This window comes from Pseudomonas capeferrum, from assembly GCF_013523055.1.
GTDB classification, from domain to species: Bacteria; Pseudomonadota; Gammaproteobacteria; order Pseudomonadales; family Pseudomonadaceae; genus Aquipseudomonas; species Aquipseudomonas capeferrum_A.
Map to the genome: position 1 here is coordinate 1 of NZ_JAAMQM010000013.1, position 113,092 is coordinate 113,092.

Here is a 113,092-nt window from a genome sequence, read left to right on the forward strand (position 1 = left end):
TCGAGCATTACAACGAGCAGCATCCGCATAGCGCCTTGAAATATCGGTCGCCGCGAGAGTTTAGGCGCTTGGCAGCAGCATCAATTTAACGGGGAGTTGGTGTCCGGTTCGGTAGGGGCAAGTCCAGGCCCCATGTCTAGATCTGCCAGTCTCCTGGGATGCCGGATCGGCCTGCATAGGATTACAAGACGGCACAAGGTCCTAATGTCAGTCATTGAAGGAAGCAGTGGGTTAAGGTGCTGGTCCCGCGAAGAGGCCAAAAGCGTCACTGAAGATTCGGAAGCCGCACTCAACTGCTGCATCGAAATGTGATGGTTCCCTTAACTGTCCGGCCCAAGCCCCCGTCTACAGCTTCGGATCCAGCCCCCCCCGCTTGTCATGCCAGTCGAGCCGCTCCACCTCGTGCCGACGCTTGCGGAAGCTGTATGGCGTTTCGCCATATTGCTTGCGAAACCAGAGAATGAAGTGCGAGGCATCGGAGAAACCGCAGGCCAAGGCGATGGTAGTGATGTTCTGACTGGTGTTGACCAGCAATCGACGCGCATGGTCCAGGCGCAGTCTGCGCCAGCAGTTCGCCGGCGGCTCCTGGGTATTGGCGACGAATTCGCGATGCAATTGCCGGGGATGGGTACCGACGGCCTCGGCCACCGCCTTGAGTGACAGGGAGACATCGAGGTGGCACGCATGAAGGCGATCGCGCGCTGCATACGATCGTTCTCATAGACGTCTTGCGCACCCGGTGCATTCCTGCTCTTCGCGACGCTCATCCACCAACAGATAGTCCAATCCCTTCTGCGCCCGCACGGCCCCACAATGACGGCGGATCAGGCTGGCCGCCAGATCGATGGCCGCGCCGCCCGGACACGTGATGATGCCGCGGTCATCGACAAAGCTCTTGTCGATGACCGCGACAGCTCTGGGAAAGGTCTCCTTAAATTTGTCCCGCAGGGTAAAATGCACCGCCCAACGCCGTCATCGAGCAGGCCGGCCCGACCTAGCACGAAGGAGCCCGAACACAGGGCAATGATCGGGATGCCAGCCGCGTGGACGTCCCGCAACGCTCCAACAGCCAGCCGGGCGGGTTGCGCGTCTCTGCCATAAGCCCGCCCGCGAGCACGATGTAATCGTAGCGCGCCCAGAAATCGAGAGGTTTGGTGGGAGAGATCGGCATGCCGCAACTGGCGGTGATCGGCAGGTCATCGATGGTCATCCAGCCCTACTGACAATGCACCTGATGGCTGCGGAACGACTTGTCCGCCGCGAAACGCAGGGAGTCCACCCGCCCCGCCACGGGCACCAGCGTGAATTGGTTCAACAAGACGAAACCGACTCGCAGCTCGGGCTTGATCTCGGGCGGCGCCACCGGTTGCCTTGGGGCTGCGAGAAGCATGAACGCCTGTCTCCGGAAGAGTCGAAGGTAGCCTGCTCGTGCGATTCTACGGCTGTGCCCAGGTCCGACCTATCATACTTCGCACGATTTACAGAATATCCAGGACACTGGATGACAGGTGCCCGACGCAGAGCGACGGCGAACCGTCATGCCCCGACGGTGCCAGAGCGGAACCGTCTCGTGCAAGCAGGGCTGGCCGCCCCGCTCGCTAACCGCAGCCGACCAGCGTGCGCCTTACCTTGTCCAGCAGTTCGCCGATCTGAAATGGCTTGATCAACATGTCCATGCCCTCACCAAGGAAGGCCTGCCGGTCCAGGGCCGTTTCGGCATAACCGGTCATGAACAACACCGGCAGCCTCGCTCGATAGGTACGGGCATGATCGGCGAGCTCACGGCCGTTCATGTCGGGCAGACCGACATCGGTAAGCAGCAATTCGATGCTCGGATCATGCTCGAGCTGCTGCAGCGCCTGCTCGATGGTTTCCGCCTGGCTGCACCGGTAGCCGGCGTCGACCAGGACCTCGACCACCGACGTTCTCACCGACGCCATGTCCTCGACGATCAGTACATGTTCACCGGCACCGCGCTGGCCCGGCGGCAACGGCGTAGCCTTGGCCGCGGCCACGGCATCGCTGGCCGGCAGCATCAAGGTGACTTCCGTACCCTGCCGCGGCACGCTGCGGATGTTGGCGTGGCCACCGGACTGGCGGGTAAAGCCGTAGATGGTCGACAGCCCCAGGCCAGTGCCCTGGCCCAAGGGCTTGGTGGTGAAGAACGGATCGAACACCTTGTCGATCAGCGAAGGTTCGATGCCACTGCCGTCGTCACGCACCGAAACCGCGACATAAGGCCCGTCGGCCAGCTTGGGGTCGCCATGGGACCACGAGGCATAGGTCTTAACCCAGATATGCCCCCCCTGAGGCAAGGCATCGCGAGCGTTGATCACCAGATTCAGCACCGCGCTTTCGAGCTGGACCGGGTCTACCAGGGCGATGGCGGGCCGGTTGGCGAGCTCCAGGCGCAGAGTAATGCGCTCGCCGATGGTACGCGCCAGCAGCTCCTCCAGCGAGCGTACATGCTCGTTGACGTCCACCGGGCGGGTGTCGAGCGGCTGCTGGCGGGCGAATGCCAGCAACCGATGGGTCAGAGAGGCGGCGCTCATCGCTGAGCTCAAGGCGGCCTCGGCATAGCCCTGGACGCGTTCGGTACGGTTCTCGGCGACGCGTTTCTTGATCAGTTCGAGGCTAGTGATGATCCCGGTGAGGAGGTTGTTGAAATCGTGGGCGATCCCGCCGGTGAGACTGCCGAGGGCGTCCATCTTCTGCGCCTGCAGCAGTTGTGCCTCGGTACGCGCTCTTTCCGCGACCTCCTTGGCCAGCTGCGAATTGGCATTATCGAGCTTGGCCAGATGAGACCGCTCGCGGTGACGGTGTTCGGTGATGTCCTCGACGAAGACCAGGCTCAGCCCAGGGGTACGATACGGGGACAGCTGCCACTCGGTTTCGCGCAACTGGCCCTGTACCCGCAGGTTCAGGGTCGCCTTCCAGCGTTCGCCCTCGGCCAGGCGCAGGCGCAGTTCGCTGGTCACCTCGTCCTGGTCATCGGCCAGGCATTGCAGGATGCCCCCCGCTTCCAGATTGCCCTGGACCAGTCGAGAGAACGCATGATTGCACTCATGCACTCGCAGGTCGGCATCGAGTACGGCGATCGGGGCCGAGACATGGGTAAAGATTTCACGAAAACGCGCCTCGCTTTCGCGCAAGGCGTTTTCGCTGTCGCGCACGCGCATCAAGGTGCGCAGGGTGGCCAGCAAGACATCCGGATCGACCGGGTGGACCAGGTAGGCATCGGCGCCGGCATTGAGGCCGGTGATGATGTCGCCGGTCTGGATCGAAGCGGCCGATACATGGATGACCGGCAGCAAGGCGGTGCGAGGCGTGGCGCGCAGGGAGCGGACGATGTCGAACCCGCTCATATCGGGCAGGTTGACGTCCAGGATCAATGCATCGAAGGTCTCGGCGTGTATGAGCTCGAGCCCCTCCCCGCCGGTCCCGGCTTCCAGCACATCGTAGCCATGCCGCTCGAGGCGCCGACGCAGTGCATAGCGGGTAGCGACGTTGTCATCGACGATCAGCAGGCGCAGCTCACGATTCATCGGCAGGTTCCTGTGCAATGGCCAGAGGAATGAGCACATAGAAGGTCGAGCCGACACCTGGCTCGCTCTGGAAGCCGACTTCGCCGCCCAGCAGTACGGCAAAGCGTTTGCAGAGCGACAGGCCAAGTCCGGTGCCGCGCAGGCGTTTCTGCAATGGCGAGTCGACCTGGGAGAAGTCCTCGAACAGTGCACCGTGCAGCTCCGGCGCGATGCCGATGCCGGTATCGCTGACCGCGAAGCGCACCCGATCCGGGGTTTCCAGCACCACCGATACCCGCACCTCACCCCGGCTGGTGAACTTGAGGGCATTGGAAATGAAATTGCGCAGGATCTGCGCGAGTTTCTTGTCATCGGTGTAGAGACGCGGCAGCCCTTCGGGTTCTTCGAAGATCAGATCCACCGCGGTGACGTCGACGATCGGCCTGAACATGCCGCGCAAGGCTGCGAACAAGTCGAGCATGTCGAACCAGGCCGGCGAGATGGTGATCCGCCCCGCCTCGATCTTCGCCAGGTCCAGCAGGTCATCGACCATGTCGCCCAGTTCGCGCGTGGCCGTGCTGATGAACTGCACCTGCTTGTGTTGCTCCGGGCTCAACGGGCCATCCAGTTCATCGGCCAGCAGCCGGGTGATACTGAGTATCGAGCCCAACGGCGTGCGGAATTCATGACTCATGTAGGAAAGAAAACGACTCTTGAGGTCCGACGCCTGGCGCAACTCGTCGGCCTGGTTGTCGAGCTCGGCATAGAGGGCCAGGACGCCCTGGTTGGTCTCTTCGAGCTCTTCGCGCAAGGCACCGTTCTCGGTACGCAGCCGTTCGATCAAGGTTGCCTGCTCGCTGCTGGCCGGGAGGGATGACTCAGTCATGGAACGGCTCCAGATGGATGACCAGCACCGTGACGTCATCTCGTCCTCGACAGAAATCCCGGTGCAGGACGGTAGCGATCACGGCTGGATGACGTGACGCCAGGCCAGGGTAATCTTGAATTTTCCAACGCGATTGCAGACCGTCGCTGTACATGACCAACACACTGCCACTCACCTGAGCATAGTCGAACACTTGTGCCTTCCGGTACTGACCGCCCACGATGCCGGGATGCGATGCCAGCCCGCGCGAGCGCTCATGGTCGACCAGGCAGGCGCCGATATTGCCGACACCGGCGAAGCCGAGGGTGTCTTGGCGCCGATCGTATTGGGCGATGGCTACCGCCGCGCCGCGGGTGGCGCCCATAGCGTGATGCATGTCGGCGAGCAGGCTGACGGGATCGTCGAACGCAGAGGCTGCGAATACCGCGGCGCCCGCCTTGGCGGCCCGTTCTGCCTCGATACCGTGGCCGAGCCCATCGACCACCAGCGCGCTGAGCTCGCCATCGCGGATCGCCAAGTGCCAGGTATCGCCGCAGGCCGGGTCGTCATGCAAAGAGTGCTGGCTGATGCCGACCCGCAAGTCCGGCGCCTTGTCTTCGCGCGTATGGAACCGCGCCAGCACGACCGCCCCTTTCTCATCGGCATGCACGTCGAACACCTGCGCCTGGCGCGCAATGGCGCCCAGGCCGATGCCTTGAGTCCCACGGGATGAATAACCATCGGTCAGACAGGCCTGCAGGTCGAACCCCTGGGCCCTGTCCACCGCCAGCAACTCGATAGCGAAGCCTGTGGGACGGGGCAGCACGCGCAGGTGCAACTCGCCCCGTCCGGCATGCTTGAGCACATTGCTGGCCAGCTCGGTGGCGACCAGCGCCACTCGGCCGGCATCGCCCTCGTCGAAGCCATGCTCCTCGGCCAACTTCTGCGCCGTACGCCGCGCATGGCCGACCTGGCTGGAGTCATCGAGCCTGAGGACGTGGCTCAGGCGGGCACCGAAGTTCATGTCCATCGGGTGACCGTGATCCGCGTACCCTCGCCTGGAGCGGTATCCAACTCGAACTCGTCGACCAGCCGGCGCGCGCCGGTCAGGCCCAGGCCCAGGCCGCCGCCCGAGGTCCAGCCATCGGTCAGCGCCAACTTGATATCGGGAATGCCCGGTCCTTCGTCACGGAACACCAGACGCAGGCCGATCCGGCCAAAGTCATCGATGATTTCCCAATCCATGTCGCCCCCACCGCCGTAGACCACGGTGTTACGGGCCAGCTCGCTGACCGCCGTGACCATCTTGGTCAGGTCGACCAGGCGCATGCCACATTCCGTGGCGAGCTTGCGCGCGGTCTGGCGCGCCAGGACCACATCCTGCTCCACGCGAATGGGCTGAGTGCCGCTGCTGCGTACGTTCATCAGAGGCGTACCCGCTGTTCGAGCAGCTTCATGCCGCGCTCGACATCGAGTGCGGTACTGACGCCTGGCAGGTACAACCCCAGCTCCACCAGGGTGATCGCCACGGCAGGCTGCATACCGACCAGCACGGTCTCGGCGTCCATGATCTTCGACAGGCTGGAGATGGTGTCGATCATCCGGCCGATGAACGAGTCCACCATGTCCAGCGCGGTGATGTCGATCAGTACGCCGCGCGCGGAGGTCCGGCTGATGCGCTCGGTCAGATCGTCCTGCAACGTCAGGGCGAGTTGGTCGTACATGTCGACCTGGATGGTCACCAGCAGGAAGTCGCCCATCTTCAAGATGGGGATACGTTCCAAGGGTTACACCTTGGCCAGGCTGATGCCCAGCCGCGTCAATGCCAGCTTGAGGGCATCGGACAGATTGGCCTTGGTGACCAGGCCACCCAGATCCAGCCCCAGGTGCACGATGGTCTGGGCGATCTGCGGACGCACGCCGCTGATGATGCAGTCGGCGCCCATCAGGCGGATCGCGGTGACGGTCTTGAGCAGGTGCTGAGCCACCAGCGTGTCGACGGTCGGCACGCCGGTGATGTCGATGATGGCGATCTCGGAGCCGGTATCGACGATGCGCTGCAGCAGCGATTCCATGACCACCTGGCTGCGTTGCGAATCCAGGGTGCCGATCATCGGCAAGGCGAGGACGCCGTCCCACAACTTGACCACCGGGGTGGACAATTCCAGCAGCTCTTCCTGCTGGCGCTTGATCACCGCTTCGCGGGTCTTCTGGTAGGTACGGATAGTATGCATGGCGAAGCTGTCGAGCAGCTCGGAAACGCTAAGCAACTGCTCGGCAAGGCTCGCCGGTTGATCGCGGTAGTAGTCCTGAAGGACGGTGAACAGCGGGCCCTTGAGGGCAAAGATGAAATAAGCGGTCTGATGCGAATCGTAACCGAGCAGGGCACGACTGTTGGACAGGCCTTCGAGGAACCGGCGGGTGTCCGCCCAGCCCGGCGCGGCGATGTTGTTACCGCTGTCGTTGCGAATACCGTCGAGAATCAACCGCAGGAATTCCGCTGTCTGCTGCTGCACATCTTGCTCTTTCAGGTTGCGAGTAGCGCCATTGGCTTCCAGTGCACCGATCCAGTCACCCAGCAATTTCGACTGCTGGTTCTTGATCGCATCCAAGGTGCCGTCTTGCAGTGCTGCCATGTTCCTATCGCTCCTAGATCGAGAATGCGGGCGGTCCCCATGAGAATGGCCAACCCGCAAAGAATGACATTTGCCGCGTGAAATAGTTGTGCGCCCGGCGGCAGATAATTGCCTTGTGCCATCTACCCGAGCACGAGAAGTAGCGAAGTATGCCCGTTTTGAGTCGCCGGGTCCCGATCTTGAAAAACATCCCGATCACGGGGGGGTGCAGCCTGGCCTGGGCAACATTCCTGTCTTGCGCGCCTGGTCACAATGCTTGATCCCTGACGGTAGAACGTGGCATAGAACCTGGCAACGTTCATCCGCGCGGATGCCGTGGCGCCACGCCGCGGCGCACTGCGCCACTCAGGAGGTTTGTTTCATGACCAGCGCACCTTACACGCCCCCCCGGGTCTGGCAGAACGAGGCGCCATCGGGCGGCCATTTCTCGAGCATCAATCGTCCGATCGCCGGCCCTACCCACGACAAGAAGCTGCCCCAGGGCGAGCAGCCCTTGCAGCTCTACTCCCTGGCCACGCCCAACGGCGTCAAGGTCACCATCATGCTCGAGGAGCTGATCGCGCTAGGGCATGCCGGCGCGGAGTACGACGCCTGGCAGATCCGTATCGGTGAAGGCGACCAGTTCTCCAGTGGGTTCGTCGAGGTCAATCCGAACTCGAAGATCCCTGCCCTGCTCGATTGCAGCGAGCAGCCCGCGGTCCGGGTCTTCGAGTCCGGCTCGATCCTGGTGTACCTTGCGGAAAAGTTCGGCGAATTGTTGCCGACCGAGCGTGCGTCGCGCACCGAAACACTGAACTGGCTGTTCTGGCAGATGGGCTCGGCCCCCTACCTGGGCGGCGGCTTCGGTCACTTCTATGTCTACGCGCCGGAAAAGCTCGAGTACCCGATCAACCGCTTCACCATGGAAGCCAAGCGTCAGCTGGACGTGCTGGAGCGCCGTCTTGCCGTAAGCCCGTATCTGGCCGGCGATCATTACAGTATCGCCGACATCGCCGTGTGGCCCTGGTACGGACAACTGGTCCGCGGCAGCCTGTACGATGCTGCCGAGTTTCTCTCTGTCGAGGAGTATCCGAACCTTCGGCGCTGGGCCGACGAGATCGCCGAGCGCCCGGCGGTGCAACGTGGGACCCGCGTCAACCGGACCTGGGGCGAGGAAGCCAGCCAGGTACCGGAGCGGCACTCTTCGGCCGACCTCGACACCTGATGGCCGAGGTGCTCGACGCCCGAGCACCTGACCCTTGATCGGCGTGGGAGGTGAACTTCACCTCCCCTTCGCGCGTGTTGGCCGTTCCCCTGTCCGATGAGCTCGGTGCGCTATGCATTCATGCATCCATGCATTCAGCGAGTTCAGCCATGCCACCTCAGGTTTTTCCACGCTTCTTGATACACTCCGCGCCTTTCATTACCCACTTGCAATCACATGGTGGCCGCATGTTCGAAGTAACCGAGGTTTCCATCGCATCGCTGCGCGATGCGCTCGAATCCGGCCGCACCACAGCGGTCGAGCTGGTTCAGGCTTATCTGGCACGGATCGATGCCTATGACAGGATCGATACGCCCACCGCCCTCAATGCGGTAGTGGTACGCAACCCCGATGCGCTCAAGGAGGCCGCGGCCGCCGACGAGCGTCGCGCGCGAGGCGAACTGCTCGGTCCGCTGGATGGTATCCCCTATACCGCCAAGGACAGCTATCTGGTCAAGGGCCTGACCGCGGCATCCGGCAGCCCCGCGTTCGCCAAGCTGGTGGCCCAGCGTGACGCATTCACGATCGAGCGGCTGCGCGCGGGCGGGGCCATCTGCCTGGGCAAGACCAACATGCCGCCCATGGCCAACGGCGGTATGCAGCGAGGCGTCTATGGCCGCGCCGAAAGCCCGTACAACGCGCGCTACCTGACCGCGCCCTTCGCTTCGGGCTCGTCCAATGGCGCGGGCACCGCCACCGCCGCGAGCTTCTGCGCCTTCGGCCTGGCCGAAGAGACCTGGTCGAGCGGGCGCGGCCCGGCCTCGAACAACGGCCTGTGCGCCTATACCCCCTCGCGCGGGGTCATCTCCGTGCGTGGCAACTGGCCGCTCACGCCGACCATGGATGTGGTGGTGCCTTATGCGCGGACCATGGCGGACCTGCTCGAGATACTCGACGTCGTGGTCGCCGAGGACTCGAGCACGCGCGGCGACCTGTGGCGCCTGCAGCCCTGGGTACCTATCCCGAGCGTCGCCTCGGTCCGTCCCGAGTCCTACCTCGACCTCGCGGCGCGGGCCGACGCGCTGGCGGGCAGGCGTTTCGGCGTGCCACGCATGTACATCAATGCCGATCCCGATGCCGGCACCGCCGAAGCCCCTGGCATCGGAGGCCCGACCGGCCAGCGGATCGATACCCGCGCCAGCGTGATCGACCTCTGGCAGGCAGCCCGTCAAGCCCTGGAAGCCGCGGGCGCGGAAGTCGTCGAGGTGGACTTCCCGCTGGTCTCCAATTGCGAGGGCGACCGTCCCGGCGCCCCGACGGTGTATAACCGCGGGCTCGTGTCCGAGGAATTCCTGCACCATGAGCTGTGGGATCTCTCGGCCTGGGCGTTCGACGATTTCCTGCGGGCCAACGGTGACCCGGCGCTCAATCGTCTGGTAGATGTCGAAGGGCTGAAAATCTTCCCTCACGACCCTGGCACGCTACCCAACCGCGAGGGTGACCTGGCGGCGGGCATGGATGAATACGTACGCATGGCAGAGCGCGGCATCACTCCCTGGAGCGAAATCCCGACCCTGCCCGATGGCCTGCGCGGGCTGGAAAAGACGCGCAAGCTCGACCTCGAGGACTGGATGGACGGCCTTGGCCTCGACGCGGTGATCTTCCCGACGGTGGCCGATGTCGGTCCGGCGGACGCCGACGTCAACCCTGCCTCCGCAGATATCGCCTGGAGCAATGGCGTGTGGGTAGCCAACGGCAACCTTGCCATTCGCCACCTGGGCGTGCCGACCGTCACCGTGCCGATGGGCATCATGGCCGACATCGGCATGCCGGTGGGGCTGACCTTCGCCGGTCGCGCCTATGACGATTCCGCGCTGCTGCGATTCGCCGCGGCGTTCGAGTCCACCGGCCCGCGTCGCGCCATCCCTCCGCGCACGCCACCACTTGAAGGCAGTCGTACGGCAGAGTAACGGACTGTCGCCCTGCGAGCGTTGAACGACAACGCTCGCAGCCTTACTCCAGCAACCGCACCAGACGTGGAATCAGCGCGTCCTGCGCGCACTCCAACAACGCCACGGTCACCGGCAGCTTGAAACGTCGCGGCCCCGCGCTGCCCGGATTGAGAAACAGCCGCTCGCCTTGCCAGTCGATGCGGGGCTTGTGGGAGTGCCCGGTAATCACGATGGCGATGTCGTCGAGATCGGCGGGCACATCGGCGATGTCATGAACCAGCAGGACTCGCCGGCCGGCCATCTCGAAGCGCGATAAATCAGGGATATCCCGCGCCCAGGAAGCCGCAAGGTCATTGTTGCCACGCACCACCTGAACCGGCGCCAGTGCCGTCAGCTGCTCGAGTATCTCGGGTTTGCCGATGTCACCCGCATGGATGATCAATTCACTGCCTTCCAGGGCTGCGAGGGCTTCAGGACGCAGCAGGCCATGGGTATCGGAGATCACGCCGACCTTCATTAAGGGTGCGGTCCTAGTGGAAGTTCGATGAAAGTAACCGGTAGCCGTGAAAACGGGCGCTGTGATCGATGCTTGCCAGTCAAGGTCAAGGATTCGATTCAGATGCTGAAACCAACAGGCCAATTTTCGATTTTCTGTGAAGCGGCTGGCCTCGTCGCGGGACAAGCCCGCTCACCACCCGAATATGCCTCCAATGCACCGCGTACCCGGTGGCGAGCGGGCTTGCCCCGCGACGAGGCCAGCCACTTCACAAAAGATTTCCAAGCCGGCGGTAGGCTTGAGCATCAGAAAACAGGATGTCTTTTCTTGACTGCCTCGCATTGAAGGCTTGGGCTACATGCAAGTACCTGACGGCCCATGCTCAATGCATCCTTGCAATATGAAAGGCCCGACACGCGGCACGGGCCTTTCAGGGCATGGTACAAGCCGAATCAGTGATCCATCTCGTCCTTGGTGATCTTGCCGGTAAGAGGATCGACATGGAACTCGTACTTCATGCCATCGGCCTTCGTGCCCTCGCCTTCCCAATGACCGTCGTCGGCTTCGATCTTGGTGATCTGGGTATAACCGGCTGCCTTGAGCGTGGCTTCGGCCTGGTCCTTGGTAACCTTCCAATCCGCGCCAGGCTGATCGGCCCAGGCGGTGGATGCGCCCATGGCACCTACGATGGCGAGACCGGCGAACAGTCGGGTGATTGCTTTCATGCTGGATATCCTTATTGACGTAAAGGTAGAACGTAAGACTTTTCCCGTCACGGGATGGTTCAGTCCTTGTGCAGCGCCTCCTCGCGATGCATCGCCCTATGCCCGGTCTTGTCGCTCTCGACCTCGTACTGCGGCTCCTCCTTGGAGCAGTGCCGCTGACGGCCCATGAACTCGACATCCTGGGTATGAACCTGGGTCACCTTGCCGTGGATCACCCCGGCTTCGGCGTTCCAGCGCACGTGATCGCCCTTCTTGAACTTGTTGCTCATCGCAGTCTCCTCGCCCCCGCGGGGCCGTGATCGAGAACGTCATATTTCTCTGTTCAACTGAGACTTGCGACAGCCCGAAGATTCCAACCGATCGACCTGGCCAGTCACGTGCCGCGAGTCCATGATCCGATTCAGCGAAGCTGTCCGATCATGACTTGGACGAAATGCCGCCTGTGCCCTTTCGTCCCGCAGCAAGTGAAGGCACAATGCGTGTCTTTTTTTTGGCCAGCCGGGCCGGAGGCCTACGAATGATCAAGACGCCGTGCTACCTCATCGACAAGCAAAAGCTGCTGGGCAACATGGAAAAGATTGCCTACATGCGCGAAAAGTCCGGAGCCAAGGCCCTGCTGGCGCTCAAGTGCTTCGCCACCTGGTCGGTATTCGACCTGATGCAGCAATACATGGATGGCACCACCTCTTCGTCGCTCTACGAGCTCAAGCTCGGCCGCCAGAAGTTCGCCGGCGAGACCCACGCCTACAGCGTCGCCTGGGCCGATGACGAGGTCGAGGAGATGCTCGACAACTGCGACAAGATCATCTTCAACTCCATCGGTCAGTTGCAGCGCTTCGCCGAAGCTTCCGCGGGCAAGGTCCGTGGCCTGCGCGTCAATCCTCAGGTGAGCAGCTCGGACTATCTGCTGGCGGATCCCGCGCGCCCGTTCAGCCGCCTGGGCGAGTGGGATCCGGAAAAGATCGAGCAGGTCATCGACCGGATTTCCGGGTTCATGTTCCACAACAACTGCGAGAACGGCGACTTCAACCTGTTCGATCAGATGCTGGGTCACATCGAGGAACGCTTCGGCCACCTGCTGCACAAGGTCGAGTGGGTCAGCCTGGGCGGTGGTATCCACTTCACCGGCGAAGGCTACGCGCTGGACGAATTCTGCGCGCGCCTGAAGGCCTTCTCCGAGAAATACAGCGTGCAGGTCTACCTGGAGCCCGGCGAAGCCGCCATCACCCAGAGCGCCTCGCTGGAAGTCACCGTGCTCGACACCCTGTTCAACGGCAAGCACCTGGCCGTGGTGGACAGCTCCATCGAAGCGCATATGCTCGATCTGCTGATCTATCGCCTCGACGCCAAGATGGCGCCCAACGACGGCGCGCACACCTACATGGTCTGTGGCAAGTCGTGCCTGGCGGGCGACATCTTTGGCGAATACACATTCGATCAACCGCTGGCCATCGGCGATCGGCTCTCGTTCGTCGACGCCGCGGGCTACACCATGGTCAAGAAAAACTGGTTCAACGGCTTGAAGATGCCGTCCATCGCGATCAAGCAGCTCGACGGCAGCGTCGAGGTGGTTCGCGAGTTCGGTTTCCAAGACTACCTGTCCAGCCTGTCCTGAGCTGGCCAATCAAGGAGAAAGTAAGAAATTGAAGAAGAACGTTCTTATCATTGGTGCAGGAGGTGTCGCCAAGGTGGTGGCCCACAAGTGCGCGCAGCATAACGACGAGCTCGGTCGTATTGCCATTGCGTCGCGGAACATCTCCAAATGCCAGGCCATCATCGACAGCGTCAAGGCCAAGGGCAGCCTCAAGCAGCCCGCCGACATCCAGGCCTTTGCGCTCAATGCCCTCGATGTCGAGGCGACCAAGACGCTGATCCGCGAAACCGAGTCGCAGATCGTGATCAACGTGGGTTCCGCCTTCCTCAACATGTCGGTGCTGCGTGCCTGCATCGATACCGGCGCTGCCTATCTGGACACCGCCATCCACGAAGAACCGGGCAAGATCTGCGAAACGCCCCCTTGGTACGGCAACTACGAGTGGAAACACCTCGAGGAATGCCAGCAGAAGAATGTCACCGCCATCCTCGGCGTGGGCTTCGATCCAGGTGTGGTCAATGCCTATGCGGCCTTGGCGCAACAGCAGCATTTCGACCGTATTGATTCGATCGACATCCTCGATGTCAATGCGGGCTCCCATGGCAAGTATTTCGCCACCAATTTCGATCCGGAAATCAATTTCCGCGAATTCACCGGGCAGGTCTGGAGCTGGCAGGAAAGCCAGTGGACCAGCAATACCATGTTCGAGGTCAAGCGTACCGATGACCTGCCGGTGGTGGGCTCGCAGAACCTGTACCTCACCGGTCACGATGAAGTGCACTCGCTGTCGAAGAACCTGGACGTGCCGAACGTGCGTTTCTGGATGAGTTTCGGCGAGCACTACATCAACGTCTTCACCGTATTGAAGAACCTGGGCCTGCTCTCCGAGCAGCCGGTCAAGACCGCCGAAGGCCTGGAAGTGGTGCCGCTTAAGGTGGTCAAGGCCGTGCTGCCCGACCCTTCGTCCCTGGCCCCCGGCTATACCGGCAAGACCTGCATCGGTGACCTGGTCAAGGGCACCAAGGACGGCCAGCCGCGTGAAGTCTTCATCTATAACGTGGCCGACCATGAAGAGGCCTACGCCGAGACCGATAGCCAAGGTATCTCCTACACCGCCGGCGTGCCGCCGGTAGCCGCGGCGCTGCTGGTCGCGCGTGGCGAGTGGGATGTACAACGCATGGTCAACGTCGAGGAGCTGCCTGCGGAGCCGTTCCTCAAGGCGCTGGACGTGATGGGCCTGCCGACACGCATCAAGGACGAGCACGGCGACCGTCCCTGGGACGCTCAAGCGTAAGCGTCCCTGACACGAGGTGCGCCAGGCCGCGCACCTCGCTGTTCACACCACTACTTGCGCGCGTCCAGAATCAGGTTGAACGGCGTCTGCGCCGCGCGCCGGAACCGCGTGAACCCCACCTCCTCGAACACTTTCCGAAGCCGTGCCTCCCCGGCTTGTGCCCCCAGTCCCAGCCCGACTTCCTGGGACAGCGAATTGGGTGTGCCGATGAACGTCGATGCCGCGTAGAACAGGGTCCCGCCGGGATTGATGTTCTCGTCCAGCGAATCCAGCGCGAACGGCTCCACCCTCAGGACCGTGCCATCGGCCTTGAGCGTCGAGTAGGCATACCGTGCGGCCCCGACCGGATCGCCCATATCATGCAGGCAGTCCAAGTAGCGGATCAGGTCGAAATACTCATCGGGATAGTCCTTGGCCGTGGCCTGCCGGAAGCTCGCCTGCGCCGACACCCCGGCGTCACTGGCAAGCGTCGCCCCGGCGCCCATGCCGGACACCAGCTTGCCCATGAATTCGTGAAGTCTGCTTTCGTCCATGACGTGCCCTCCCGCGAGAAGGCCACTGTCGGTACCGCGACATTCTGCCCGAAAGCTACAGGCGGTGGTCGATTGGATGATGCGCGAGGCCGGCGACAGGAGCATCGCGGCCAGACTTTTCGCCGGGTTGAGCCTAGTGCGCTGCTGTCGGTTCGCACGGGCTGGCCGACGAACGCTCGATCGGCGATTCGAGCCGGGAAAGCTTAGAAGAAACGCCCGAGGGCGGGTGCCAGGGCCTTGCGCGCCTGGCACCCATGAGTAGGCTAGCGACTGCTGCTACCCCCGCTGTTGCGCCCACCGCCTCGACTTTGTTGTCCCCCGGCGCGACCGGCCTCCGATGCGCGCTGACGGTCATTGGCGAAATTGCCACCCGAATTCTGCCCACCTTTGCGGCCCGCTTCGGAGGCGCGCTCGCGGTCATTGGCGAAATTGCCGGAATTGGTCTGCGGATTGCCGCCTTGCTTGCCGGTCTTGCGTTGGTCGTCGCTCATGATCTTTCACCTCATGTCGTGGAAGGGCACAGGAAAGTCTATGCCTGTACTCCGAGTGACAGGGCGGCGATAAATGCGAACGGCAATCAGATAGACCGACGAAACGCTCTAATTCAAGCGGTGCAAGTCACTGGGGCACCAGTTTTCATTGCATGGGATATATCAGGATTTCAACCCCGCCGCCTGCTCGACCAGCAATTGCCAGTTTCGCGCTTCCTGCCAGTCCGAGGCAAAGGGCAATTGAACCCAGTAAGGGGTCTGTCCAGCGTTCTGCAATTGAACGTGCAAGCTGCACGTGCGCGCCGTGCTGCTGCTCGTGGTGGTCGTGGAACGCGAGCTGCCCTTGCCGATCATGCCAAGATTGGCGGTCAGCGCGTACACGTTGCGACGGCCATGCTTGGTGGTGGTTTGCGTAGTGGAGTTGGTGATGGTCCGCTCGTCCACTCGTACCTGTTTGACTACCCGTTGGGCATCCATCAAGGCATGACGATCACCGATTTCGGGGCCCAGCACATAGAGCATCCGACTCTCGGAGAACACCGCCAGCATGCGACCGCCGCGACAGATCCAGCGATAGGGCCCCAGCGCCTGGTCGGCCAGGAATGCCTTGCCCGCTTCCATGCGTGCGGCATCGACATGACGACGCGCCTGATCCGCCGCTCGCTGGCGGGGATACCACAGCAATGACACCGGCAGATAGACCAGCCACAGAAGGCACCAGATCAATACGGCATAGATAGGCCCACCGATGTAATGCCCCTGCCAGATCCATTTGAGCAACAAGTACCCGCAGAACAGCGCCTGAACCGCCATGAACAGCTGGGTAACCCGCCGTTTGGACTGTTGCAGGCGAACTTGCGCCTGTCGCGCATGTTCAAGCGCTTGCGCAAGAGAAGCTGGGGTGGCCGTGAAGGTGGTATCGGGGATGGCGGAGGGTTGTTGAAGCGACATAGGGCATCCTGCACAAGTAGACAATGCACCGCTGCGGGCACGACGGCCCGCGAGTATACCCCGCGGCACACCTGGCTTCGATCCACTCCCTTCCGAATGCGGGCCCGAGCGCTGGACCGGTTACCGGCCGAGGCCGACACGCGGGGCTACACTCCATCCACCGCGCCTGATCCTGGAGAACCGACATGACGCCCAAGAACACGATATGTCTCTGGTACGACGGCACCGCGCTGGAAGCCGCGACCTTCTACGCCGCCACCTTACCGGACAGCACCGTCGATGCGGTCCATCACGCTCCTGGCGACTTTCCGGCCGGCAAGCGGGGCGATGTACTGACCGTGCAGTTTACGGTGATGGGTATCCCCTGCCTTGGCCTGAACGGCGGCCCGATGTTTACCCACAATGAAGCCTTCTCGTTCCAGGTAGCCACCGACGACCAGGCCGAGACCGATCGCCTGTGGGACGCCATAGTGGGCAACGACGGCGAGGAAAGCGCTTGCGGTTGGTGCAAGGACAAATGGGGGTTGTCGTGGCAGATTACCCCGCGCGTATTGACGGAGGCGATAACCCATCCCGATGCGGCGGCCGCCGAGCGCGCGTTCGAGGCGATGATGCGGATGCGCAAGATCGATATTGCGGCGATCGAGGCAGCGTTGAAGGGCTGAAGGGAGTGCTGGCCAGAGGTTGGGTTGAGGGCATGTATAACCACGGCTAATGGGCTGGCTGATCGATTGCATTGTCAGGCGAGTCCTTCGGCCTCGATTCGCGGGCAAGCCCGCTCCCACAAGTTGAGCGATAAACTTAGGGGGCTGCGCACTGGCGCTGAATTGGAAAAGCACGTTCTCCCTGTGGGAGCGGGCTTGCCCGCGAATCGAGGCCGAAGGACTCGCCTGGCAATGCACCCTCACCCCCTACGATCGCCGTGGAAACGCTGGACCAGCCGCGCGCGCCCCCACGGTTTCCTGCAGTCTGCGCACGTGTCCTATATCCTGACTTCCGGCCTCCCCTTCAAACCAGCCTCAGGAGTTGGAAATGTCCACCAACATCTTCCGCGACGCCATCCCCTCAGACGCCCCGCGCTGCTATCAGATCGAAACCACCGCCTACGATGGCGATGAAGCCGCGACCCTGGAAGAGATCGCGACACGCATCGCCCTGTACCCGCAAGGCTTTCTGGTCATGGAAAATGCCGAGGGAATCATCGGCTTCATCAACAGCGGTTGCGCCCATGAAGTGGCCATGTCGGATGAGGCCTTCAAGGAGCTGATCGGGCATTCGGCCGATGCGCCCAACGTGGTGATCATGTCGGTGGTGGTCGACCCCGTCGAGCAGGGCAAGGGCCATGCGAAGTCATTGATGCAGACCTTTGTCCAACGCATGAGGGCCATGGACAAGAAGACGATCCACCTGATGTGCAAGGAGCGGCATGTGCCGCTTTACGAACGAATGGGCTATCGCTACGTTCGACCGTCGAACTCCGATCACGGCGGGATGGCCTGGCACGAGATGGTCATGGACCTGTAGGGGCTTTCCCCTCGCCGCCCTCCATCATTGCGCACCTTGAGCCAACTGGAGGGTGACGCCTCCAGCAGGTGACGGCAGATCGATCATGAAATTATTGTACATCAATGAATTTTTGTCGCTTTCGCAGATCTTTACCCTACCTTTCCAGGCCGCTGGCCGAGCAGTGGCGCGTGGATTCATTGCCGGTCAGCGTCCGCTTCGAGCATCGGCGCTGGCCCGAGACAAGCGGGTAGCCCCCGCGCGAGGGCTGGTTCGGACAGTCCCTTTACAAGGGGGCTGCCCACGCTGGCTCGACGCCGATCAGCCACCCTCCGCTGTGTACCGTCCTCCCACCAGCCAAGGAACTCGACGGCGGCAGCGCCTGACTAAGCTGATGTCATTCGCCCATAGGCCGACCCACGCCTTCCGGCCACGCAGCCCCGTCCGCAGTGCATGAATCAGGGTACAGGCCCGCGCAACCCCTGGCGGGTAGCCGATGCAAGCCGACGGGGCCCGCCGCCGCAGACAAGGAAAGCAGCATGCCGTCAAAGCCCGAAACCGCCTCTACCTCTCCACTGCCGGAGGGCACCGGCTTCGTCAGGGTACGTGGCGCTCGCGAACACAACCTCAAGAACGTCGATGTCGATATTCCACGCGATGCCCTGGTGGTATTCACCGGCGTATCCGGGTCCGGTAAATCCTCGCTGGCGTTCTCGACCCTGTACGCCGAGGCGCAGCGCCGTTATTTCGAGTCGGTGGCGCCCTACGCGCGGCGCCTGATCGATCAGGTAGGCGTGCCGGACGTGGACGCCATCGAAGGCCTGCCTCCGGCGGTGGCCCTGCAGCAGCAGCGCGGCAGCCCCAGCGCGCGCTCCTCGGTCGGCAGCGTCACTACCCTGTCGAGCCTGATTCGCATGCTGTACTCGCGTGCCGGCAGCTATCCGGCCGAGCAGCCCATGCTCTACGCCGAAGATTTCTCGCCCAATACGCCCCAGGGCGCGTGCCCCGAATGCCATGGCCTGGGCCGAGTGTACGAGGTGACCGAGGCGTCCATGGTGCCCGATCCTTCCCTGACCCTACGCGAACGCGCGGTGGCGGCGTGGCCCATGGCCTGGCAGGGGCAGAACCTGCGTGACATCCTGGTGACCCTGGGCTACGACGTCGATATCCCCTGGCGCGACCTTCCGAAGAAACAGCGCGACTGGATCCTGTTCACCGAAGAGACACCCACCGTGCCGGTCTACGCCGGGTTGACGCCCGAGCAGACCCGCGCGGCCCTCAAGCGCAAGCTGGAGCCGAGCTACCAAGGCACTTTCAGCGGCGCCCGGCGCTACGTGTTGCACACGTTCATGCAGTCGCAGAGCGCGCAGATGCGCAAGCGCGTCTCGCAGTACATGCGCGCCAGCCCCTGCCCTCTGTGCGAGGGCAAGCGCCTCAAGCGCCAAGCCTTGACGGTGACCTTCGCCGGCCTGGACATCGCCGAGCTGTCGCACATGCCGCTGCTGGAACTGGCCGAGGTGCTCAAAGGAGTCGTCGCGGCGGACTATCTCGACCAGGCCGAGGAGCCCGGCGAGGTACTGACCCACCAGCAAACCCGGGAAGCTCGCCGGCAACGTGCCGCCAAGGGCGACAATCCCCATAGCGGCGGTCCCGATGCGCGTCACACGCATAATCTGTCCGTGGAAAAGCGCCTCGCCGCGCAACGGATCGGCAATGAACTGCTGGAACGCATCATCACCCTCATCGACCTTGGCCTTGGCTACCTTGCCCTGGAGCGCAGCACCCCGACCCTGTCCTCCGGCGAGCTGCAGCGGCTGCGCCTGGCCACCCAGCTCAACTCCCAGCTGTTCGGCGTGATCTACGTGCTGGACGAGCCTTCGGCGGGCCTGCACCCGGCCGACAGCGAAGCCCTGTTCGTTGCCCTGCAGCGGCTCAAGGCCGCGGGCAACTCGCTGTTCGTGGTCGAGCACGACCTGGACACCATGCGCCGGGCGGACTGGTTGATCGATGTCGGCCCGGCGGCCGGCGAGCGCGGTGGCCGAGTGCTCTACAGCGGTCCGCCGGCGGGCCTTGCACTGGTCACCGAATCGCAGACCCGCGCCTACCTCTTCGCCGAGCAGGCCCCTGTCTCGCGAACCCCACGGCAACCCCGTGACTGGCTGCGTCTGGAAGGCATCACGCGCAACAACCTGGACAACCTCGCCGCGGCATTTCCCTTGGGCTGCTTCACCGCCGTGACCGGGATCTCCGGCTCGGGCAAGTCCAGCCTCGTCAGCCAGGCCTTGCTCGACCTGGTGGGCGGCCACCTGGGTCGACCAGGCAACGACGCCGATACCGACGAGCAGAGCCTGGAGGACGAACCGGCGCAAACCAGCGGCGGCCATGTAAGCGCCGGCCTGGAGGCCATCAAGCGGCTGGTGCAAGTCGATCAGAAGCCCATCGGCCGCACGCCGCGGTCCAACCTGGCGACCTACACCGGCCTGTTCGATCACGTGCGCAAACTGTTTGCCGCGACCGAGCAGGCACGGGCGCTGGGCTTCGACGCGGGGCGGTTTTCCTTCAACGTGGCCAAGGGCCGCTGCGAGACCTGCGAAGGCGAAGGTTTCGTGAGCGTCGAGCTGTTGTTCATGCCCAGCGTATACGCGCCCTGCCCCACCTGCCATGGCGCCCGCTACAACCCGCAGACCTTGTCGGTGACCTGGCAAGGGCTGACCATCGCCCAGGTGCTTCAACTCACCGTCGAACAGGCGCTCGAGGCGTTTGCCGAACAACCCGCGCCGAGGCGTTCCTTGCAAGTGCTGCAGGATATCGGTCTGGGTTACCTGCGCCTGGGACAACCGGCGACGGAGCTGTCAGGTGGCGAAGCGCAACGCATCAAGCTGGCCACCGAGCTGCAACGCATCGCTCGCGGGACGACCTTGTACGTGCTGGACGAGCCGACCAACGGGCTGCACCCGCAGGATATCGACAGGCTGTTGGCGCAGCTGAACCGGCTGGTCGACGCTGGCCACACGGTGGTGGTGGTCGAACACGACATGCGGGTGGTGGCACAAAGCGACTGGGTGATCGATATCGGGCCGGGCGCGGGCAACGCGGGCGGGAAAGTGGTCGCCTGCGGGACGCCCGACGCTGTCGCCAGGAGCACGGAAAGTCGCACGGCCCGTTACCTCGCCCAGGCACTCTGAAACCTGAAAGGGCTGATCGCGTTGTCAGCCCCGTTCAGACAACGCCGGTCGGCCCTTCGATAACCTGGCGCACCTTCCTGACCAGGTCGCTGGGAACATAAGGCTTGGCGATGACATCGAACTCGCTGCCACCGGCATCGGTGCGCTCGAGCGAGCTTTCCGCATAGCCGGTAGTGAGCAACACCTTGAGGTCCGGCTTTCGGCGCCGCGCTTCGCGGGCCAGCATCACACCATTCATGCCACCCGGCATGATCACGTCCGTGAACAGCAGGCTGTAGTCCTTGCACTCCAGCATCTTCAGGGCTTCACGCGCATCCCTGGCGATTTCGGCGACATAGCCGTAGTCCTCGAGGACCAGCTTCGCCAGTTCCGCTACATCCAGCCGGTCCTCGACGACCAGGATGCGCTCGGTGCCGCTACGCTCGCTGGCTCTTTCCTTGGAGGGGTGATGGAGTATCTGGCTATCGTCGGCGGGGAAATACAGGCGCAGCGTCGTACCGACGCCCTCCTCGGAAGCGATGCGCGCGGTGCCGCCGGATTGCTTGACGAACCCGTACACCATGGACAAACCGAGCCCGGAGCCTTTCCCTTCGTCCTTGGTGGTGAAGAACGGGTCCATCACGCGCGTGCGGATACTGTCAGGCATGCCGATACCGTTGTCGGTGAACGCGATACTGACGTAGCGGCCAGGGACCAGGCCGTCATAGGACAGGCCGTGGTCCTCGACCACCACATTGCGCGTATCGATATGCACGGCGGCATGCGCCCTGCCTTCCAGCGCATCCCGCGCATTGATGAGGATGTTGAGGAATGCCACTTCGGCCTGCGTCGGGTCGATGCGGCAATTCCACAGTGACTCCTCGAGCCTCAGTTGCAGGCTGGTCTGTCCCAGGGTGCGCTCGCCCAGCTCCTGGAACGCTCGGACCAGGCCGTTGAGATTGAGGACACGGCCTTCGAGTTTCTGCTTGCGGGAAAACGCCAGCAGTTGCTGGGTGAGCGTAGCAGCGCGATCGGCGGCATTACGGGCATTGCGTACGCTGCGGCGGATACGTTCCGGGTCCGAGTCTGGCTTGGAAGTGGCCCGATCGAGAACGTCCAGGTAACCGATCATGACCTGGAGCAGATTGTTGAAATCATGCGCGATCCCACCCGTCAGCTGACCCAGGGCTTCCATCTTCTGCGCCTGGTGCAGCGCCTCCTCGGCGTCGCGGCGGCGGCTGACATCGAGCTGGGAAGCGAAGAAATAGATCAGCTCTCCGGCATCGTTGTAGACCGGAGAGACGAACAGCGCATTCCAGAACGTGGAGCCGTCCTTGCGATAGTTGATGATCTCGACCGCCAGCTCCTGCTCGCTGGCGATCGCTTCGCGCACTTGTGAAATGACTGCCTGATCCGTTTCGGGGCCTTGCAGGAAGCGGCAATTGTGCCCCAGGATTTCCTCGACGGCATAGCCTGTCATCTCGAGGAACGCCTGGTTGGCGAAAATGATGGGGTTATCGTCGCGCTTGGGATCGGTGACGATCATGGGCATGCGAGTCGTTTCAACGGCGGCAAAAAAGATGTTCTTGCCAGAGCCGGAGATGTCGCCGGAAGAGGCATTATCAACACGAAAATTCTGCTTACCGCTGTTTGGCATCGCTTGACCTAACTGAGGAGTAACGGTCGGCCATACGGCAAACCCGTGCACGGTTCGAGCGGTCGAACCTTGTAAAGTTCTACGTCTCGATAATTTTGTACAGGATTTTATTTCACTTTGCCATTACTGCCAGCGGTTTCCCTCGGATTTCAAAAAATCCACGCTCCCCTGGTGTGGCTTATCGCCACGTCAGGGGAGCGGTTTTCAAGCAGGTAAGTGGGGCACTGCGTCCATCAACTTTTCCAAGCTGATCGGTAGATCGCGCACCCGCTTGCCAGTGGCGTGATAGACCGCGTTGGCCACTGCGGCGGCGAGCCCGGTCACGCCGATCTCACCGATTCCGCGGGCGCCGAATTCGTTGAGTTTGTAGTCCGGATAATCGAGCAGGATCACGTCGATGTCCGGCTGGTCGGCATGCACGGGGACTACATACTCCGCGTAGTTGTTGTTTACCGGCATGGCGTCACGCTCGTCATAGTCGGTGCTTTCGAACAACGCCATGCCGATAGCCATGACAATGGCCCCTTCGACCTGGTTGCGCGCCGTCCTGGCATTGATGATCTTGCCCACGTCGATCGCACTGACCACGCGCGATACCCGCAGTCTTGAAATGCCGGGGTCCCAGCGTACCTCCACGAAGTGGGCCCCGAAGGAGCTGAACGCGTGCTTGCCTGCCTCGGCCATGCCCGTACGGGCCTCGCCGTCGGCGCTGGCGACCTTGAGACGGTTCAGCACCTCGGCGAAGGCCAGGCGGGTATCGCCCTGCTCCAGTTGGCCGTCGACCACCTTGATCTCTGTCGGCTTGGCACCTTTGAGGCCACCCTCCGCGGTGGCGGCAAAGCCCTTGAGCTGCTCCAGGGCCATGCGCGTCGCCTCGGCCACGGCCGGCAGGACGCTCGCGGTCAGCCACGAACCGCCGGAAACCGGCGCTGGCGGAAAGCTCGAATTGCCCAGGTGCACCGTGATCTTCTCCAGAGGCAGCCCGGTGAGTTCGCTGACACACTGGCCGATCACCGTGTAGGTGCCGGTGCCGATATCCTGGGCACCGCAGAACACCTCGGCGCGACCGTCGGATTTGAGCGACACGCGTGCCTGCGCGGGTGTGCGCAAGGCATCCCAGTTGCACTGCGCCATGCCGTAGCCGATCACCTCGTGACCCTCGTGCATGCTGCCGATGCCCGGGCTGCGCTTGTCCCAGCCAAATCGCCTGGCACCCTGCTCCAGTGCTTCGCGCAGATGGTTGCTGGACCAGGGCAGCTTCTCCTGCTCGTTCTGCTCGGCGTAGTTGAGCCGGCGGAAGGCGAGCGGGTCCAGACCGCATTTCTCGGCCAGTTCGTCGATCGCCGACTCCAGCGCGAACAGGCCCGGCGCCGCGCCCGGCGCGCGCATCGATGTCGGCGCGCCGCGATTGACCTGCACGGTGCCGTGGGTGATCTCGACATTGGCGCAGGAATACAGGCTGGCGCTCATGCCGCCGCAATTCTCGACGTACTGGTCGCCGAAGCCGGTGGTGTTCAGCGACTCGTGGCGCAGAGAAACCAGCTTGCCTTCTGCGTCGGCCGCCAGGCGCATGCGTTGTTGCGTCTGCGGACGATGCCCGGTGGTGGTGAACATCTGCGCTCGCGGCACCACCAGTTGCACCGGCCGGCCGACCACCTTGGCGGCGGCGCAGGCAGCCACCGAATGCGGCCACATCCACAACTTGCTACCGAAGCCCGAGCCGATATAGGGCGCGCGAACCTCCACCCGCTCGGTGGGCAGGCCGAAGGCCTGGGCCAGGGTATTGCGGTGCACGACCACCGACTGGGTGGACTCGTACACCACGAGCCTGCCGCCCTCCCACATCGCCACGGTGGCATGCATTTCCATCGGGTTGTGCGTCTCGACGGGCGTGGTGTAGGTGGCATCCAGGGTCTGCGCGCCTCCCTTGAAACCTGCCTCCGGGTCGCCGCGCTTGTGGCCCTGACCTCCATCGCCGGGCGCTCGTTGCTTCAGCCCTTGCTGAAGCGTGGCGATTGCCGGTGTGCTGGTATAGCCGACCTTGACCTTGTAGGCCGCCTCGCGGGCGTGTTCGAAGGTGTCGGCCACCACCAGGGCGACGAACTGCCCGGCGTAACGGATCACGTTGTCCTCGAAAGGCAGGCGCTTTTCGTCCGTGCGCGAGCCAGTCAGCACGCCCGCCAGGGAAAACGGCACGGGCGAGGTATGGAACGCCTGTGGGAAATTACCGTGATGAAGAATGTCGATGACACCAGTCGAACGGCGCGCGGCGTCGATATCCAGTTTGCTTATCGTGCCGCTGGCCACCGTGCTGTAGACGCCATAAGCGAAGACCATGCCGGACGGATGCTGATCGGCGGCATAGTGCGCCCCACCCGTGACCTTCAATCGACCGTCGATACGCCGCGGGGATGCCCCCATCATTGAATCGCTCATGCCACACCTCCCATGGTCAGGGTAGTGAGAGTACGCACTATCGCCTGCTGGCCGAGCGGGATCTTGTAGGCGTTATGTGAGTAAGGCACCGCTCCTTGCAGGGCCAGCGCCGCCGCCTGGGCGAAGCGTTCCGGCGAGGCGGTGGCGCCCCGCAGCGCGCCTTCGGCATCGAGCGCGCGCCACGGCTTGGTCGCCACGCCCCCGAGCGCGATGCGGGCCTCGCGGATGACCTGGCCCTCCAGAACCAGGATGACCGCGCTGGACGCCAGGGCGAACTGGTAGGACGCTCGGTCGCGCAGCTTCAGATAGGCGCTGGTACTGCCTGGAAGCGGCGCGTTCAGCGTGACGTGGGTGATCAGCTCGCCGGCCTCCAGGGCATGTTCCTTCCAGGGCGTGGTGCCCGGCAGCAGGTGGAAGTCCTGAAAGTCGATCTCGCGTCGGCCCGACGGGCCCTGCACCTGCACGGTGGCGCCGATCGCCGCCATGGCGACGCACATATCCGAAGGGTGGCTGGCGATGCATTGATCGCTGGTGCCAAGCACGGCATGCACGCTGCGGTTGTGCCCGCCGATGGCCGCGCACCCCGACCCTGGCGCACGCTTGTTGCAGGCCGACACGCCATCACGGAAGTAATTGCAACGCACCCGCTGCATGAGGTTGCCGGCCGTGGTCGCCTTGTTGCGCAACTGAGTAGTCGCGCCCGACAACAACGCCTGGGAAAGCACCGGGTAATCGCGCTTGATCAGCGGATGATGGGCCAGCTGGGTATTGGTGACCATGGCGCCGATGCGCGTGCGCCCGTCGTTCAGGGTTTCGATCTGGTCAAGGCCCAGGGCATGCACGTCCACGACCCGATCGGGCTGCATCACGTCGAGCTTGACCAGGTCCAGCAAGGTGGTGCCGCCGGCGAGGAAAGCGCTGGCCTTGTCCTGGGCGTGCGTGGCGACGGCCTGCTCGGGGCTGGTGGCACGGGTATATTCCAGGGCTCTCATCAGCGGGCTCCTTCAACTTTGCCGCGGGCATCCTGCACCGCGGCGAGGATGTTCTTGTAAGCGCCGCAGCGGCAGATGTTGCCGCTCATGGCCTCGCGCACACTGGCATCGTCCGCGCCGATGTTCGGATCCTTGATGATGGCGGCGGCGGTCATCATCTGGCCCGAGGTGCAATAGCCGCACTGAAACGCGTCATGGGCCCAGAAGGCTTCCTGGATCGCGTGCAGCTGACCATTCTGCTCCAACCCTTCGATGGTAGTGATCTCGTCGCCTTCGTGCATGGCGGCAAGGGAAAGACAGCTATTCACCGGCTGTCCGTTGACGTGCAGGGTGCAGGCACCGCACTGACCGTGGTCGCAACCTTTCTTGGTGCCGGTCAGGTGCAGGCGATCCCGCAGTACATCGAGCAGGACGGCATTGCCGGGGACGTTGAGCGTATGGGGCTGACCGTTGACCTTGAGGGTAATGCGCTGCTCGCCCTTGGCCAATGGGATCTCGGTGTCATCGATAGGCTTTTCGAGCTGCGCCGCTTGCGTCCACATTGGCGCGGTAGCCGCCGCGACGCCGGAAATCCCGATGGTACGCAGGAAGTTTCGCCTTGAAGGCGCCATCAGCTCCTGGAACATCTGATCGGAGCGATCAGGGTCGCCCGTGTGCTTGTCTGTCGGATCGGTCACTGTTGCATCCTCATTGGCTGGCCGGTTCAGGGGCGCCTGGCGCGACCTCTTTTCGGGCGCTTGAGGCAAGAACGCTTGGCCTGGACGGGTACGCAGCTGAGCTTTCGGCTACGACCTGCCGGGGCGAATTAATGATTTTAGTTGCAGTTCTCTTTAGCGCTAGACCAACAGGTGTACTTGTTCGGATTGTCAAACTTGGATCCAGTACTGACGCTGCTTAGTGGATGCAATGGAATGCCCAACTCCTTCGTTTCCGATCCCGTCTACAGCCAGGCCTTCGTGGTTACCTCCGGGGCCCCCTGCCCATGATGCTGATGGCGTCGGCGATCCTGTGGAACGAGGATTACGCCGTCACCGCCAAGCCACACCCCATTCTTGAAGGGTGTTGCGCATGAAGGGTTGGGTGACGTGGTCTTCATCAGGCACAAGGCGATGCAAGCTCCTCTATGGCGCCAGTACGTCCCAGGCGAGACGGTCACCGCGGTGGGGTTCAACAGCATGATGATGCCGGTGAAAGGTACGGGGCGCACCCCAGCTTCCCTGGTCCGACTGAAGGATACGCCCGGAAGCGTCTTCTACTCGGTTCATGACGGTCCGATAGTCAAGGGCATTTCGGGTGGCCCGGTCTTTGCCGACGACGGCAAGGTCGTCGGAATCAACATTGCCTATATCTCGAAGAGCGAAATCAACGCCCTCAACCGGCCCGACCTGGCAGGCAGCGAACGCGTCAGCGTGTTCATGTCGTTCAATGAAATCGACAAGGAATGGCGCCGCTATCAATATCCGCTGGCTCGCAAGTCGGCGCCTGCTCCGCGACCGGAAGCGATCAAGGGATATGTAGCGGCGACTTCGGGTCATTGATCGGCGCGCATCGGCCCTCGAAAGTTTCGCTACACGTGTATGTGGCCGAACACGCATACCGCGTGTTCGGGTTACGGCCGACGTTAGTGGATCGAGAACATGCTGGCACGTGCCTGATGCCAGTCAGTCAAGGAAAAGCATTCGTTTCATATGCTGAAACTTGTCTTGCAGCTTTCGAACCTTTCGTGAGGTTCGCCGATGCGACTTGTCCCGCGACGAACCTTCTGTGAGGCTGCTGCCCTATCGCGGGTCAAGCCCGCTCGCCACCGGGTGCGTGGTCTTCGCCATACCGCATACGGGTGGTGAGCGGCGGTTCACCGATGGGATTTACCCGCGAACACCGGAGAAGCCGGTGCCATAGTGGGAACGGGTTTACCCGCGAAGGCGATGTCGGGGTTCACCGCCGTATTCGCGGGTAAACCCGCTCCCACAGGGTTAGGAGAACAGCCGCCGAATGTGTCCGAGGCAGGCCAGCGGGTTGCTCGTGAGCAGGCGACAGGCATGGACCTGCATTCGCCAGGCCACCCCGACTCCAGTGGGAGCGGGTTTACCCGCGAATGCGATGTTGGGTTCACCGCCGTCTTCGCGGGTGAACCCGCTCCCACAGGGTTAGAGAACAGCCGCCGAATGTGTCCGAGGCAGGCCAGCGGGTTGCTCGTGAGCAGGCGACAGGCATGGACCTGCATTCGCCAGGCTACCCCGACTCCAGTGGGAGCGGGTTTACCCGCGAATGCGATGTTGGGGTTCACCGCCGTCTTCGCGGGTGAACCCGCTCCCACAGGGTTAGAGAACAGCCGCCGAATGTGTCCGAGGCAGACCAGCGGGTTGCTCGTGAGCAGCTGACAGGCATGGACCTGCATCGCCAGGCTACCCCGACTCCAGTGGGAGCGGGTTTACCCGCGAAGGCGATGTTGGTTCACCGCCGTCTTCGCGGGTAAACCCGCTCCCACTGGATTAGAGAACAGCCGCCGAATGTGTCCGAGGCAGGCCAGCGGGTTGCTCGTGAGCAGGCGACAGGCATGGACCGCATTCGCCAGGCCACCCTAACTCCGGTGGGAGCGGGTTTACCCGCGAATACGGCGGTGAACCCAACATCGCATTCGCGGGTAAACCCGCTCCCACTATGGCACCGGCTTCGCCGGTGTTCGCGGGTAAATCCCACCGGCAAACCGCCGCTCCCACAGGGTCCTGCCAATCAGTGAGGTAGCGTTTGTTCTATGAGAGCTGGCTTGCCCTGCGATATGCCCCGAAGCGGCCAGAGAATAGCAAGCACACCACACTCCCCCACTGACACGCCTCGCCAGCCGCACCCAGACAAAATGAACGCACCTCCCGAGCAGACGATCCACTGAAGCATCCCCGCAGGACAAGGATGCCATCATGATTCATCTAGGCTGCGCCGGCTGGAGCCTTTCACGCACTCAAGCCGAACACTTCTCGACCCAAGGCAGCCATCTGGAGCGTTACGCCAGTACGCTCGATGCCGTCGAAATCAACAGCTCCTTCTACCGTCCTCACCGACCGGCCACTTACGCGCGCTGGGCAGCGTCCGTGCCCGAAACCTTCCGCTTCTCGGTCAAGGTGCCGAAGCACATCACCCACGAACAGCGTCTGGTCGATTGCGAACCCGCATTGATCACTTTTCTGGATCAATGTGGCGAGCTGGGCGAGCGCCTGGGTTGCCTGCTGGTTCAACTGCCGCCCTCGCTCGTCTATGAACCGGAGCTGGTGAAGCGATTTCTTGGCCAACTACGAAACCATTTCACCGGCCATGTGGCAATCGAGCCGCGCCATCGCACCTGGATCGCCGCGGAGCCTTTGCTGATAGACATGCAAATCGCGCAGGTGGCGGCGGATCCGTCGCGATACGGTGCCGACGCCGCGCCTCGCGGCTGGCCTGGTCTGGTGTACTGGCGCCTGCATGGATCGCCCAAGGTGTACTACAGCGACTACCCCAGCGACTGGCTGCAGAAGCTTGCGCCAGAACTGATGGCCAGCGCGAGCGCCGGTAGACCGACCTGGTGCATTTTCGACAATACGGCCGCGGATGCCGCTGTGGGTGATGCCTTGGAAATGCAGGCGTTGGTGCGCTGAAGGCAGGCGACGAGTTCGACCCTGGCCACTCAAGGAAAGCATCCGGTTTTCGATTCCGATACCCGCCTGGTAGACCTCTAACTTTTTTGATGCTGATGGCTATCGCGGGACAAGACGCATCGGCGAACCGCCACTCATCACCGGTGCACGGCATGGCAAGCACAGGTTCCAGGTGGCGAGCGGCGGTTCGCCGATGCGTCTTGTCCCGCGATAGGCCATCAGCCTCACAGAGAATTCCAGAAACTGACGCTAAGCTTCAGCATCTGAATTGAAAGCTTGTTGGTTCGACTGACCGGCATCAGCCAGCGGGACCAACTCATTCGCACCTTCGCCATCCGACAGCAGGCCTGGCAACGCCTGCGAAAGGTCGCCGCAAACGCTTACAATCGCGCCTTACATCGCAACCCAGAAAGGCCAGCCAAGCCATGGCGCTAGACCCTCCCACAATGCTGACAATCACCATCGCTCTCGCAGCGGCTGCCGCGCTGTACCTGGCGATCGAATGGGGCAGCGTGCGTGAACCCTCCCTGCTGTTCTGGAGCGCGGGCTTCGCCACCATCACCGTCGGCTCGACCCTGGCGCTACTGCGCGGTAGCGGTTTCCTGCTGATCGGTATCTGGTTCGCCAACGGGCTGTTGGTCACCGCGCACTGGCTGTTCCTGCTAGGTGTCGCACGCTTTACCGAAACACGCCTGTCGCGCGCCTGGTACCTGGTCTTCGCCGCCTGGCTCGCAATGTTGCTCCTGCCCAGCGCCGAGCCGTGGTCGAAGATCATGCTGCTGGTCAATTCGCTGCTGGTCGCCTTGCTGACCCTGCGGGCAAGCTTCCTGCTGCGGCCTCATGGCAGGTCGCTGAGCGTCGGCGCGGTTCAGTTGCGTTACGTGCTGCTGGCGCACGGGCTGTTCTATCTCGCCAAGACGGTATTGGCCACCCTCCCAGGTACCTTCATCAACCTGGCGGCCTTCCGTGGTGAAATCATCCAGATCTCGCTGGTCGAAGGCGCCATGGCCATCATGCTCATCGCCCTGTCGATGACGGGCACGGAGCGTTATCGCCGGGAAAAGCGCATCGCTCGCCTGGCGGCCCGCGACCCGCTGACGGCCCTGTACAATCGCCGGGCCCTCGAGGTGCGGGCACCGCGCCTGCTGGAAGAGGTCTCGAAAACCAGGCAAGGCGCCTTGCTGCTGATCGATATCGACAACTTCAAGCTGGTCAACGACCTTTACGGGCATGCTGCGGGGGACCGATTGCTGGTCACGCTCAGCGAGATGATCCGTTCGGTGCTGCCGGAGCGTGCGTTGGCGGCCCGCTTGGGCGGTGACGAGTTCGTGATGCTGCTGAGCGACACCTCCAACGAACAGATTCATGGGCTGGGCGGCGCACTGCGTGGACAGTTTCACCAAGCCGCCTCCGAGGCGTTCCCCACCCCGGAAGCGGTAACGCTGAGCATCGGCGCCACGTTGTTCGACCAGCCACCCGCGAGCCTGGCTGCACTGATCGAGCTTGGCGACACGGCGCTTTATGAATCCAAGCGCGGCGGGCGCGACAGTATCCGTCTCGTCGATCGCACCCGCAGCAGCCCCGAGCGGCTGCAGGGCTAACGATTCGGGACAGAACCTACAAAAAGGTCCTGCTCCAGCGCCCTGGCCAGCGCGGCATCTGCCGCGCACGCTCAAACCATCGCCACGACCGGAGACCGTTCCCGCAATGTATGAAACGGCGCCACCAAGCGAATCGGGGTGCCGTTGATATGCGTGAGCTTGCCGCTCCGGGCATCGGCATAGAGCGCTATCAGGTCGTTGCGGTCTTCATCCGTCAACTGGCTGTCAGGGCCATAGTTCATGATCGAGACGCGTTTTCGCGAGCCGTAGGGGATCGAGGGAAACGCCGCTTCGTGCTGCGGGGCGAACCAATGGCGCAAGCCGAATACATGGCCAAGCTCATGGGCAATGGTTTCCACCTGCTCGGCCAGATCCTGCTTGAACAAGGTCGGGTAGATCACCAGGTCGTGGCGTCCGGGATCGGGGAAGAAGGCACTGGCCAGCACACAGGCACCCTGCGCGTCGCAGCGTTCGATCTCCTGGATGACGATCTGGAAATCCCAGGCATCGTCGTCCCTGGCGAACGCGACCGGCACGGCGTCGCCCCATGCGCGCAGCGCCTGACAAAGCAACGCCTCGATCTTTGCCTTCACTTCCTCGGGCGCCTCGAACCTGGCGAGCGATTGCTCCTTGAACCGCCACCTGAGGATGGCGCCTTCGGCCCAGAGCGGAATGAAGCCCTGGGTCGCGTCCAGTTGCAGTTCGGCGATATTGCGGACACAGCCGCGCGATTCGGTGTCGCAGATGATGTGTTCGCCCGCCCCGTAGCGATGGACCTGCGAGTCCTCGTCGGCGGGTACGATCGCGTCGGCCTTCAAGCGGAACGGATCGGCGGGCGCGTTCTTGCTGCTGGATCGGATCTTTGGCGCCATGGGGTTCACTCCTGTTGGATGAGATGAGTGCAGAAAAGAGTCGCTATGGAGTGTCGAAGAAATTACCGGGTTTGCAATCCGGCAAGGCTGACAGCAATCAGCGAGACATCAAGCGTGAGGAGCGTGTAATGGAGTTGCAGTTTCTCGGTACCTCGGCCGGCGTACCCACTCGGGCCCGGAATGTCAGCGCCACCGCCGTGATCGAATCCTCGGGCCGCGGCTGGTATCTGGTCGACTGCGGCGAGGCCACCCAGCATCAGGTGCTGCGCACCGCGCTGTCATTGCACGAATTGCGGGGAATCTTCATCACCCATGTCCATGGTGACCACTGCTTCGGCCTGCCCGGACTGCTGTCCAGCGCCGGCGCCTCCGGACGTACCCAGCCGCTGGACCTGATATTACCGGCAGCCCTGCGGGAGTGGGTTCGACTGGGCCTGGAGGTAAGCGACTCGCACCTGCCCTTCGAGCTGCGCATGCATGCGGTCGAAACCCTTGCTGGCTGGCGTAGTGGCAATGTGGAGGTCAACACGGTCCGGCTCTCCCATCGGGTACCGTCCCATGGTTACGTCTTCGACGAAAGCGATCCCAATCCGCGACTGGATGTGCAACGCCTGCAGGCCGAAGACATTCCACGAGGGCCGCTGTGGGGCGAGCTTGCCAGAGGGCATTCGATAGAGCATGGCGGACGCCTGCTGTATGCCCGGGACTACCTGCATCCGACGCGGCCGGCAAGGCGGGTGATCGTCTGCGGCGACAACGACACCCCGGAGCTGTTGGCCGACGTGGCGCCGGGAGCCGATGTGCTGGTCCATGAGGCGACCTTCACCCAACCGGTCATCGAACGCAACCGCACCAGCTATGGACACAGTTCCGCCTCGGCGATCGCGCGCTTCGCCGAGACCGCGGGCGTGCCGAACCTGGTGCTGGCCCACTTCAGTGCCCGTTACCAGGCCAACCCGCAACGCAGCCCTTCCATCGAAGATATCCGCGAAGAGGCAGCCAGGCAGTACAACGGTCGGTTGATCCTGGCGAGCGATCTGCAGCGTTACCATCTGGGGCGAGATGGGCGGCTCGAGTTGAAGGAAATCGAGCGACGTTGAAACGCGGGTAAGCGGTGGGTCGGAGGATATGAGCCGATCAATGGCCGGACCTTTTGACACGGACGCAGAGGAGCGCTCGCTGCTTTTAATCCGTGTTTCCGCCTCTGGGGCGCTGGCCTCGCAGCCTCTATTGCCAGGCGAGTCCTTCGGACTCGATCGCGGGCGGACCGGCGTCCCGGCAAGCCCACCTCGCCACTGAGACTCGCTTAGGCCAGGACATCAGCATCGACCAGGAGCCCTAGAGGCGCTTCAAATTCTTATGACTTGCACTGGACCGGTGGCGAGCGGGGCTTGCCGGGACGCCGGACCGCCCGCGATCGAGTCCGAAGGACTCGCTTGACAATGCCATCGCCCCGCCAACCTAGCAGCCGTGGCTACGCCAGGCAGCAGTACGTTACCCTCGGGTTCCAGCCAGTGGGAACTGCACGCCTGCATGTCGGAGCGCATCAGCATGCCGCGAATGATCGCCGTGCTGCCCGTCTCCACTACCGGCTCGGGCGGCGCAAGCCCGACACTGTGAAGGAGCGCATCGAGCAGCGACCTCGCCGGTGTGTCGGCCAGGGGCAGCATCAAACGGACGTCCCGTAAATCGCTCAGCTGGAGTGACCTTCAGCAAGAGATGGCGCGGCGCGCCGGGATAAAGCATTTCGCAGCTCGCCTGGGTAGGCTGCAGGCCTCGAGCGGTCCGTTCGAACAGCACTTTGCCAGCGCCATCTTCGAGAACCTTCAGGGCCGCGCTGAATACTTGGCTGGACATGACGGCTTTCAGCCAAGCGCCCGGCGACCAGGACTGATCCATCGATGGCTTGCCGCCCTCTCCTCAGGTCGAGGTCGACCTGCTCCGCAACGCCATCACCTTGCTGGCCGAAAGATTGCGCAGGTCATCGTTACGAAAAGCCAGGTCCGAACGATACGACTTGGTCTCCACGTCCCAACGCTCCAGATCGTCGAGGCGAAACCGATACTTGCCCTGGTAGGCCGCTGCAAGATCAGCGGCCAGCTTGCGGGCTGCCTCACCGGGCGTCGCGATCGCCCACTCGATGATATCGGTCACTTGCTCCTCGGGTGATCGCTCGCGGTGGCCATTGGCTTCAGCCAGGGCGAATTCGTTGTATTGCCGCGCGCCGCTTTCGGGATCGTCCGCGGGATTGCCGGGGCACAGCCTTTCTTCCCAGGGAATGATGTAGGCCGACCTTCCCAGGATGTCGGTCGGCACGTAATCCGAGGGTTTGACCAAACGTCGCATGGCTGCCTCCTGCAAAAGGAGTCATGTTAACGCGCCGAGCACCCGTCCTGCAGCTCCCAGCCACTACCAGCGAAAGCGGCATCGTCGCCCGTTTCCCCTCGAGCCGCCGACACGGCATCCAGTCGTCCGTCCTGTCGGGTTATCCTATGTTTCGCCTTTGGAGTACGAGACCATGACCTACCGAACAGTCATCGACCAGCATCCCGCCCATCGCGACGACATCAGTGACCTCGTCACGCGCCGGCCTTTGCCAGGGCCAACACTGCCGCACCTCGATCCCTTTCTGTTCCTGAACCACCATGGCCCGCAATTCTATCCGCCCCACAATGCAGGACTGCCCTTCGGACCGCATCCGCATCGGGGGTTCGAGACCGTCACTTTCATCCTGGACGGCGAGCTTGCGCACCATGACAGTGGCAATCATGAAAGTGTCATCCACGCCGGTGGCGTGCAGTGGATGACCGCGGGCTCGGGCCTGGTGCACTCGGAATTGTCGCCACAGTCGTTCAAGAACAGTGGCGGGCGGCTCGAGATCCTGCAGCTATGGATCAACCTGCCCGCCCGGCTCAAGATGACCACGCCAGCCTACACAGGGCTGCAACGCGAAGACATTGCGCATGTGCGAAGCGAGGGTGTGTGCGTCGGCGTAGTGTCCGGGATGTATGAAAGCGTGCAAGGCGCCCTGCGTTCGCTGACCGATGTCTGCATGCTGACCGTGGACCTGGCTTCTGGGGCGACGATCGACCTGCCGGCACCCGTGGGTCACACAGTGTTCTGCTACATGGTCAAGGGCCAGGCCCAGGCCGCGGGGACAACCTTGCTGGAACACCACCTCGTGCAACTGAGCGATGATGGCGATCAGCTACGAATTACGGCCGAAACCGCCACCACGCTGCTCTACGGCCATGCTGCCCCCTTTAAAGAAGCCATTGTCAGCTATGGGCCATTCGTGATGAATACGCGCGAAGAGATCCAGCAGGCTATCGAGGATTATCAGAACGGTAGATTCTAGTTCACGGAGCGCCGAAAAATAGCAGGGTTCGGATACTGGGATGCCAAGGCCGCGCTAACAAGCGCGCACCTTCGCCAGTCTTTGATCGATCCTGATGCGACCTACTCCTGCACCAGCGCAAACAACTGATTACGAAAATGAATATCCAGCCGCTCGAATGCCCGGTTGCGGTAGGTCTTCACCGTAGTTTCCTTTATACCCAGCATGGCGGCGATACCCGCGTAGGTCAGGCCTTGCAGCAACCACAGGCAGATCTCCTCTTCTCGCTCGGACAAGCCTGGCGCCTTGCGCTGTAACACCATGCGCCACTGCTGGGCCCCAGTCGCAGCCTGGTTGCGTCGTATCGCCATATGCCCGCGCAGCAATTGCAGCAGCACAGGTGCCAGCTGTTCGAAAGAGGCGATGGCCCGATCGCTGAAATGCCCATCTTCTCGATGCCGGTACAGGTTGAACAGCACCGGCACGCCATCGTGTTCCCACTGCAAACTGGACAAGCGCTCGCTCATGCCATTGTTCTGGTAAAGGTCCTGTCGATAAGGGCTGAACTCGATGTCCTCGGCCAACAGATGCCCCACCAGCAGGCCGCCATTGTCGCGCTGTTGCTCAGGCATGCGTTTGAACAGCGGATCGTGGCGATGCAGGTAGTGCGAATAGGCGTGCCAGCAGCGCCATACCAGCTGCCTGTCGGCGTGCCGGGTACCGGCAAAGAGCAAGCTCGGTTGACCTTTGTCCATACGGATAAGGGTGAAGTGACGAGCGTCGAGCGATTGTCCCAGGCAGTCGAACAAGGACCGCTCGAAACCTTCCTGGCCCATGTTGCAGACAACGTCAGCGAAGCTGGCGGGTTCATGGCATGCACTATGGGCGGCATTCCAAACATCGATCATGGCGAGGTCCATTGTTGTTTTAGTAGAGGACAGGCCCAGCTCAGTGTAGATGGCCATCTGCTGCCAGCTACATCGTTAACAAGTTATCAATCTAGCCCTCCCTTGGCAATACTGTCCTCTTCTCGGAGGACAGCGGCAACGCCGTAACTGGTTAGTCTGCACCCATCGGATGTGCTGGCCTCCTGCTACGGGCCAGGCAAAGCAAAGGGAAAACAACAATGACAAGCCTCCCCCTCGATCGCTTGGAACTGCAAGTCAAACGTGTGTGGGCCGAAGCCAAGGACGTTGCCGTTCTTGAGCTGGTGGCCCCTGACGGCCGCGACTTGCCTGCTTTCACCCCAGGCGCCCACCTGGAGCTGTTCTTGCGCAACGGCCTGATCCGCCATTATTCGCTGCTCAATGATTGCATCGAGCGCCACCGTTACCTGATCGCCGTGGGCCTGAGCGCGAACAGTCGAGGCGGCTCGCGGTTCATCCACGCTTCGCTGCGCCACGACGATCGCCTGCAGACCAGCGTGCCACGCAACAACTTCATGCTCGACCCACAGGCTCAGCGTTACTGCTTCGTTGCCGGAGGCATAGGCATCACTCCCATCCTGGCGATGATCCGCTGGTGCCAGCGTGAAGAGCGACCCTGGCGGCTGATCTATTCAGTACGCAGCCTGCAACGTGCCGCCTTCTACGAACAACTCCTCGAGATTGACCCGGCTCGCGTGCAGTGGCATGTGACCGACCAACAGGACGGCCGCTACCTGGACGCAGCCAGGGTGATCGATTCGCTGGACACCGACGAACAACTCTATTGCTGTGGCCCGGAGCCATTGATGACAGCTATCCGGGACGTTGGCGAGGCCGTGGCCGCGCAGCTGCATTTCGAATGGTTTTCCGCGCCTTCCCAGCCCACCGCCCAGGCTCATGCCGACGCACCGGGCGGCTTTGACATCCACTTGCGCAAAAGCGGCCTTCACCTGCGGGTCGGCCCCGAGCAAAGCATCCTCGAAGCCTTGGAGGAAAACGGCCTGGAGCCGCCATACGCGTGTCGTTCCGGGATCTGCCGCACCTGCGAGACACGGGTTTGCGAAGGTGAACCGGACCATCGTGACCTGATCCTGAGCGATCAGGAGCGTGCCGCGGGCGACTGCCTTTTGATCTGCGTCTCGCGTGCCCACAGCCCGAGTCTGGTACTCGACCTCTGAATACTTGGGAAACCTTTCAGGACATCGATCATGACTTTACCTAGCGAACACCTCATCGCCAGTTCTCGCAAAGCGAGCAGCCTCCTGGCCAATCGCGACACCCCCTTCATCTTCAACGAATGGTACGTCGCTGCTTTCAGCAATGAAGTGGGTCGGGAGCTGATGCCTCGCATGCTGCTGGGCAAACGCGTGGTTCTCTATCGCACGCTGGCGGGAGAAGCCATCGCGCTTGAAGACCGCTGTGCGCACCGTTCCTTTGCGCTTTCGCGCAGCCGCCTGGAGGGCGACGACATTATCTGCGGCTATCACGGTTTCCGCTACGACAGCGCCGGTGATCTGGTGGAGGTGCCTTCGCAAAAAGCCTGCCCGCGCGGCGTCGGAGTACGGCGTTACACCCTGGTCGAAAAAGGCCCGCTACTGTGGATCTGGCTGGGCGATCAGGCCCTGGCCGATGAGGCCCGCCTACCTTGTCAGCCGTGGATCGAGGCGCCGAACTGGGAATCCACATCTGGCTATTTCCACCACCCCGGCAACTACGTGAGCATGCATGAGAATCTTCTCGACCTGACCCACCTGACGTTTCTGCATGCTGCCACCATCGGCACTCCGGACTACGCCAGCGCGCCCTTCCGGCTTGATCTGAAGGAAGGCCACTACAAGCTCATCCGCGACGTGGTGCCCACCACCCTGTCACCGGTCTGGGGCAAGACCACCGGCCTTGACGGCTGCAACACAGCGGCCAGGATCGTGACGTCCGAATTTCTCTCGCCTGGGCTGCACCAAGTCAGCGTGACCTTCTACGACTCGGCACTGAGCCCGCAGTCGCGTAGCGAATACCACATCCATACCGCACACATTCTCACGCCGGAAACCCAGAACTCCATGCACTACTTCATCGTCCATGGCCGCGACTTCGCGCAGGACGACGAGAAGCTCGGGGACTTCATGCACGAGCAACTGTTTGCCGCGTTCAACGAGGACGTGGAAGGAATGGGGGCCTTGGAAGAACGCTTGGGCGACGTGGACGAAGGTCATTACGAAATTTCCGTGGCCAGCGACGCGCCGGCGGTGGCCGCCAGGATCTACCTGAAAAAACGCGCCACCCAAGAGCACCAGGCTCGGCAAGCCCTGAGCGCAGGTGGCGCCGACTGTCGAGCGACTGCAGAACATTCTGAATTGCCGATCGGCACGCCTTGACTCCATCGATAACAACAACCGAAGAGGCTTCACATGAACCAGGAAAGATTCGACAAGGGCATCGCCCTACGCCGCGAAATGTTCGGCCCACAGGGAGCCGAAATGCAGATCGAGGCCGCGACCGACTTTACCCGTCCACTGCAGGAACTGGTGACCGAGCACTGCTTCGGCAACATCTGGCAGCGTCCAGGTTTCAGCAAGAAAGAACGCAGCCTGCTGACCCTGGCGATGCTGGCGGCACTGGGCCGGTCTCACGAGATCGGCATCCATACCCGCGGCGCGCTCGCCAACGGCGCCACCGAAGAAGAGTTGCGCGAGCTGTTCCTGCATGTGTCGCTGTATTGCGGCATCCCCGCTTCGGTGGACTGCTTCATCGTCGCCCAGCCTATCCTGGCGCAACACGCCGAGCGCAACGCAGGTGAACATCATGGCCAATGAACGTATCGGGTTCATCGGCCTGGGCAATATGGGCTGGCACATGGCAAGCAATCTGGTACGCGCCGGCCATGACGTCCATGTCCATGATTCGCAGCCCGAGACCAGCCAACGCTTCAACCAGCAGGTCGGCGGCCATGTCGCGACGACCTTGGCACACTTGGCAGAAGCCAGCGACATAGTGATCACCATGCTGCCCAATGGGCAGGTAGTGCGCGAGGTGACCCTGGGTAGCGGCAACGGGGACGACCGTCTGCTGGACCATCTCGAGCCCGGCACGGTGCTGATCGATATGAGCTCCTCGGATCCCAGCGACAGCCGGCAATTACAAGCAGCCTTGAGCGAAGCCGGGATCGTGCTGCTCGATGCTCCAGTCTCCGGCGCAGTACCGCGTGCCGAGGCTGGCACCTTGACCATCATGCTTGGAGCCCCGCCCGCCTATTCGCTGGACAAGGTCAAGGCAGTCCTTGGCGCCATGGGCAACAAGGTGGTCGAGACCGGCCCGGTCGGCTCCGGCCACGCCATGAAGGCATTGAACAACTATGTGGCGGCCATCGGTCTGTCGGCGGCGTCAGAAGCCATCAAGATCGGCGCCCTGTTCGGCCTCGAGGCGAAAACCATGGTCGACATCATGAGTACCTCCACCGGCAAGAATTTTGCCATCGAACACATCTTCCCCGCGCACATCCTGGAGGCGCAATTCAATACCGGTTTCAAGCTTTCGTTACTCGAAAAAGACGTAGGTATCGCCCGACACATGGCTGAGTCCAGCCAAGCCGCAGCCCCTTTCATCGAGCTCACCTCGCGCGAATGGCGCCGTGCTCGCCAGCAGTTGGGAGAGGTGGCTGACAACTCCGAATATTTCAAATACGCCCTGGGCATCTGATACCCATCGCAGCCTGAACCGTCAGCCAGCGTGATACGGATGGCCGCTGGCCGACCGAAAATAACAAGAAGAGGTAACGTCATGAAGATCGCAAAGTCCTTGACCATGCTCATGGTCTGTACCAGCGCCTCGCTGGCTCAGGCCGACGACACCTACATCCTCAAGGTGGCGCACTTCCTGCCCGCCAGCTCCAACGCTCAGCAAAACGCTATACAGCCATGGTGTGACGAGCTGGCCAAGGAGTCCGACAACCGACTCAAATGCCAGATCTACCCCTCCATGCAGTTGGGCGGCACTCCCGCGCAGCTGCCCGATCAGGTACGCAACGGCATCGCCGACATTGTATGGACGGTGCCGGGCTATTCCTCTGGGCGGTTCCCGCGCAGTGAGGCGGTGGAGCTGCCGTTCATGTTGCCGGCCAATGGTGCGCTGGGCTCGCAGATCATCTGGGATTTCTATGAGCAATCCCTGCAGGCCGACTACAAGGACTACAAGGTCCTGGCCATGCACAGCGACGCTGGCACCCAGTTGCACTTGGCCAATGCCCCCGTGCTGTCTCTGGAAGACTTCAAAGGCCTGAAAGTACGTGCCTCATCACGCATGGCCGCCAAGTTGATCAGTGCCATGGGTGCTTCCCCGGTCAGTATGCCGGCGTCTCAATTGACCGAATCTCTGTCCAAGGGGGTGATCGATGGTGCGCTAGTGGGCTGGGAGCTGATACCTGCCCTGAAAATCGATGAAGTTGCCCCCGTGCACACCGAGCCCAAGGCCGATCAACCGATTTTCTACACCTCCCTGCTCAGCCTGCTGATGAACAAGAAACGCTACGAAGCCCTGCCCGCGGATCTGCGCGCCTTGATCGATCGCAAGTCCGGCCGTGAGCTGTCGGTCCGGTTCGGACGAACCTGGGACAAGGAGGCCGAACGGGCCAGGGCCATGGTGCTCCAGCGCGGTGCAGACGCCATCCGAGTGATCGACGATGCCCAGTATCAGCGCATGCGCGAAAGCGGCGATCCCGTGATCCGGACCTGGGCCGAAGACAAGAAGAACATCAACGGCAGTCAACTGGTCGAGTCGCTGCGCAGTATCGCCGCGGCTGCGACAGCGGCTGCAACCGCCAGCCGGCAATAAGGGGGCAGCATGAGCCATAGCATTGCGCTGGATAAACCTGTCACAGACTTTCACCGTCTGCCTTGGCCAACCCGTCAGTTGGACAGACTGGCCAGGCTGTTCGCCTATGCAGGAGGCATCTTGTTCCTGCTTTTGCTGGGCATGTCGCTGATTTCCATTCTGGGTCGCAAGCTGTGGGCGATGCCGGTCAACGGCGATATGGAATTGATGGAAATGGGCGCGGCCGTGGCGATTGCCGCTTTCCTGCCGTATTGCGCGATTCGCGGGGACCACATCAAGGTCGAGGCCTTTACCAACTGGGCCAGTGCTGCGGCACGGCGTTGGCTGGATGCCATAGCGTATGGGCTGTTCACCGGTGTTGCCGCCTTGTTGACCTGGCGCACCGGATTACAGGTGGTCGAGGCCCACGAGAACCTGGATAGCAGCGCGTTGCTGGCGATACCGCTGTGGATGGCGTTAGCGGGGATCGTCCCAAGCCTGGTACTGCTGACCCTGTGCACCGCCTGTCGCTGCTACGCGTCCCTCGCCAGCCAGGAGCTGCCGACATGAGCGCGCTGGCCATCGGCCTATGGATCTTCAGCGGCCTGCTGTTATTGCTGGTTCTGCGCATACACGTCGGCATTGCCATGTTGTTGGCCGGTGCCGCCTGTTTCCTGATCATGAACCAGGGAGATGTACAGGCGCTGTTCTATACCCTCAACAACCTCACCTTCGCGCGGCTGTCCAACTACGATCTGGCGGTCATTCCGCTGTTCGTGCTGATGGGTCAGTTCTCCACCCATGGTGGCCTGTCCAAGGCGTTGTTCCGCTGCGCGTCGGCCTTTATCGGACATTGGCGCGGGGGCCTGGCATTGTCGGCGATCGGCGCGTGCGCGGGGTTCGGCGCGATCTGCGGATCGTCGCTGGCCACCGCCGCCACCATGGGCCAGGTAGCCTTGCCGGAGCTACGTCGACATCGCTATTCCGACCGACTGGCCACCGGAGCGGTCGCCGCGGGCGGCACGCTGGGCATTCTGATTCCGCCGTCGGTACCGCTGATCATCTATGCGGTGCTGACCCAGGAGTCGATCGCCAAGTTGTTCATCGCTGCGGTGATTCCGGGTGTCATCGCCATAGTCGGCTACCTGCTGATCATCAGTGTCATCGTCAATCTGGACAAGCAGGCCTGCCAGCCCGCCCAGAAAGCCAGCTGGCACGAACGACTGGTGTCGTTTGCCCAGATCACACCGATCCTGATGACGTTCCTCGTGGTCATCGTCGGTATCTATGGCGGCTGGGCCAACCCTACCGAAGCGGCTTCCATCGGTGCCGCCGCCTGTGGGCTGCTGGCAGCATTCAAAGGCGATCTCGGTATCGAAGGGCTGCGCAAGAGTCTGCTGGGCACCGCGCAATCGACCGGCATGATCTTCCTGGTCCTGCTTGGCGCCGACCTGCTCAACTCCGGCCTGGCGTTGACGCAGATGCCGGTTGACCTGGCCATGTGGGTCTTGGACAGCAACCTGGCGCCGTTGCTGGTGCTCTCGGTCATCCTGATGATCTATCTGGTGCTTGGCTGCGTGATGGATGCACTGGCGATGATCCTGCTGACCATTCCGATCTTCTATCCCATGATCATGGGGCTGGAGTTCTTCGGCATGAGCCACGACGAGAAATCGATCTGGTTCGGGATCCTGGCCCTGATGGTGGTGGAAATCGGCCTGATCCATCCGCCCTTGGGCATGAACCTGTTCATCGTCAACAAGATTGCTCGCGACGTTCCCTATATGGAAACCGCCAAAGGCGTACTGCCGTTTCTTGCCTCGGACCTGGTGCGCATCGTTCTGATCCTGCTGGTGCCAAGCGTTGCGCTCTGGCTGCTGCACCTCTGACCCAACAATGCTGATAACAATAAAAACTGGGGAGCACTCCATGCATCATTCCTGCAACTTCCTGATCGGCCTGGGCGGCCCACTGCTGGCGAGCCTGATGGTCAGTCCTGCCGCGCAAGCCGACTTCAGCAATGACAGCCAGGCTACGCTCGACCTTCGCAACTTCTACATGAACCGTGACTTCCGCCAGCAGGGCGCGGTGCAATCCCAGGCAGGCAGCTGGTCACAAGCATTCATGTTCCGCTTTCAGTCAGGTTTTACCGACGGGCCGGTGGGCCTGGGCCTGGATGCGCTGGGTCTGCTGGGGGTCAAGCTGGATTCGGGCCGCGGCCGCAGCGGTGACGGCACCCTGCCCTATGGCCCCACCTCCGGGCGTCCGGTCGACGACTACAGCCACCTGGGCGTGACCGCCAAGCTCCGTTACTCGAAATCGCTCCTCAGTGTCGGCATCCTGACCCCCACCCTGCCAGTGGTGTTCCGCGACGATGCGCGGCTCATGCCGCAGACGTTCGACGGTGCACTGGTCGAGTCCAAGGAAATCGATGGCCTGACCCTGACCGCCGGGCAGCTGTGGAAATCGCGTACTCGCGAGTCGGCAGGCAGTGACAACATGTATATCGGAGGGCGCAGCGCCGCCTTCGACAGCGACGAGTTCAACCTTGCTGGTCTGACCTACGCGCTCACGCCGACCCTGAGCGCTACCTATTTCTATGGTGAGCTGAAGGATTTCTACCAGCAGCACTACGTGGGGCTTTTGCACCAGTTGCCCTTGAGCGAAGGCGTTTCGCTGATTACCGACGCGCGTTACTTCGACAGCTCGACCGAGGGCTCAGGCCTGGCCGGCAGTGTCGACAACCGCAACTTCAATATCATGAGCACCCTGAAAACAGGCGGCCACCGCTTCGGTCTGGCCTATCAGCACATGAGCGGGGAGGACGCCTTCCCTACCCTTAACGGTTATACCCCGCCGTATACCGCCAACCTGGTGACGGTCGGTACCTTCACCGCCGCCGAGGAGAAGTCCTGGCAAGCGCGCTACGACTATGACTTCGCGGCCTTGGGCATACCGGGGCTGAGCTTCATGAGCCGTTATGTCAAGGGCACCGACATCCGCCGCAGCGCCGGCCTGAGCGACGGCCGCGAATGGGAGCGCGACATCGATCTGGCGTATGTGATCCAGGGCGGACCGTTGGCAGGCGTGGGCATGAAATGGCGCAATGCGGTGTACCGGACCAGCTATACCAGCGACATCGATGAAACCCGCATCTTCCTGACCTATACCCTCAAGCTCTGGTAATGGACGAGGCCGAAGGCGAACCCTTCGGCCTCGCTCGCAGCGGGTCCGGCGCTCCGGCAAGGTACGCTGTGCACAGTCAGTCGACAGACACCCGATCAGTAGATATAAGCCAGACGCAATTGCAACGAATGATCGGTCATCGGCCCGGAGCGCACCTCGACGTCACGCCAGTACTGCCCCATCACCTGCCACTGCTTGCCGAGCATGGTCGTGGCCGATACACCGACCGTGCCGTTGTCATGGCTGGTATCCAGCGTCAACCCGTCGAGGGTCTCGCGCGAGCCCCAGTTGTGCCGATACGACAGCGCCACCCAGGTCTGCGGCGTGAAGTTATAGCGCAGGTGGTTGTGCAGCTGGATCAGCGGCTCCCGATGGGCATCCGTGTCACGCTGATTTTCATAGAACTCGGTCTCGGCGATCACGTCCCAGGTCCATCGCTCGTTGAAACCGTGTACGTAGCCGACCTGGAAGTCCGCAGCCCAGCGATTGCCACTGAGGGCAAAACCCTGGTTCTTGTCGTCACCGGTAGGCGCGGTGATGAACACCGACCAGCCAAGATGACGATTGCGTTCCATGTCCGCCAAAGTCCAGACGGTGCCGCCGAAGGTGATGTCCCCGATGCCTTCGTTGTTCTGCCCGGTGGCGCCGATCTCCTGGCGGCCATAGGGAATGATGATCTGCGGGTCCCAGATCAGCCCCGTGTCAAAGAACTCGGTAAAGTGCACCAGACGCAGCACTTCGACGGTCAGGTCCAGATCGAGGTTGTCGGCTACGCGCTTGCCCCCCATGTACGATCGGTCGATGCGCGGATTCTGCTGGTAGACGATCGCCAGGTCCGTACCCGGCGGCAACGCCGCATAGTCGCCGGAGTCCGGTCGGACATCGGCAACCCCCTGATTGGCAACCAAAGCCATTAACAACGAGCACGGCGCTACACCGCTCTTGATCGAGAAAAGCGCTTTCATAGGTTCACCTGTCTACCGAGTATTGTTATTGGAACGGGTTAGGCGTGGTGGATGGAGGGTTGCGTTCGACGAGCGTCAAGCCGAACGCCACCTCCTGGCTTACTGGGCCGTGACTGTCGCCGCGGCGGCGCGAAGATCGCCACTGCGCTGGATGATGTATTGATGGATCAACTCCATCTGCTGCATGTCCAGGACGCCCGCGAAGCTCGGCATGCCCTTGCTCATGAAGGCGCCGCTGACGATGCCGACGAAGGCCAGGTGTTTCTCAGGCGTCAGGTAGCGCAAGTCTGGAATCACCCCGCCGCTGGCCGCGTTCAGCCCGTGGCAGGCACCGCACATGCCGTTGAACAAGGTGCGCCCTTCCTTGATCTGCTCCGCCGAAGCGGTCAGTGCTGGTACTTGTGGCGGTAGCACCGGCGCCTGGCGAGGCGGCGGCAACTCGCCCTGCGCACCCAGCTTGAATACCAGCACGCGCGATTCGGGCTGCACCTTGCCCTTGTCAGTAAGCGGGCCGGCAATGAGCGGCATGATCCCGCCCCAGCCGGCCATGAACGCCACGTATTGTTCACCCTTGACCTGGTAGGTGATCGGCCCGCCAAGCACGCCGGAGTTGGCCCGATGCTCCCAGAGTTGCTGGCCTTTGTCGGCGCTGAAAGCCATCACGCGCCCGTCGGAGGTCCCCTGGAACACCAGGTTGCCAGCGGTGCTCAGGGTGCCGCCGTTGCCGGACTCGATATGGTCGTGAGTCCAGGCGGCCTGTTGCTTGACCGGGTCCCATGCGATCAGATGGCCGCGCCACGCACTGCGGATCTGGTCGAGGATCTTCGGGTCTTCCGGCAGGTCCGGGACGTCGAGGCCGAAGTTGACAACCGATCTGGTCGGCAGAAACTCGGGTTTTTCGGCCGCCTTCAGCTCTGCCACGGTGTCCTGGGCCGGGATATAGACGTACCCGGTAACAGGGTTGTAGGACATCGGGTGCCAGCTGTGTCCACCCAGGAAGCTCGGCTGGATAACCTTGGGCGCCTTGGCATAATCGGCCTGCTCGGTGAGGATCGGCCGCCCGGTTTTCGGATCCAGGCCACTGGCCCAGTTCACCTGGACGAAGTTGCGTCCAGAGATGAACTCGCCGTTGGTACGGTCGATGACGTAGAAGAAACCGTTCTTGGGCGCCTGCATCAGCACCTTGCGCCTTTTGCCGTCGATCTTGATGTCGGCCAGGATAATCTGCTGGGTGGCGGTGAAGTCCCAACGGTCGCCCGGGGTGACCTGGAAGTGCCAGACATATTCGCCGGTGTCCGGACGCAACGCGACGATGGACGACAGGTACAGGTTGTCGCCTTCGCCCTGGCTACGAAACTGGTAGTTCCAGGGCGATCCGTTGCCAGTGCCGACGTAGAGCAGGTCCAGTTCGGGATCGTAGGACATCGAGTCCCACACTGTACCGCCACCGCCCCACTTGACCCAGCCATTGCCTTTCCAGGTCTTCATGGCCTTGGCCATGGCCTCGTTCTCCGGCGGCAGCGCCGGGTCGCCCGGCACGGTGTAAAAGCGCCAGGCTTGCGTGCCAGTGTCGGCTTCGTAGGCGGTGATGTAACCGCGCACGCCGAACTCGGCGCCGCCGTTGCCAATCAGCACCTTGCCCTTGACGATGCGCGGCGCACCGGTGATGGTGTAACTCTTGTTCGGATCGATGACGGTATCGACGCTCCAGACTTCCTGGCCGGTCGCGGCATCGAGCGCGATCAGGCGCCCATCGAAACTGCCCACGTATACCTTGCCCTGCCACACCGCGACACCCCGGTTGACCACATCGCAGCAGCCCTGGCTGAGCTTCTCCATGGGAATCTTCGGATCGTACTTCCACAGCGGCTTGCCGGTGGCGGCATCGAAGGCGTAGACGATGCTGAAGGCGCCGGTGGTGTACATCACCCCGTCGACCACCAACGGCGTGGCTTCGGTACCGCGATCAATGTCGAGCTTTTGTGTCCAGGCGAGCCCCAGCTGGCTGACGTTAGTATCATTGACCTGCTTCAGCGGACTGAAGCGTTGTTCGTCATAGGTGCGGCCATGGGCCATCCAGTTGGCGGCGTCCTGGTTGGCGCCGAGCAGGCGTTGCGCGTCGACGGCGGCCGGACCTGGTGCGGCGCCATGAGCGAGTGAAGTCAGGCAGAGCACCGCAAGCGGCATGAGCGTCTTGGCGTTCATTGTTCTTGTTATCCATTGCTGGGTAGGACCAATGGCAGACGCAAGTGACGTCATGCCCCCATGCTTGGAATTAAAACAAAGGAATCAGGAGAAAACGCTTGCCTGTGTGCCAGGCATTTTCGAATGTCTGCCACATGTGAGCAGAGCGTGCGGCCGGTCGCCACATTGAGGCTATTGCAGTTCGTTTGCCTGCACCCGGTGGGCGCAGGCTTGCCTAGCGATGACGTCCGTAGAAGTACAGGCAACCCAACTTCAGCCGCCAAACCCACGGTGGAGGGGCTTGCCGGGACGTCGGACCGCCGCTCCAGGTAAAGCGCCCTTGCTATGCAGTTATTCCAGCAAGCTGCCGTTTGAGCACCAGCGTCAGGATGTCGTAACTGGCCACGAGTTCACCGAGTTGGTTGGTCACTTCCACATCCCAAGCCACCACCCCTTGCGGCTGTCCGAGCGGGCTGGACTTGCCCTGATCGATCTTGCGCTTGCAGGTCAGCCGCGCCTGGATCGTGTCGCCGATCCCCACCGGGCTGATGAAACGCAGCGTATCCAGGCCGTAGTTGGCCAGGACCGGCCCTTCCCCCGGCGATACGAACAGGCCCGCCGCCGCCGAAAGAACGAAGTACCCGTGGGCGATGCGTTTGCCGAACTGGGACTGCTTGGCAGCGATTTCATCGAAGTGCATGTAGAAGTGATCACCCGACAGGCAACCGAAGTTGACCAGATCCGCCTCGGTCACCGTCCGGCGATGGGTCAGCAACGACTCGCCGATGCGCAATTCCTCGAAATAGCGACGGAAGGGGTGCACCTCGCTCTCCAGTACCTTGGCACCGCGCACGTACTCGTTGGTAATGGCCATCAGCATGCTCGGCGAGCCCTGCACCGCGGCGCGCTGCAGATAGTGCTTGACCGCACGCAGACCGCCCAACTCCTCGCCTCCACCGGCGCGGCCTGGCCCCCCATGCTTGAGCTGTGGCAATGGCGAGCCATGCCCGGTCGACTCCACCGCTGCCTCGCGGTCCAGCACCAGCAAGCGACCATGCCATGCCGCAGCGGCCGGAATGGCCTTGGCCGCCACTTGCGGGTCACGGGTGAACAGGCTCGCCACGAGACTGCCCTTGCCGCGTGCTGCCAGGGCCAGCGCCTCATCCAGGTCGTCATAGGCCATCAAGGTGCTTACCGGCCCGAACGCTTCGATATCGTGCGCGCCGCCGTCGGCATGCGGATCACGTGCATGCAGTAGTGTTGGCGAGAAGAAAGCCCCTTCGGCGACCCCCTGGCCGCGCGGCTCGAAACCATCGCTCGCGCCGAACAACTGGTCGCAGCTCTGTAGCAGGCTGCGCACCCGTTCACCGACGTCGCGCTGCTGCTCGTGAGAAGCCAGCGCGCCCATGCGCACGCCTTCGATCGAGGGGTCGCCCACCACCACTTTGCCCAAGCGTTCGCGCAAGCGGGTCGCGACGGCATCGATGTGTTTCGCCGGGACGATGGCGCGGCGAATCGCCGTGCATTTCTGCCCGGCCTTGGTGGTCATCTCGCGCACCACTTCCTTGATGTAGAGGTCGAACTCCTCATCGTCCCGGCTCACGTCCGGGCCGAGAATGGCGCAATTCAGCGAGTCGGCCTCGGCGGTGAACGGTACCGAGTGACGGATCAGGTTAGGGGTCACGCGCAGCTTGGCCGCGGTATCGGCGGACCCCGTGAAGGTCACCACGTCCTGGCCTTGCAACCGGTCGAGCAGGTCGCCCGTGCTGCCGACCACCAGTTGCAGGCTGCCCGCTGGCAACAGGCCCGACTCATCCATCAACCGCATCACGGCTTCGGTCAGATAGCTGGTCGATGTCGCGGGTTTGACGATGCATGGCATACCGGCGAGGAAGGTCGGCGCGAATTTCTCGAGCATGCCCCAGATAGGGAAATTGAACGCGTTGATGTGTACCGCGACGCCCCCACGTGGCACGAGGATATGGCTGCCGACGAACTTGCCCTGTTTGCCCAGAGCAATCGCCGGGCCTTCATGCAGCACATTGCTCGATGGCAGTTCGCGGCTGCCGATGCCGGAATAGGCGAACAGCGTGGCGTTACCGCCCTCGATGTCGACCCAGCTGTCGGCGCGGGTCGCACCGCTGTGATGGGACAATGCGTAGAGCTGTTCCTTGCGTTCGCTCAAGTACAAGGCCAGGGCCTTCAGGCGCGCGGCACGTTGCTGGAAATCCATGGCCATCAGCTCGGCCAGACCGCGCATCCGCGCGAAGTCGACAGCCTCGGCGAAGTCCGGTCGTTCTTCATGGCTGTAGGCCAGAACATGGCCGTCCAGGGCGCTGCGCAGAGCTTGGCCGCCATGTTGGCCGAGCCAGCGGCCGGCGATGAAACTCTGCAGGATAGGAGCTTGAGACATGGGGGTCCTCCGGGTCATTGATGGTGCGCTTACCAGAGCGCCAAGGTGTAGCCGAGAATCAGGCGGTTTTCGTCCAGGGCATTGGTCAGGCCGTTGCCTGAACGGAAGGTGACATTGCGCCAGCGCAGGCTCACATCCTTCAGCGGGCCGCTCTGGATCACATAGGTGAGGTCGGTATCACGTTCGCGCTCGCGACCGTTGTCGATGTCGCCGACCCTGGCGTGCCGGCCATCGGTGTAACGGGTCATGAAGCTCAGGCCCGGCACGCCCAGGGCTACGAAGTCGTAGTCGTAGCGCACCTGCCAGGAATCCAGGCCAGCGCGGGTGTAGGTGTTGTAGGTCACCAGGTTGACCGTGTAGGGATCGCCGCCATTAAGGAACGGGAAGGCACTTTTACCGGACATCTGCTGGAAGGTGGCACTGAACTTGTGCGCCCCGGTAGCCAGGGTGAACATGCCGTTGAAGTTCCGGTTGTCGACACGCCCGGCCTTCTCGGCGCCATCGCCCCGGCTGTCGAAATAGCGCAGGTCGCTGCGCAGGCTTGTGCCCTGCCCCAGCGGCAGGGTGTGAACCAGGCCGACGAATTGCTGGCGGTAAATCTGGTCGAGCTTGGCGTAGTAGTAGCTCAGGCTCAGCTGGGGACTGAACGCGTAGGTGCCGCCGCCGAAGTCGAAGTGGTCACTGCTGGCAGCGCCGTAGCCAATATCGTCACGGCCCGAGGAGTCACGCAGATTGGCCTTGGTCAGGCGCCCGCCATTGAATGTCAGACCGTCGATGTCCTGGCTGGTCAACCACCCGCCCTGAAAGGTCGAAGAGAGCAGGCGGGTGTCGTTGTAGACGACGACGGGCAGGATTGGCTGCAGGGTCCCCAGGCGCAGCACGCTCCTGGAGATCCGCAGCTTGCCGGTCAGGCCCAGTTCGCTGTAGTCGTCGGCCGGTTCGAGATTGTGGGGACCATAGGGTAACAGGCCGGTACCACGACGGCCGCGGCCGGAATCAAGCTTGATCCCCAACTGCCCCATGGCATCCACCCCAACCCCGACCAGACCTTCGGTAAAACCTGACTCGAACCTGGCGGTAAAGCCCTGCCCCCACTCTTCGGCCTTGGCCTGTGGCGCGTTGTCCTGGCGAAAATCGCGGTTGATGTAATGGTTGCGCAGGTCGATCCTGGCGTGACTGTCATCGAGAAACGCTGCCAGGGTCGGCATGGACAGGGTGAAACCGGCCAGCAACGCGGCCGAAGTACTGAGGCGAGTGTGGTTCATTGTTTTTATACCCGACAATCGTTCGTTGCGTTTAGTGTTTGGCGGCGCCTGCGGCACCGATACCGGTCATGGAGCGAATGAACTGGGCCAGGTAGCGGCCGCGTTCCTGCTTGGCGCGCTCCGTGGCGTCAGTGACCGAAAACAGCCAGGCGCTGAAGAAGGCCAGGCTCATGGAGAACAGTGCCGGATTGCTGTACGGAAACAGCGCCTGCTCATGGTGCATGACGTTGACCCATACCGCAGGGCTCAGCACCAGCAGGACAATGGCAGAGACCAGCCCGCTCATGCTGCCCATCACCGCCCCGCGGGTCGTCAGGCCTTTCCAGAACATGGAAAGGAACAGCACCGGGAAGTTGACCGAGGCGGCGATGGCCAGAACCAGCCCCGACAGGAAGGCAATGTTCTGCGACTCGAACATCAGGCCGAGGATGATCGCCAGCACGCCGATCCCCAGGGTGGCGAGGCGCGAAACGCGCATTTCTTCCTGTTCGGTGGCCTGGCCCTTGCGGATCACGCAGGCGTACAGGTCGTGCGACACCGCCGAAGCGCCGGACAGCGCCAACCCCGCCACTACTGCCAGGATGGTGGCGAAGGCTACGGCCGAGATGAAGCCCAGGAACAGGTTGCCACCCACCGCCTGTGCCAGGTGCACGGCGATCATGTTGCCGCCACCGATGATCGCGCCGCTGGCATCGCGGTAGGCAGGCTCGGTGCCGACCATGACGATGGCTCCGAAACCGACGATGATGAGCAGCAGATAGAAGTAGCCGATGAAGCCGGTGGCGTAGAACACGCTTTTGCGTGCTTCCTTGGCATCGCTGACGGTGAAGAAGCGCATCAGGATATGCGGCAGGCCGGCAGTGCCGAACATCATGCCCAGCCCCAGGGAGATGGCGTCCACCGGGTTCGATAGTAGCCCACCTGGGGCCATTATCGCGGTGCCCTTGGCATGCACGGCAGTTGCGCTGGCGAACATCGCTTCGGTACTGAAGCCGAAGTGCTTGAGCACCATGAAGGCCATGAATGTGGTCCCCAACAGCAGCATCACCGCCTTGATGATCTGCACCCAGGTCGTGGCCAGCATGCCGCCGTAGGTGACATAGAACACCATCAGCACACCGACCAGCATTACGGCGTAGAGGTAGCTGATGCCGAACAGCAGTTCGATCAGCTTGCCGGCGCCGACCATTTGCGCCACCAGGTACATCAGCGCCACGGTCAGGGTGCCGAAGGCCGAGGTCAGGCGAACGGGCGTCTGGGCCAACCGATAGGAGACCACATCGGCAAAGGTATACTTGCCCAGGTTGCGCAGGCGCTCGGCAATCAGGAACAGAATGATCGGCCAGCCGGCCAGCACGCCCAAGGCATACAGCAGCCCATCGTAGCCGTTGAGGAACATCATCGCCGAGATGCCCAGGAAGGACGCCGCGCTGATCATGTCGCCGGCAATCGCCAGGCCGTTCTGCATACCGGTCAGGCCGCCGCCGGCGGTGTAGAAGTCACTGGCCGAACGTGTACGCCGTGCTGCCCAGCGTGTGACGCCGAGGGTGAAGAGAACAAACAGCAGAAACATTCCGATGGCGGTCCAGTTCATTGCATGCACTCCTGCTTGACCCGGTCACTCAGCGGATCGAGGACATTGTTCGCGCGATACACGTAGATGCCAGTCAGGGCGAAGGACACCAAGACGATCGCCACGCCGACCAGCATGCCGACGCTGGTCACCCCGCCGCTGAGCGAGCGGCCCAAGGTGCTGGGCGAAAACGCCACCAACAGCACAAAGCCGTAGTAGATGATCATCATGGCCAGAGTCAGGGTGCCGTTGAGCAGGCGCTTGCGGCGTACCAGTTGCTGGAAGTCGGGATGCTTGCAGATGCTCTCTATATGCTCGGGTGTCATTGGGGCGATCTCTTGATGTTGTCATTGTTTTGAGGTCACGCGGGTGTTGCGGTGTTGCCAAGGGTCCTATCGCGCAACCAGCCCGCTCACCACCGGTGCGCGGTGCAGCGAAGACACGTTCCCGATGGTGAGCGGGCTGGTCCCGCGATGGGGTCCCTGCGCTGCTAAAGCTGGTCGAAGTCCAGGACCACCTTGTCGCTGATCGGATAGCTCTGGCACGACAGCACGTACCCGGCCGCCACTTCGTAATCTTCCAGGGCATGGTTGCTGTCCATCTCTACCTCCCCTTCGATCACCTTGCACTTGCAGGTCGAGCACACGCCGGCCTTGCACGAGTACGGCAGCTCGGCCCCCACGGCATTGCCAGCATCCAGCACGCTCTGGCTATTACGCGCCAGGTCGAAAGCCAGCGCCCGGCCGTCGCTGATCACGGTGATCTGGCTGATCGCCGAGTCCAACTGTCGAGCTGCCTGGCGCGCTTCACGCTTATGCTCGTTGCCGGCGGCCGCGAACAGCTCGAAGTGAATGCGCTCGGCAGGCATGCCATTGCTCTCGAGGCTGCCGCGCACGGTTGCGGTCATCGCTTGCGGGCCGCAGAGGAACGCTGCGTCCAGGCTGCTCACGTCCATCCAGCGGGAAAACAACTGTCCGCACTTGTCGGCGTCGATACGGCCGTTGTACAGGTCGATGTCCTGTTGCTCGCGACTGAACACGAAAATCAGGTTGAGCCGATCCAGATAAAGGTTCTTCAGGTCTTCGAGCCTGTCGCGAAACAATGCACCGGAGCTGGAGCGGTTGCCGTAGAGCAAGGTGAAGTGGCTGCCCGGTTCGCGTTCCAGGGTGCTCTTGATGATCGACAGGATCGGCGTGATGCCACTGCCCGCCGCTACGCCGAGGTAGCGGCCCTTGCGGCTCGGGTCCAGTGGCACGAAGAACGAGCCGCAAGGCGGCATGACGTCAAGCTGCTGGCCGGGCTTGAGCACTTCATTGGCGAAAGACGAGAAACGCCCGCCCGGTACGCGCTTGATTGCCACGCGCAGTTCGCCATCCTCGATGCCGCTGCAGATCGAGTACGAACGGCGCACCTCTTCGTTGTCCAGCTGGGTACGCAGCACCAGGTACTGGCCCTGGACAAAGCGGAAATCGTCCTGCAACTGTGGCGGAATCTCGAAGGCGATGGACACGGCATCGCGAGTTTCAGGGCGCACATCCTTGATCGTGAGGCTATGGAAATGACTCATGGTGTTCTCCCGCTGTACGGCGCTCTGCGCTCAGATGCATTTGAAATAATCGAAGGGCTCAAGACACTCGCGGCAGCGGTACAGCGCCTTGCAGGCCGTCGAGCCGAACTGGCTGAGCAACTCGGTATGGTCACTGCCGCATTGCGGGCACAGGACTGTGGGGCTTTCGCCAAGCAGGCTGCGTTTGCTGCTGCTACCCACCGGGGGTGCAATGCCGTATGCGCGCAAGCGATCGCGGCCCCGGAGACTGATCCAGTCGGTATTCCACGCCGGAGTCAGGCGACGCTCCAACCGTGGAGCGGCAAAGCCGGCCTGTTCCAGGGCCTGGCGGATGTCGCCCTCGATCACCTCGGTGGCCGGACACCCGGAATAGGTCGGTGTCACGACCAGGTGCAGATGCCCGGCCTGCCAATCCAGGTCGCGGACGATACCCAGGTCGACCACACTGACCACTGGCACCTCCGGGTCCATCACCTGCTCCAATACCGCCCAGGCCTGTGCGAGATCACCATCGCGCGCCGGGCGCGCGCCGCTGTCGCTGGCGATCAGCTCACCAGGTCGCATCGGGATACGCTCGTGGCAGGTACTGCATCTCGGCCAGCAGCAGGCCCAGGTGTTCGGTGTGCAGCCCCCGCCGACCGCTCAGGTAGAAGTAGTTGGCCGCCGCGGGCACAGGCAGCTCCACGCTGGCGAAGACGGTCGCGACCTGCTGGCTCCAACCCGCCGCCACCCGCGCCGGATCAGCCGCGAAACCCGTTCTGGCGAGACGGGTTTCGCCATCGCTACCCGATAGCATCTCCACCGTGAAACGCCACACCTGCGGGATTGCCTCGAGCATGCGCCGACGACTTTCCTCGGTGCCGTCGCCCAGACGCTGCACCCACTCGCCGGAGCGACGCAGATGATAGGTGACTTCCTTCAGGGATTTGGCAGCGATGCCGGCGATACGCGTGTCCGAGGATGTGCAAAGCCCTTCAAGCACCTGGTAATGCCAGGCGTCGTAGAGAAACTGCTTGGTCATGGTCACGGCAAAATCGCCGTTGGGCTGCTCGACCAGCAACAAGTTGCGGTACTCGCGCTCGTCGCGGCGAAATGCCAGGTCATCGGCGTCACGACCGTCGTTCAGCAGCTCGGCGGCATACTCCAGCCAGTTGCGTGCCTGACCCACCAGGTCCAGGCCAACGTTCATCAGCGCCAGCTCTTCCTCGATGGCCGGCGCACGACCACACCATTGGCACAGGCGCTGACCTTGAACGAGAGCGGTGTCGCCGAGGAGCAGCAGATACTGGATAAGATCTTCTTGTGTGTTCATGGCCAACCTCACATGTGTCCGACTTCTTCGGGCAGCTCGTAGAAGCTGGCGTGGCGATAGACCTTGTCATCGGCGGGCGCGAAAAGCGGGTCTTTTTCATCTGGCGACGAGGCGGTGATCAAGGCCGACGGTACCACCCACAGGCTTACGCCTTCGCTACGGCGGGTGTACAGCTCACGGGCGTTCTCGATGGCCATGGCCGAATCGGCGGCATGCACACTGCCGACGTGCTTGTGGTTGAGGCCGTGCTTGCTGCGCACGAATACTTCGTAGAGGGTCCAGACTGACATCGTGTTATCTCCGCATCGGTGGCCGTATCAGGCGGCATTCTTGTTCTGTTGTTTACGTGCGTAGGCGACGGCGGCCTCGCGCACCCAGGCGCCGTCTTCGATGGCTTTGCGCCGGGTAGCGACACGTTCCTGGTTGCACGGCCCGTTGCCCTTGAGCACTTCGTAGAATTCGTCCCACCGGATCTCACCGAAGTCGTAGTGCCCACGGGACTCGTTCCATTTCAGGTCCGGGTCGGGCACCGTACAACCGAGCAGTTCGAGCTGGGGGATAGTCTGATCAACGAATCGTTGGCGCAGCTCGTCGTTGCTCTGGCGCTTGATCTTCCATGCCATGGACTGGGCGCTATTGGGCGAGTTGTCGTCGCTTGGGCCGAACATCATCAGCGCCGGCCACCACAAGCGATCGATCGAATCCTGGACCATGTCCTTCTGCGCCTGGGTACCGTGGCGCATCATCGTCAGGAGCATTTCGTAGCCCTGGCGCTGATGAAAGCTCTCTTCCTTGCAGATACGGATCATCGCCCGCGAATAGGGTCCGTATGAGGTGCGCTGCAGGACCACCTGGTTGACGATCGCCGCGCCATCGACCAGCCAGCCGACGGCCCCCATGTCGGCCCAGCTCAGGGTCGGGTAGTTGAAGATGCTCGAGTACTTGGCCTTGCCGCTGTGCAGCTTGTCGATCTCCTGATCGCGGTCGGCGCCCAGGGTTTCCATGGCGCTGTACAGGTACAGACCGTGGCCGGCTTCGTCCTGGATCTTGGCCATCAGTTGCAGTTTGCGCTTGAGGCTTGGAGCACGCGTGACCCAGTTGCCTTCGGGAAGCATGCCGACGATTTCCGAGTGCGCGTGCTGCGAGATCTGCCGGATCAAGGTCTGGCGATAGGCCTCGGGCATCCAGTTCTTGGCTTCGATCTTGATCTCTGCGTCGATCTTTTCCTGAAAGTTGCGCTCTTCGGCGGACATCTCGTCCAGCGACTTGATGCGCTTGACGCCGGTTTCTACCAATTGTGCGTACATGTTCTGTCTCCCGCCTCAAGGCTGGTTGGGCATGGAGTATTTATAAGCGATACAGAATACATTATCAAACAAGATTTTTATGTATCTTATAAATTCGTGTATCGCTTTGCGCGATCGATAGGAACGGGGGTGGCCAATCCTACGGCAGACAAGCAATTTCTCAGGGCTCGAATCCGAGCCAAAAAAAAGCCCCGAACCATGTCGGGGCCATGAGATATCGTCTTTTCAGCTGGCCACACGCCTGTCATACACATGACAGGCCTTGCCTTCGGAACGCTTCAGCGTCGCCAATGGCTGCACGACCACCCGCGTACTGATTCCGATATATGTCTTGATCTGCTTGGCCAGCTCGGCCACCAGCAATTTGCGCTGCGCCTCGTCGTAATGCTGACAATCGGCCCGTAACTCCACATGCACATCCACGCTGTCCATATTCCCATTACGATACAAATGTATCTCATAGCATTCGGAAAGCTGTTTTATTTTCAAAACCTGCTCCTCGATCTGCGTCGGGAATACGTTGACGCCACGAATGATGAGCATGTCGTCACTGCGCCCAGTGATCTTGTCGATACGCCGCATCGGTCGTGCCGTGCCTGGCAGCAGGCGCGTCAAGTCGCGGGTGCGGTAACGGATCATTGGCAGCGCTTCCTTGCTGAGCGAGGTGAAGACCAGTTCGCCCATCTGCCCGTCAGGCAGTGCCGCCCCCGTCACAGGGTCGATGATTTCCGGGTAGAAGTGGTCTTCCCAGATGGTCGGCCCGTCCTTGGTTTCGGCGCATTCCATGGCAACCCCTGGCCCCATGATTTCCGACAAGCCATAGATGTCCAACGCATTGATGCCCATGCGCTGCTCGATGGAGCGGCGCAGCTCGTCGGTCCACGGCTCGGCACCAAAGATGCCCAGGCGCAAGGCCAGCTTGTGCGGATCCAGTCCCTGGCGCTCGATCTCGTCTGCCAGGTTCAGCATGTAGGATGGAGTGACCATGATGATGTCCGGCTGGAAATCGTTGATCAGCTGAACCTGCTTCTCGGTCTGCCCCCCCGACATGGGAATGACGGTGCAGCCCAGCCGTTCGGCACCGTAGTGCGCGCCAAGGCCGCCGGTGAAAAGGCCGTAGCCGTAGGAGACATGCACCTTGTCGCCGCGTCGCCCACCCGCCGCACGTATCGAACGCGCGACCACGTTGGCCCAGGTATCGATATCGCCCTGGGTGTAGCCGACCACCGTCGGCTTGCCGGTGGTGCCGCTGGAGGCATGCACCCTGACCACGTCATGCATCGGCACGGCGAACATGCCGTAGGGGTAGTTGTCACGCAGGTCGTTCTTGGTGGTGAAGGGGAACTTCGCAAGGTCTTCCAGACAGCGTACATCGTCCGGATGAATACCCAGCGCATCGAAACGTTGACGGTACAGTGGCACGTTCTGGTAGGCATGACCCAGGCTCCAGCGCAAACGGTCCAGCTGGTGCTGGCGCAGTTCGTCGAGGCTGGCGGTCTCCAGCGGATCGAGTACAGCAGTGTTCAAGGCGGCCATATTCATGATTTCACTCTGATTCTTTTTATGGTTCAGCCCGTGAAGGGCTCGAGTGTAGGGGGCGCACGACCCCACCCAGCGATTGGTGTCGGTTCAGATCCGCTCGATGATCATCGCGATGCCCTGCCCTACGCCAATGCACATGGTGCACAGGGCGTAGCGGCCACCCCGATGCTCCAGTTCGACCAGTGCCGTGGTCACAAGCCTCGCGCCGCTCATGCCCAGCGGATGGCCCAGAGCGATTGCGCCACCATTGGGATTGACCCGTGCATCGTCATCGGACAGCCCAAGCTCACGCAATACCGCCAGCCCTTGGGCGGCGAAGGCTTCGTTGAGCTCGATCACGTCCATGTCGGCCAGGCGCAGGTTGGCCAGTTCCAGCACCTTGCGTGTCGCAGGCACCGGGCCGATACCCATTATCCGCGGCTCCACACCCGCCGTCGCCATTGCCACGATCCGGGCGCGGGGCTTGAGGCCATAGCGTTGAGTCTGTTCGCGGCCGGCCAGCAACAAGGCGCAAGCACCGTCGTTGACTCCGGAGGCGTTACCCGCGGTGATGCTCCCCCCCTCACGGAACGGTGTCGGCAGGCGCTGGAGCATGTCCAGGGTAGTATCGGGACGCGGGTGTTCATCGTGCTCGACGTGCTTCGGCTCGCCCTTGCGCTGGGGGATCGTCACGGCAACGATCTCCCGGGCCAGGCGCCCACTGGCGGCCGCGGCGGCAGCTCGTTGCTGGCTGCGCAGGGCGAAGGCATCCTGGTCTTCACGGGAAATCCCGTACTGCAGGGCCACGTTCTCCGCGGTCTCCGGCATCGAGTCGATGCCGTAGGCCTTCTCCATGGCCTTGTTGACGAAACGCCAACCAATAGTGGTGTCGTAGATCCGCGCATCGCGAGCGAATGCCTGCTCGGCCTTGCCCAGGACCAGTGGCGCCCGCGTCATGGATTCGACGCCTCCAGCGAGCATGAGACCGGTGTCGCCGCTACGGATCGAACGCGCTGCCAGGCCGATGGCGTCCATGCCCGAGCCGCACAGGCGGTTGACCGTGGTGCCCGGCACCGTGACCGGCAGGCCGGCCAGCAATGCCGACATGCGCGCCACGTTGCGATTGTCCTCACCGGCCTGGTTGGCGCAACCGTAGATCACATCGTCCACGGCCGACCAGTTCACCTGGGGGTTGCGTTCGATAAGAGCGCGCAATGGCACTGCGCCCAGGTCGTCGGCACGCACGCTGCTCAGCGCACCGCCATAGCGGCCGATCGGCGTGCGCACAGCATCGATGATAAAGGCATCAGTCATTTAGGGTCTCCTGGGCAAGCACGCGGCCTTGCACCTTGTAAGATTTACCACGGAACAGCGCGATCAGCTGTCCTTTCTGGTTTTCCACGCGCACGTCATAAGTGCCGGTACGGCCCTTGCGGGTCTGCTCCACACAGACTGCGACCAACGTGTCGCCCGCGTAGGCTGGAGCGAGGTAATCGATAGTGCAGCCCAGGCCTATGGTGACCTGATCATAAGTGTTGCAGGCGACGGCGAAGGCCGAGTCGGCCAAGGTGAAGATGAAACCACCGTGACAACTGCCGTGGCCCTGGACCATGTCGTCACCCACCGCCATCTGCAGGGTCGCGTTGCCTGGAGCCACGGCCAGCAGTTGCATGCCTAGAGCGAGGCTGGCCCGGTCGCGCGAAAGCAGGGTGCGGGCGCATTGGTCGGCCAGGTCGTGCGCTTGAAGATCAGGCATGCAGGCGCCCTCCCTCGGCAACCAGGCGACGCAACAGCAGCGAGGGGCGGTAGCGCGCCTCACCGTAGGCGGCCTGGAGGTTTTCGAGTACGGCGAGCACGTTCGCCAGGCCGATACGCTCGGCCCAGGCCAGCGGGCCGACCGGATAGTTGACGCCCTTGCGCATGGCCAGGTCGACATCCGCGGCGCTGGCTACACCTTGCAGGACGGCGTCGGCGGCTTCGTTGGCAAGCATCGCGACAGTGCGCAGTACAGCCAGGCCTGGAAGGTCGGCAAGCGGTGTCACCACCAGCCCTGCGCTTTGCAGCAGGGCCACGGCTTGCTCGCGAGCGACGTCGGTAATGCCGGCGCAACAACTGATAGCGATACGCGTCGCTTTGCCGTAGTCCAGGGCAAGGTCGAACACCACCAGGTTGTTCAGGGCATCGGACTTGGCACGTTCGCTGGCGAGGCGACCGTCACTCAATGCGAGCACGGCATCTCCCACCCGGATGATGCCTGACGCAGAGCGTGTCGATGGCAGCTGGGCGGACGCTTCATGGGTGCGCGTGACAACGATTCCAGCCGCCTCGAGGCGGGGCAGCAGGCCGTCGGCGATTCCCAGGTCCCCTTCGACCACGCAACCTTCCACACGCTGGCTGCTGCGCAACTCATGGATCACCGGACGCGGCACATTCGGCCCATGATCATAGAATCCCTGCCCACTCTTGCGGCCCAGACGGCCGGCGTCGACCAACTCCTTCTGGATGAGCGACGGCTGGAAACGCATGTCCCCGTAATAGGCCTCGAAAACCGAGCAGGTGACCGCATAATTGACATCGTGGCCAATCAGGTCCGTCAGTTCGAAAGCCCCCATGCGAAATCCACCGGCATCACGCATCAGCGCATCGAGCGTGGCGCAGTCGCCAGCGCCTTCCTGCAGCAGGCGCAGACTCTCGGCATAGAAGGGTCGTGCCACCCGATTGACAATGAAACCAGGCGTGGAACGCGCGTGCACCGGCGCCTTACCCCAGCACTTGACGGTGTCATAGACGCTGGCGGCAACCGCTTTCGACGTAGCCAGCCCGGAAACGATCTCTACCAGCGCCATCAACGGTGCCGGGTTGAAAAAGTGCACCCCGAGAAACCGTTCTGGCCGCTGGAGGCCTGCAGCGATGCTTGTGATGGACAGCGAAGAAGTATTGCTGGCCAGCACGCATTCCGGAGAGCAGACCGCCTCCAGGCGGGCAAACAGACCACGCTTGGCATCCAGGTTTTCGACGATGGCTTCGATCACCAACCGCGCATCGGCCAAGTCCTCGAAAGCATCGACGCTGCGCAGGCGCCCGCGGGTCTCTTCTCGCTGCGCCTGAGTGATACGCCCCTTCTCCAGCGATTTGCCCAATTGCCGGTCCAACCCTTCGATCGCCTCGATGGCGGCGCCTGGACGGTTGTCGTAGAGCAGAACCGAATGCCCCGCCTGCGCCGCGACCTGGGCGATCCCAGCGCCCATGGCACCTGCGCCGATGACCGCGACGATGGCACTGCTGTCCAATGCATTGCCGTTCAGTGGCTCCATGATCAGCACCCCTTGAACACAGGCGAGCGTTTTTCCATGAAGGCGGCAACGCCCTCGCGATAGTCCTCGCTGCGACCGGCCAGGCGCTGCAGGTCGCGCTCAAGTTGCAGTTGTTCGTCCAGGCTGTTGTCCAGGCTGGCGTTGAACGCGCGCTTGATCAGGGCCAACCCTGACGTCGGCTGCTTCGCCAGATGCCGTGCGAGCTCCAGCGCCTCGTCACGCAAGGCTTCATCGTCGACCACCCGATAGATCAGACCCCACTGCTCGGCCTGCTCGGCCGTCAGGCGATTGCCCAGCAGCGCCAAGGCCTTGGCCCGTGCCACGCCGACCAGCCGCGGCAGGAACCAGGTGCCTCCGGAATCCGGCACCAGCCCGAGTTTGCAGAACGCCTGGATGAAGCTCGCCGAACGCGCCGCCAGCACCAGGTCGCAGGCTAACGGGATGTTCGCGCCGGCACCGGCAGCGACACCGTTCACCGCACAGATCACCGGCAGCGGCAGATCACGCAGGGCGCGGATCATCGGGTTGTAGAATTTTTCGATCGATTCGCCCAGATCCGGCGCCGCCGCGCCCGGGGCCACATTGCGATCGCCCAGGTCCTGCCCGGCGCAGAAACCGCGACCCTCGCCGCTCAACAACAGCACACGCACCTGGGGGTTGCCACGCACCTGCTTGAGGGCCTCCTTGAACTCGGCATGCATTTGCGGATTGAAGCTGTTCAATTGCTCGGGGCGGTTCAGCCGGAGGAAGGCTACGCCGTCCTCGATGTCGAAAAGAATGTGCTCGAAAGTCATGACCGTTAATGCTCGCAAGAATGGATGAAAACAGGTCGGCGCGCTGTCAGCGCCCGGTGAACACTGGCGCTCGCTTTTCCTGGAAGGCACGAATGCCTTCATTGCGGTCCGCGCTGGCAGCCAGCACCGTGAACGCATTCCGCTCGAAACGCAGGCCCGTGGCCAGGTCGGTATCCATCGCCTTGAGCAAAGCTTCCTTGGCCAGACGCACGGCGAGCGGCGCCTTACTGGCAATGCTCTGGGCCAGGCTCAGGGCACGATCGACGGTGAATTCGGGTTGGGTAATTTCGCTGACCAGACCGGCGCGCTGCGCGGTCCGCGCATCGATGGCTTCGCCGGTCAGGACCATCTGCATGGCCATCGACTTGCCGACCGCGCGCAGAGTCGTTGGGTACCGCCAGCGCCGGGCATGATGCCGAGCTTGATCTCCGGTTGACCGAAGCGAGCATCCGCGCCCGCGACGATGATGTCGGCGTGCATTGCCAGCTCGCAGCCGCCGCCCAGGGCGAAGCCATTGACCGCCGCGATCATCGGCTTGGCGAAGCGGCTGATGCGCTGCCAGTGCCGGGTCCGGGGGTCATTGAGGATGCCGATCGCATCGCGCTCGGCCATTTCCGTGATGTCGGCGCCGGCGGCGAAGGCCTTGCGGTTGCCAGTGATCACCACCGCACGGCAGGCATCATCCTGCTCCAGACGATCAAGCACCTCGGCCAAGTCGCCGAGCAGACAGGTATTGAGGGAATTGAGCACCTCTGGCCGGTTCAGGGTAATCAGACAGACACCCGAATCACGGGAGTCCAGCAGCAGGAGGTCAGGCATGACAGTCACCGTGCTTGCCAGTCGAAGCTGGCTGTTGTTGTTAGCTCAAGGCGGATTGCAGGTGAGTATAGGCCCAATACGATACATAAGATCAACCAAAAACAATTAAACCTGTGTCAATTCGTTCTCTGAGTGTGCCATGGGCTGCCATGAAGCAGAAGAGCAGTCCGACACGTACGGTATGGCATAGCGCAGAAACCGAGGCTAAGTGGCTTTGTGCACAACACCAGCAACAACCCTATAAAGCGATACATCAATCGATTGCTTTTTAATCACATTTCATTATATTTGCGTTACATGACCTGTGCTGACGACATTGACGGCACCCCAAGCCCCAGGAGCTCACCATGACCTGTTACAGCCTCGGCGGGATCACCCCGGTCATCGACCCCAGTGCCTATGTCCACCCCTCAGCCATCCTGATCGGCGACGTGATCGTGGGCCCCGACTGCTACGTCGGCCCATTGGCCAGCCTGCGCGGCGACTTCGGCAGGATCGTTCTCGAACAGGGCGCCAACCTTCAGGACACCTGTGTGATGCATGGCTTCCCGGACAGCGATACGGTGATCGAACGCAACGGTCATGTCGGCCACGGCGCCGTACTGCATGGTTGCCGGATCGGCGCCGACGCGCTGATCGGCATGAACGCCGTGGTCATGGATGGCGCGGTGATCGGTCCACGCTCCATCGTTTCGGCTGCAGCCTTCGTCAAGGCCCGTTTCGAATGCCCCGAGCGCTCTCTGGTGGTGGGCTCCCCGGCCGCAGTCAAGCGCGAGTTGAGCGATGAGGAGGTCCGCTGGAAACAGGCCGGCACCCGCGAGTACCAAGCCCTCACCCGCCGCTGCCTGGAAGAAATGATCGAATGTCACCCTTTGAACCAACCTGAACAGGATCGCAAGCGTGTCAGCGACAGTACGTTCCGCCCCAAAGCGTAGAGCGCGCGCCGTGGATGCCAGCGCGGCTCACGGCGCGCTGGTAATCAAGGACACACGACAGTTATATTCCGGGGTTTCGCCCAGCGGATCCGTCATGTCGTCCATCGCGCCACTCAATCTGCTCGTCACGCGTTTCCAGGAACAGATCCCGATCCGTGCCAGCTCGCTTATCGTTACCCTTTACGGCGATGCCATCGAGCCCCATGGAGGCACTGTCTGGCTAGGCAGCCTGATCCAGCTGCTGGAGCCCTTCGGCATTAACGAGCGGCTGATCCGCACCTCGATCTTCCGCCTGACCAAGGAAGGCTGGCTGAGCGCCGAGAAGGTCGGCCGGCGCAGTTACTACAGCCTGACCGGCACCGGTCGTCGCCGCTTCGACAAGGCCTTCAAGCGGGTTTACAGCTCGGTAGTGCCGGAGTGGGATGGCTCCTGGCATCTGATCATGCTCACGCAATTGGCGGCAGACAAACGCAAACAGGTACGCGAGGAACTCGAGTGGCAAGGTTTCGGCGCGATCACGCCAACGGTGCTGGCCAGTCCGCGAGGAGATCGCACCGACATAAATGCAACCTTGCTCGATCTCGAGGCCCTGGAGGACACGCTGGTCTTTGAGACCACCGGCCAGGACGTCATGGCCTCCCGTGCCTTGCGCGCTCAGGCTCGGGAAAGTTGGCGGATCGACGAGCTAGGCGCACAGTACAGCGAATTCATCCAGTTGTTCCGCCCGGTCTGGCAGGTACTGCGCGAACAGGAGACGCTGCAGCCGGGGGATTGCTTTATGGTTCGCCTACTGCTGATCCACGAATACCGCAAGCTGCTGCTGCGCGATCCGCACCTGCCTGACGAACTGCTCCCAGGCGATTGGGAAGGCCGCGCCGCCCGCCAGCTGTGTCGCAATATCTACCGTTTGACCTGCGCCAGCGCCGAACAATGGCTATGCAACGTGATGGAGACCGCCGACGGCCCCCTACCGGACGCCGCGGAGAATTTCTACCGGCGGTTTGGCGGCCTGCGCTGATCGATCATCCGGACAGGTGAAAGCACAACGACAACGACAATAACAACGACGTCAGGTGTGAGGTGTGGACATGAAAGCTGCGACGGCAAGCCCCCACGAAAACTTCCAGCAATGGCTGGCGGATATCAACCTGCTGTGCGGCGAATTCGAAGGCGAGGCACTTGGCAGCGACTTCGCCGGCACCATCAGCGGTCACCAATACGGCGCGCTGCGCTTCAGCCAGGTCGACAGCAGGTGTGCGCGACTGGTCCGCACCCCCAGGGAAGTCAAGCGCAGCGAGGTACACAAGTATTTTGCCGTGTTCCAGGTCGAGGGCACGGCGAGGATGGCGCAAGAGTCGTTGCGTGAAGTGATCGAGCCGGGCGATGTGATTCTGATCGACAGCGCTCGCCCCAGCCAGTTCGAGTTCGGTCACGGTTCGCGCCAGGTGTCGCTGATCCTGCCGCATGACCGGGTCCATCAGCTGATGAGGTTCGCCCCACTCGACATCTGTCGCAAGATCCCCGCGCAGTCCCCGGTCGCCCGGCTTGCCCAGCAGATGCTGCTGTCGTCGACGCAGCTTGAATCGGTAAGCCTGGCCGAAAGCGAAGCGGTGATCGATGCGCTGGTCAGCCTGATGCGCCCGGCGCTGTCGGGCAGCGACAACAACCCCGACCCGCACGAGCGGATTCTGCGCAAGGCACTGCAACTGATCGAAACGAACATTGCCGATGAGAACCTCTGCCCCGAGATGATCGCACGTGACATCGGCGTGTCCATGCGCGGGCTATACCGGGTTTTTGCCAAGAATGGCCTGGTTGTGGCCCAATACATCAAGAATCGTCGCCTGGACATCTGCGCCGAAGTCCTGCGTAGCCCGCAATCGAACCTCAAACTTTCCGCGCTGGGTTTTGCCTGGGGCTTTTCCAACAGCAGCTACTTCACCACGGCGTTCAAGCAGCGCTTTGGTCTGTCGCCTGGGGAGTATCGCAAGCGTTACGCCTGAGAGGGTGCGTGCGGCTTGGGACGTCGGGGACATGCCAGAACCGCCCCCGAGCCGGTACCCTTTTGCGGTACGAGCACCGCTGCCCGCTCGTCAATGCCGGATGCACACCGACTTGGTTTCGGTAAACGCATCCAGCCAGTCGACCCCGAAGTCACGACCGGTACCCGATTGCTTGAAACCGCCAAACGGCATGTTGGCATCGATCAGGGTATGGCTGTTGACCCAGACCGTACCGGCTTCGATACAAGGCGTGAGGTCCATTGCCGACTTCAGGCTAGTGGTCCACAGGCTGGCGGCGAGGCCATAATCGGTGTCGTTGGCCCGAGCCAGCGCCTCTTCGACATTGGCGACACGCGTCAAGGTCAGCACCGGGCCGAATACTTCACTGCGGGTCAGGCGCAGTTTGTCGTCGGGGTTGATGATCAGCGACGGGCTGATGTAATAGCCGTCGGTGTCGGGCACGGCGGTGCCGCTGACAATCTCGGCGCGCTGTTCGCGGGCCTCATCCAGATAGCCTTGCACAGTCTGCTGGTGTGCCTCAGACGCCACGGCATTGATCTGCGCACTTGGGTCCATGCCGGGTCCGATACTGAGGCCTTTGATGGCCTGCTCGAAATCAACCGCCAGACGGTCAAACAGCGGCGCCTCGACATAGATCCGCGAGCTGGCCGCGCACACCTGGCCCTGGTTGAGGAAGCTGCCCATCATCAGGCCTTCGACTACCTGCTGTGGATCGGCGTCAGCAAGTACGATGGCCGGGTTCTTGCCGCCCAGTTCCAGCGACAGTCGGGTCAGCCGGTCGACCGCTGAACGGGCGATATGCTTGCCGGTGGCGGTGGAGCCGGTGAAGCTGATCTTGGCCACTTGCGGATGGCTGGTCAGCGCTGCACCGCAGAGGGCGCCGCTGCCAGTCACCAGGTTGAACACACCGTCGGGTACACCGGCTTCGGTGGCCAGTTCGGCCATGCGCATCAGGGTCAGCGGTGTGATTTCCGAAGGCTTGATCACGATCGAGCAGCCCGCGGCCAGGGCCGGCATGACTTTCCACATACCGATCATCAGCGGGAAGTTCCACGGCACGATACCGGCGACCACACCGATCGGCTCCTTACGGGTGAACGCGCTGTATCGCGCCCCTTCCGGGATAGGGATCGACACGTCGAGGGTGCGTCCGGTGATCTTGGTGGCCAGTCCTGCTGTGTAGCGCATCCAGTTCAGCGTGCTGCCGACTTCCAAGGCGCGGGCGATATTGATCGACTTGCCCTGCTCCAGGGTTTCCAGCTGGGCCAGCTCTTCGGCGTTCTGTTCGAGCAGATCGGCGTAGCGCAGCAGGATGCGTTCGCGCTCGGCGGGGCTGCGGCGCGACCAACTCCCGGAGGTGAAGGCTCTGTGCGCCGAGGTCACGGCAAGGTCGACGTCTTCCAGGCTGGCGTCTGGTGTGACAGCGATGGCTTGGCCGGTGGCCGGATTGAACACCGTCAGGGTGCTGCTGGAGGTCGAAGGCTTCCAGCCGCCGTCGATGTACAGGCCGTGCCGCCTGCTGAGAAAGCTGTTGACGGAGGCAAGCGTCGCTACGGTACCGACAGTCATAAAGGCTCCTTGAGAGCGGGTGTATGGATACAGGAGTCTAGGCACGCAGAAGGCCTGCGTTCTTATGCTCGCTGCCAGGTGTATTGGTGAGGGTGCCAGATAGGACGCTGAGCGGACCACGGCCTGGTGGGCACGCTCATGGGGTCACTGGCGCCGGGGGTCAAACGCCAGCCCCGGCCAGTCGAGAGGCAGTGTCCGCCTGCGCGCCATGCCCATCGAACAGTCACTCATCGGCTACCCAGACAGTTGCGCATTCCTTCCTATACTGCATCTGGCGTCAATGCTGTGCTGACTGCTCTTCACAAGCAAAACCTCTAATAATAAATGCGAGGTGGCACATGGTTTGGCAGCAACTCTACGATCCGTTCGGGAGCCCCTGGCTCTCTACCCTCATGGCTGCTGTCCCCGTCGTGGTAATGCTCGCGGCGCTGGCCTTCTTCCACATAAAAGCCCATATCGCCGCCCTGCTCGCCCTGGGCTCGGCCTTGTTGATCTCCATCTTCGTCTTCGGCATGCCGGCCAACATGGCAGGGTCGGCGGCGCTGTACGGCGCGGCCAACGGGCTACTGCCCATCGGCTGGATCGTGCTCAACATCATCTTCCTGCACCGGCTGACCACCGAAAACGGCTCGTTCAAGGTGCTGCAGGACTCACTGGCACGCATTACCGACGATCGCCGCTTGCAGCTGTTGCTGATCGCCTTCTGCTTCGGGGCCTTCTTCGAGGGCGCGGCCGGTTTCGGCACACCGGTCGCGGTCACCGGGGCCATTCTCATCGGCCTGGGCTTCACGCCGCTGGCGGCGTCGGGACTGGCGCTGATCGCCAACACCGCCCCGGTGGCGTTCGGGGCGTTGGGCACGCCGATCATCACCCTGGCCAAGGTCACCGGTCTGGATGAGATGGAGCTGTCGGCCATGGTCGGTCGGCAATTGCCGTTCTTTTCGGTCATCGTGCCGTTCTGGCTGATCTGGGCCTTTGCCGGCTGGCGCAAGATGCTGGAGGTGTGGCCCGCCATCCTGGTCGCGGGGGTCACGTTCGCGGTACCGCAGTTCCTGGTGTCCAACTTCCACGGACCGATGCTGGTGGATGTGATCGCCGCGCTGATCTCGATGGCCTGCCTGACCGGCTTTCTGCGTGTCTGGAAACCTGCCACGGTGCACACCTCCGCCGCCCTTACCGGCCGAGTCGACGATTCCAAGGTCGATGCCGATCCCGATGAGCGCCCAGGCGCGACTCTGGCGTTCTCGCAAAGCGACCGACGCAGCGTCCTGAGGGCCTGGATGCCGTGGATCATCCTCACGGTGTTCGTCTTCGCCTGGGGCACGGCAAGCTTCAAGAACCTGTTCGATACTCGCCTGGCCAGCGATAGCGTCAGCGGCGCAGCTTTGCTGGACCCCCAGGGCAAACCGCTGCGCGAAGCCAATCCGATCTTCTCCCCCTCGGTGACCTTCGGCGCCATTCACCAGCAGATCGAAAAAGTCCCGCCCGTGGTTCCGGCGCCCAAGAAAGAGGACGCGGTGTACAAGTTCACCTGGTTCACCGCGACCGGCAGCGGGATATTCCTGGCGGCCATCCTGGGCGGACTGCTGATGGGCTACTCGGTGGCCGACCTGGCCAGGCACTACCTGCGCACGATCTGGGTGGTGCGCTATTCGCTCATCACCATCGTGGCGATGCTGTCGCTGGGCTTCCTCACGCGCTACTCAGGGCTGGACGCGACCATGGGGCTGGCCTTCGCCGCCACGGGGATCTTCTACCCCATGTTCGGTACCTTGCTGGGCTGGCTTGGCGTGGCCCTGACCGGTTCGGACACGGCTTCCAACGTGCTGTTCGGCGGCTTGCAGCGGGTGACGGCGGAGCAGCTGGGCTTGAGCCCCGTATTGATGGCGGCGGCCAACAGCTCTGGGGGGGTGATGGGCAAGATGGTCGACGCGCAGTCGATCGTGGTGGCCTCGACCGCAACCCGCTGGTATGGGCATGAAGGGGAAATTCTGCGGTATGTGTTCTTCCACTCGGTGATCCTGGCGATCCTGGTGGGGTGCCTGGTGACCTTGCAGGCGTATGTGCCGCCGTTCACTTCGATGGTGGTTGGAGGCGGTTGATGCCGCGGTTTTCGGGGGTCGGCGGCATCGACCTCCCTGGCGGGACAGCGCCCCTTATTGACGCTTAGGGGCGCCCTATTTCATGAACGAAGGAAAGCACTGGATTCTGGGTGAACGCTTGCGGCGCGGCCTTGCCTGCTCAATATCCCGTCATCTCAAGATAACCCCTGCCCGTCTCGCTCCCGCTCAGGCGCACCGGCCCCTCCCAGTATGGATAGCTGGTCTCCATCCACGCCTTGGGCTCCAAGGCATCCACTTGTACATCCACGCCGTGCGCTGGCACCTTGACCTGCCAGCGGGTCGGCACCCGATGGCCGTTGTCCTGCGTGGTCCAGGCCAGTTCCTTGAACTGGATCTGATCGCCTTGCAGTGCCCGCGTCTCACCTTGCGCGCTGATCCAGGTGCCTGCGCGGTACGGCATGCCCTGGTCTTCCCGAACTCGGAAGAGCATGAGCTTGGCGCCACCGTCCAGATGCAGGGAAAACCAGTCCCATCCCGACTGCCCGGCGGCCAGGGGCTGGCTGCTCCACTCACGGTCGAGCCACGCGCGGCCCGTGACCGGGATGCGCTCGCCGCCGCGTTCGACTTCGCCACTGACCTGATAGAAAGGCTGGCTGTAGTAGTAGGAAGCTTGCCCCTTCCCGGACTTTTCGCTGTAGCCCTGGGCCCCATGAAGTACCAGCGCACGTTCGCTGTGCAGCTTCAGGTCATAACGGAAGCCTTCGCCTCCCGCGGTCATGCGCAGGCGGCCAATGCCGTCGGTGCCCCGCAGCGACCAATCATTGATCCAGGCGCGAAACGGCTGCGCCTCGACACCGGCCTGCCCGAGCCCGCCCCGAGCCAGGGTTTCGCTGGACTGATGGCCACCCGGCCCCGTCAAGGCCGCATGGCCCATCCACAGGTTCGGACTGCTCCAGCCCTTCATTTCCTGGCCCGGGCGCAACGCCGAACGGAACAAGGTCCATTGCACGCCCCAGTCACGGCCCTGGGTATCGGTGAGGTTGGCGGTGACGTACCACCACTCGATCCGGAAACCATCATGGGCACCGTGGTCGAGAGGAAAGATCAGTGGGTGCTCGGGCAGCACCTGTCGGTAGGCGGCGGCATCCTGGCCCAGCCCGGCAAAGCTCTTGGGCGCTGGCGCGGGTCGATCGCACCCGCCCAGGAGCAGGACCAGCATCACGACACAGGTTTCAGGCTTCATTGGCGAATTGCCTCAACAGCTCGGCGGGTTGGCGCCGCGCTAGCTGCCACAACGGCCAGACACTGGCCAGAAGGCTGGTCAGCAATCCGAGCACGGCCAGTTGCAGCAGTTGTCCGGGGAACATGTACAGGGGAAGGCGCCAGCCGAATGCCTGCACGTTCACCACGGCCACCAGGCTCCAGGCCAGCAACAGGCCGAGGGGTATGGCCAATAGCACGGTGAGACTGCTCAGCATCAGGGTCTGCCCGAGCGACAGCCAGACCAGGCGTGAACGCCGCACGCCAAGCGCCCAGAGCGGTGCCAACTGGCCCAGGCGGCTCTGACTCAAGGTCAGCAGACTGATGAACAACGCCACGCCAGCGATCCCGAGCGTCAGGCTGTTGAGCGCCGCGGTGGCGGCGAAGGTACGGCTGAACACTTCCGTGGACCAGGCTTTCAAGTTGGCTTGCTCGATGACACGGCTGTCGTCCAGCGCGAAGCGTTGCTGCAACTGCGTCTTGAGCGGCGCGACCCGGTCGGGTGGCAGGCTCAGGCTGAGGTTGGTCAGGCTTGCCTCTGGCAGGTTCCCGCGCAGCCAATCGGCATTGACCAGCAAATGCCCCTTGGGGTTGCCATAGTCGGCGTAGATGCCCACCACGGTCATGGGCTGTACGGGATTGGCAGGGAACTCGAGTCTGTCACCCAAGCCCAGCTCAAGGCGTCGGGCCAACTGTTCGCTGAGCATCAACGCATCGCCGGAGGCCAGTCGCTCCCATGCCTTGGCGCTCTGTTCCAGCAGAGGCCAGTGCTCGCGGTAGTCCTGATGGTCGATGATGCCTTGGACCTGCACCGGCCATGCCTGAAGCCGCACTTCAAGTCGCCAGCTCGGCAACACGGCGGTCACGCTCGGCTGTTGTCGGAGCCAGTCGCTTATCTGCAACGCCTGCTCGGTGTCCTGGGGCGTCACGTACAACGAGGCGGACAGACGCTGGTCAAGCCAGCCGTTGAAGGTCTTGCGGAACCCTTCGGTCATGCTCCCCACGCCGACACTGGCCGCCAGTGCCAGGAGCAAGGCCATCAGTGCCAGACTCAACGCTGGCAGTTGCTGGCGGCTGTCGGCGATGAACCACTGCGCCAAGGGTCGTCGGCAGATGCGCTCCAATCCGCCCAGGGCGGCATCGAGCAATGCGGGCAGCAGCAGCGCAGCCGCCAGTAGCAAGGCGGCGAGCAGGATGAAGGCGCTGGTCAGGCTGTTACCGAAACGCCAGCAGACGAATGCCACCAGCATCAGCACCACCGCGGCGCCCGCCTGGCGCCTCACCCATGGGCCTTGGGCAAGCAGCCAGGCCTGGGGCTGCGCCAAGGCAAGCAACGGTAGTCGGGCGGCACGCAGAACGCTGCTCGTGCCTGCGGCCAGGGCACCGAACACACTGACGCCTACCCCCGCCAACCACCACTCGAGCGGCAGGCTCAAGTGACCGGCGACTTGTGCGCCGTACAAGCCGCGCAGGCTGGCGGCGAAATTCGGGAGCATCAGGCCAGCCAGGAGATAGCCACTGACCACCCCGGCCAACCCGCCCAGCACTGCGAACACGCCTAGCTCCAGGGCCAGACCGAGCACCAGGGTCCTTACACTGATCCCGCAGGCACGCAGGGTGCGGATCAGTCCCCTCCGTTGTTCGAGCGCCAAGCCGATGGCGGCATGGGCTATGAACAGGCCGACGACGAAAGCCAGCAGGCCGAGCGCGGTAAGGTTGAGGTGGAAGCTGTCGGTCAGCCGCTGCAGATCGCCGTCATCGCTCGGAGACTGCAGTCTCAGGCGGTCGGCGATGTCGGCAGGCAAGGTCGCCGCATCGCCCATCAGCATCAGTCGCGTCAGTTGTCCTGGCGCCTGTAGCAGCGCCTGCGCATGACCGATATCGACCACGATGACGCCCGGCGCCAACTCAGGCTTGAGGACGAAAGGCGGCAACGCCTGGCCATCCTCTGTCGTGACCCGATCCGTCCCCTTCAAGCCCAGTTGCTGCAAAGTGTCAGGGCTGACCCAGGCCTGCCCCGGACTGCCGATGAAGGCGTCCAGATCAAAGCCCTGAGCCGGAGTCCCGGCGATGGCCGTCGCGGGCGGTACGCTCAGCGGCTCGATGCCGATCAGCCGGATGTTCAGCGCATGCTCCCCGGCAAGCCGTAACCGGCCCTCCAGGAGGGGTGATACCGGCCAGCCCAGCTGGCGCAACTTCACATAGAGCGCCTGTTCGAACCGATCGGTTCCCTGCGGCACCAACTGCGCCTGGGTAGGCCCGGCCAGCACCGCGCTGGCACGGGCGTAGTCGGTCCGGGCCTGGTCGTTGAGCGCCTGGACACCGGTCCACAGCGCCGTAGCCAGCCACAAGCCGACAAGGATGCTGAAGAATTGCAGGCGATGTCGCCACCAATGGCTCAGCAGCGCCTGCAAGGTGATCGTCAAAGGGCTCATCACACGCCCTCGGTCTGCACGCGACCTGCATGCAGGAAGCAGCGTCGTGCCAAGCGTGCCGCCAGGCGCGGGCTGTGGGTCACCATCAGGACACTGCTGCCCGCCTCGCCAACCAACTCCAGCAAGAGGGCCAGCACTTCGTCGCTGCTGGCCTCATCGAGGCTGCCCGTGGGCTCGTCCGCCAGCACCAGCGCAGGCCTCGCGGCCAGCGCCCGCCCGATAGCGACCCGTTGTTGCTGCCCGCCGGACAGCTGTTCGGGATAGCGTTGTAGCAGCGCTGCCAACCCGAGGCGCTCTGCCAGGTAATCCACCCATCGCGGGGTGTGCCGCCCGGCCAGGCGAGCCTGAAACGCCAGGTTGGACGCCACGTTCAAGCTGCTGATCAGGTTGTACTGCTGAAACACCAGCCCGATCCCCTCCCGGCGCCAGCGCGCCAGGGCCGCCTCCGAGCGTCCATCGAGCGGTTCGTCGTCGATCAGGATGCGCCCACTGTCGGCACGGTCGAGGCCGGCCACCAGGTGCAGCAGCGTGCTTTTGCCACTGCCCGATTCGCCCATCAGCGCCAGGCTGCTGCCTCGCGCCAGGGTCAGGTCGACGCCCTGCAAGACCGGGAGCGTGCCTTGGGCAGTATTGAAGGACTTGCATAACTGTTCGACGACCAGCATCAACGATCATCCTTGCTTCGCCCGGCGCCACTGGGCTGGCATTGCAACAGGCATGGCCTGGACCGTCCGACTTGTCGTGCGAGGCGCCAGGCTGCCAGGAAAAGCCTTGCGATTGAGCTTCGACCACCGCGGGGCCGATCTTGCTCATCTCATCACGCCTTCGAGGGGCCAGGCCCGGGGGCCTCCAGCGTCATGCCAATGGCAAGCGGGCTATTTCAGGACGGGCGAACAGATATCCTTGCATCAGTTCGATGCCCTGGGCCAGCAATGCATCGCGTTCCTGTTCGGTCTCCACCCCTTCGGCGATCAGCGTGATACCCAGCCGCTGAGCCACCAGCACGATTCCCGCCACGATCGCTTCACGCACCGGGTCCGCGCCCATGTTGCGGGTCAACGCCATGTCCAGCTTGAGCACATGTGGCTGGAACTCGGCCAGCAGGTTCAACCCCGAATACCCGGATCCGAAGTCGTCGATGGCGGTGGTGAAACCCTGGCGCTCGTATTCCTGGAAGATCGACTTGAGGTGATCGGGCTCCTGGACCTTTTCGCCTTCGGTGACTTCGAACATCAACCGGTTGGTGGGAAAGTCGAATGCCTGGGTGGCCTCAAGCGTGGCGCGGATGCAGGTCGCGGCACGATAGACGGCATTGGGCAGGAAATTGATGCTCAACTTGCAATCATCGAGCTTGTGCAACTGTAGACCCGCGGCCAGCTCGATGGCCTTTACCCGGCACACCTGATCGAAGCGATACAGGTTTTGCGCATTCACTTTTGCCAGTACGTTGGCCGCGCCCTCCCCGGCAGGCCCGCGTACCAGTGCCTCATAGGCGAATGGCTTGCCGGTCGGCACGTGCAGGATAGGCTGGAAGGCCATGGTGATTTCAAACCCGAGCGCCTCGCGATTGCGGCACTGCGAACAGCCCACCGGCTCGAACGGCTCTGGGAAAATGGCCTGGTTCATGCTACCTCCGAATGGCCTGATATCGACGTTGATACTGCGTTGTGGATCAAGCACTGGCGCCGAAACGGCCTGGTCGCTCCCTGCAAACTATCAATGCTCATCCTAAGCGTTATCGGCATTTCGTGGAAAAAGCTGAGCACCCTCTCAAACAATATCGTCGTCCGCTCGTAGCTGGACCTTTCCCGCGGCGAAATACCGGGCGAGAGCGTGGTGAAAGGCACCGGCGCAGTCCCGGAAAACCGATTTTCAGCTTGGAAAGCCCAACGGCGGATATAATGCCCGCTTTTGCGAGAAACCAAGGCCGTGGCCAACAAGCGATACAGCTGCATCGGGCTTTTCAACCCCAAATCTCCGGAGAACGTAGGCTCGGTCATGCGCGCAGCCGGCTGCTATGGCGCGAGCACGGTGTTCTACACCGGCAAACGCTACGAACGCTCGCGCGATTTCGTGACCGATACCAAGCGCGTGCATTACGACATTCCCCTGATTGGCGTGGATGACCTGAAAATGATCATCCCGCTGGGATGCACGCCCGTTGCCGTGGAACTGGTCGAAGGTGCCCGCTCGTTGCCCGAATACACTCATCCGGATCGCGCCATCTACATCTTCGGTCCCGAGGACGGCACCCTGGACGATAGCGTCAGGGCATGGTGCGAGGACACCATCTACATTCCGACACAGGGCTGCATGAACCTGGCGGCGACGGTGAACGTGGTGCTGTATGACCGAATGGCTAAGGGAAACAACACGCGCTCCGGGCCGAAGTTCAAGTGACCTCACCCTGAGGGAAAGGTGGATCGGGTCGATCCACTCTGCGCGCGAGATCAGCTTTGACAGAACCGAATCCGATTTCCGAAAGGATCATGGACTTCCAGGACCAGCCCCCATCCTTGTCGAACGATATCCGGGCGACCGTATCCGTAGCGCTTGCCCAGCAGCTCATCCCTTAGCAACTCTATGTTCCGCATGGGCACAAAGACCGTCGATCCTGGACTTGCATCGCCGTGATGCTCGGAAAGATGCAGATGGAGGCCGTTTCGGCTTATACCCAGGTACAGAGGCAAGTCCGCTTCGAATCGATGCTCGAACTCGACGCCGAAGCCGAGAAAGCCAAGATAGAACTCTCGTGCCTTGGTTTCATCGAACATCCGCAATATCGGAACAGGCCTGTCGAAGGTGATAGCGGTCGGAGCGTTGTCAGGGGGCAGCAGCGCGGCAGCGGTATTCCAGTCCTTGTAACCCAGCTGCCGCGCGACCAGCTCAAGTGCGGTGGAGTGCGAGACTTCATGATTACGCGCTTCCAACGAGGCGCGCAGGCTCTTGGCCATCTGCTTGGCTTTCTCGATTGACGACATCACTTCTCCTTGAGTCGAAGCATTCTGGTGCTCGCGTTGCCAAACCTCGACTATCAAGAGAGATGCGTGGAGTCTGGAAGAGAAATGCTTTTACCTTTCCGTGTCGGAGCGAGCGGCGGGCAGCATTGGCCAACGCCGATGCTACCTATTCGCTGCCGAACACGGAAGCCTCCTTGGGCGAAAAATCTTCCAGGAGCCGACAGGGCTATCGCGGGTATCGCGCAGCACAGACCGTGGAGGAAATTCCATGGTGCATGGAAAGTCCTCTCCAGAGTCCATGCATACCTTAAGAACTGGGTAAACCGACTCTCCTAGCTTGCACAGCTCCAGGTGGGAGCTGTGCAAGCTAAAAGAATTGGTGTTGTGCCTGGTTTTCGAGTCTGGAGAGGGCTTCCCGTATACCATGGAATCTCCTCCACGGTTTTGCTACGCCGCACATGATGGACGGGCGTTTGGATAATCGATTCCTGTCAACGCCCCGACTCCCTCATCCGCTCAACTCCTCCCTCACTGCATCCACGGCGGAGGCGGCTCTTCGCCTTTCACCGAGCCACGCTCGGCATCGGCACGCGCCGCGCGCCGGCGCTCGTCATCGAGCCTGGCGGCATCGATCTCGCGCAATACCCCGCCCACATCGGCTTCATGGTCATCGTCCTTGAATTGACCGGTCAACGAGGTCTCGGGCAACAGCTCGCCCGCCTGGTAGAGCGACCACATCTCCCTTGCGTAGCGGGTGTCCTGGAGCTCGGGGGCAAAGCGGCCGAAATAGGCCCTCATGTTCCCCACATCGCGCTCGAGCATGCTGAAGGCATGGTTGTTGCCCGCCGCGTCCACCGCTTGCGGCAAGTCGATGATCACGGGGCCGTCCGGCCCAAGCAGGACGTTGAACTCGGACAGGTCGCCATGCACCAGCCCGGCACACAGCATCAGCACGATCTGGCGAATGACGAAGGCATGGTATTCGAGGGCCTGATCAGGCTCCAGGTAAACGTCGTTCAGTCGAGGGGCGGCGTCGCCATGGGCGTCCGTCACCAGTTCCATCAACAGCACGCCATCGAGGAAATCGTAGGGCTTGGGTACGCGCACGCCCGCGCTGGCCAGCCGGAACAGCGCCGCGACTTCGGCGTTCTGCCAGGCATCCTCGGCCTCCTTGCGTCCGTACTTGGAACCCTTCGCCATGGCCCGGGCCTGGCGGCTGTTGCGCACCTTGCGCCCTTCCTGGTATTCGGCAGCCTGACGGAAACTGCGTTTGTTGGCTTCCTTGTAGACCTTGGCGCAACGCAGCTCGGTACCGCAGCGTACGACGTAGACCGCCGCCTCCTTGCCACTCATCAAGGGTCGCAACACTTCATCGACCAGCCCGTCTTCAATCAGCGGTTCAATCCGTTTTGGAGTCTTCATCGGTATCTGGTTCTGGGTCCTATTTTCGCTAATACGGGTCGCACGGGTTGTCGGCCATCCTCTCACAGCCTGATGCGACTTGCTCGGTCGAGATGCAACAAGTGTTCACTTGGACAGCCTTCAGGGTGCAATCCATGCGGCATGCCATCACTCGAGGCCTCGTTCGATGATCGATCTCAGTGCCCCAGTTCGCGAAGCTTGCGGTAAAGGGTTCTTTCACTGATTCCCAGCGCCTCGGCAAGTTCGGTCCTGGATCCTTCGAATACAGCGAGCTGATGCGCGATGTGGGCAAGCGTCTTGTCTACCTTGCGCGCCGAGGTGCCGAGAGTGCCTTGCCCGAGCAGATCGCCAGGCAGGTCCTTGTCACGGATGACGCCGTCGTCACTGAACAGCAGTGCCCGCTCGATGATGTTCTTGAGTTCCCGGATATTTCCAGGGAATGCGTAGTGTTGCAGATGCTTCATGGCCGACGGCTCGACCACGGCCCTGCCCCCGGGGACGATGCGTTGCAGATGGCTTTCCACCAGCAGCGGCAAATCCTCCCCGCGTTCCCTGAGTGGCGGGAGGGTAATGGGGAACGCGCTGATCCGGTAATACAGGTCCTGCCGGAAGGTCCCCTGCTCTACCATGCGCTTCAGTGGTTTGTGCGTGGCCACCACCAGGCGGAAATCCGAGTGGATGGTGCGCACGCTGCCGACGGGCCTCAGGGTGCCCGATTCGATCAGGCGCAACAGCTTGACCTGCATGGACAGGGGTACATCTCCGATTTCATCGAGAAACAGCGTGCCCCCGTGGGCCGCTTCCGCCAACCCGATCTTCTTGTAGAGCGCTCCCGTGAACGAACCCTTTTCATGCCCGAACAGCTCGCTCTCGAAAAGCGACTCGGTGAGTCCGGTGCAATCCACCACGACCAGAGGCCCGTTGGCGCGGGGGCTACCCTTGTGAAGCGCCCTGGCAAACAGCTCCTTGCCAGTGCCTGACTCGCCCTGCAGCAAGACGGGGATACTGGCAGGCGCCGCTCGCTGCAAGCTGCTCAGCGCCTCCTTGAACGCTGGCGAGGCACCCACGAGCCCTTGCCGCTGCGGTTGCGCAGCCGCGAGCTCCACGGTACTCAATCGCTCGACATAGGCGACGACCTGCCCCACCCGATCGAGGATCGGACGCAGTTCAACATCGACATGCTCCGGCCCGCGCGGGGTGTGATGGATATGCAGCACTCGCTCCGCGCCTTGGCTGTCGAATGCCTTGCGCATGGGGCAATGCTCGCCCGCCTGGTCACAGGGAACGGCGTAGGCATGGGAAACCCTGAAGCATTTCGAACCGACGTGCTGCCTGCCCTCGACACCGAAGTGGCGCTGGTAGGCGCTGTTGGCGGCAATGATGTTGTAGTCGGTGTCCAGAATGATGGTCGGGCACTCATCGTGCTCCAGATACGACTTCAATGCCTGGACGTCAGGCTGGTCCGTGCCGGCCGGGAGGCTATTCATGGTCTTCGGTATCACTTGGTAACGGGATCCGGCAGATACTGTCACAAACTGCCAGATTACTGCCAAACAACTGCCATTTTGTCGTGCCGCGAACGCTTTCCGTAGCGCCGACCCCAGCGATACCCCAGAAAACCGGTGGCGCAGTGCAGTCTCGCAGGTGGCATGGATCTTGAGTCATTGCCCTGCACATCCGAAGGAGCAAGAGCATGAATATCGGAACCAATACAGGCCTCGACGTTTTCTTCGACGAGTCGACCTCGACCTTCAGCTATCTGTTGCTCGATCGCTCGACCCATCGGTGCGCCGTGATAGACAGCGTGCTCGACTACGACTTCAAATCCGGCCGTACCAGTACACGATCCGCCGACCGTATCATCAACCGCGTACGCGAACTGGGCGCAACCGTCGAGTGGATTCTGGAGACCCACGTACACGCCGACCACATGACCGCGGCGCCCTATCTGCAAGCGCGGCTGGGCGGCAGGATCGCCATTGGCAGTCACATTCGCGAAGTCCAGGAAGTGTTCGGCAAGGCGTTCAACCGTGGCCTCGAGTTCAAGCGCGATGGCAGCCAGTTCGATGCGCTGCTGGACGACGGCCAAGCATTCTCCATCGGCAACCTGTCTGCCGTGGCCATGCACACCCCCGGCCATACGCCGGCCTGCATGACCTACCTCATCACTGATCATGAACACACCCTGGCATTCGTCGGCGACACGCTCTTCATGCCCGACTACGGCACGGCACGCTGCGATTTTCCAGGTGGTGATGCCAGGACACTGTACCGCTCCATCAGGAAGATCCTGGCGCTACCGCCCGGCACGCAGATCTTCCTCTGCCACGACTACCGTCCCGATGGCCGCCCATTGGCATTCCAGACCAGCGTGCAGGCGCAGAATGCCCAGAACATCCATGTGCGTGAAGGCATCGGTGAAGACGAGTTCGTGAAGATGAGGGAGGCGCGCGACGCGACGCTCGACATGCCGGCGTTAATGCTGCCCTCCGTCCAGATCAACATGCACGGTGGGCACTTGCCGGAGCCGGAGACCAACGGCATTCGGTATCTGAAGATACCGCTGAATGCCTTCTGAATGCCGCCACCAATGAACAAGGGAAACCAATCGATGCACGCTCATGATCTGACTCCGGGCAAGTCGTCACGACCTGCCGGGACACGCCACCGGATTGTCATCGTAGGCGCGGGGTCGGCAGGCATTGCCACGGCGTCGAGCCTGAAGAAGCGCCGAGCCGATCTGGACATCGCCTTGATCGACCCTGCGGATGCGCACTACTACCAGCCCGGCTGGACCATGGTCGGGGGCGGAGTCTTCGACGCCAGATCCACAGTGCGCGCCATGGCGTCGGTCATCCCCGGCGGCGTGCAATGGATCAAGTCTCGCGTGACTGCTTTCGACCCAGAGGCCAATGCCGTGATCCTCGAGAATGGCCGAGTGGTCGGTTACGACCAGCTTGTCGTCTGCCCTGGCTTGAGCCTGGACTGGTCGGCGATCGAGGGCCTGAACGAAACCTTGGGCGCCAATGGGGTCACTTCCAATTACCGTTACGACCTGGCGCCTTATACCTGGCGGCTGGTCCAGCGACTGGAAACAGGCAAGGCGCTGTTCACCCAACCGCCGATGCCGATCAAGTGCGCAGGGGCACCGCAGAAAGCCTTGTACCTGTCGTGCGATCATTGGCTGAAGCAGGGCCGCCAGGGAAGCATCGAGACCAGATTCTACAACCCTGGCTCCGTGCTGTTCGGCGTGGCCGACTATGTGCCGGCACTCATGTCCTACATGAAGAAATACGCGGTCGGCCTGATGTTCAGCCACACCCTGGTCGCCGTCGATGGCCCCAACCAGCGGGCAACCTTCTTGCGCACCCACAAGGACGGCACCACCGAGACCGTGGTCGAAACCTTCGACATGCTCCATGTGGTACCGCCGCAGGTAGCACCTGAATTCATCCGTACCAGTGCCTTGGTGGATGCGGCAGGCTGGGTCGATGTCGACCCGACGACCTTGAGGCATCGGACCTTTGCGAACATTCATGCGTTGGGTGATGTGATCAATACCACGAACGCGAAAACCATGGCGGCAGCCCGCAAACAGGCACCTGTGGTGGCCATCAATGTGTTGGTGAGCCTGGGCTTGCTGACTGAACGCGCTGCTTATGACGGTTATGGCTCCTGCCCCCTCACCGTGGCGCGCGGCCAGGTAGTGCTTGCCGAGTTCCTTTATGGCGGCAAGCTTGCGCCAAGCTTTCCCCGCTGGATTCTGGAGGGACGCAAGCCCTCGCGTTTGGCATGGCTGCTCAAGGCACGCGTTCTTGCACCGTTCTACTGGCATTGCATGCTGAAAGGACGGGAGTGGCTCGCAGCCAGCTCCAGGCTCGACAAGGATGCCCGGCGTTGATCGAGCATCACGACATGCTGGCCGCCTTGCTGGGTGCGATCATCGGTGCCGTGCTGGCCCTGACCGGGGCGGGGGGCGGGATTCTCGCCGTCCCCTTGTTGGTGTTCGGCCTGGGGCTGAGCATGGTACAGGCGGCACCGGTAGGTCTGCTGGCCGTAGGGTTGGCTGCCAGTGTGGGCGCCGTCCTCGGATTGAAGCAGGGTACGGTACGCTATCGGGCCGCGGGCTTCGTCGCGGGGATCGGCATCCTCGTTGCGCCATTGGGACTGCAACTCGCCCAGCGTATCCCCAATGCGCCCTTGGCATTGGCGTTCTCGTTGGTGCTGATCCATGCCTGCATCCGCATCCTGCGCAACAGCCATCGGGCATTGCGCAGCGGTGCACAGCCGCCGCGTCCTCAAGCATCGCCTTGCGTACTCAACCCGGCCAAAGGACGGCTGCGCTGGTCGTTGCCCTGCGCCCGGGCATTGGCCTTCACGGGTGCCGCGTCCGGAATGCTCTCGGGGCTGCTCGGCGTCGGCGGTGGGTTCGTGCTCATCCCAGCCTTGACACGCTATACCGACCTGGAAGCCAAAAGCATCTTGGCGACCTCGCTTGCGGTGATCGCCCTGGTGTCGACCGGGGGGGTGGGCAGCGCCGTCCTGGCCGGTGTCATGTACTGGGAGGTCGCGTTGCCCTTCGCCGCTGGAGCGGTCGTGGGACTGATCCTGGCGAGGCGGATCGCTCACAAGCTTGCCGGCCCTCGCTTGCAGCAGGCATTCGCGATTGTCGGGTTGTGCGCGGCCGTCATGCTGGGAGTCGGTGTGATGAGCTAGGGGCTCAGACCTTCATCATCAGCTCCGCAAATAGCGCTTGGCCCTGTCATCTCGCTCGTCTGAAGCCGCACAGACAACCAGGCATAGCAACCGGCCGCTCCCAGGCCGGCACCCGCGATCACCGCGCACATGGGGCCTGGTGATCCGTCGGCCAGCCTTCCCACTAGCGCGCTGAACCCCGAGCCCATCGCGAATTGCATCGACACCGCCAGCCCGGCAGCAGCACCGGCGTTGTGCGGGTGTCGCTGGAGTAGGCTGGCGACACAATTGGCACCGAGCAACCCGGTGACACTCACGTACAGAACGATCAGCGCCACGATCCCATACAGCCCTCCACCTCCAGTGATCGCCACAAGTGCCAGACCGATGGCCGACAGCCCTGCCATCGTTGCCCCCACGCCCAGCATGCGCATCGGCCCTACCCGCCTGACGAACCGGGCATTGATGAGCGTCATGAGGATGACACCTGTGATGTTCAGAGCAAACAGCCAGCCATAAGCCAGTGTCGAGACCCCGAAATACTCGGTATAGACGAACGGCGAAGCCGTGATGAAGGCGAACATGCCGCCGAACGAGAGGCCCATGCAGAGGATATAGGCAACCGCCACCGGATCACGCGCGATGCGCCAGTACCCACCTGCCGCCGCGAGGAGTGAGCCACTTCTGCGCAGTGGCGGATGGGTCTCGGGGAGTCGCCAGGTGCAAGCGATGAGGCACAGCCCGGCAAACAGGAACAGCCCGGCGAAGATGCTTCTCCAGCCGTCGATGAGCATCAGAAGGCTGCCCGCCGTCGGGGCGACGAGCGTTGCGATCATGGTTACCAGATGCATGAGCGACAAGGTCCGCGCCGCCTCGTCCACCGCGAAGATATCCCGCACGATGGTCCTTGCCAGCACCGACGCTGCAGCCCCGCCCACCGCTTGGAGAAAGCGCCAGGCGATCAGTTGGTCGATGTCCGAGGCCAGCATGCAGCCGACCGTGGCGACCAGGTACATCAGCATCCCGCCGGTCAGCAGCCGCTTGCGGCCGAAGCGGTCGGACAAAGGACCATAGAACAGCATCCCGATGCACAGGCCGGCCAGAAACACGCCAATGGTCATCTGTACGCTGGCAGCGCTTGCGTGCAGATCGCGAGCGATGGATGGAAGGGTCGGCAGGTAGGTGTCGATCGACAGCGGGGCAAAGGCCACCAGGGCTGCCAGCAAAAGGATCATGCGCTGGGGATGAAGTGGACGCATCGGTACACCGACTCTCGATCAAGGGCATAAAACGATAACATGTTAATGTTATCGATTATACCTGCCCATCCCCGACATTGCGTCTCAGGGCTTGATACGCTTGAGCTCGTTGAGCAAACCCAACAATTGCTGCATCTTCTCTTCGCCGAATTGATCCTGGATCTTGCGGTAGTTGTTCTCCATGTCCTCGCTCATCGAGACGAAGCAGCGCTCACCCTCCTCGGTCAGGTTGACGAAGACACGGCGTTGATCCTGAGGGGATTTCTGCCGACGAACCAGCCCGTCTCGCTCTAGGCGGGCCAGTACTCCGGTCATGCTTGGCTTGAGAATGCAGGCCTGCTGAGCGAGTTGATGACTCTCCAGTTCACCCTGCTGGCGCAGGATACGGATGACCCGCCATTGCTGTTCCGTCAGGTCATGCTCGTTGAGCGATGGCCTGAAAAATGCCATGGCTGCCTCTCTGGCCTGCAGGAGCGTGAGGGTCAGCGAAGGTCTGAATTTTGCCATGATCGAACCATTTGTCGGTGGGTCTGGGAGCTTATTAGGTGCAACAGCCAGGTGCAAGGCATCAGCTGGAATCCCATCACGGTCGGCCCGCACCGGATCGGGACACCTTATGGCCAGAAGCCATCGACATGCCTGTGGAAAGTGCAATCTCTTCCACGGAAAGCCCATTCAGTCCTGCCGGGGTTGCTGCCACCATTGGCCGACAAGATCCATATGGCCGGAGTGCAGACAGCCGTGTCCAGCTCAACTCAGTCCCGACTGCCGATGCCGGAACTCCCCCGGCGTAAGCTTTGCGTAGCGCTGGAAGAACCGGCTGAAGTACGCGGGATCTTTGAACCCCAACTGATAACAGATTTCGTTAGCGGAACTGCCAGTGAACAGCAGCAGGCGCTTGGCTTCCTGCATCAGTCTTTCGAGAATCAGGCGCTTGGACGGCAGATCGGCGATTCGCCGACAGACATCGTTGAGCCGCGCCTCGGTGACGCCTATGTGCTGTGCGTAACGGGCCAGCGGCCAGTGCTGCTGGTAGTGCGCTTCGATCAGTTCATTGAAGCGATGGAAGATCTTCAGGTCCTCATGCCGGGCCGGCGTGGCCTGGATCGAGTGGGTACACAGGCGCAGCAGGCTGATCATGATCAGTCGAGTCAGGCATTCCAACGCTGCCGTGCGTCCTGCACGTTGGGCGGCCACTTCCTGGCTCAGGTCCTGAAACGAACGCTCCAGACGCCTGGCCTCCTCTTCGTGCTCGGCCGTGAGATTGGCGAGGGCGACACACGCAGGCGGGACCTGAACGCCTGCCGAGGCCAGGCTGGCATCGGCTTCGATCAGTTGCCAGACCAGTTGCTGGCGCACGGTCAGGACATGCCCGTCGCTGTCCGGCTCGGTGACGAACGAATGCGCGACCGTCGGCGGCGTCAGGAAGAACATCGGCCCCGACTCGATGTATTGCTGGTCATCCAGGTACACCCGTACCGTACCGCTTTTCACATAGTGCACCTGGAAGAAACGATCATGCCGATGCACAGGCATGTTGCGGCCGAAAAATCCTGCCAGATTGCCGAGCTTGTCGTAATGGACCTCGCTATCGCTGTAGCGCTGGTCGTAGACCTGCCCGATGTTGATGTTCGGAATCGGATGGCGATCGGCCATGGTGCATACCCAGTCATAGTGTCGTTTTGGCTAGCCGTTATCTGCATGTTGCACGCTTCGCTCGACGAGCGCCACGTGACAAGCCCTTGACCTTCGTTAACATCTTAACTATAACATTAACACATTAACGATCTGAGCTGGGCGCACACCGCCCCGCTACTGCCAGGAGAAAAGCATGAGCCATGCGTTGCATGACGTTGCGACCGGCACCCTGTTCGGCGTCGCGCTGAATTACCAGGGCTTGCTGCAACAGCGCCTCGCCGAGTTCGAGCAAGCCCCTTACAAACAGCCACCGGTCAAGCCCGTGCTGTTCATCAAGACGCCGAACACCCGTAACGGCCATGGTGGCGATGTCGTCTATCCGCACGGTGTCGAGCACCTGCAGCCCGGCCCAGCCCTGGGTGTGGTGATCGGCAAGGACGCCAGCCGCGTCAGCGCCGCCGATGCTCTCGAACATGTGGCGGGCTACACCATCATCAATGAATTCAGTCTCCCGGAAGACAGCTACTACCGCCCTGCGGTCAAGGCCAAGTGCCGCGATGGCTTCTGCGCCATCGGTCCCAACCTGGTGTCGGCCGAGCAGGTCGAGAACCCGCACGACCTGACCTTGAAGGTCTACGTCAACGGCCAGGTCGTCCAGGAAAACACTACAGCCAACTTCGTCCGTGGCATCCCCCAGCTGATCGCCGAACTGAGCGAATTCATGACGCTGCATGCCGGCGATGTACTGATTACCGGCACACCGGAAGGCCGCGTAGACGTCGTCCCCGGAGACCTTGTCGAAGTCGAGATCACAGGCTTGGGCCGACTGGCCAACACTATCGTCAGCGAGCCGGGGAGCCCTGCATGAAACACGCCCGCATCCGTTTTGAAGGCAGCGTCCACGCTGTCACCGTCGAGGCCGACAATGCCGTGCGCTTGGCTGACGGCCGCCTGCTGCGCGAAGACCAGGTCCAGTGGCTGCCGCCAGCCACAGGCAGCATGTTCGCCCTGGGTTTGAACTACGCCGACCATGCCAAGGAACTTGCCTTCGCGCCGCCTACCGAGCCGCTCGCCTTCGTCAAGTCACCAGGGACTTATACCGGCCACAACCAGACCACCTGGCGTCCGGACAACGTCGCCTACATGCACTACGAGTGCGAACTGGTCGCCGTGATCGGCAAGCCGGCGCGCAACGTGAAGCGCGAGGACGCCCTGGACTACGTGGCCGGCTACACGGTGTGCAACGACTACGCCATCCGTGACTACCTGGAAAACTACTACCGCCCTAACCTGCGCGTGAAGAACCGCGACGCTACCACCCCGGTCGGGCCATGGATCGTCGACGTGGCCGACGTGCCGGATGCCAGTGGCCTGACCCTGCGCACCTGGATCAACGGTGAGCTGCGCCAGGAAGGCTCGACCAAGGACATGATCTTCGACATTCCCTTTCTGATCGAATACCTGTCCAGCTTCATGACCCTGCAGCCGGGCGACATGATCGCCACCGGCACCCCGGAAGGTCTGGCCGATGTAGTACCTGGCGATGAAGTCGTGGTGGAAGTCGAAGGCGTCGGGCGCCTGGTGAACCGGATCGTCAGCGAAGCTGACTTCTTCAAGAACAAGAATACCGCTGAACAAGAGGCTTAACCCGCATGATCAAGCACTGGATCAACGGCCGCGAGGTCGAAAGCAAAGACGTCTTCGTCAACTACAACCCGGCCACCGGCGAGCCCATCGGTGAAGTCGCCAGCGGCGGTGCCGAAGAAGTCGCCGCGGCCGTGGCCGCAGCCAAGGACGCATTCCCCAAGTGGGCCGCGACCCCAGCCAAGGAACGCGCCAGGCTCATGCGCAAGCTAGGCGAGCTGATCGATCAGAACGTGCCAAAGCTCGCCGAACTGGAAACCCTCGATACTGGTCTGCCGATCCATCAGACCAAGAACGTGCTGATCCCCCGCGCTTCGCACAACTTCGACTACTTCGCCGAAGTCTGCACACGCATGGACGGGCACACGTACCCGGTCGATGACCAGATGCTCAACTACACCCTCTACCAACCGGTGGGTGTCTGTGGCCTGGTGTCGCCGTGGAACGTACCGTTCATGACCGCCACTTGGAAGACCGCGCCGTGCCTGGCACTGGGCAACACGGCCGTGCTGAAGATGAGCGAGCTGTCGCCGCTGACGGCCAACGAGCTGGGCCGCCTGGCGGTCGAAGCCGGCATTCCCAATGGCGTGCTCAACGTCATCCAGGGCTACGGCGCTACCGCCGGTGATGCCCTGGTTCGTCACCCGGACGTGCGCGCCATTTCCTTCACCGGCGGCACTGCCACCGGCAAGAAGATCATGCAGACCGCCGGCCTGAAGAAGTATTCGATGGAGCTGGGCGGCAAGTCTCCGGTACTGATCTTCGAGGATGCTGACCTGGAGCGCGCGCTGGATGCCGCCTTGTTCACCATCTTCTCGCTCAACGGCGAGCGCTGCACCGCCGGCAGCCGAATCTTCATCCAGGAAAGCGTATACCCGCAGTTCGTCGCCGAATTCGCCGCTCGCGCCAAACGCCTGATCGTCGGCGACCCGCAGGATCCCAAGACCCAGGTCGGCTCGATGATCACCCAGGCGCACTATGACAAAGTCACCGGCTACATCAAGATCGGTATCGAAGAAGGCGCGACCCTGGTCGCCGGTGGCCTGGAACGCCCGGCCAACCTGCCCGCGCACCTGAGCCGTGGCCAGTTCGTGCAGCCGACCGTGTTCGCCGACGTGAACAACGACATGCGCATCGCCCAGGAAGAGATCTTTGGCCCGGTGGTCTGCCTGATCCCCTTCAAGGATGAAGCCGAAGCGCTGCGACTGGCCAACGCCACCGAATACGGCCTGGCGTCCTACATCTGGACCCAGGACATCGGCAAGGCACACCGCCTGGCGTATGGCATCGAGGCGGGCATGGTGTTCATCAACAGCCAGAACGTGCGTGACCTGCGCCAGCCGTTTGGCGGCGTGAAAGGGTCCGGCACCGGCCGCGAAGGCGGACAATACAGCCTCGAAGTGTTCGCCGAGATCAAGAACGTGTGCATCTCGATGGGCAGCCACCATATCCCCCGCTGGGGCGTGTGACCGTTCTTGCGACGCATCGGGCCGCATTGGTTCCGACGACCGCTGACACCGTCCGGTGCGGCGCAACCTACAACAATAAGGAGTCTCATCATGGGCAAGCTGGCACTCGCCGCCAAGATCACTCATGTTCCCTCCATGTACCTCTCCGAGCTGCCTGGACCGCGCCAGGGCTTTCGCCAGGCCGCCATCGACGGGCACCTCGAAATCAGCCGTCGCTGCCGTGAACTGGGCGTGGACACCATCGTGGTCTTCGATACCCACTGGCTGGTCAACGCGAACTACCATGTCCTCTGCGGCCCGCACTTCAAAGGGGTCTATACCAGCAACGAACTGCCGCACTTCATCAGCAACATGGAGTACGAGTTCCCGGGCAATACGGAGCTTGGCCTGATCCTGGCCGACACCTGCAACCAGTTCAACGTCGAGACCATGGCGCACCATGCCACGACCCTGGGGCCCGAGTACGGCACGCTGGTGCCGATGCGCTACATGAACCAGGATCAGCACTTCAAAGTGACATCGGTATCGGCCCTGTGCACCTCGCACTTCCTCGCCGACAGCGCGCGCCTGGGCTGGGCCATGCGCAAGGCGGTCGAAGATCATTACGACGGCACCGTGGCCTTCCTGGCCAGCGGCTCGCTCTCTCACCGCTTCGCGCAGAACGGCCAGGCGCCGGACTTCGCCACCAAGGTCTGGAGCCCATTCCTCGAAACCCTCGACGAGCGCGTGGTGAAGATGTGGGAAAACGCCGAGTGGGAGGAGTTTTGCGGGATGCTCCCCGAGTACGCCTCCAAAGGCCATGGCGAAGGCTTCATGCATGACACGGCGATGCTGTTGGGTGCCCTTGGCTGGTCGAAATACGACGGTAAGGCGGATGTCGTCACACCCTACTTCGGTTCCTCCGGTACGGGTCAGATCAATGCCATCTTCCCGGTCACGCCCCAGGATGGCTCCAGCATTCCACCGGCCCAGGCCGCCAACCCTTCGGCCGTGGTTTCCACCAGCCGTTTGTGATGCCACCGGCGAGCCATGCCGTTTTCAAGCAGGGAACGGCCCTCTCGCTCACTGCACAGGATGAACGACATGCCCCATCTGGTTTTGCTCTACACCCCGGACCTGGAAGCCGAAGCCGACGTTCCGGCGCTGTGCCGTGCCCTGGCCGATACCATGCTCGAGCAGCAGGACGAGAACGGCAAGGCCGTGTTCCCCATCGGCGGTACGCGCGTGCTGGCCTACCCGGCCGCTCATGCCGCCGTGGCCGACGGCCATGGCGACTATGGCTTCCTCTACGCCAACCTGCGCATGGGCGCGGGAAGAAGCCCGGCCGTGCAGCAGACCGTAGGCGACAGCCTGCTCAAGGTGCTACGTGAACGCCTGGACAGGCTCCTGCAGCAACGTCCGATCGGTATCACCCTGCAGATAGATGAAAGTGGCAGCCAGGTGTACGACGGCAAGTACAGCACCCTGCATCCGCTGTTCAACAAGGCCGTCTGAAGGTCACGACCCTATCACGCACGTCTCATCCAATAAAAAAGTACAAGACCATGAGCACACTCGAACATGCCTTCACCGCGCAGGATCACCAGGCGCGCATGGATACCACCCACAAGGCCGTCACCTGGCGGCTGATGCCCCTGCTGCTGGTATGCTACCTCTTCGCTCATCTGGACCGCATCAACATCGGCTTTGCCAAGATGCAGATGGGTGCCGATCTGCACCTGTCGGACACTGTCTACGGCCTGGGCGCCGGGCTGTTTTTCATCGCCTACGCGCTGTTCGGCGTCCCCAGCAATCTCATGCTCGACAGGGTCGGACCAAGACGCTGGATCGCTACCCTCATGGTTGTCTGGGGCGTCCTTTCGACCAGCATGATGCTGATCGAAAGCAGTACGGGGTTCTATGCCTTGCGCTTTGCCCTGGGCATCGCCGAAGCAGGCTTCTTCCCAGGCATTCTGGTTTACCTCAACCGGTGGTATCCAGCGCGTCGACGCGCACAGATCACCGCCTTGTTCGCCATCGCCGTGCCGCTGGCCGGGGTGATCGGCGGGCCGTTATCCGGAGTCATTCTATCGTTCATGCACGACACCGCCGGTTTGCGTGGCTGGCAGTGGATGTTCCTGCTCGAAGGCGCGCCGGTGATCCTGCTTGGCTTCGTGGTGCTGGCCGCGTTGCCAGAACATTTCGAGCGCGTACGCTGGCTCACTGACGAGCAGAAGGCCGTGCTCCGTGCAGAACTGGGACAGGAAGAGCGGCGCAAGTCAGTGACATCCTTCTCGGGCATCCTCGCCAGCCCGGCGATCTGGCTACTCGTGGCGGTGTACTGTGCAGTGATGTTGGCCGTCAACACCCTGGCCTTCTGGATGCCCAGCCTCATACACAGCGCCGGTGTCGGCAGCGACGCGCGCGTGGGAATGCTCAGCGCGGTGCCCTATGTGGCGGGCTGTGTGTTCATGATCGCTTGCGGGCGCTCCTCGGACCGTCATCGCGAGCGTCGCTGGCACTTGTGCGTCCCGCTGCTGATGGCCGCATCAGGCATCGCGATCGCGGGCCTGGCGCCTGGACAGCCGCTGCCGGTCATGGCAGGCCTGATCATCGCAGGCATGGGCGCAAGCGCCGCGCTACCGATGTTCTGGCAACTGCCACCGGCCTTCCTGAACGATCGCACCCAGGCAGCCGGCATCGCCCTGATCAGCTCCCTGGGCAGTATTGCCTCCTTCCTGGCGCCCTACCTCATCGGCTGGGTGCGAGACACGACCCACAGCGCCAGCCTGGCGCTGTACCTGCTGGCCTTCTTCATCGCCCTCGGTGGCCTGCTGGTGCTGCGCACCCGAGCCGCCATCGTCAACCCTTGACCTACGAGATCCCTCCATGCTCGACAACGCATTCCTCCAGCAGGCCGCAGAACGCCTCGATCAAGCCGAGCGCTCCCGTGAGCAGGTTCGCCAGTTTTCCCTCGACTATCCCCAGATCACCATCGAAGACGCCTACGCCATCCAGCGCGCCTGGGTCGCCAGGAAGATCGCCTCGGGGCGCAAGCTGGTCGGTCACAAGATCGGCCTGACTTCGCGTGCCATGCAGGTCTCGTCGAACATCACCGAGCCAGACTACGGCGCGCTGCTCGATGACATGTTCTTCGATGAAGGTACCGACATTCCCTTCGACCGCTTCATCGTCCCGCGCGTGGAAGTGGAACTGGCCTTCATTCTCGGCAAACCGCTCAAGGGTCCGAACGTGACGGTGTTCGACGTACTGGACGCTACCGAATGGGTGATTCCGGCACTGGAAATCATCGATGCGCGCATCCAGCAGGTGGATCCGCAGACCAAGGCGACGCGCAAGGTCTTCGACACCATTTCCGACAACGCCGCCAACGCGGGCGTGGTCATGGGTGGGCGCGCCGTACGGCCGACCGAGATCGACCTGCGCAAGGTACCTGCCGTGCTCTATCGCAATGGCGTCATCGAAGAATCCGGCGTGAGCGCCGCCGTACTCAATCACCCCGCCAAGGGCGTGGCGTGGCTGGCCAACAAGCTGGCCCCGTATGACGTGACCCTTCAAGCCGGCCAGGTAATCCTGGGTGGCTCGTTCACCCGGCCCGTGGCTGCCAACCCGGGCGATACCTTCCATGTCGACTACGACATGCTCGGTTCCATCGCCTGCCGATTCGTCTGAGGATTAGCCATGGACATGCCTGTCAATCATTTCAAGCAACGCTTGCGCAGCGGTGAGGCGCAGATTGGCCTGTGGCTCGGCCTGGCGGACGCCTACTGCGCCGAACTGGCCGCCAATGCCGGTTTCGACTGGCTGCTCATCGACGGCGAACACGCACCCAACGACCTGCGTGGGATGCTCTCGCAGCTCCAGGCCGTCGCGCCCTACCCTGGCCATCCGGTGATTCGCCCTGTGATCGGGGATACCGCCTTGATCAAGCAGGTCCTGGATATCGGTGCGCAGACCTTGCTGGTGCCAATGGTCGAAAGTGCCGAACAGGCTCGCCAGTTGGTCAAGGCCGTCCATTACCCGCCCAAGGGCGTTCGCGGGGTGGGCAGTGCGCTGGCTCGCGCCTCACGCTGGAACAGCATCCCTGGCTATCTGGACAAGGCGGACGAGCAGGTGTGCCTGCTGGTACAGATCGAAAACCGTGAAGGCTTGGCCAATCTGGACGCCATCGCCGCAGTCGAGGGCGTGGATGGCGTATTCATAGGTCCCGCGGACCTCAGCGCCGCCATGGGTCACCGTGGCAACCCCGGGCATCCGGAGGTGCAGGCCGCCATCGAACAGGCCATCGTGCAGATCCAGAAGGCTGGCAAGGCCGCTGGCATCCTCAGCGCCGACGAGAGGCTGGCGCGGCGCTACATCGAGCTGGGCGCTGCATTCGTTGCGGTTGGGGTCGATACGACCGTGCTCATGCGCGGCCTGCAGGCGCTGGCGAGCAAGTTCAAGGACACGCCCCCTGCCGAAATCCCGAGCGGCGGCGTGTATTAACGGAAGGTGCTCTGACAGAACGGCGAACGGCCGCAAACACGACGCAGCCGTTCAAGAGACTCTATGGTGCATGGGAAGCCCCCCACTGATTCCATGCACATAGAATCTCCTACTCGGACGCCACTTCCCTCAACGCTTCAACCCCCGCAATTCTCCCAGCAACCCCAGCAATTGCTGCAGCTTCATCTCACCAAACCGTGCCTGCAGCTGCTGGTAATTCTGCTCCATGCAACCGCTCATGGCCTCGAAGCACGCCAGCCCCTGATCCGTCAGGAACACCAGCACCAGACGCTGATCGTGCGCCACCTTGCGTCGGCCGACGAAGCCCTGCGTCTCCATGCGCGAGAGTACGCCGGTCATGCTTGGCTTGAGGATGCACGCAAGATCGGCCAGCCTATTCATCTCCAGCTCGCCTTGCTGGTGCAGGATACGGATGATCCGCCACTGCTGCTCGGTCAGGCCGTGTTCGTTGAGGGAAGGACGGAAGAACTTCATCGCTGCTTCGCGCGCCTGGAGCAAATCGAGTGTCAGCGACCGCCGATGCGTGGGCATGGAACCGAGCCATTAATTAGTTAACAGATTAACAAGATAGCATGCTTCAGGACGATAGACGGCGCCACGAGAGGCGCCGCTGTTCTTGCCAGGTATTGATCGAGCTCTGGATGGCTGCTTTCAACACAGCCCCGAAGCTCTTACAGGCCCTCGCTGAATTGACTGGAGACCTTGCTCTGCGAATCAAGGACGGTGCCGCTCACTCGTTCAGCTCTGAATGACCGCCTTCAGTACCGTCTTGAAGGTCTCCACCTGCTCATCGCTGAACTGACCAAACACCTTTTCCTGCTGCTCATGAGCGATCGTCCACAACGCCTCGGTTTCATCCACACCCTTGACGGTAAGGCGAACACGATCACCCTCATCGCTCACCAGCCCCTTGCGCTTGAGGTTGGCCACCGCCTCCTCGATCTCGCGCGCAGGCATGGCGACTTCGCGCTGCAGGTCGGCCAAAGCCAGGCCGGCGTCGCTCTCCAGCACCATCAGCATGCGTGCTTCACTGGTACGCAGCCCGGTGCAAAGCTGGCGAGGTTGATAGCTGGCCTGATAGGCACGCACGGCCTGGGTCATCAAGTAGTAGAGGTTGTGACTCAGACGTCCCTGGAAATTGCTGCTCGGCGGCTGGCCTTCTTCGCGCTTGGTCAGGCGGGTGTGCGGCAGCACCATGGAGTAGGCACCCTGGTGATACAGCAACGGCGATCGGCCGAAGTCATCGAACGCCATGACCTTGCCCACCAGGATCCAGTGATCGCCACCATCGAGCTGCTGGAACTTTTCGCACTGGAAGCGGGCGGAACAGTCGCTGAGCAGGGGCGCATTACCCTCACCGGCTTCGTAGTGGATCGCGGCGAAGCGATCATCCTTGGGCCGGGCGAAATTGTTCGACAGGTCGATCTGGTCGGCCGCCAGGATGTTCACGGCAAAATGGGACGCTTCATCGAACACCGCATGACTGGTGGAGCGCTTGTCGATGCTCCACAGGATCAGCGGCGGATCCAGGGACACCGAGTTGAAGCTGTTGGCGGTCACACCCACTTGACGACCATCCGGCCCAGCTGCGGTGATAACGGTGACGCCCGTGGCAAAGTTGCCCAAGGCACGACGGAATGCGCGAGTATCGAAGACAGGGACAGTGGCGGTTTCAACGGCGGTTTCAACAGGCATGCAGAACTCCCGAGCAGGCCGGCGACCTGCTCTCATTGTTTTTGTGTGTGCGAATGGTCGGTATGGGACCTCAGACCATCGACGGGTCCGGCTCCAGGCCCATCAGTTCGCGACCGAGAATCTGCGCGCAGACGTCGTAGTCGGTATAGGCGTGGGCGCCGGTCAGGTGCGCGTCACGGAACAGTCGCTGCATCTCGTTGGTCTCGAACCAGGCACCACCGCCCGAGGCCTCCATCAGGCGATCGACGGCCTGAATGCACATCTTGGTCGCATAACCCTGATTGGTACGCCAGAAAGCCAGTGTGGTACGGGAGGGATACTGGTGACGTTCGCTGTGCTCGGCGATCTCGTTCCAGCTGTGCTCGAGCAAGGCACGCGCGGCCGCCACCTGGTGCGTGGACTCCGCCAGGCGCATCAGGGCCGGGGTGGCTGCGCCTACCGCTGCGCCAGTGTAGGCACGCACGCGATTCTTGGTCTTCTCGCGGAACACTTCGAGCATACGCTCGGCGATACCCAGGCCGACGGTGGAAAAGCCGCTGGCGAAATAGGGACGATAAGGAGAGTAGAAAATCTTGCTGTCCGGATACAAGCCGAAACCTGCGGACTTGCCTTCCATCATGTCCCTGGCTTTCTGGATGCGGTGCTCGGGCACGAAGGCATTCTCGACGATCAGCGTCTTGCTGCCGCTGCCCCGCATCCCGACGGCGTACCAATCGTCGCGGATTTCGTAGTCGCTACGGGGAAGAACCGCAAAGCAGTAGTCCTGAGTGCCTTCGGCATTCTTGCGACGAAAGCCCATGATGGCCCACTCCGCGTGGTCGCAGCCCGAGCTCCAGCCCATTTCTCCGCTGAAGGTCACGCCGCCCTGCACTTCCTCGGTACGACCGAAGGGCGCAATGCTGCTGCTGGCGGTCGCGTCCGGGTCCGTGCCCCACACTTCGTCCTGCAGCTTGGGCGAGAACATCGCCAACTGGTGGCTGTGGGTACACAGCAGGCTCATGGCCCAGGCAGTACTGGCACAGGACCCGGCCAGCAGGGCAATGCAATCGGCAAACTCAGGGAGGGAGATCTCCATGCCGCCGAATTTCTTGGGGAGGAAGGCACGGTGCATGCCGATACCTTTCAACAAGGCAATATTGGAGGCGGGGACGCTGCGCTCCTTCTCCGCTTCGAATGCATTGGCTGCGATGGCCGGCAGGATGGACTTCAGATCTTCCAGCAGCGGGTTTGGCTTTTTCATGGGCAGTCTCTTTATTATTGGTAACCAGTCCTGGCGCTACAGGTTCCGTTGCCAAGCAGGCATCGTGACGCAAGACAGCCAGAATCTCGTGAAGACCGGCTCAGTATGTGACGTGCCAGATAGCGGTGAAATGCACGTTACGGATGGAAAATTGCACTTTTCATAGGCTCGACCTCCAAGCGCTTCTGCAGTGGTGACGCGCTGACGGATGTGTTGATCGCTCCGAACCAGGCAATCGTGCCAACAAAACGTTAACATCGACACTAATTAGATGTGCCCTGCCCCCCCATTGCGAAACGGAAGCCTTCAATGACCTTGCGACTGGCTGTCATAGACCAGACCCCTATACACGCGGACCGTGCCGCACTGGCCGCTCCGGCCGCCTCCCTGGAACTGGCGGTGCACTGCGACGCCTTGGGTTACCACCGCTACTGGCTCGCCGAGCACCATGACAGCATCCAGTTTGCCGGTGCCGCACCCGAGATCCTGCTCACGGCCATCGCGGGGGCTACCCGACACATGCGAATCGGCAGCGGCGGCGTGATGCTCACCCACTACAGCCCTTACAAGGTCGCGGAGACGTTCGCCCTGCTGGGCGCGTTGTTCCCTGGACGCATAGATCTGGGCATCGGACGCGCGCCCGGCGGCAGCCACCTGAGCTCGGTCGCGCTCGCAGCACCGACGGCTCCCGCCAGCCACGACCATTTCCCACAACAGGCGGCGGAACTGTGCGCCTTCCTGCGCGGCGATTTCCCGCCTAGCCACCCGTATGCCGCGCTCGCCTGCCCGGTCGACGACGACACGCGACCGTCCCTGTGGATGCTTGGCTCCGGTGGCGGCAGTTCAGGCCTTGCGGGGCAACTGGGCATGGGCCTGGCCTTGGCCAGGTTCATCGCCCCACGCAGTTGCTCACCGGCCATCTTCGAGCATCATGCCCAGGCTTGGGCGCGTGCGGGCTGCAAGGCCGCGCCGCCGCGCCTTCTGGCCGTCGCCGTGATCTGCGCCGAGACCGACGAGCAGGCACAGTTCATTGCCGGCACAGCGGTCTACCGGAAAATGATGGCGGGCAAGCAGCCTCGGGAAGCGTTGGCGAGCCCGGCGGATGTACGCGCCCACTATGCGCGCATGAACTCGCAGCTGCGCCGCGAATTCGATGAAACCCTGGCGGACATGATCGTCGGATCCCCGCAGACCTGCAGGCAGCAACTGATGGAACTGGCCCACATGTTCGAGTGCGAGGAGATTGGAATTGTCACTGTCACCCATGCCTTCGAGCACAGGGTCAGGAGCTACCGGCTGCTTGCCGAGGCACTCGAGTTGGCAGTGGGGCGATGACCGAGCCGACTCGCACTCCTTTGCCAGACAGCTCGGCCCCTCAAGGCCATGGCAGGAACAATCCATGGTACTTGCCTTGGCATCTCGGCAAGGAATTGACCCTGGCCGCGGTGACCACGACAACCCCCGGCTTGAATTCGGCGCCGGTTCCGGCGCAACCCTGGAGTGACACCTTGAAATGCCCAAGCCCACCACCGACCATCGCATGATGGCGATGCCGGCCTACCTGGGCGGCAGCTTCGGTACCGCGGGTGCCAAATGGTACGGCTCGAACATCGCCAACCGGGAAAAGGGCCTGCCACGTTCGATTCTCATGTTCACCTTGAACGACGCAGACACCGGTGCTCCGTTGGCGCACCTGTCGGCGAACCTGCTGTCGGCCTACCGTACCGGCGCCATTCCAGGCGTCGGCGCGCGGCATCTGGCGCGCAAGGATTCCAAGGTCATCGGCCTGCTCGGCCCTGGCGTGATGGGCAAGACCACCGTCGCTGCCTTCATGGCCGTCTGCCCGTTGATCGACACGATCAAGATCAAGGGACGCGGACAGAAGAGTCTCGACGCGTTCATCGAATGGGTGAAGACACCTTATCCGCAGATCGTCCACATCCAGATCGTCGACACCCTCGAGCAAGTGATTCGCGATTCCGACCTGGTGACCTACTGCAGCTCCGGCGAAGTGGGCAACCCGGAAACCTACCCGATCGTGCGCCGCGAGTGGGTCAAGCCAGGCGCCTTCCTGGCGATGCCCGCACCGTGCAACATCGATGAAGCGATGGGGCAGGCGGATATTCGCAAGGTCGTGGACAACGCGAGCTGTATCAAGCGTGATACGAGGAGTTACCCAAGCCCGCGCACCATCACGTGCCCGTCATCGGCGTGCGCTTCATGGACATGATCGTCGAAGGCAAGCTGCACCCCGAGCAGATGAAAGATATCGGCAAGATCACTTGCGGTGATGCGCGTGGCCGGCTCAACGACGAAGAAAGGCCCGTAGCCGTAAGTCACGGTAAATACGCCATTCACTCGCCTCAATGGGACGTATGAGAATCACAGGGCATCCTTTTTTCTCGGTTTCAACTACGCGCCGACCGCGGCTGCGATTGTGATCCCTACAGGGATCAGAGCTGGGCTGGACCGACACTGCGTGGACGCTGCTTTTCATACTTCACGTCCCTTTCGTCCACTCTTCCGACACGCTCCCACCCTAGCCGACGATAGAAGCCGTTCGCCCTGATTTCCTCGCTGCCGTCGGTCACCGGACTGATACGGTCACGCTGGATGAAGAGTGCCTGTTCCGCCCTCTTCAATAACTGTCGACCAATGCCCAGCCCCTTCGAAAGCGGGCCGTACGAACACGGCGAACACCTCTGCCCGTGCCGCATCGATCATGGCGAAGCCCACGGCAACATCATTCACTGCGCCATCCACGCACAAGGCCCTGCGCGATGGCTTCGGTCAGCGTCTCGGTGGTTATGCCCATTTTCGTCATCTCGTCCCGGGTCAGAGCGTTCTGGGTGACGCTGGTACGGATATCAAACAGTTGTTCTATGTCCTGCACAGTGGCGACGCGGATTTCATTTGCATGCGTCTCTTCCCTGGATAGGTATCGCGAAGCATGACGGCATCGCGCCCTGGCAAGTAAACGGCGTTATGACCCCGTATTGATCGGACGCGACTCTTGGGAAGCAGAGGTCCGCCACCCAGCTGGCTCCGCTTGTCGCGTCGAGCGCACGATCATCCATTTTCGAGACCCAACGTATAACGACAACCTACGCAGGAGATGCGCCATGTACGGTATTCGTCCATTTCATCTGGCCCTGGCCTTGTGCCTCGGCGTTGTGGCACCCATGAGCTTCGCCGATACCGATATGGACGGTACCGGTCACAGCAATTCCCCGGAAACCAGCCAGGTTCCCGGCAATGCCAATGGCCCCGAGGAAGGAGCCGACACCGGCGACGGTAGCGGCAAGGACACCGCGCCCAGCCACGGCCAAAGCCGGGAGAGCACTGGCGGCAAGGGCGGTAACGACACCTCCGCTACCGGCGGTGATGCGACGGATCGCGGCAAGAGCGCGCCCGGGGTGGGAACGAACGGTTCCGGTGAGACAGGTGGCAATAGCCCTGGCGATGTCAATGGAGGGGCAGGAGGCGGTTAAGCCTCAATCGCGGGGCGGATTACCTCGGAACTGCTCATAGCAGGGTTTCAACCGCTATCGCGTCGGTGATCTTCTGCATTCTCGGGAGAGTCCCTTGTACCCGTCTGAGAATGCAGCATGGTCAACTGACACGATGGTTGTGGCTATCCAATAGCATCCGTTTCAAATCGCCTGATCGTTCGCGTTCACTCGATTACGCCATTATTCTTGGTCGAGTCCAGCGGCAGTCGCATTCTTTCAGGTTGGTCCGCCACCCTGGACGCCAAGGTGCAAGGCGGCAGATCCTCAAGCCAGACGAAGCCGACCTTGTCGTACAGCGATCGCGCGGCGCTGTTCGATTTCAATACGGTGAGTTGGATGCAAGCGAATCCCGCCTCCCTGCAATGATCGACAACGGCGCCAAGCAGTGCGGCGCCATAGCCGCGGCGGCGAAAATCCCGCGTGACCTGCATGCCGAGATACCGACGTGTCGCTATCTCCGGGACGGCAAAAGCTCTCCGGATAGGCTTCGGCAGAACCTGCGATCTGGCCTTCGATCTCCAGTACATGAACCGGCCAGATGCAGTTTTTAGGGCATGTCGGTGGATTTTCAGCGCTTTTGAGCTCGAGCGCCGCCCGCGCGGCGCTTCGCGCGGTGCATGTCGGTAGATCTTCAGCGCTCTTGAGATCGAGCGCTGCCCGCGCGGCGCTTCGCGCGGTGCCTGTCATGGTATTTTCAGCGCCCTCGGGATCGAGCGCCGCCCGCGCGGCGCTTCGCGGGTAAATCGCATCGGCGAACCGCCGCTCCCACATTTGTTGCACCGTGCCATGGCCTGATAGACCGAGGTCTTAGCCTTTGTTTGTATGGCAAGGATAATGAGGTGCCAACAACAGCCTTGATGCAGTCTTTAGCCATACACCAAGGCTGACAACTCCAATCTCACAGGCCATGGCACGGTGCAACAAATGTGGGAGCGGCGGTTCGCCGATGCGATTTACCCGCGAAGCGCCGCGCGGGCGGTGCTCGATCCCGAGGGCGCTGAAAATACCATGACAGATACCGGGCGAAGCGCCGCGCGGGCGGCGCTCGATCTCAAGAGCGCCGAAAATCCAATGGCATGCGCATGACAGCCATCACGCCACTCAAGCACACTTCCCTACCACACGCCGCGCAACCAGGGGCCGAGCCAGGCTAAGCAGCCCCAACAAGGCCATCCCCGCCCCCACCCACAACGGCGCACGCAAGCCAAGACCAGCATCGATCACCGTCCCTCCCGCCCAACTGCCTAGGGCCAACCCCGCGGTAATCACTGAAGTGTGCAGCGTATTGACCAGCGCCCCCGGCTCGGCGGCTTTCATTACGCGCGCGACCATCGCTGGATTCAAGGCTACACCGGTCAGCCCGAGGGCGATGAAGCAGGTGAGGTTCAACCAGCGCGCATCGCCGGCCAGGGCAAAGCCGCCCAGCGCCAGGACCATCAAGGCCAGACCCCAGCCCAGCGCGGGGATGGTATGCCGATCGGCGATGCGTCCCACCAGCATGTTGCCCAGCAGGTTCGCCACGCCATACAGCGCCAGCAAAGGCGCGACCTGACCCGGAGCCACGCCTACTTCCTGGATCAGGATTGGCGTGCAGTAGCTGAAGGCGGCGAAGGTAGCGCCGATGATCAGGCCGCTGGTGAGGTAGGCGCCCCAGAGGCTGCGATTGTGCAAGGTCGCCCATTGCCGAGCCAGCGCGGGCGCGCTCGTCGCTTCGTCCTTGGGCAAGCGCAAGGCCGTCAGTGCGGTACAGATCAGGGCCAGCCCTACCACCAGCCAGGAGCTGGCGCGCCAGCCGAAATGCTGTTCGACCCAGGCGGTCATGGGCACCCCGGCGACAGGTGAGAGCATCAGCCCGGCCAGTACCACCGACATCGCCCTGCCCCGTGACTGGAGAACGACCAGGCCGGCGCAGAGGGTCATGCACAGGCCGATGCAGGCGGCGCTGGCCACGCCCATCAGGATGCGCGCCAGGACCAGCACGGCGTAGCTTGGCGCCGCGGCTGCCAGTGCCCCGGCTGCCACATAGACAAAAAGAAGTCCCACCAGCGCCTGTTTGCTGCCGATGCCGCGCGCCAATAGCAGGACCGTGACGGGTGGGCCGCCGAGGGCCATGCCCAAGGCATAGAAGGCGATGAGGTTACCGACCTGGGCCAGGCTTACCGAAAAGGCATCGGCCAGGGCCGGCATCATGCCCGCGATCATGAATTCGGCGGTGACCAGCGAGAAGATCGTCAGGCCCAGCAGATAGACCGTGGAGGGCAGTTTAGAGCGGTTCGTCATGGATATCTCGAGCAGGAATCAAGCCCGCCACCCTAGACAATGTTGACCGACAGGTCAAATAGCGGTTGAGCATGAGCTCATGGCAGAAGACATGAGGCGGTACGCATCGTCCTCGATTGGAGGATGGATCGGCATTGAAGAGGCATAAAGGGTAATGCCAGCGAGTTAGGGATAGTCATCGACTTTTAGTGGCTGGGGCTTGGTCTTACGCTTTCAGATCTCCTGGGAAGCCGATGGCCCTGTCGCGGGACAAGCCCGCTCGCCACCGGAGCGCGCCGAGCATCAGTGGCGAGCGGGCTTGTCCCGCGACAGGGCCATCGGCGTCAAAGAAAGTCGGCCAGATGACATTGGACGCCAGGAGCGACTTTTCACCCCTGGCTCCCACTTCCGTGTAAGCACCGCCGCCACCCTTCAGGCCTGCGACTCCTGCTGCTCTCTTACCTGCGACTCTCGCCGCGACGATGATCGAAGCCATGTGCATGGGCCTTGCCATGGTGTCGCTCCACATGGCCACGCGACGGCGGATCGAACCGGCGAATCTCGTGCCTTGGCTTGGCCACCACGTATGCCACAGGTTGGTGGCGCACCACGTGACGAGGTGGTGTCGGGTGGCCATGAGGGTGAGCGCGATGCTCATGGGCTGGCGCGGACACGACGGGCACCATTACAGGCCGCGGGTTGGCCGATGTCACGCCTGCGACCAGAAGGCAAGCGGACAGGATGAGGGTCTTGGTCATTGTCGAAATCATGGTGTCTCCTCTGGCGCTGTTCAGGTTCGCCATGGGTGTATGAAACACCGATTTCGCGTAAGCGGATGTCCACGATCGGTAAAGGTTGGGTAAAGCGCTCAGCCCGATCCCAGGGTTTTGCCAGTCCGGACCTGGGCGTATCGCACATCCCGCCCCGCTCCACGCCACTGCTTCCCATGCACACGCCTAACCTCATCCTGCTGTACGTCGAAGACCCAGAGCGCAGCCGTCTTTTCTACGAGCAATTGCTCAAGCGAAGCGCTTCGTCAGCCTTTCCGACTATGTCGCCTGATCGCTCGGTAACGGACTGAGCTTGGGCTTGTGGTCGGCAAGCGCCAGGGATTTCGTCTCGGGAGAACAAGACCACCGTGGCGAGCTGGGTCTGCTGGTGGAAGATGACGAACAGGTCCGCCACCTCCACGACGAGTGGAGCGCGGCGGGCCTGGTCATCGAACAACCATGCTCAATGCCGACCTGCTCGGGGGCAAGCTCGAGCCGACTGTCAGCTCGATGCTCGCTCGCACACGCGGTGTTCGGCCTTACCTTCGTGGCGTCGGACCCCGATGGGCCTCGGCTGCGGGTGTGTATACCCGACTGAGCGGCCCAGTGGCACATCTTCTCACCGCAGGGATCAGCGGCTACGCATCATCGCCAGCGCCAGGAGGACGGCCAGCGCCGCATGAAACAGCCCTTATCTCATTGATTCAGCAGATCATTGTGGGAGCGGGTTTACCCGCGAAGCAGGCACCGCGGTATCTGGCACCGGCTTCGCCGGTGTTCGCGGGTGAACCCGCTCCCACAAGAGATGCACTGCCCTTGCAGGCCTTGCTCTCTGCGCGATAGCGGCGAGTGAGGAATTTTTACTACCAGATGGCCGTGGCAATCCAGCCCGACACACGCGGCGTCCGTCTTACCTTCGTGGCGCTGGACCCCGATGGGCATCGGCTGCGGGTGTGTACACCCGACTGAGCGGCCTAGTGGCACAGCTTCTCACCGCAGGGTCAGCGACTACGCATCATCGCCAGCGCCAGGTGGACGGCCAGCGCCGCATGAACAACTTTATCTCATTGATTCAGCAGATCATTGTGGGAGCGGGTTTACCCGCGAAGCAGGCACCGCGGTATCTGGCACCGGCTTCGCCGGTGTTCGCGGGTAAACCCGCTCCCACAAGAGATGCACTGCCCTTGCAGGCCTTGCTCTCTGCGCGTTAGCGGCGAGGGAAGAATTTTTATTATCAGATGGTTGTGGGAATCCAGCCCGGCACACGCGGCGTCCGTCTTACCTTCGTGGCGCTGGATCCCGATGGGCATCGGCTGCCGGTGTGTACACCCGACTGAGCGGCCTAGTGGCACCTCTTCTCACCACAGGGATCAGCGGCTACGCATCATCGCCAGCGCCAGAAGACGGCCAGCGCCGCATGAAACAATCGCTATCTCATTGATTCAGCAGATCATTGTGGGAGCGGGTTTACCCGCGAAGCAGGCACCGCGGTATCTGGCACCGGCTTCGCCGGTGTTCGCGGGTGAACCCGCTCCCACAAGATATGCACTGCTCTTGCAGGCCTTGCTCCGTGCGCGTTAGCGGCGAGGGAAGAATTTTTATTATCAGATGGTTGTGGGAATCCAGCCCGGCACACGCGGCGTCCGTCTTACCTTCGTGGCGCCGGACCCCGATGGGCATCGGCTGCCGGTGTGTACACCCGACTGAGCGGCCTAGTGGCACCTCTTCTCACCACAGAGATCAGTGGCTACGCATCATCGCCAGCGCCAGGAGGACGGCCAGCGCCGCATGAAACAACCTTTATCTCATTGATTCAGCAGATCATTGTGGGAGCGGGTTTACCCGCGAAGCAGGCACCGCGGTATCTGGCACCGGCTTCGCCGGTGTTCGCGGGTGAACCCGCTCCCACAAGAGATGCACTGCCCTTGCAGGCCTTGCTCTCTGCGCGATAGCGGCGAGTGAGGAATTTTTACTACCAGATAGCCGTGGCAATCCAGCCCAATGCACCGAGCCCCAGATGGCCGATGCCCAGCCCACCGAGGATCGCGCCCAGGCCGATACCAGCATTGGCCGCCGAGATGTTCAGGGTAGCGGCCAGCGCCTGCGCCTGAGCGCCTGCCTGCATGACTCGCACTTGGCACACCGGGAACAGTGCCGTGTAGGCGACACCCCAGAGCACCAGAGCGCCGATGAGCCAAGCGTGCTGCCCCGCCAACGGCACGGCGGCGGTCATGCCGATACCCAGCAGCACCAGGAAGAACACCATCGCGCCCAAGGGGCTGCGGTCCACCCACTTGCCGCCCCACTGGTTGCCTAGCATGCCGACGGCGCCGAAGCCCATGAGCCACCAGCCGACCTGGCTGGGCCCGACGCCTGCCAAACTCTGGAGGATATCCGCCAGGTAGGTGTAGGCCGTGAACATGGCGGTGAAGGTCAGGACCGACAGCAACACATGGGCAAGGAAGCGTGGCTGCTTGAGAATATCGTTCTGTTTCCCACCTTTGGCCCTGGCCGGCGACGAGGGCAGCGTCGGCATGCACAATTGCATCAGCCCGGCGATGACCAGCGAGATGGCCGCCAGGACCCAGAAGCAGCCGCGCTAGCCCAGGGTATCCGCCGCGACGGTGCCCAGCGAAACGCCGAACACCAGGGCCGCAGAAATCCCCAGGTAAACGCGCGATACGGCCTTGCCGGACTGGCCCGGACCGGCCAATTGACTCGCCGTTTCACTCGCGGTCCCCAGAACACCGGCAAGCCGAGCGCGGGGATGAACCGCGCCACGGCCATGACCCAGATCCTTTTCCGATCGCTTCGTCGATCCTGTCCATGAAGGTATCGATATCGTCGTGCGCATCGGCGAGGGCGACGCCTGGCCCGCGGCACTGGGACGTCGGTACATCGGCGCCCAGCGCCTGGTCTTCTGCGCCGCGCCGCGTTACCTCGCCGAGCACGGGTTCCCTGCCGCCATCGCGGAGCTGGAAACGCACCACTGCATTGCCTATGGCCAAGCGGATGGGCAGGTGGGCCCATGGTTCTTCAAGGGCCGCCAACCGGGCGATCAGGAGCGCAGAGTGGTGCATCCGAGGATCGCGGTAGGCGATGGAGAAGGCGAAGTGTCGGCCACGCTCGAAGGTTACGGCATTGCCCAACTGCCGACCTGGCTCGTGCAGCGGCATCTGGACGAAGGCAGGCTGGTCGAGGTATTGCCGGAACTCGCCACCGAGGGTCTGCCGATGAACCTGGTGTGGTTGAAAGCGCGTGAGGCATTACCGAAAGTCAGTACCTTGCTCGATTATCTGCAAGAACGGCTGGCACCTCATGGCCGTGTGGGGTAACCAGTGCTTCCAACGGTCGACGCCTGCCAAGGGGGTGTTGGATGCGACCCCTGCGAGCCCGCGGGCTTCGACACAGAGTGTCCACGACAGCAATACCCTGGCAAGCATGCGTGTCATGATCGATCGATGCCTGACGCCGTGCCCAGCGCTCTTTGCCGACAGTCCCGCTGGCTTGTACCATACGGTATTGATGGCCATCACCCTGCCGGACGGCAAATCATGATCCAGTCCGACCTCGACCTGTTCGGCTCCCAACCGCAGCGTCTTGCCAGCCACACCGTGTTGCTGCCTGGTTTCGTCCTGAGCGAAGTGGAGGCCGTGCTCGACGCCTTGCGCCCGGTGCTGCGCGCCTCGCCGTTTCGCCACATGCAGACGCCGGGCGGGTTACGCATGGCGGTGGCGTTGAGCAATTGCGGCGCGCTGGGCTGGGTCAGCGACGAAAAGGGCTATCGCTACGATCCGATCGACCCCATGACCGGCAAGCCCTGGCCCGGCCTGCCACCCGTGCTGTTCGGCATCGCCGGCCGTGCGGCGGCGGCTGCCGGGTTCGAGCGGTTCGAGCCCGATGCCTGCCTGATCAACCATTACCTGCCAGGGAATCGCCTGAGCCTGCATCAGGATCGTGACGAACATGATTTCAGCCAGCCGATCGTGTCGATCTCCCTTGGATTGCCGGCGCTATTTTTGTTCGGTGGGTCGAGCCGTGGCGAACGCACGCAGCGCATTCCGTTGAGTCATGGGGATGTTCTGGTCTGGGGTGGGGAGGATCGGTTGCGGTTTCATGGGGTATTGCCGGTAAAGCCTGGCGTTCATCCGCGGTTGGGGGAGCGGCGTATCAACCTGACGTTGCGCAAGGCGGGGTGATGCGGGGGGTATGACCAAGAGGGTTGAGGCAACCAGTAGGTATCGCGTTTCCTCCTCTAGCTTGGTAACTGGACTATCTGCATTGCCAGGCGACCCCTTCGGGCTCGATCGCAGGACAAGCCAGCTCGCCACCGGTTAGCGGCAGCTCACGCCTATGTGGCAAAACATGGGCTCGCTAGCAAATTTGTGTGCACCGCTAGCCGGTGGCGAGCTGGCTTGTCCTGCGATCGAGCCCGAAGGGGTCGCCTGGCAATGAATTCAGCCCAACCAACCCGATAGCGGTGGAAACATCGATGTAGTACCACCCAAAACGTCTACCTCAAGGCTGCTGATACTGCCCCAGATACTTGTCCACCATCGCCTTGTCCCCCGCTCCATTCCCCGCCGCCTGCCACAACCGCCGTTCGATCCCCTGCGCCAGCAGGTGCCCCACCGCCGACTCGATCGCCGACAGCACGCACAACTGCGCCGGCTCGTTGGTGGTATACCCGACCTCGGCTTCCAGCAGCTTCTTGAATTCGATGAACTTGAATACCCCCGCGCTACGACCCACCGAATAGATGGTCTTGCTGGTCATGACGTTGGCCAGCACCTGCCCGGTCCGCACGTCGACGGCGCGCAGGTTGACCGTGACCTGGTCGATCCGGTACTCCCGAGAGATATCGATGCCCAGGTAGCGCGCGCCCTCCCCCCCACTGCGCACGTTGGTGTCGTAGGCAATGATGCCGCCCTCGAGCATGAGGTTGGCCGCTTGCAAGGGCGGCAGCTCGTCCTGGATGTTGGCTGGGGTGTCGGGCTTTCTCTGCGAAGCACGAATGATCTTGCGCTCGGTCAGCAGATTCTGCAGCCCTTCGCGCTCGAGCACGACGAACCAGCCACTGGCATTGAGCGCATCCATCAACATGCTCGCGGCCCCTTGGGTAACGCTGGTGGAGAAGGAGCTTGCCGGGTTCGGCTTGTACTGCCCGGTCTGGTCGCGGAACCCATACACCACGGCCATCAGCCGGCCCTTGGGCCTGGGCATCTTGAGCAGGTCGTAGTAGGTCGAGGCGCGTGGCGTCAGGGTCGGCGTCTCGCTGTCGTGTTCGGCAGGCATGGGTTCTCGACTGGCGCAGCCTTGCAGGGCGGCGAGGATCAGCAATGTGCTCAGCAAGCGTTTCATGGTGTCTCTCCCCATTGACCCGTCCCTCTCAGGGGTTCAGGCCGCTGACCTCGATGATCGAAATTTCGCCGGTGGCGCGGTCGGTGACCTGAATGCTCAAGGCACCCGAATCATCGATGACATCGATCAGGAAGGCATCCGTGGCCAAGCTGCCGGTGTTGCCGTTGTTGATGGTGTCCAGAAGCTGCGACAGCAGTCGTGATTCCAGCTGGTTGGTGAAGCGTTCCAGAGCCGAAGTGCCGGCAAAGGCCGACGCCCGACTCTTGAGGTCCGGGTCGTCGTAGTCGTTCTGCGCCTGGGCGTTGTTCAGCAGCCAGGCGCCGTTGAGCGGGTTGCCGCCAAAAGCCGGGTTGACCGGGGTGTACACCAGCTCGGTGGCCAGGGCCGGACCCGCGCAGACGACGACCAACAGGCCGACGGCGAGACCGCGGGGAATATCAATGCTCATAGCTCGTCCCTCTCCAGATCGGTGGTGTCCTGCAGCATTCGTTGCAACTTGCGCTCGATGATCAGTTGCTTGACCAGGTCGGCGGCCGCGACGGCCTCGTCTTTGAGTTGCGTGGTGTTGGGCGGCAGGAAGCGGCGGTACAACACCTCGCGTTCGTATTCGACGGACACCAGGCTGCCCCAGCGCGCATCCGGTCGCTCGTTCACCACCAGGTTGAAATCCAGGCGGCTGGTGGCGCGCAGGCGGTCGGTGAACTCGTAGTAGAAGTTGTGGCCGATGTGCGAAATGGTGTTGTCGACGATGAAGCCCATCATCTCGTCTTCGGTAGCGGCTCGCGCCGGCCCCAGGGCCAGCATCAGGCTCAAGGCCAGGACGGCAATCACGCGAGGCAGGCTCATGGTGCGTCTCCCGGGCCGAGGTGCCGACGTGCGTCGGTGGCCGCTTCGGCGAAAGCCTGTTCGGCGACGAACTGCCAATCGCTGTAGTGCTCGAGCCCTTCGAACCCGGACCACTGCGCGGCGAAGCCGCTGCGCTTGAGGGGTACGGCACTGGAGCGACTGTAGATGCCGGTGATGCGACCGTCGATGGAGCGCAGCAGGCCCCACGCCTCGCCCTCGATCGGGTCGGGGTAGAGCCGACGAATGTGTCGCTGCGGCGACGGAAAACGGTTGTCCTCCAGCAGCTCGGCGAGGTCCTGCGGGTACTGGGCAAGCCCTGGAGAGGCCCGGTAGTAGCTGCGCAAGGCCTGGGCGTATTGCCCGCCGACCCACAGCAACTGGCGTTCACGCTCGCGCAGCGCGCTGGTCGACCAGAGCGTGCCAGAGGCCGCCAGTGCCATGCCGCTCACCGCGATCAGAAACAGCACGCCCAGGTAGGTAAAGCCCGCCTCGGCGGCATTACCACTCGGCATAGAGGCTGCCATCGCGCGCCCTCCCGGTTGCACCGCTCTTGATATCGGCCACGCCACCGGCCACGCCCTCGGGGGGTGAAACCAGCTGCCAGGCGTCATTGCGCTCGGTGACGGGATCAACCGGCGTATTGCGCAGGTAACGCTGCTCGACCAACTGCTCGAGGGACTCGGGATACTGGCCGGTATCACCGTAATAGTGGTCGAGCGCTTCGCGCAGCACCGCCAGGCTCTGGCGCAACGACGCCTCGCGGGACGCCTCCAGGCTGTTGAAGTAGCGCGGCATGGCGATGGTCATGAGGGTGGCGATGATCGCCATGACCACCAGCAACTCGATCAGGGTGAAACCACGACTGCCTTTCATCAGCGTCACCATTGTCCGTAGGGAATGCCGTTGAGCCCCTTGCCGCGGGCCAGGGAGTACACGTCATACACATCTTCACCGTCACGTGGGTTGTCCGCGCTGCTGTCGTAGCTGCGCAGGCCCCAGCCGCCTCCGTCATCCTCCTCGACCGCCCGCAGCGGGTCGTGAGGGATGCGCCGCAGGAAGTAGAACTTGGCGCCCTTGGCGCTGCGCACGTCACGCACACCCTCCACCAGCACCTGCAAGCTCGGCGGGTAGCCGCTGGCATTGAGGCGCTTCTCGATGTAGCCGGCATCGAACGCGCGCTTGTACGCATCGATGCCATCGCGGATCTGGTACAGGGCTTCGCGCAACTGCTGCTCCTTGCCACGGCGTACCACGGTCTCGGTGAGCGGCGCGGCCATCGAGGCGAGCAAGCCCAGCAGCGCCAGGGTCAGCACCACTTCGATCAGGCTGAAGCCACTCATGCGCCGTCTCATGGCTACAGGCCCCGCCCCGAAGGCGCGACCGCCACCGGCTCGCTCGGCAGCTCGATCGGCGCCTGACGGCGGATCTGCATGCTGGTTTCGGTACCGGTTTCGAACTCCATGTCCGACGGGCTCTGGTATGGCAGGTTGCGCACGATGCGCGGGGTGATCGAGAGGACCAGCTCGGAATTGCTCATGTTGTCCTTGTTGCTGCCGAACAGCCGCCCCAGCCCCGGTATATCGCCCAGTACAGGGATCTTGTTGCCACTGGCGCCATGGTCGTTGCGCACCAGCCCGGCGAGTATCTGCGTCTCGCCGTCGTGCAGGCGCAGGCTGGTCTGGGCGTTGCGCGTGTCGACCTGGACCGGAATGGTGCCCTGGCGAGTCGGTTCCAACGGCGTGGCGTTGCTTACCTCCAGCGCGATCTTGATCGCCACCTCGTTGTTCAGGTGCACCACCGGCTGCACCTCGAGCTTGAGACCGACATCCAGGTAGGTGACGCTCTCGGTGATCACCGGCCCCTGGGTCGAAGGCACCGAAGTGGCGCTGATGATCGGCACCCGCTGGCCGATGTGGATGCGCGCCTGCTCGCGGTTGCTGACCCTGATCACCGGGCTGGCCAGGGTGTTAATGTCGTTGTCCTGGGCATTGATCTTGGCCTGCGGCGACGGCGACATGCTGATCCGTCCGGAGTTGATGCCGCGCAGCTGGTCGAGGAGGGTCACGCCGGTGCCATCGCCATTGACCACGCCGAAGGTATTGGGCCACTGCAATCCGAGTTCGAGGATGCGCGAACGGGCCACTTCCATCACCTCCACCTCCAGCACCACTTCCGGGTTGGACTGGTCCTGGGATTGCAACAGTTTCTCGGCCATGCGCACGGCATCCGGAGTGTCGCGCATGGTCAGGGTGTTGAGCCGCTCGTCGACGAATATGTCGCGGGTCTTGAGCATGGTCTTGACCATGTTCAGCGCGGTATTGGCGTCGATGCTGGTCAGGTAGAAGGTGCGCATGACCAGTTCCTGGTAATCCTTGGTCTTCTGCGGCGAATCCGGGTAGATCAGCAGGGTGTTGTCGTTGACGATCTTCTGGTGCAGCTGGTTCTGCTCCAGCAGCAAGGCCACGGCGTGCTCGATGCGCACCTCGCGCACGAAGATGGTGGCCTTCATGTCGGGGCGCAGGTCCTTGTCGAAGATGAAATTGAGCCCGGCGACCTGCGACAGCACCTCGAAGATGGTCTTGAGATTGGCATCGCGGAATTCCAGGGTCACGGGCCGCTCCAGCTTGCTGCGCAATTGCGGGTACGGCTGCGAGGTACGCGCCTGGACGGTCTCGGTGTCACGCCGCAGCGCCAGGCCGCCCTGGTTCTGCGGGTCCAGGCGCAGCACATCGCGCGCATGGCGCTCGGCGCCGAACAGGTCGCCCTGGCGCAACGCCGCCTGGCCCATCGCCACGCGCTCGTCGAGGTTGCGGATCATCTCGATCTGACGTACCCCTTCCTGGGCCCGACGGTTGTTCGGTTCCAGGATCAGTACACGCCCGTAGCCCATCCGGGCGCCTGGAAAATCGTGACGTGAACGGTCGCTGTCGGCCTGGGCCAGGAGTGCCTCGACCGAGGCCTGGCGACCGTGGGCCAGGGCGATATTGAGCTCGGTATTTCGCGGATCATCGCGCAGCGCCTGTTCCAGTACGGCAATGCCGGCTTCGTACTGACCTTCGCCGATCAGCGCCTGGCCGTCCTTGCGCGCGGCGTTGGAACCGCAGCCGGCGAGGGCCACGCACAAGGCCAGGAGTACGAATGGGGCGGGCTTGCACAACTTCGATGGCTTCATGGAGCGCTCCCGACAGACAGGGTCTGGGACAGGTGCAAAGGCAGGTAGACCAGGCTCAGCTCCGTGGCGGAGATCTGCTCGATCCGGTAGGTATCCTCGATCACGTCGCCCTGGCGCACGACATAGAGCTTTTCGCCGTCCTGCAGGAAGACTTGCTGGTCCAGGCGATCGTCCAGGCGCCCGACGAACTGGAACGGCAGCACCGGCGCGGCAGGCGCCGCGATGACCGGGGCGACCGCCACTGGCTGCTCGGTGACTTTGGCCAGGGTCGGCGCCGCGCTCCAGCGCTGGCTGGGGAACAGGTCGCGCGTCGCGGCACGGGGCGCCACGGCAGGCACGCTCCGCGCCTGGTCGACCGTCCTGGTCGGAACCTTGACCCCCTGCGTCGTCACGCTGTCAGCGGGTGGCTGGCCGACCCAGTGGCCGGGTGCCCAGGCCAGGGCCGCGCTGAGGCCGAGAAAACCGATCCACATCATTGCCCGTTGACTGTTCATCACGACCTCGACAGGTAAAGGGTCATGCGCAGGCGGCCGGTCAGCTCGCTGTCGCCGATGCGCTTGCGCTGCAGTTCCAGGTCTTCCAGCACCAGGGTGGGCAACTGGCCGAGCAGCGATTGCAGAAAACCGCGGATCTGCGGATAGCTGCCGCGTACCGGCAGGACGATCTGATAGCGCGCCAGTTGGGTCTTGGGATCGACACCCAGGGCGTACTCGCCACGGGCCAGGCTGATGCGCTCGGCGCTGGCCAGGCGGTACAGACGGTCGATCAGTTCGGTGGCCTGGGGCTGCCCGGGCAGTTGCCGACGCAGGCTGTCGATGGCTTGTTGCTCCGGCTGGATCGACACCTTCAGCTCGCCCCGCTCCAGGCGCCCGACCTGAACCCTGGCATCCGTCTCGGCCGCCCGCAGCTCGCGCACGACCAGCCACTGCGGCAGCAGCACGGCCAGGCCCAGGACCAAGGTCGCTAGC

The 113,092-nt window shown here is 62.5% G+C and carries 101 protein-coding genes and 8 pseudogenes (1 of these 109 cut by a window edge); 42 read left to right on the forward strand and 67 right to left on the reverse strand.

Translation table 11 applies throughout. The features are described from left to right. Positions 1-345: 345 nt before the first annotated feature. The 9 genes from G7009_RS27775 to G7009_RS15640 all read right to left on the reverse strand — a co-directional run bounded on the left by G7009_RS27775 (position 346) and on the right by G7009_RS15640 (position 7,025). Positions 346-648 carry a helix-turn-helix transcriptional regulator gene (locus tag G7009_RS27775; protein WP_308813329.1) on the reverse strand — a complete coding sequence of 101 codons (303 nt, stop codon included), beginning with the start codon at positions 646-648 and terminating at the stop codon, positions 346-348. Between the two features lie 69 nt (positions 649-717). Continuing rightward, positions 718-960: a hypothetical protein gene (locus tag G7009_RS27780; protein ID WP_258197952.1), complete on the reverse strand. Its 243-nt coding sequence runs from the start codon at positions 958-960 to the stop codon at positions 718-720. A 256-nt stretch (positions 961-1,216) separates the two neighbouring features. Then, positions 1,217-1,390 (reverse strand): hypothetical protein, encoded by a 174-nt coding sequence (locus G7009_RS27785; protein ID WP_258197953.1) that lies wholly within the window; start codon positions 1,388-1,390, stop codon positions 1,217-1,219. Positions 1,391-1,598: 208 nt separating this feature from the next. Then, entirely contained in the window at positions 1,599-3,545 is a 1,947-nt protein-coding gene (locus tag G7009_RS15615) for a response regulator (RefSeq protein ID WP_181130963.1), read from the reverse strand. Next, positions 3,535-4,410 (reverse strand): sensor histidine kinase, encoded by an 876-nt coding sequence (locus G7009_RS15620; RefSeq protein WP_181130964.1) that lies wholly within the window; start codon positions 4,408-4,410, stop codon positions 3,535-3,537. Before G7009_RS15620 ends, G7009_RS15615 begins: the two co-directional genes overlap by 11 nt. Next, the gene (locus G7009_RS15625; protein WP_375139560.1) at positions 4,403-5,413 is read right to left on the reverse strand and encodes an ATP-binding protein; all 1,011 of its coding nucleotides are present in this window, start codon (positions 5,411-5,413) and stop codon (positions 4,403-4,405) included. Before G7009_RS15625 ends, G7009_RS15620 begins: the two co-directional genes overlap by 8 nt. After that, on the reverse strand, positions 5,410-5,814 hold the full coding sequence (locus G7009_RS15630) for an anti-sigma regulatory factor (RefSeq protein WP_181130966.1): 405 nt from the start codon (positions 5,812-5,814) through the stop codon (positions 5,410-5,412). Before G7009_RS15630 ends, G7009_RS15625 begins: the two co-directional genes overlap by 4 nt. Further along, positions 5,814-6,173 (reverse strand): STAS domain-containing protein, encoded by a 360-nt coding sequence (locus G7009_RS15635; RefSeq protein ID WP_181130967.1) that lies wholly within the window; start codon positions 6,171-6,173, stop codon positions 5,814-5,816. The genes G7009_RS15630 and G7009_RS15635 overlap by 1 nt, the downstream gene beginning before the upstream one ends. Positions 6,174-6,176: 3 nt before the next feature. Further along, entirely contained in the window at positions 6,177-7,025 is an 849-nt protein-coding gene (locus G7009_RS15640; protein WP_181130968.1) for an STAS domain-containing protein, read from the reverse strand. Positions 7,026-7,386: 361 nt separating this feature from the next. Here G7009_RS15640 and yghU point away from each other — a divergent pair, with 361 nt between their 5' ends. Together yghU and G7009_RS15650 are read left to right on the forward strand one after the other, a co-directional pair. Then, positions 7,387-8,229 (forward strand): glutathione-dependent disulfide-bond oxidoreductase, encoded by an 843-nt coding sequence (yghU, locus tag G7009_RS15645; protein ID WP_181130969.1) that lies wholly within the window; start codon positions 7,387-7,389, stop codon positions 8,227-8,229. A gap of 227 nt (positions 8,230-8,456) precedes the next feature. Further along, positions 8,457-10,178, forward strand: coding sequence for an amidase (locus G7009_RS15650; RefSeq protein ID WP_181130970.1), 1,722 nt, complete (start codon positions 8,457-8,459; stop codon positions 10,176-10,178). 43 nt (positions 10,179-10,221) lie between these two features. Here the strand turns inward: G7009_RS15650 and G7009_RS15655 are convergent, their stop codons facing one another. After that, positions 10,222-10,677 (reverse strand): metallophosphoesterase family protein, encoded by a 456-nt coding sequence (locus G7009_RS15655; protein WP_181130971.1) that lies wholly within the window; start codon positions 10,675-10,677, stop codon positions 10,222-10,224. A 27-nt stretch (positions 10,678-10,704) separates the two neighbouring features. Between G7009_RS15655 and G7009_RS15660 the strand changes: the two genes are divergently transcribed. Continuing rightward, the gene (locus G7009_RS15660) at positions 10,705-11,001 is read left to right on the forward strand and encodes a hypothetical protein (protein ID WP_181130972.1); all 297 of its coding nucleotides are present in this window, start codon (positions 10,705-10,707) and stop codon (positions 10,999-11,001) included. Between the two features lie 107 nt (positions 11,002-11,108). Here G7009_RS15660 and G7009_RS15665 read toward each other — a convergent pair whose 3' ends face one another. Further along, positions 11,109-11,381, reverse strand: a complete 273-nt coding sequence (locus G7009_RS15665; RefSeq protein ID WP_181130973.1) for a PepSY domain-containing protein — start codon at positions 11,379-11,381, stop codon at positions 11,109-11,111. 59 nt (positions 11,382-11,440) lie between these two features. After that, positions 11,441-11,650, reverse strand: coding sequence for a hypervirulence associated TUDOR domain-containing protein (locus tag G7009_RS15670; RefSeq protein WP_181130974.1), 210 nt, complete (start codon positions 11,648-11,650; stop codon positions 11,441-11,443). A gap of 248 nt (positions 11,651-11,898) precedes the next feature. On the opposite strand from G7009_RS15670, the gene nspC reads away from it, so the two are divergent. Then, positions 11,899-12,996, forward strand: a complete 1,098-nt coding sequence (gene nspC, locus G7009_RS15675) for a carboxynorspermidine decarboxylase (RefSeq protein ID WP_181130975.1) — start codon at positions 11,899-11,901, stop codon at positions 12,994-12,996. 28 nt (positions 12,997-13,024) lie between these two features. Next, positions 13,025-14,269: a saccharopine dehydrogenase family protein gene (locus tag G7009_RS15680; protein ID WP_181130976.1), complete on the forward strand. Its 1,245-nt coding sequence runs from the start codon at positions 13,025-13,027 to the stop codon at positions 14,267-14,269. Between the two features lie 50 nt (positions 14,270-14,319). On the opposite strand, the pseudogene G7009_RS15685 reads toward G7009_RS15680, so the two are convergent. The 3 genes and pseudogenes from G7009_RS15685 to G7009_RS15695 form a co-directional block, all read right to left on the reverse strand. Beyond that, positions 14,320-14,733 (reverse strand): annotated as a pseudogene (locus G7009_RS15685) (SAM-dependent methyltransferase); the annotation flags it as partial. A gap of 332 nt (positions 14,734-15,065) precedes the next feature. Continuing rightward, positions 15,066-15,242 (reverse strand): annotated as a pseudogene (locus G7009_RS15690) (general stress protein); the annotation flags it as partial. Positions 15,243-15,455: 213 nt separating this feature from the next. Further along, a complete protein-coding gene (locus tag G7009_RS15695) occupies positions 15,456-16,244 on the reverse strand; it encodes a hypothetical protein (RefSeq protein WP_181130978.1) in 789 nt (262 codons plus the stop codon). A gap of 185 nt (positions 16,245-16,429) precedes the next feature. On the opposite strand from G7009_RS15695, the gene G7009_RS15700 reads away from it, so the two are divergent. The 3 genes from G7009_RS15700 to G7009_RS15710 all read left to right on the forward strand — a co-directional run bounded on the left by G7009_RS15700 (position 16,430) and on the right by G7009_RS15710 (position 20,932). After that, a complete protein-coding gene (locus G7009_RS15700) occupies positions 16,430-16,909 on the forward strand; it encodes a VOC family protein (protein WP_181130979.1) in 480 nt (159 codons plus the stop codon). Between the two features lie 367 nt (positions 16,910-17,276). Then, positions 17,277-17,768 carry a GNAT family N-acetyltransferase gene (locus G7009_RS15705; protein ID WP_181130980.1) on the forward strand — a complete coding sequence of 164 codons (492 nt, stop codon included), beginning with the start codon at positions 17,277-17,279 and terminating at the stop codon, positions 17,766-17,768. 518 nt (positions 17,769-18,286) lie between these two features. Then, the gene (locus G7009_RS15710) at positions 18,287-20,932 is read left to right on the forward strand and encodes an excinuclease ABC subunit UvrA (RefSeq protein ID WP_181130981.1); all 2,646 of its coding nucleotides are present in this window, start codon (positions 18,287-18,289) and stop codon (positions 20,930-20,932) included. Between the two features lie 34 nt (positions 20,933-20,966). On the opposite strand, the gene G7009_RS15715 is transcribed toward G7009_RS15710, so the two are convergent. The 4 genes from G7009_RS15715 to G7009_RS15730 all read right to left on the reverse strand — a co-directional run bounded on the left by G7009_RS15715 (position 20,967) and on the right by G7009_RS15730 (position 26,622). Then, complete coding sequence (locus G7009_RS15715; protein ID WP_181130982.1) at positions 20,967-22,568, reverse strand: histidine kinase famiy protein; 1,602 nt, start codon at positions 22,566-22,568, stop codon at positions 20,967-20,969. A 204-nt stretch (positions 22,569-22,772) separates the two neighbouring features. Continuing rightward, the gene (locus tag G7009_RS15720) at positions 22,773-25,004 is read right to left on the reverse strand and encodes a xanthine dehydrogenase family protein molybdopterin-binding subunit (protein ID WP_181130983.1); all 2,232 of its coding nucleotides are present in this window, start codon (positions 25,002-25,004) and stop codon (positions 22,773-22,775) included. Further along, complete coding sequence (locus G7009_RS15725; protein WP_181130984.1) at positions 25,001-25,996, reverse strand: FAD binding domain-containing protein; 996 nt, start codon at positions 25,994-25,996, stop codon at positions 25,001-25,003. The genes G7009_RS15720 and G7009_RS15725 overlap by 4 nt, the downstream gene beginning before the upstream one ends. Continuing rightward, positions 25,996-26,622 (reverse strand): (2Fe-2S)-binding protein, encoded by a 627-nt coding sequence (locus G7009_RS15730; protein ID WP_181131110.1) that lies wholly within the window; start codon positions 26,620-26,622, stop codon positions 25,996-25,998. Before G7009_RS15730 ends, G7009_RS15725 begins: the two co-directional genes overlap by 1 nt. A gap of 285 nt (positions 26,623-26,907) precedes the next feature. Here G7009_RS15730 and G7009_RS15735 point away from each other — a divergent pair. The 3 genes and pseudogenes from G7009_RS15735 to G7009_RS15745 all read left to right on the forward strand — a co-directional run bounded on the left by G7009_RS15735 (position 26,908) and on the right by G7009_RS15745 (position 31,229). After that, positions 26,908-27,534 (forward strand): annotated as a pseudogene (locus G7009_RS15735) (trypsin-like peptidase domain-containing protein). Positions 27,535-28,914: 1,380 nt separating this feature from the next. Then, a complete protein-coding gene (locus tag G7009_RS15740) occupies positions 28,915-29,628 on the forward strand; it encodes a DUF72 domain-containing protein (protein WP_181130985.1) in 714 nt (237 codons plus the stop codon). Between the two features lie 425 nt (positions 29,629-30,053). After that, positions 30,054-31,229: a GGDEF domain-containing protein gene (locus G7009_RS15745; protein WP_181130986.1), complete on the forward strand. Its 1,176-nt coding sequence runs from the start codon at positions 30,054-30,056 to the stop codon at positions 31,227-31,229. 71 nt (positions 31,230-31,300) lie between these two features. On the opposite strand, the gene G7009_RS15750 is transcribed toward G7009_RS15745, so the two are convergent. After that, complete coding sequence (locus G7009_RS15750; protein WP_181130987.1) at positions 31,301-32,101, reverse strand: matrixin family metalloprotease; 801 nt, start codon at positions 32,099-32,101, stop codon at positions 31,301-31,303. Positions 32,102-32,229: 128 nt separating this feature from the next. Between G7009_RS15750 and G7009_RS15755 the strand changes: the two genes are divergently transcribed. Continuing rightward, entirely contained in the window at positions 32,230-33,201 is a 972-nt protein-coding gene (locus G7009_RS15755) for a ribonuclease Z (RefSeq protein ID WP_181131111.1), read from the forward strand. A gap of 820 nt (positions 33,202-34,021) precedes the next feature. On the opposite strand, the gene G7009_RS15760 is transcribed toward G7009_RS15755, so the two are convergent. After that, a complete protein-coding gene (locus G7009_RS15760; RefSeq protein ID WP_181130988.1) occupies positions 34,022-34,447 on the reverse strand; it encodes a hypothetical protein in 426 nt (141 codons plus the stop codon). A gap of 172 nt (positions 34,448-34,619) precedes the next feature. Here G7009_RS15760 and G7009_RS15765 point away from each other — a divergent pair, with 172 nt between their 5' ends. Next, positions 34,620-35,459: a pirin family protein gene (locus tag G7009_RS15765; RefSeq protein ID WP_181130989.1), complete on the forward strand. Its 840-nt coding sequence runs from the start codon at positions 34,620-34,622 to the stop codon at positions 35,457-35,459. A 101-nt stretch (positions 35,460-35,560) separates the two neighbouring features. Here the strand turns inward: G7009_RS15765 and G7009_RS15770 are convergent, their stop codons facing one another. Then, complete coding sequence (locus G7009_RS15770; protein WP_181130990.1) at positions 35,561-36,346, reverse strand: helix-turn-helix transcriptional regulator; 786 nt, start codon at positions 36,344-36,346, stop codon at positions 35,561-35,563. A 218-nt stretch (positions 36,347-36,564) separates the two neighbouring features. On the opposite strand from G7009_RS15770, the gene G7009_RS15775 reads away from it, so the two are divergent. The 8 genes from G7009_RS15775 (at position 36,565) to G7009_RS15810 (ending at position 44,356) form a co-directional block, all read left to right on the forward strand. Continuing rightward, positions 36,565-37,542 (forward strand): PDR/VanB family oxidoreductase, encoded by a 978-nt coding sequence (locus tag G7009_RS15775; protein ID WP_181130991.1) that lies wholly within the window; start codon positions 36,565-36,567, stop codon positions 37,540-37,542. 30 nt (positions 37,543-37,572) lie between these two features. Next, a complete protein-coding gene (locus G7009_RS15780; RefSeq protein ID WP_181130992.1) occupies positions 37,573-38,739 on the forward strand; it encodes an aromatic ring-hydroxylating dioxygenase subunit alpha in 1,167 nt (388 codons plus the stop codon). Between the two features lie 33 nt (positions 38,740-38,772). Further along, positions 38,773-39,177: a carboxymuconolactone decarboxylase family protein gene (locus G7009_RS15785; RefSeq protein ID WP_181130993.1), complete on the forward strand. Its 405-nt coding sequence runs from the start codon at positions 38,773-38,775 to the stop codon at positions 39,175-39,177. Beyond that, entirely contained in the window at positions 39,167-40,060 is an 894-nt protein-coding gene (locus G7009_RS15790; protein WP_219856614.1) for an NAD(P)-dependent oxidoreductase, read from the forward strand. The genes G7009_RS15785 and G7009_RS15790 overlap by 11 nt, the downstream gene beginning before the upstream one ends. A gap of 81 nt (positions 40,061-40,141) precedes the next feature. Next, on the forward strand, positions 40,142-41,191 hold the full coding sequence (locus tag G7009_RS15795; RefSeq protein WP_181130995.1) for a TRAP transporter substrate-binding protein: 1,050 nt from the start codon (positions 40,142-40,144) through the stop codon (positions 41,189-41,191). 9 nt (positions 41,192-41,200) lie between these two features. Next, positions 41,201-41,740 carry a TRAP transporter small permease gene (locus tag G7009_RS15800; protein ID WP_181130996.1) on the forward strand — a complete coding sequence of 180 codons (540 nt, stop codon included), beginning with the start codon at positions 41,201-41,203 and terminating at the stop codon, positions 41,738-41,740. Then, positions 41,737-43,059, forward strand: a complete 1,323-nt coding sequence (locus G7009_RS15805) for a TRAP transporter large permease (RefSeq protein ID WP_181130997.1) — start codon at positions 41,737-41,739, stop codon at positions 43,057-43,059. Before G7009_RS15800 ends, G7009_RS15805 begins: the two co-directional genes overlap by 4 nt. Positions 43,060-43,099: 40 nt before the next feature. Next, the gene (locus G7009_RS15810) at positions 43,100-44,356 is read left to right on the forward strand and encodes an OprD family porin (protein ID WP_181130998.1); all 1,257 of its coding nucleotides are present in this window, start codon (positions 43,100-43,102) and stop codon (positions 44,354-44,356) included. 95 nt (positions 44,357-44,451) lie between these two features. Here the strand turns inward: G7009_RS15810 and G7009_RS15815 are convergent, their stop codons facing one another. The 17 genes and pseudogenes from G7009_RS15815 to paaF form a co-directional block, all read right to left on the reverse strand. Next, entirely contained in the window at positions 44,452-45,321 is an 870-nt protein-coding gene (locus G7009_RS15815) for a transporter (RefSeq protein ID WP_181130999.1), read from the reverse strand. A 99-nt stretch (positions 45,322-45,420) separates the two neighbouring features. Continuing rightward, positions 45,421-47,526 (reverse strand): PQQ-dependent dehydrogenase, methanol/ethanol family, encoded by a 2,106-nt coding sequence (locus tag G7009_RS15820; protein ID WP_219856615.1) that lies wholly within the window; start codon positions 47,524-47,526, stop codon positions 45,421-45,423. A 322-nt stretch (positions 47,527-47,848) separates the two neighbouring features. Next, positions 47,849-49,918 carry a phenylacetic acid degradation bifunctional protein PaaZ gene (gene paaZ / locus G7009_RS15825; protein WP_181131000.1) on the reverse strand — a complete coding sequence of 690 codons (2,070 nt, stop codon included), beginning with the start codon at positions 49,916-49,918 and terminating at the stop codon, positions 47,849-47,851. A gap of 29 nt (positions 49,919-49,947) precedes the next feature. After that, positions 49,948-51,183 carry an OprD family porin gene (locus G7009_RS15830; protein WP_181131001.1) on the reverse strand — a complete coding sequence of 412 codons (1,236 nt, stop codon included), beginning with the start codon at positions 51,181-51,183 and terminating at the stop codon, positions 49,948-49,950. Between the two features lie 31 nt (positions 51,184-51,214). Next, positions 51,215-52,777: pseudogene (locus G7009_RS15835) on the reverse strand (cation acetate symporter); the annotation flags it as partial. Further along, positions 52,774-53,082, reverse strand: coding sequence for a DUF485 domain-containing protein (locus tag G7009_RS15840; RefSeq protein WP_181131003.1), 309 nt, complete (start codon positions 53,080-53,082; stop codon positions 52,774-52,776). The gene G7009_RS15840 and the pseudogene G7009_RS15835, both read right to left, overlap by 4 nt. A gap of 164 nt (positions 53,083-53,246) precedes the next feature. Further along, positions 53,247-54,323, reverse strand: a complete 1,077-nt coding sequence (gene paaE / locus G7009_RS15845) for a 1,2-phenylacetyl-CoA epoxidase subunit PaaE (protein WP_181131004.1) — start codon at positions 54,321-54,323, stop codon at positions 53,247-53,249. Positions 54,324-54,353: 30 nt separating this feature from the next. Next, positions 54,354-54,887: a 1,2-phenylacetyl-CoA epoxidase subunit PaaD gene (gene paaD / locus G7009_RS15850; protein ID WP_181131005.1), complete on the reverse strand. Its 534-nt coding sequence runs from the start codon at positions 54,885-54,887 to the stop codon at positions 54,354-54,356. After that, on the reverse strand, positions 54,874-55,635 hold the full coding sequence (gene paaC, locus G7009_RS15855) for a 1,2-phenylacetyl-CoA epoxidase subunit PaaC (protein ID WP_181131006.1): 762 nt from the start codon (positions 55,633-55,635) through the stop codon (positions 54,874-54,876). The genes paaD and paaC overlap by 14 nt, the downstream gene beginning before the upstream one ends. Positions 55,636-55,643: 8 nt before the next feature. Next, positions 55,644-55,925 (reverse strand): 1,2-phenylacetyl-CoA epoxidase subunit PaaB, encoded by a 282-nt coding sequence (paaB, locus tag G7009_RS15860; protein ID WP_181131007.1) that lies wholly within the window; start codon positions 55,923-55,925, stop codon positions 55,644-55,646. A 27-nt stretch (positions 55,926-55,952) separates the two neighbouring features. Continuing rightward, the gene (gene paaA / locus G7009_RS15865) at positions 55,953-56,942 is read right to left on the reverse strand and encodes a 1,2-phenylacetyl-CoA epoxidase subunit PaaA (protein WP_181131008.1); all 990 of its coding nucleotides are present in this window, start codon (positions 56,940-56,942) and stop codon (positions 55,953-55,955) included. 225 nt (positions 56,943-57,167) lie between these two features. Continuing rightward, a complete protein-coding gene (gene paaK / locus G7009_RS15870) occupies positions 57,168-58,484 on the reverse strand; it encodes a phenylacetate--CoA ligase PaaK (protein ID WP_181131009.1) in 1,317 nt (438 codons plus the stop codon). Between the two features lie 87 nt (positions 58,485-58,571). Continuing rightward, positions 58,572-59,777 carry a 3-oxoadipyl-CoA thiolase gene (gene pcaF / locus G7009_RS15875; protein WP_181131010.1) on the reverse strand — a complete coding sequence of 402 codons (1,206 nt, stop codon included), beginning with the start codon at positions 59,775-59,777 and terminating at the stop codon, positions 58,572-58,574. After that, the gene (gene paaI / locus G7009_RS15880) at positions 59,770-60,219 is read right to left on the reverse strand and encodes a hydroxyphenylacetyl-CoA thioesterase PaaI (protein WP_181131011.1); all 450 of its coding nucleotides are present in this window, start codon (positions 60,217-60,219) and stop codon (positions 59,770-59,772) included. The genes pcaF and paaI overlap by 8 nt, the downstream gene beginning before the upstream one ends. Continuing rightward, the gene (paaH, locus tag G7009_RS15885) at positions 60,212-61,777 is read right to left on the reverse strand and encodes a 3-hydroxyacyl-CoA dehydrogenase PaaH (protein ID WP_181131012.1); all 1,566 of its coding nucleotides are present in this window, start codon (positions 61,775-61,777) and stop codon (positions 60,212-60,214) included. The genes paaI and paaH overlap by 8 nt, the downstream gene beginning before the upstream one ends. A gap of 2 nt (positions 61,778-61,779) precedes the next feature. Then, on the reverse strand, positions 61,780-62,571 hold the full coding sequence (gene paaG / locus G7009_RS15890; RefSeq protein WP_181131013.1) for a 2-(1,2-epoxy-1,2-dihydrophenyl)acetyl-CoA isomerase PaaG: 792 nt from the start codon (positions 62,569-62,571) through the stop codon (positions 61,780-61,782). Between the two features lie 46 nt (positions 62,572-62,617). Continuing rightward, positions 62,618-63,390: pseudogene (paaF, locus tag G7009_RS15895) on the reverse strand (2,3-dehydroadipyl-CoA hydratase PaaF). Positions 63,391-63,737: 347 nt separating this feature from the next. On the opposite strand from paaF, the gene paaY reads away from it, so the two are divergent. The 3 genes from paaY (at position 63,738) to feaR (ending at position 66,328) form a co-directional block, all read left to right on the forward strand. Then, complete coding sequence (gene paaY / locus G7009_RS15900; protein ID WP_181131014.1) at positions 63,738-64,325, forward strand: phenylacetic acid degradation protein PaaY; 588 nt, start codon at positions 63,738-63,740, stop codon at positions 64,323-64,325. A 94-nt stretch (positions 64,326-64,419) separates the two neighbouring features. Further along, positions 64,420-65,343 carry a phenylacetic acid degradation operon negative regulatory protein PaaX gene (gene paaX, locus G7009_RS15905; protein ID WP_181131015.1) on the forward strand — a complete coding sequence of 308 codons (924 nt, stop codon included), beginning with the start codon at positions 64,420-64,422 and terminating at the stop codon, positions 65,341-65,343. A gap of 70 nt (positions 65,344-65,413) precedes the next feature. Continuing rightward, positions 65,414-66,328, forward strand: coding sequence for a transcriptional regulator FeaR (feaR, locus tag G7009_RS15910; protein WP_181131016.1), 915 nt, complete (start codon positions 65,414-65,416; stop codon positions 66,326-66,328). Between the two features lie 90 nt (positions 66,329-66,418). Here the strand turns inward: feaR and G7009_RS15915 are convergent, their stop codons facing one another. Then, positions 66,419-67,918: an aldehyde dehydrogenase family protein gene (locus G7009_RS15915; protein ID WP_181131017.1), complete on the reverse strand. Its 1,500-nt coding sequence runs from the start codon at positions 67,916-67,918 to the stop codon at positions 66,419-66,421. A 338-nt stretch (positions 67,919-68,256) separates the two neighbouring features. On the opposite strand from G7009_RS15915, the gene G7009_RS15920 reads away from it, so the two are divergent. Then, a complete protein-coding gene (locus G7009_RS15920; RefSeq protein ID WP_181131018.1) occupies positions 68,257-70,020 on the forward strand; it encodes an L-lactate permease in 1,764 nt (587 codons plus the stop codon). A gap of 139 nt (positions 70,021-70,159) precedes the next feature. Here the strand turns inward: G7009_RS15920 and G7009_RS15925 are convergent, their stop codons facing one another. The 4 genes from G7009_RS15925 to G7009_RS15940 all read right to left on the reverse strand — a co-directional run bounded on the left by G7009_RS15925 (position 70,160) and on the right by G7009_RS15940 (position 75,302). Further along, complete coding sequence (locus G7009_RS15925; protein WP_181131019.1) at positions 70,160-71,224, reverse strand: lipocalin-like domain-containing protein; 1,065 nt, start codon at positions 71,222-71,224, stop codon at positions 70,160-70,162. Beyond that, the gene (locus tag G7009_RS15930) at positions 71,214-73,676 is read right to left on the reverse strand and encodes an ABC transporter permease (RefSeq protein ID WP_181131020.1); all 2,463 of its coding nucleotides are present in this window, start codon (positions 73,674-73,676) and stop codon (positions 71,214-71,216) included. The genes G7009_RS15925 and G7009_RS15930 overlap by 11 nt, the downstream gene beginning before the upstream one ends. Continuing rightward, positions 73,676-74,341, reverse strand: a complete 666-nt coding sequence (locus G7009_RS15935) for an ABC transporter ATP-binding protein (RefSeq protein ID WP_181131021.1) — start codon at positions 74,339-74,341, stop codon at positions 73,676-73,678. Before G7009_RS15935 ends, G7009_RS15930 begins: the two co-directional genes overlap by 1 nt. Positions 74,342-74,531: 190 nt before the next feature. Beyond that, complete coding sequence (locus G7009_RS15940; protein ID WP_181131022.1) at positions 74,532-75,302, reverse strand: EAL domain-containing protein; 771 nt, start codon at positions 75,300-75,302, stop codon at positions 74,532-74,534. 303 nt (positions 75,303-75,605) lie between these two features. Between G7009_RS15940 and G7009_RS15945 the strand changes: the two genes are divergently transcribed. Beyond that, complete coding sequence (locus G7009_RS15945) at positions 75,606-76,076, forward strand: RNA methyltransferase (protein ID WP_181131023.1); 471 nt, start codon at positions 75,606-75,608, stop codon at positions 76,074-76,076. A 50-nt stretch (positions 76,077-76,126) separates the two neighbouring features. Here G7009_RS15945 and G7009_RS15950 read toward each other — a convergent pair whose 3' ends face one another. The 3 genes from G7009_RS15950 to G7009_RS15960 form a co-directional block, all read right to left on the reverse strand. After that, on the reverse strand, positions 76,127-76,657 hold the full coding sequence (locus G7009_RS15950) for a glyoxalase superfamily protein (protein ID WP_181131024.1): 531 nt from the start codon (positions 76,655-76,657) through the stop codon (positions 76,127-76,129). A gap of 507 nt (positions 76,658-77,164) precedes the next feature. Next, the gene (locus G7009_RS15955; RefSeq protein WP_181131025.1) at positions 77,165-78,058 is read right to left on the reverse strand and encodes a PA4780 family RIO1-like protein kinase; all 894 of its coding nucleotides are present in this window, start codon (positions 78,056-78,058) and stop codon (positions 77,165-77,167) included. Positions 78,059-78,234: 176 nt separating this feature from the next. Next, positions 78,235-79,545 (reverse strand): sigma-54 interaction domain-containing protein, encoded by a 1,311-nt coding sequence (locus G7009_RS15960; protein WP_181131026.1) that lies wholly within the window; start codon positions 79,543-79,545, stop codon positions 78,235-78,237. Positions 79,546-79,751: 206 nt separating this feature from the next. Between G7009_RS15960 and G7009_RS15965 the strand changes: the two genes are divergently transcribed. Genes G7009_RS15965 through G7009_RS15975 form a run of 3 tightly spaced genes read left to right on the forward strand, consistent with a single transcriptional unit; the run spans position 79,752 to position 82,774 of the window. Continuing rightward, positions 79,752-80,636, forward strand: coding sequence for an MBL fold metallo-hydrolase (locus G7009_RS15965; protein WP_181131027.1), 885 nt, complete (start codon positions 79,752-79,754; stop codon positions 80,634-80,636). A gap of 33 nt (positions 80,637-80,669) precedes the next feature. Continuing rightward, a complete protein-coding gene (locus G7009_RS15970; RefSeq protein WP_181131028.1) occupies positions 80,670-81,959 on the forward strand; it encodes an NAD(P)/FAD-dependent oxidoreductase in 1,290 nt (429 codons plus the stop codon). Positions 81,960-81,973: 14 nt separating this feature from the next. After that, positions 81,974-82,774 (forward strand): sulfite exporter TauE/SafE family protein, encoded by an 801-nt coding sequence (locus G7009_RS15975; RefSeq protein ID WP_219856618.1) that lies wholly within the window; start codon positions 81,974-81,976, stop codon positions 82,772-82,774. Here G7009_RS15975 and G7009_RS15980 read toward each other — a convergent pair. The 3 genes from G7009_RS15980 to hpaA form a co-directional block, all read right to left on the reverse strand. Then, a complete protein-coding gene (locus tag G7009_RS15980; protein WP_181131029.1) occupies positions 82,771-83,988 on the reverse strand; it encodes a Bcr/CflA family multidrug efflux MFS transporter in 1,218 nt (405 codons plus the stop codon). The genes G7009_RS15975 and G7009_RS15980 overlap by 4 nt on opposite strands. Positions 83,989-84,096: 108 nt before the next feature. After that, a complete protein-coding gene (gene hpaR / locus G7009_RS15985) occupies positions 84,097-84,519 on the reverse strand; it encodes a homoprotocatechuate degradation operon regulator HpaR (RefSeq protein WP_181131030.1) in 423 nt (140 codons plus the stop codon). A gap of 243 nt (positions 84,520-84,762) precedes the next feature. Then, positions 84,763-85,668 (reverse strand): 4-hydroxyphenylacetate catabolism regulatory protein HpaA, encoded by a 906-nt coding sequence (gene hpaA, locus G7009_RS15990; RefSeq protein ID WP_181131031.1) that lies wholly within the window; start codon positions 85,666-85,668, stop codon positions 84,763-84,765. Between the two features lie 175 nt (positions 85,669-85,843). Here hpaA and G7009_RS15995 point away from each other — a divergent pair, with 175 nt between their 5' ends. From G7009_RS15995 to hpaI, 8 genes are all read left to right on the forward strand, one after another. Then, complete coding sequence (locus G7009_RS15995; RefSeq protein ID WP_181131032.1) at positions 85,844-86,518, forward strand: fumarylacetoacetate hydrolase family protein; 675 nt, start codon at positions 85,844-85,846, stop codon at positions 86,516-86,518. After that, positions 86,515-87,297, forward strand: a complete 783-nt coding sequence (locus tag G7009_RS16000) for a fumarylacetoacetate hydrolase family protein (protein ID WP_181131033.1) — start codon at positions 86,515-86,517, stop codon at positions 87,295-87,297. Before G7009_RS15995 ends, G7009_RS16000 begins: the two co-directional genes overlap by 4 nt. Positions 87,298-87,302: 5 nt before the next feature. After that, positions 87,303-88,763 (forward strand): 5-carboxymethyl-2-hydroxymuconate semialdehyde dehydrogenase, encoded by a 1,461-nt coding sequence (hpaE, locus tag G7009_RS16005; protein ID WP_181131034.1) that lies wholly within the window; start codon positions 87,303-87,305, stop codon positions 88,761-88,763. Between the two features lie 90 nt (positions 88,764-88,853). Then, a complete protein-coding gene (hpaD, locus tag G7009_RS16010) occupies positions 88,854-89,777 on the forward strand; it encodes a 3,4-dihydroxyphenylacetate 2,3-dioxygenase (protein WP_181131035.1) in 924 nt (307 codons plus the stop codon). Between the two features lie 69 nt (positions 89,778-89,846). Then, complete coding sequence (locus tag G7009_RS16015; protein WP_181131036.1) at positions 89,847-90,257, forward strand: 5-carboxymethyl-2-hydroxymuconate isomerase; 411 nt, start codon at positions 89,847-89,849, stop codon at positions 90,255-90,257. Positions 90,258-90,307: 50 nt separating this feature from the next. Continuing rightward, on the forward strand, positions 90,308-91,615 hold the full coding sequence (locus G7009_RS16020; RefSeq protein ID WP_181131037.1) for an MFS transporter: 1,308 nt from the start codon (positions 90,308-90,310) through the stop codon (positions 91,613-91,615). A gap of 16 nt (positions 91,616-91,631) precedes the next feature. Beyond that, positions 91,632-92,435, forward strand: coding sequence for a 2-oxo-hept-4-ene-1,7-dioate hydratase (gene hpaH / locus G7009_RS16025; RefSeq protein ID WP_181131038.1), 804 nt, complete (start codon positions 91,632-91,634; stop codon positions 92,433-92,435). Positions 92,436-92,444: 9 nt separating this feature from the next. Then, the gene (gene hpaI, locus G7009_RS16030; protein WP_181131039.1) at positions 92,445-93,248 is read left to right on the forward strand and encodes a 4-hydroxy-2-oxoheptanedioate aldolase; all 804 of its coding nucleotides are present in this window, start codon (positions 92,445-92,447) and stop codon (positions 93,246-93,248) included. Positions 93,249-93,377: 129 nt separating this feature from the next. On the opposite strand, the gene hpaR (G7009_RS16035) is transcribed toward hpaI, so the two are convergent. From hpaR (G7009_RS16035) to G7009_RS16045, 3 genes are all read right to left on the reverse strand, one after another. Further along, positions 93,378-93,800: a homoprotocatechuate degradation operon regulator HpaR gene (hpaR, locus tag G7009_RS16035; RefSeq protein ID WP_181131040.1), complete on the reverse strand. Its 423-nt coding sequence runs from the start codon at positions 93,798-93,800 to the stop codon at positions 93,378-93,380. A gap of 207 nt (positions 93,801-94,007) precedes the next feature. Next, positions 94,008-94,964 (reverse strand): p-hydroxyphenylacetate 3-hydroxylase reductase component, encoded by a 957-nt coding sequence (locus tag G7009_RS16040; protein WP_181131041.1) that lies wholly within the window; start codon positions 94,962-94,964, stop codon positions 94,008-94,010. Positions 94,965-95,034: 70 nt separating this feature from the next. Next, entirely contained in the window at positions 95,035-96,204 is a 1,170-nt protein-coding gene (locus G7009_RS16045) for a p-hydroxyphenylacetate 3-hydroxylase oxygenase component (RefSeq protein WP_181131042.1), read from the reverse strand. Positions 96,205-96,513: 309 nt separating this feature from the next. On the opposite strand from G7009_RS16045, the gene G7009_RS16050 reads away from it, so the two are divergent. Both G7009_RS16050 and G7009_RS16055 read left to right on the forward strand, forming a co-directional pair. Beyond that, positions 96,514-97,539 (forward strand): MsnO8 family LLM class oxidoreductase, encoded by a 1,026-nt coding sequence (locus G7009_RS16050; protein ID WP_181131043.1) that lies wholly within the window; start codon positions 96,514-96,516, stop codon positions 97,537-97,539. Positions 97,540-97,717: 178 nt separating this feature from the next. After that, a pseudogene (locus G7009_RS16055) lies at positions 97,718-98,574 on the forward strand (tyramine oxidase subunit B); the annotation flags it as partial. An 83-nt stretch (positions 98,575-98,657) separates the two neighbouring features. Here the strand turns inward: G7009_RS16055 and G7009_RS28040 are convergent. Further along, positions 98,658-98,921, reverse strand: coding sequence for a GNAT family N-acetyltransferase (locus G7009_RS28040; RefSeq protein ID WP_308813330.1), 264 nt, complete (start codon positions 98,919-98,921; stop codon positions 98,658-98,660). Positions 98,922-99,326: 405 nt separating this feature from the next. On the opposite strand from G7009_RS28040, the gene G7009_RS16065 reads away from it, so the two are divergent. Next, positions 99,327-99,695: a hypothetical protein gene (locus G7009_RS16065; protein ID WP_181131044.1), complete on the forward strand. Its 369-nt coding sequence runs from the start codon at positions 99,327-99,329 to the stop codon at positions 99,693-99,695. Positions 99,696-99,880: 185 nt separating this feature from the next. Here the strand turns inward: G7009_RS16065 and G7009_RS16070 are convergent, their stop codons facing one another. The 4 genes and pseudogenes from G7009_RS16070 to G7009_RS16085 all read right to left on the reverse strand — a co-directional run. Next, complete coding sequence (locus G7009_RS16070) at positions 99,881-100,243, reverse strand: GNAT family N-acetyltransferase (protein ID WP_181131045.1); 363 nt, start codon at positions 100,241-100,243, stop codon at positions 99,881-99,883. A 574-nt stretch (positions 100,244-100,817) separates the two neighbouring features. Continuing rightward, on the reverse strand, positions 100,818-101,996 hold the full coding sequence (locus G7009_RS16075) for an MFS transporter (protein WP_181131046.1): 1,179 nt from the start codon (positions 101,994-101,996) through the stop codon (positions 100,818-100,820). A gap of 437 nt (positions 101,997-102,433) precedes the next feature. After that, positions 102,434-102,745, reverse strand: a complete 312-nt coding sequence (locus G7009_RS16080) for a hypothetical protein (protein WP_181131047.1) — start codon at positions 102,743-102,745, stop codon at positions 102,434-102,436. Between the two features lie 1,972 nt (positions 102,746-104,717). Further along, positions 104,718-105,541, reverse strand: a pseudogene (locus G7009_RS16085) (MFS transporter); the annotation flags it as partial. Between G7009_RS16085 and G7009_RS16090 the strand changes: the two are divergent. Next, a pseudogene (locus G7009_RS16090) lies at positions 105,541-106,080 on the forward strand (LysR substrate-binding domain-containing protein); the annotation flags it as partial. The pseudogenes G7009_RS16085 and G7009_RS16090 sit on opposite strands and share 1 nt — an antisense overlap. 219 nt (positions 106,081-106,299) lie before the next feature. Further along, a complete protein-coding gene (gene alkB, locus G7009_RS16095; RefSeq protein WP_181131048.1) occupies positions 106,300-106,944 on the forward strand; it encodes a DNA oxidative demethylase AlkB in 645 nt (214 codons plus the stop codon). 319 nt (positions 106,945-107,263) lie between these two features. Here alkB and G7009_RS16100 read toward each other — a convergent pair whose 3' ends face one another. The 9 genes in view from G7009_RS16100 to pilO are tightly spaced (at most 28 nt apart) and all read right to left on the reverse strand, a layout consistent with a single transcriptional unit that may run on beyond the window. Continuing rightward, positions 107,264-108,106: a CsgG/HfaB family protein gene (locus G7009_RS16100; RefSeq protein WP_181131049.1), complete on the reverse strand. Its 843-nt coding sequence runs from the start codon at positions 108,104-108,106 to the stop codon at positions 107,264-107,266. 28 nt (positions 108,107-108,134) lie between these two features. Continuing rightward, positions 108,135-108,554, reverse strand: a complete 420-nt coding sequence (locus G7009_RS16105) for a curli assembly protein CsgF (RefSeq protein ID WP_181131050.1) — start codon at positions 108,552-108,554, stop codon at positions 108,135-108,137. Next, entirely contained in the window at positions 108,551-108,952 is a 402-nt protein-coding gene (gene csgE, locus G7009_RS16110; RefSeq protein WP_181131051.1) for a curli production assembly/transport protein CsgE, read from the reverse strand. Before csgE ends, G7009_RS16105 begins: the two co-directional genes overlap by 4 nt. Next, entirely contained in the window at positions 108,949-109,476 is a 528-nt protein-coding gene (locus G7009_RS16115) for a type II secretion system protein (RefSeq protein ID WP_181131052.1), read from the reverse strand. The genes csgE and G7009_RS16115 overlap by 4 nt, the downstream gene beginning before the upstream one ends. Next, a complete protein-coding gene (locus tag G7009_RS16120) occupies positions 109,451-109,825 on the reverse strand; it encodes a type II secretion system protein (protein WP_181131053.1) in 375 nt (124 codons plus the stop codon). Before G7009_RS16120 ends, G7009_RS16115 begins: the two co-directional genes overlap by 26 nt. 5 nt (positions 109,826-109,830) lie before the next feature. Further along, positions 109,831-110,292: a prepilin-type N-terminal cleavage/methylation domain-containing protein gene (locus G7009_RS16125; protein WP_181131054.1), complete on the reverse strand. Its 462-nt coding sequence runs from the start codon at positions 110,290-110,292 to the stop codon at positions 109,831-109,833. Positions 110,293-110,306: 14 nt separating this feature from the next. Beyond that, positions 110,307-112,124, reverse strand: a complete 1,818-nt coding sequence (locus G7009_RS16130) for a secretin N-terminal domain-containing protein (RefSeq protein WP_181131055.1) — start codon at positions 112,122-112,124, stop codon at positions 110,307-110,309. Next, on the reverse strand, positions 112,121-112,618 hold the full coding sequence (locus tag G7009_RS16135; protein ID WP_181131056.1) for a hypothetical protein: 498 nt from the start codon (positions 112,616-112,618) through the stop codon (positions 112,121-112,123). Before G7009_RS16135 ends, G7009_RS16130 begins: the two co-directional genes overlap by 4 nt. Continuing rightward, a protein-coding gene (gene pilO / locus G7009_RS16140) for a type 4a pilus biogenesis protein PilO (protein WP_181131057.1) crosses the window boundary here: on the reverse strand, positions 112,618-113,092 show its 3' portion. Its footprint extends 77 nt past the window's final position; only the last 475 of its 552 coding nucleotides appear in the window; its start codon lies off the right edge, out of view; it ends in the stop codon at positions 112,618-112,620. The genes G7009_RS16135 and pilO overlap by 1 nt, the downstream gene beginning before the upstream one ends.

Excerpts from the sequence above, each read along its gene's own strand:
- paaZ (WP_181131000.1), bottom strand. The coding sequence starts at position 49,918 with ATGTCTCAAGCTCCTATCCTGCAGAGTTTCATCGCCGGCCGCTGGCTC.
- G7009_RS15840 (WP_181131003.1), bottom strand. The coding sequence starts at position 53,082 with ATGACACCCGAGCATATAGAGAGCATCTGCAAGCATCCCGACTTCCAG.
- paaC (WP_181131006.1), bottom strand. The coding sequence starts at position 55,635 with ATGAACACACAAGAAGATCTTATCCAGTATCTGCTGCTCCTCGGCGAC.
- G7009_RS15805 (WP_181130997.1), top strand. The coding sequence starts at position 41,737 with ATGAGCGCGCTGGCCATCGGCCTATGGATCTTCAGCGGCCTGCTGTTA.
- G7009_RS27785 (WP_258197953.1), bottom strand. The coding sequence starts at position 1,390 with ATGCTTCTCGCAGCCCCAAGGCAACCGGTGGCGCCGCCCGAGATCAAG.
- G7009_RS15700 (WP_181130979.1), top strand. The coding sequence starts at position 16,430 with ATGACGCCCAAGAACACGATATGTCTCTGGTACGACGGCACCGCGCTG.
- G7009_RS15935 (WP_181131021.1), bottom strand. The coding sequence starts at position 74,341 with ATGCTGGTCGTCGAACAGTTATGCAAGTCCTTCAATACTGCCCAAGGC.
- paaY (WP_181131014.1), top strand. The coding sequence starts at position 63,738 with ATGACCTGTTACAGCCTCGGCGGGATCACCCCGGTCATCGACCCCAGT.
- G7009_RS15955 (WP_181131025.1), bottom strand. The coding sequence starts at position 78,058 with ATGAAGACTCCAAAACGGATTGAACCGCTGATTGAAGACGGGCTGGTC.
- G7009_RS16070 (WP_181131045.1), bottom strand. The coding sequence starts at position 100,243 with ATGTACTGGAGATCGAAGGCCAGATCGCAGGTTCTGCCGAAGCCTATC.
- G7009_RS15655 (WP_181130971.1), bottom strand. The coding sequence starts at position 10,677 with ATGAAGGTCGGCGTGATCTCCGATACCCATGGCCTGCTGCGTCCTGAA.
- hpaA (WP_181131031.1), bottom strand. The coding sequence starts at position 85,668 with ATGGCCGATCGCCATCCGATTCCGAACATCAACATCGGGCAGGTCTAC.
- G7009_RS15715 (WP_181130982.1), bottom strand. The coding sequence starts at position 22,568 with ATGCCAAACAGCGGTAAGCAGAATTTTCGTGTTGATAATGCCTCTTCC.
- hpaI (WP_181131039.1), top strand. The coding sequence starts at position 92,445 with ATGGACATGCCTGTCAATCATTTCAAGCAACGCTTGCGCAGCGGTGAG.
- G7009_RS15625 (WP_375139560.1), bottom strand. The coding sequence starts at position 5,413 with ATGAACTTCGGTGCCCGCCTGAGCCACGTCCTCAGGCTCGATGACTCC.
- hpaR (WP_181131030.1), bottom strand. The coding sequence starts at position 84,519 with ATGGCAAAATTCAGACCTTCGCTGACCCTCACGCTCCTGCAGGCCAGA.
- G7009_RS16100 (WP_181131049.1), bottom strand. The coding sequence starts at position 108,106 with ATGAAACGCTTGCTGAGCACATTGCTGATCCTCGCCGCCCTGCAAGGC.
- G7009_RS15790 (WP_219856614.1), top strand. The coding sequence starts at position 39,167 with ATGGCCAATGAACGTATCGGGTTCATCGGCCTGGGCAATATGGGCTGG.
- G7009_RS15745 (WP_181130986.1), top strand. The coding sequence starts at position 30,054 with ATGGCGCTAGACCCTCCCACAATGCTGACAATCACCATCGCTCTCGCA.
- hpaE (WP_181131034.1), top strand. The coding sequence starts at position 87,303 with ATGATCAAGCACTGGATCAACGGCCGCGAGGTCGAAAGCAAAGACGTC.
- G7009_RS15960 (WP_181131026.1), bottom strand. The coding sequence starts at position 79,545 with ATGAATAGCCTCCCGGCCGGCACGGACCAGCCTGACGTCCAGGCATTG.
- G7009_RS15930 (WP_181131020.1), bottom strand. The coding sequence starts at position 73,676 with ATGAGCCCTTTGACGATCACCTTGCAGGCGCTGCTGAGCCATTGGTGG.
- G7009_RS16050 (WP_181131043.1), top strand. The coding sequence starts at position 96,514 with ATGACCTTGCGACTGGCTGTCATAGACCAGACCCCTATACACGCGGAC.
- G7009_RS15795 (WP_181130995.1), top strand. The coding sequence starts at position 40,142 with ATGAAGATCGCAAAGTCCTTGACCATGCTCATGGTCTGTACCAGCGCC.
- G7009_RS15725 (WP_181130984.1), bottom strand. The coding sequence starts at position 25,996 with ATGAGAGCCCTGGAATATACCCGTGCCACCAGCCCCGAGCAGGCCGTC.
- paaI (WP_181131011.1), bottom strand. The coding sequence starts at position 60,219 with ATGCCTGATCTTCAAGCGCACGACCTGGCCGACCAATGCGCCCGCACC.
- csgE (WP_181131051.1), bottom strand. The coding sequence starts at position 108,952 with ATGAGCCTGCCTCGCGTGATTGCCGTCCTGGCCTTGAGCCTGATGCTG.
- G7009_RS15820 (WP_219856615.1), bottom strand. The coding sequence starts at position 47,526 with ATGAACGCCAAGACGCTCATGCCGCTTGCGGTGCTCTGCCTGACTTCA.
- G7009_RS15755 (WP_181131111.1), top strand. The coding sequence starts at position 32,230 with ATGGAGTTGCAGTTTCTCGGTACCTCGGCCGGCGTACCCACTCGGGCC.
- G7009_RS15980 (WP_181131029.1), bottom strand. The coding sequence starts at position 83,988 with ATGATCCTTTTGCTGGCAGCCCTGGTGGCCTTTGCCCCGCTGTCGATC.
- paaE (WP_181131004.1), bottom strand. The coding sequence starts at position 54,323 with ATGAGTCATTTCCATAGCCTCACGATCAAGGATGTGCGCCCTGAAACT.
- paaB (WP_181131007.1), bottom strand. The coding sequence starts at position 55,925 with ATGTCAGTCTGGACCCTCTACGAAGTATTCGTGCGCAGCAAGCACGGC.
- G7009_RS15950 (WP_181131024.1), bottom strand. The coding sequence starts at position 76,657 with ATGTCGTCAATCGAGAAAGCCAAGCAGATGGCCAAGAGCCTGCGCGCC.
- G7009_RS15660 (WP_181130972.1), top strand. The coding sequence starts at position 10,705 with ATGAAAGTAACCGGTAGCCGTGAAAACGGGCGCTGTGATCGATGCTTG.
- G7009_RS16045 (WP_181131042.1), bottom strand. The coding sequence starts at position 96,204 with ATGAAAAAGCCAAACCCGCTGCTGGAAGATCTGAAGTCCATCCTGCCG.
- G7009_RS15995 (WP_181131032.1), top strand. The coding sequence starts at position 85,844 with ATGAGCCATGCGTTGCATGACGTTGCGACCGGCACCCTGTTCGGCGTC.
- yghU (WP_181130969.1), top strand. The coding sequence starts at position 7,387 with ATGACCAGCGCACCTTACACGCCCCCCCGGGTCTGGCAGAACGAGGCG.
- G7009_RS16075 (WP_181131046.1), bottom strand. The coding sequence starts at position 101,996 with ATGACGAACCGCTCTAAACTGCCCTCCACGGTCTATCTGCTGGGCCTG.
- G7009_RS15695 (WP_181130978.1), bottom strand. The coding sequence starts at position 16,244 with ATGTCGCTTCAACAACCCTCCGCCATCCCCGATACCACCTTCACGGCC.
- G7009_RS15740 (WP_181130985.1), top strand. The coding sequence starts at position 28,915 with ATGATTCATCTAGGCTGCGCCGGCTGGAGCCTTTCACGCACTCAAGCC.
- G7009_RS15720 (WP_181130983.1), bottom strand. The coding sequence starts at position 25,004 with ATGAGCGATTCAATGATGGGGGCATCCCCGCGGCGTATCGACGGTCGA.
- G7009_RS15650 (WP_181130970.1), top strand. The coding sequence starts at position 8,457 with ATGTTCGAAGTAACCGAGGTTTCCATCGCATCGCTGCGCGATGCGCTC.
- G7009_RS15810 (WP_181130998.1), top strand. The coding sequence starts at position 43,100 with ATGCATCATTCCTGCAACTTCCTGATCGGCCTGGGCGGCCCACTGCTG.
- pcaF (WP_181131010.1), bottom strand. The coding sequence starts at position 59,777 with ATGACTGATGCCTTTATCATCGATGCTGTGCGCACGCCGATCGGCCGC.
- G7009_RS16115 (WP_181131052.1), bottom strand. The coding sequence starts at position 109,476 with ATGGCAGCCTCTATGCCGAGTGGTAATGCCGCCGAGGCGGGCTTTACC.
- alkB (WP_181131048.1), top strand. The coding sequence starts at position 106,300 with ATGATCCAGTCCGACCTCGACCTGTTCGGCTCCCAACCGCAGCGTCTT.
- hpaR (WP_181131040.1), bottom strand. The coding sequence starts at position 93,800 with ATGCCCACGCATCGGCGGTCGCTGACACTCGATTTGCTCCAGGCGCGC.
- paaA (WP_181131008.1), bottom strand. The coding sequence starts at position 56,942 with ATGTACGCACAATTGGTAGAAACCGGCGTCAAGCGCATCAAGTCGCTG.
- G7009_RS15760 (WP_181130988.1), bottom strand. The coding sequence starts at position 34,447 with ATGCGACGTTTGGTCAAACCCTCGGATTACGTGCCGACCGACATCCTG.
- G7009_RS15815 (WP_181130999.1), bottom strand. The coding sequence starts at position 45,321 with ATGAAAGCGCTTTTCTCGATCAAGAGCGGTGTAGCGCCGTGCTCGTTG.
- G7009_RS15970 (WP_181131028.1), top strand. The coding sequence starts at position 80,670 with ATGCACGCTCATGATCTGACTCCGGGCAAGTCGTCACGACCTGCCGGG.
- paaK (WP_181131009.1), bottom strand. The coding sequence starts at position 58,484 with ATGAATATGGCCGCCTTGAACACTGCTGTACTCGATCCGCTGGAGACC.
- G7009_RS15975 (WP_219856618.1), top strand. The coding sequence starts at position 81,974 with ATGCTGGCCGCCTTGCTGGGTGCGATCATCGGTGCCGTGCTGGCCCTG.
- G7009_RS15620 (WP_181130964.1), bottom strand. The coding sequence starts at position 4,410 with ATGACTGAGTCATCCCTCCCGGCCAGCAGCGAGCAGGCAACCTTGATC.
- G7009_RS16105 (WP_181131050.1), bottom strand. The coding sequence starts at position 108,554 with ATGAGCATTGATATTCCCCGCGGTCTCGCCGTCGGCCTGTTGGTCGTC.
- G7009_RS15770 (WP_181130990.1), bottom strand. The coding sequence starts at position 36,346 with ATGATCGATGTTTGGAATGCCGCCCATAGTGCATGCCATGAACCCGCC.
- G7009_RS15640 (WP_181130968.1), bottom strand. The coding sequence starts at position 7,025 with ATGGCAGCACTGCAAGACGGCACCTTGGATGCGATCAAGAACCAGCAG.
- paaX (WP_181131015.1), top strand. The coding sequence starts at position 64,420 with ATGTCGTCCATCGCGCCACTCAATCTGCTCGTCACGCGTTTCCAGGAA.
- paaG (WP_181131013.1), bottom strand. The coding sequence starts at position 62,571 with ATGACTTTCGAGCACATTCTTTTCGACATCGAGGACGGCGTAGCCTTC.
- G7009_RS16040 (WP_181131041.1), bottom strand. The coding sequence starts at position 94,964 with ATGCCTGTTGAAACCGCCGTTGAAACCGCCACTGTCCCTGTCTTCGAT.
- G7009_RS16120 (WP_181131053.1), bottom strand. The coding sequence starts at position 109,825 with ATGAAAGGCAGTCGTGGTTTCACCCTGATCGAGTTGCTGGTGGTCATG.
- paaH (WP_181131012.1), bottom strand. The coding sequence starts at position 61,777 with ATGGAGCCACTGAACGGCAATGCATTGGACAGCAGTGCCATCGTCGCG.
- G7009_RS15830 (WP_181131001.1), bottom strand. The coding sequence starts at position 51,183 with ATGAACCACACTCGCCTCAGTACTTCGGCCGCGTTGCTGGCCGGTTTC.
- G7009_RS16015 (WP_181131036.1), top strand. The coding sequence starts at position 89,847 with ATGCCCCATCTGGTTTTGCTCTACACCCCGGACCTGGAAGCCGAAGCC.
- G7009_RS15800 (WP_181130996.1), top strand. The coding sequence starts at position 41,201 with ATGAGCCATAGCATTGCGCTGGATAAACCTGTCACAGACTTTCACCGT.
- G7009_RS15615 (WP_181130963.1), bottom strand. The coding sequence starts at position 3,545 with ATGAATCGTGAGCTGCGCCTGCTGATCGTCGATGACAACGTCGCTACC.
- G7009_RS16020 (WP_181131037.1), top strand. The coding sequence starts at position 90,308 with ATGAGCACACTCGAACATGCCTTCACCGCGCAGGATCACCAGGCGCGC.
- G7009_RS15915 (WP_181131017.1), bottom strand. The coding sequence starts at position 67,918 with ATGACTGTCGGTACCGTAGCGACGCTTGCCTCCGTCAACAGCTTTCTC.
- G7009_RS15775 (WP_181130991.1), top strand. The coding sequence starts at position 36,565 with ATGACAAGCCTCCCCCTCGATCGCTTGGAACTGCAAGTCAAACGTGTG.
- G7009_RS16125 (WP_181131054.1), bottom strand. The coding sequence starts at position 110,292 with ATGAGTGGCTTCAGCCTGATCGAAGTGGTGCTGACCCTGGCGCTGCTG.
- G7009_RS15780 (WP_181130992.1), top strand. The coding sequence starts at position 37,573 with ATGACTTTACCTAGCGAACACCTCATCGCCAGTTCTCGCAAAGCGAGC.
- hpaD (WP_181131035.1), top strand. The coding sequence starts at position 88,854 with ATGGGCAAGCTGGCACTCGCCGCCAAGATCACTCATGTTCCCTCCATG.
- G7009_RS16130 (WP_181131055.1), bottom strand. The coding sequence starts at position 112,124 with ATGAAGCCATCGAAGTTGTGCAAGCCCGCCCCATTCGTACTCCTGGCC.
- G7009_RS28040 (WP_308813330.1), bottom strand. The coding sequence starts at position 98,921 with ATGCGGCACGGGCAGAGGTGTTCGCCGTGTTCGTACGGCCCGCTTTCG.
- G7009_RS15665 (WP_181130973.1), bottom strand. The coding sequence starts at position 11,381 with ATGAAAGCAATCACCCGACTGTTCGCCGGTCTCGCCATCGTAGGTGCC.
- G7009_RS15785 (WP_181130993.1), top strand. The coding sequence starts at position 38,773 with ATGAACCAGGAAAGATTCGACAAGGGCATCGCCCTACGCCGCGAAATG.
- G7009_RS15670 (WP_181130974.1), bottom strand. The coding sequence starts at position 11,650 with ATGAGCAACAAGTTCAAGAAGGGCGATCACGTGCGCTGGAACGCCGAA.
- G7009_RS15630 (WP_181130966.1), bottom strand. The coding sequence starts at position 5,814 with ATGAACGTACGCAGCAGCGGCACTCAGCCCATTCGCGTGGAGCAGGAT.
- G7009_RS15965 (WP_181131027.1), top strand. The coding sequence starts at position 79,752 with ATGAATATCGGAACCAATACAGGCCTCGACGTTTTCTTCGACGAGTCG.
- paaD (WP_181131005.1), bottom strand. The coding sequence starts at position 54,887 with ATGCGACCTGGTGAGCTGATCGCCAGCGACAGCGGCGCGCGCCCGGCG.
- G7009_RS15925 (WP_181131019.1), bottom strand. The coding sequence starts at position 71,224 with ATGAAGCCTGAAACCTGTGTCGTGATGCTGGTCCTGCTCCTGGGCGGG.
- hpaH (WP_181131038.1), top strand. The coding sequence starts at position 91,632 with ATGCTCGACAACGCATTCCTCCAGCAGGCCGCAGAACGCCTCGATCAA.
- G7009_RS15710 (WP_181130981.1), top strand. The coding sequence starts at position 18,287 with ATGCCGTCAAAGCCCGAAACCGCCTCTACCTCTCCACTGCCGGAGGGC.
- G7009_RS15920 (WP_181131018.1), top strand. The coding sequence starts at position 68,257 with ATGGTTTGGCAGCAACTCTACGATCCGTTCGGGAGCCCCTGGCTCTCT.
- G7009_RS15765 (WP_181130989.1), top strand. The coding sequence starts at position 34,620 with ATGACCTACCGAACAGTCATCGACCAGCATCCCGCCCATCGCGACGAC.
- G7009_RS16000 (WP_181131033.1), top strand. The coding sequence starts at position 86,515 with ATGAAACACGCCCGCATCCGTTTTGAAGGCAGCGTCCACGCTGTCACC.
- G7009_RS15705 (WP_181130980.1), top strand. The coding sequence starts at position 17,277 with ATGTCCACCAACATCTTCCGCGACGCCATCCCCTCAGACGCCCCGCGC.
- nspC (WP_181130975.1), top strand. The coding sequence starts at position 11,899 with ATGATCAAGACGCCGTGCTACCTCATCGACAAGCAAAAGCTGCTGGGC.
- G7009_RS16080 (WP_181131047.1), bottom strand. The coding sequence starts at position 102,745 with ATGATTTCGACAATGACCAAGACCCTCATCCTGTCCGCTTGCCTTCTG.
- G7009_RS15750 (WP_181130987.1), bottom strand. The coding sequence starts at position 32,101 with ATGGCGCCAAAGATCCGATCCAGCAGCAAGAACGCGCCCGCCGATCCG.
- G7009_RS16135 (WP_181131056.1), bottom strand. The coding sequence starts at position 112,618 with ATGAACAGTCAACGGGCAATGATGTGGATCGGTTTTCTCGGCCTCAGC.
- G7009_RS15730 (WP_181131110.1), bottom strand. The coding sequence starts at position 26,622 with ATGTTCCAGGAGCTGATGGCGCCTTCAAGGCGAAACTTCCTGCGTACC.
- feaR (WP_181131016.1), top strand. The coding sequence starts at position 65,414 with ATGAAAGCTGCGACGGCAAGCCCCCACGAAAACTTCCAGCAATGGCTG.
- G7009_RS15940 (WP_181131022.1), bottom strand. The coding sequence starts at position 75,302 with ATGAACCAGGCCATTTTCCCAGAGCCGTTCGAGCCGGTGGGCTGTTCG.
- G7009_RS16065 (WP_181131044.1), top strand. The coding sequence starts at position 99,327 with ATGTACGGTATTCGTCCATTTCATCTGGCCCTGGCCTTGTGCCTCGGC.